The sequence below is a fragment of the Siphonobacter sp. SORGH_AS_0500 genome, from assembly GCF_031453245.1.
Classification (GTDB): Bacteria; Bacteroidota; Bacteroidia; order Cytophagales; family Spirosomataceae; genus Siphonobacter.
This window is the reverse complement of the sequence record NZ_JAVIYT010000004.1, coordinates 1-115,343: the sequence shown is the minus strand read 5'-3', so window position 1 is coordinate 115,343 and position 115,343 is coordinate 1. Positions and strand designations below refer to the sequence as shown.

Below are 115,343 nucleotides of genomic sequence, written 5' to 3'. Positions count from 1 at the left end.
TCGATCTGCTTTTTCATATCCATAGGTTGCTGACACTTAGCCAAATATAGAAAAGAATTGCAATTAGTTGTACATTAAAATTCGAAACACAACTTTTTACCGATCAAAACACAACTTTTAAACCCTATTTCACCGATCAAAACACAACTTTTTAGCCTCATCTGACCGATCAAAACACAACTTTTTACCGATCAAAACACAACTTTTAAAAGTTATCCACAGGGTAAATCACTGATTGATAGCTTATTAATTTTTATTTTTTCCCTTTCAAGAGTATAACAAGAGTATTTGAAATACCCAAACTCTTGATTACTTGCCTAGAAGACGAGGGCTTGCATTAAATTTCCCCCGCTCTTTTTATAGAAAGGGTAAAAGGGTAAAAAGGAATAAATGAAAAATCAAAAAACAAAGCGGGGAGATAAAGGTAAAAAAAGAATAGGCCGTGAACTAAATAATTAGTTTTAAATGCCTTTCTTCACACGATTCGTTTCTAAGCTTTATCTAGACTTTCAAAAACGATGGATAAGTATAATCCCCAGATTTACTAATAAAGTCGCTCAGAAGGGCTCAAAATGCGAAAAACCAGGCTCTTCTCATTATTTCGTCCACTCTTCCACTCGCCAAAGCTTCCATTTCATCCGTTTTCACCAATCAAAACACAACTTATTCTCTTCAATTAATGATGTTTGATACGGTTTACCTTCATTTATTAGCTAAAACAAAGAGGAGTACATATTGTCCTCCACCAATTAAAACACAACTTATTCTATGAAATCAAGGGGCTTATTGGTTGTTCAAAAAGTACAACCTTTCAATTGACCGATCAAAACACAACTTATTTAAGCGACTCAACTAAACAGTAGAGACCAATAGCTACATCTATTCTATTGGTAATCAAACACATACTAGTTTCACCGATCAAAACACAACTTATTCATAATTGCAATGAAATCGCCCGTGGCATATTTCTACTGGTATATTTTACCCACTACTAATTTCACCGATCAAAACACAACTTATTAACTAACCATAGCTTATTGAGCTGAATTAAGTAATTGATAATGAGAAACATAAGATGATAGCCATAATAAAAAGGAGTAACACTGATCAAAACAGCATTACCCCTTTATTCACTAATTACTCCCGGATTTTACTTCAACGTCTTAAGTTGGCGAGCCAATTTGATAATAGCATTCAGCAACTCATCTGAAGCAACTTCCACTTTCATTAACTGACTCAATTTTTTCCGCAACTGATTCTTCACTTCTTCTGCTGATGCGGTTTCCTGATCCTCTGAATGAATCGTAGCCGGCTTTCTCAACACCTGCTGAACAGCATCCATGGAAGGCAAATCTTCTATCGGTAAGGCTGCCAATTGCTGCATATCACCTTTACTAACTTTTACCTTTCCGCTCAGCACTTCCTTCTTTAATTCAGGACTCAGTTTATCTACACCCTTCGAAAATTCAGCGTCACGTTTAATGGTCTTTTCACTAACATTGAAACGCTCGGCTAGCCGTTCTGAAGTATTCATTTTTTCATAAGGGACATTTTGACCTTTATGCTCTTCAGATTCATAAGGGTCAAAATGTCCCTTATGGTTTTCATCCGACAAATTTTCATAAAGGTCATTTTGTCCTTTATGACTACTTCGTTCGTATTTACCCTTCTCCAGCCGTTCGGTTCTGTATCGTAACCCGCGTAAATACGAGGCTTGTTCCGGCGTTAGGTTTCGTCTACCTAACTGATTTTCAATCATGAAAGCGAAAACTGCTTCTTTGGTTGAAAACTGAACCAGATGAATTTTATAGTCAATGCGATTGGCGGTACAAATGGAATAGCGATTGTGTCCGTCAATCAAAATGTAAGCGGCTTCTGCACCGTCGGTGCCTTTGGCTATAGCCTCTGTTGTTTCCCAAACCAGAAGAGCTTCCCTGCATCCTTCTTTCCTTATATTAGCCTCCAACTGAGCAAACTCTTCCGGCTGAAGGGGTGGGATGAAGGCTTCTAGTTCGGGCAGAATCTGAATGCGATTTTTAATTTCTTCGTGCCGCAACAGACTCTGATCCTTGATAATTTTCTTATCGTTTAAACCAATCTGGTATTTTTTCATAGGTCAAGGCTTAAGTTCTGGATTGGATAAATTCAGTAGCAAGATTTTTATAATCCACGGCTCCATTGGAGTCTTTCTGATAGGTAAATATGTCCAACTGAGCTACCTGTGATTCTTTCAAAGCAACATTGGTTCGAATCTCCGTTTTGAAAATGCGGAAATTACTCAAGGCTTCGTGAATATTCTGAATCATGTCCCGATGCACATTCAGGCGTTTATCGACCATAGTCAATAAAATGCCCTCCACTTTCAGCTCGTAATTGATCCGATCACGAACCTGAGCGATTCGATCAAACAAATGATTAACCCCTTTCATGGAAGAAGCCTCCGGTTGAAGAGTAACCAGACAACTGTGCGAGGCTACTAAAGAGGAGTTTGTGAAAATGTTCAGAGCTGGAGGACAGTCAATCAGGATATAATCGTAGTTACCACGAATGGGAGCCAGTGCATTTTTAAGCTGATTAACGCCACCAACGGCCTGCACCAATTCCAGATCGGCGTAGGCCAGTTCTAAATCGCTCGGAGCTAAATCCAGATTTTCCCCTACGTTCACAATGGGTAGCGGTTCATTTTTCAGTAAGGCATGAACTACCTGTTTGTCCAGTTCATCCAAGCCGAGCGACTGGGTCAGATTTCCCTGGGAATCCATGTCTACCAGCAAAATTCGATATCCCGCCAGAGCCAGAGCTTTCCCGAGATTAAGAGTCGTCGTGGTTTTCCCAACCCCTCCTTTGTGATTCACTACCGAGATGATACGGGCTTTTCGATCAGACAGTTCCGCGTAGCCGTACTCCAGTAGAACAGGATACAATGCCGCTAAGTGTTTATCATTAAGCGTACGATCTCCAGAGATGGCCTTAGCCAGGGTACCGGAAGGAAGGCCCGCCTGTTTTTCTATAGCAGAAACCGAAAGGGCTGGTTTTCGGCGAAAGAATGAAAGAGCTTCTTCGTGCGTCAGCATAAGTCAAAGTGTATTGGAATAATATTAGGACAAATAAATATTATTTGTCCTAATATATGGACTTTCTAATCTTATAAAATGTAAACTTTTTTTGAACGGCTTAGAAAAGTATTAACCATTAAAGCACTGAGTTACTTTTCTGTATAAGCATAGGTTCACCAATCAAAACACAACTTATTAACCTATATTCGATAAGTTGTGTTTTGATAAATAGCTTATTATCAGTTATGTATGAGTGAGCGATTTTAAAAATAGTTTTAACCGATCAAAACACAACTTTTAAAATGGAGAAGGCTCAAACAAGGATAATTGATCTGTGTGGGTAAGGCGGAGGGCTTTCATCTGCTTTTCATCGAATGGCTGTAAAAGCGAAGTAATAGCCGGATCATCAGAAGACCGATCAGATAACCAGAGTGATTCGTGTTCAGGATCAATAATGACAGGCATCAAGCCCGTAACATTATTAATGAATTTAAGTAGTGAATTTCCGGGTGTAGTGATTAAGGTAAAAGTCGGGATAACCTGATCTTCCTGTTGCCAGGTTTCATAGATACCAGCCAAAGCAAAAAGCTGATTGTAACGTAACGATAGCTGATAAAGTACCTGGTTTTTTCCTTCTTTTCGATGCACAAAAAAACGATCCGCCAAGACTAGTGCCCGCTGTCCATTCTGAAATGGTTCGCGTGCGTAGGCTTTTAACGCAAGATCATGGCTAGGCACATGCAACCGACGTAGGGGAGTAGACTCTACTTGTTCAGGCTTAGTAGTTGTACTTAACAGGCCCCACCTAAACTGTTGAAGTGCAGTGGGGCTCTGACTAGTAATAATGGGCCAGTAGGGTAACGTTTCAGCATCTGCCTGTGTGACAGGCAAGTACTTTCTTGTCTGAGAAGTTACTTTTTCAACATTAAACCGTTGCTGAATATCCTTAAGTTTTTTGCCAATGCCGAGCCCGATGTACATGGAAATAGATGCTGCCTGGTACCTGAAATAAATCGCGAGGGTATTCGCAAAGGTATGGGATTAAAAAGCTCATGCCCAGTTCACCGCTTATTGAGATTGAAAATAATGGGTAAGGGTGGACTGAAAAGATTCAGGAATCAGGTCTGGTCGTTGCGTTTGCAGTGTTTCTGTGTGGAACGTATCCAGATCCGTATATAAAGCTTGTTCCGTATTAAAATGGAGCAAGCCTTCTTCAAATACTCGCTCTTCAGAATCACTGGAAACCTGCATGGAAACGAAGTTCAGACGGCTTATCTCGTCCCTTCCATGTTCCCACTTCAACCATAAATAAACTTGACTCTTGTCTGTAGCATTGGCTAAATCTGTCCTTTTAACTTCGATAATGCTGATGGCTTGGTTAGTGAAGTAATAAAGTATATCAAAAGCTTCATTCATAGCGAGTAAATTAAATTACATAAATTTAGTCAAAATTAGAAAAATATAATCATTTAAAAACGACTTTTAGACCGTAAGTATTAATAATCATAGATAGCGTATTTTCCCGTAATTATAATCTCTTATTAAGTTGAAATCTATTGATAATATACGTAAACAAATGATTTGCTGTTAATGATTTGATTTACAAGTGTTTATTACTGTTGATAGTAATTTTTTTTCAGGATTAAATTACATTTAATATTTGTATCTGTAAACGTTTACTTATGAAACGATCCGGTTATTGGATGTCTTCTTGGGCAAAAATTAACGTTAGGTGATTGTTATTTTCCTTATTAAATTTACATAAGTTATTTAAGTATAATCACGGATAGTTTCCCCCGCCTGAATCAGTAATTTATGAACCTACCTTTACTCCAAAGTAGGGTTTCTTTGTGGAATCTTACGTTTCTTTTTTTCTCCTGCCTTAGCGTTTTAAGCTGCCGCCCTGACGACTATCCTAAGCGTCAGTTTACTTCTTGTGAAACATTAGCCACTGAAATCGGATATTCGACTAATAAATTGACTGTATCGGTTAATTTAAATTCCTTAACTGGAACATTAGCTTCTATCGAATGGGATTTTGGCGATGGCACGGCCAAGCAGACCAGTTTAAATTCAACGCAAACGCATACCTATTCCAAAGCTGGAACTTACACCATCACAGTAACCCTGACGGACAAATGCACAAAGACTTTAGTAAAGACAGCAACCGTTACGGTAACGGATAAGGAAAGGCCTGTGTTTACGACGGTAATAGCTAGTAATGTAACCTCTAGTAGTGCTATCACAGGCGTTAAGTTTACAAATTCTGGTAATCCATCAGTTGTTCAGTTTGGGATTTGTTATTCATACACCAATAGTACTCCTACTACTGATAATGCTACAGTTAAGATATTCTCTAGTAATTCTTCATTAAATGCTGATATAACGCAGCAATTAGACAATCTTCAGCCTAATGTTACCTATTACTACAGGGCATTTGCTGTCACTACAGAAGGGACTTACTATGCAGAAGGTGAAGTGTTAATCTTTAAGACAAAACCCGACCTCACATCAGGTTTAGTAGCTTATATTCCATTCAACGGCAATGGTTTTGATGCAACCTCTAATAAGAATAATGCAGTTCTGACGGATGCTGTAGGTAGATCCATTTACGATAGTGGTCATGATGGTACCGCAGGAGGAAGCTTTCGATTTAATGGATCTACCTATCTTAAAATTGAGGATAGCCCAAGTTTGCGTTTAAGGACTCTATCCGTGAGCTTCTGGTTCAAGCCAGAAACGCTTCCGTCTGCTACTAATCAGTATCAACACTTTTTATATAAGGCAAATTACGATCAGGATTATTACCAGGAGTATAGCACGTCAATGGATTGGAACAGCAGCACTGGAGTCCGGTTTAAAGCTGATGTAAAGCAAAATAGTAATTGTCAGGCAGGTAACTGGCAATCACTTGTGCAACCTTATACGATCAAATTAGATTGGCAGCATGTGGTGGTGCTTTACATGAGTAATAAGATTGTAGCTTACATTAATGGTCAAAAGATAGGAGAATATGCCTTATCTGCTAATACAGGTATTGATAGCTGCATTGGCGGGGATTTGATTATTGGAGCTCAATCTAACAGATCTAGCAATTTCTTTAGAGGCTTAATGGATGAGATTCGTATTTATAATACAATTCTTACCGAGGATCAAATCAATGCACTTTCTCAACGATAATCCCCCATGTTACATTTTCTATACAAGTGCCTACTCAGTAGCTTGATTTTTCTGGCTTTTGTTGGTTCAAGTCAGGCCCAGACGGTGGTTTCCAATATTCGAACGGATTATAACACCGATCGAATGAAGATTACTTATGATCTGGAAAAAGCAAATCCCCAAGATTCGATTTACGTTCAGGTGGAAAGCAGAAGTAAAGGTTATTTGCCCGTCAAAACAGTAACCGGGGAAGTGGGGAAAGGCATTACGTCGGGTACGAACAAGGTCATCTACTGGGATTATGCTTTGGATGGTATCAAGATCGACGACGAGCAAATTCGGGTTCATATCCGGGTTTTTAACTCCGTAATCAAGCCTAACACAGGAGCGGGACCGGTTAGTGCTCTAGCTTCGGTGGTCTTACCCGGTGTAGGTAATATGCTGGTAAACCGTAAAATCGGCCTTCGGCCCTTAATCTCCATTTCCTACATTGGTTTGCTTGCCTATGGTTTCATGGAACGCAAGAAAGCAAACGAGCAGTATGCCATTTATAATAGCTCGCAGTACGATTACCTGCCAGCGGAAGCAGAACCGTTTTATCAGCAGGCCAATAAACACCGGCAGAATTTTTATTACGCTTTGCAGGGAGCCGGTTTAATCATGGCCGCTGATGTCATTTACAGTGTCATCAAAGGCAGTAAAAACGCCCGAATCAAACGTTCCCAACCTCGCATTTCCCTCCATTATATCGGTAATACTCCTGCTTTAGCCTACCAACTGAACTTCTAAGCGTATGAAAAAAGCTTTATTTTTTAGTGTGCTCCTGGCAGCTTTGCCCTTCTTCGGTTATTCTCAAACGACCAAAAATTTCTCAACGGGTTGGGAAAAACCCGATATTAAACTAGTAAAACCATCCATCGTCTGGCAGAGTCCATCCGCTCCTGAGTTAACGGTTAATCAGCCCGTTTTTAAAGCTAAGGTTTGCGTACAGTCTTCCGCAGAGTTGACGAATTACCATTTCGTTTTGAATGGGAAGACCATTGGGGGAGTGGAGCGGGGCTTTCGCAAGTCAACTACTTGCGGACAGGAAATTACGCATGAGCTGACCCTCGTGGAAGGCAATAACGAACTACATTTTGTCGCCGTAAATAAGGGGGGGACCACCACGAGCGAATCGCATTACATTACCTATAAAATCGGAGCTACGATCATTCCCCGGTCGGCTTTGATTCTGGCGAATAGTGCGTATCCGGTGCCTTTGAAAAACCCGCTAAATGACGGACGGGCTTTGGAAAGCCATTTGAAAAAACTGGGCTACGAAGTAACCATTCTGGAGAATAAGAACCTGAGAGAGCTCAAAAGTGGCATTGATGCCTACACCGAAAAATTATCCGACAAAACCATTAGTCTTTTCTTCTACGCCGGACACGGTTTGATGGTCAAACGCGAGAACTACATCGTTCCGACCAATGTTCACATCGGCAGCGAGTCAGACGTAGAATATGAGTGTTTTGCTTTATCCCGGCTGGTGGATCGAATGAAGGAGAAAAATCCCAATGGCTCTAATCTGGTGCTTTGGGATGCCTGTCGCAACAATCCCTATCGTTCCTGGACGCGTGGGGTAGAAGGAGCGGTGCATACCAATATCAATCCACCGGTGGGAACCATGATTATCTACGCCACCGAACCCGGTAAAACGGCGATTGATAATGCCGAAGGATCGAACGGGCTGTTCACGGGCGAACTCGTGCGTCACATTCAAACGCCAGACATTGATATTTACGAATTAATGCGTCGCATTGATAAAGGCCTCGCGGATCGGAATACGCCGCAAACGCCTTATCCTGAGGGGACTTTTCGTACACAATTCATGTTCAATCCTTCGCTGAAATGATCCGTTCGAAACGCCTATTTCTACTTCTTTTTTGGTGTATAGCTCAAACGATTCAGGCACAAACCCTGCACGCCGTCTTTGTAGCCGATACAAAAGATGAGTCCCTTGCAACGGCCTGCGAGCGGGATCTGGAAGTCATGCACCGGCAGTTGGCTCAGGCTGCTTCAGCGATGTCGTATCGGTTGAATGACCAAACCATTTCAAGGGATTTATTTACGACCCAACAGCTAGCCCAGGTGTTGGATAAGCTTCAGGTAGAGTCGCAGGACGTAGTATTCTTTTATTACACAGGTCATGGGTATAACCTGAGCGGGCGGCAAGATGTCTTCCCCATTTTGCACATCCAGAAGGACGAAAATCAACTCAAAGACAATCCGGCTCTGCGGGATATTCATGCCATTCTGAAGAAGAAAAATGCTCGTTTGTGCATCACGCTGGGCGATTGCTGTAATCAGATTTCTCATAATACGCGGGGAATGATTGGACGTAAACCCGCCATCGGGGAGTTAACCCTGACGAATGATTCTCTGAATGCAGCTTACCGAAAATTATTTCTGGAAACGTCTGGCGATGTCCTGATTACCAGCAGTAAGCCGCCCCAAAACTCTTTTGCACATCCCGACTCGGGCAGTTATTATACCCGGGTATTTGACGAAGCTCTGGAGCTGGCCAGCCGCTATAACCGGGACATTACCTGGGAAACCTTACTCAAGGATACGCAACACCGATTGGAGCAACATTCGGCTACGAAAGACAAAGTTTCCCTTTATGAAATTAAGCTTAAGGGGCAGGAGCCAGTGGTAGTGAGAGAGCTGGACTTCGAACGTATGAATCGTTACCTGAATGCTCTTTCGGATCAGAATCTTTCGGAGTCAGAACGTCAGGTCCTGTTGGGTAAGCTTCACGAATTTTTTGTAAAGAAAGCACGAATTGACATTTACGTTAATACTACGCTTGGCGAAGTGCAGCCCATCGAGCAGGTAGTGAAACGCCTGTATCTCAACGCTGGAAAAATTCAGCGAATTAATATTATCGAACGTTTATCGACCGTTGCTGCCGACGGAAAACATTACGAAAGGGCCGCCATTCAGGAAATTTGGGAATAAAATGATAACCATTGGCTGGTTTAGGTATAGGTAATTGAAAATGAGTTACCCCACACTTTATGAAAACGTACATTTTACTTGTTTTTAGTTTGTTAGGCATCGCGATGTTCAGCCATGCTCAGCCTACGCAGGTTGATAAAAATCTGGTGGTGGAAGATGACCTATTAACCGAAGAAAAACTCCGCGATTTTCAAACCCTTACCCAGCAAAAAGTAACCGAATTTCAACGCTACCTTGCTATTATCTCTGACCCTACGCAGTCGGATGAGGTGCGGGAACTGGCCATTGAAAATGCGGAGAAGCTATTTCTTCCCGGAGCAGCCATGCAAGTAGGAACGGTGAAGAAACAGACCTTAATTCAGGAATATCCGCTGTCGATTTACTTACGTCGGCTGAAAAATCTGGAGAAAAAATATTTCGACGTTTCCATTACCTTTTACGATTTGGCAATGGTGGGCGACTGGGAAAAAACGCAGACGGGTTATGTAACTACTGCTACGTATTTTCAGCACTTTAAAGGAAAAGGCAAGGATGGAAAAATTGCTTATGAAGACAAAACCATCAAGCATCTGGACGTAGATCTGAGAAATCGGCGGGACCCTTTTTATGAAGAACACCGCTGGACCGTTTTGCTCGGTAATATTCGGGTAGCAGAGGTGCAGCCTAAAAAGTCAGCCCTGTAGATGTGGAAATACGTACGCTTTGGACTGTTACTTTTTTCCATTACCACCCAGGCTCAGGAAACGGATTCACTGTTTCTTCAGGAATCCACGCAAGCCGGAGGGGCACGGGTAAGGTTTCAGCGATTGCCCGCCGAAGGTTACATGAAAACCCGTTTACATCTGGTAAGCGATTTTCTGAAAAAACTGAATGATACGACGGCTTCCGAAGAATATCCCGTAGCCGAGATTGCCCGGTCGGCTCGACTAAGAGAGCTGATTAATACTGAAAATACCCACCTATCAGGAGATGATTTACAGCGTTTTATAGATCAGATTGGGGCAGAAAAAATAGCGAATCCGCAGGAACATTTATACGCAGAAGTGCTGCTTGAAACCCTGAACAAGGGCGAGAACCGAACACTAAAAGTCTATTTAAAAAAGCAAAAAATCAGTAATAACTGGTCCTGGCAACTGATCGGAACCGAAGCTTTCCCGCCGCTCGATAGTAGCTATAGTCTGGAAGAGAAAGCAGATTCAAGTCAGTTTATTCCTCCCAATGCTCAGGAACTGAACTTCATGGCTTTACCAGGATTATTCCGAAAAGAGATCAGTCCGTTTTGGGCGGCATCGGCTCGCACTAACCCGGATCTACTAGCGATGAATCAACAGATTAGGGAAGGAAAATTGCAGATCATTCATTCCCTCGAAACAAAACTCTGGCTGGATACGCAGTTAGGATGGTATCTGGAATTGCGTCAGTTGAACCGGGAAAGTGAAAATTCTGGCTGGCTTATTCATGACTTAATCAATGATGTAAAGACCTTACCTCAGGCTTTGCTCGTCTTCCTTCAACAAAGTAATAAATGAAAAGCACCTTAACACTCTTGATCCTGAGCATGTTGACAATGCCTTTGGTGTGGGCTCAGTCATCGGAGCGTCAGGTAAAAGCCTTTTTGCTGGAATACCAGCAACAGGTTAATCGATTGAGTCAGTGCAAACAGGAGAGCGAAGTAATGAATGCGAAGCGGTTCTTTGCGAATGACACGCTTCGCATTCCGGCTATGTTATTACCCACGGCTTTGTATCGGGTCTCGCGTTCACAAATAAGCGTTCACGATTGGATGCAGGCGTTACCTTCTTTTTTCTGGGAGGGGTTTACCTATAAGCTTGATACGGCCCATTGCCATTTCGAAGAACTAACGCAAGACAAAAACCAGATTTGGGCGAAGGTGACGGTTCCGGTTGTTCTGCACGGCTTGTCCCTCAAAACGCACCAAAGGCATTATTACCAGGAAGAACAGGAAATTCTACTCTCCGCAGAGCGGCAGGGGACCCCTCGCTGGCAAATTGAAAAAATGACAGGTACGGGTCGTGGGATGAAAGAGACGCCCTTAAATGCCCAGCAATTACTGGACCTTAATCAATTTCTTCAAAGTAGTCTGATACAGTTAATGTACGAGAAAACGCCAGCAACCGTTCGAGAGCAACTATTGGAAAAACTTCAGAGTTACGTTACTTTGGATGCTAAGGTGTTTGCCTGTAAAAAAACAAGTGGCTCCAGCTTATCTCTGCGGGAAATTTCCCAACTCAATCTAACCGCCGAACAAGCCGCTGCCTGTCGTGTGGAAGGCTTTGACCTGGTGTATCAGGGCAACTTTTTTCAAGATCGAAGTGGAAACTGGCAAGCCGATATGATAACCTTAAAAGGTATTTCGGTATGGATGGATGGAAAGGTTAACTATCAGGACAGGCAAATGAATACACTTCCTGCGGAGCCACCTTTCCAGGAAAAAATTCAATTAACGCATTTAGCTTTCCTCTTGTGATGCTTGTTCGTACGCTACTCATCTGGTTATTTTGCCTTAGTCCTTTTTGCTCAACAAGTCAGCAAAAAGAAGTCATTCATTCGCCCATCGATGTAAAAGTTGATTCCGTAATGAGCCTGGTAAATAATCCGACAGTGGCGAAAGGCACGACCTCCCAGCAGTGGCAGAAAAAGTGCGAACAGTGGTTTGCTCCTTCGGGCTATGTCGTATTAATTAGGGCGAATAAAACGGAAAAATGGATTCCGGCTGCCACCTTTTTGGGTAGTCGCCCGGCAGGGACCAGGTACGAGATGCAGTCGGTGAAAGTGATTCATTTTCAAAATATTAAGAAAATAAAAGAAGGCGAGTACAGCAGTCAGGCATCGATTTATTTTGATGTTCAAAACTTTGAAAATCATTTACCCGTCACGAAGAGTATTTCGAAAGTAACCATTCCCTTAACTCAAATTCCTGCCGCCACGGACTACTGGCAGATTTACGAACTCCGACTCGTTGAAGTCCCTAGTCGCCTGTCGGCCAAGCCCCATCCTTAATTAATGTTTTTTATGCAAAAAAGCTGTATTCTACTACTGATTTTTATCCTGAGTATCCCTTCCTTAATGGCTCAAAAAACCTACCAACGCGGGCTGGTTTTTAATGATGAAGCTTACGAAAGAATGCCAATGAAGGCGGTATTAACGAAAGGAAGCTATGATAATCTGGCAAAAAGTATTTCTTACGAAGCTTATTGCCCGCCTATTATGGATCAGGGGGAATATGGCACTTGCGTTGGCTTTGCGACTACCTATTACATGCGGACGATACTTGAGAAAATTCGACTGAAACAGGAGTCTAATCATGCACTGGCCTTTTCGCCCAGTTATACTTACGAAAAGATCAAAATGACTTCAGACATTACTTGCCAGGAGGGTGGGTCAATAATAGATGCCTTGTATACGCTTCAACACCTGGGAGCTCCGTATTACCAAGTCTTCCCGTACCCCAATTGCCGTGACGCTGATAGAACGATAGACGCTCAGGCTGCTCCGCATAAAATTGGGGATGCCATCCGTCTGTTTGGCCCGCTGGCCCCGGTAGATTTTAAAATCAAAAGTCTGAAGAAAGCTTTGAATGAAGGGTACCCCGTGGTAATTGGTATGCGAACACCCATATCCTTTTTTGCGATTCAGCACGTGTGGGAACCCGCTCCCGGTGACGAAAAAACGCCGGAAAATGAAAGCGGCCATGCCATGTGTGTGATTGGTTACGATGATGCGAAATTTGGCGGAGCTTTTCGAATTGCCAATAGCTGGGGAGACCAGTGGGCAGAAAATGGATATTGCTGGGTTCGTTACAAAGATTTGGCCGCTTATACCCGAAATGCTTACCAGGCTTTTCCTGACTTCAAGACTCCTCTACCCAATGTAACCTCTACTAGTTTAAAGGGAAAACTGGATCTTCAACTGCGGGAAGGCAGTCTGATGCGGTCTAAACAGACGCTCCAAAAAGGACTGGTGGTGATGGATGATAAACCAGCCGAACTTACCGTGTATCAACTCGCCAGTAGTTACCCCGCCGGAACGGCTTTTAAGGCTTTGTTAACGACCAGTGAAGCGGCTTATGTGTACATGATCGGAACAGATAAAAGTGCCAAAATGAATGCCTTATTTCCTTATGCTCCTGATATTAGCCCTCTGTTAGGTCCAGATAATACGGTAGCTTACCCGTCAGGCACGAAGTCAATCACTCTCGATGGTACCAAAGGAACGGATTATCTGATTGTACTTTTCTCGAAAAAACCGCTGGATTTCAAGAAAGTATTAAAGCAAATGCAGCAAAGCACCGGGAATTTGTCCCATCGATTATCGATTGCTTTGAAGGGAGAATTAATCGCACCTTCGCAGGTTTCATATGCCGAAAACCAGCCGAGCTTTGAAGTAACCGGAAAGACAAATGGTTCGGTTGTTCCTCTGATTGTGGCTATTGACCATAAGTAAGTTATGCGAACGATTTCCCTTTACCTGGTTTTCTTTTGGCTCTTTCTGAATTCGGGAAGAGCCCAATCCTTTTCACCGGAAGAAGAAAAAAGCATCATCGAAAATGCCCGGAAGCTACTAAATACGGAATACCTGCAAAATCTGGAAATTCTAACGCATTATGAAGTAAATCAGCCTTTTGATGCACTTCGACCGCAATTGCAGGGTTTCATAAAATCAGCCTTTCGGGACGCGGACGTTCAGATTTTTAACGAATTTCGGGAGCCGTTGGGAAAGCTCACCACGGTTGAAGAATACATCAAGGATTACCACATTTTTGCCAAACGAAAACCCATTGTAAATACCCTCGACTGGTCGAAAGCCCGGTTTCAATTGAAGCAAACATCAGACAAAAAACCTTTTCTGAATGTCTACATCTTGAAGAAAATGCAGGGTAGTACGGGAAAAATTCTAAATCAGGAACATCTGGTAGAATGCCGGGTTCAGTTTGATTACAACGAGAAACTGAAGTCGTTTTATGGCTTTAAAATTGCCGGGATTACAAAGGTTCAAGACTACCCTAAAGAGTCGGCAACGGATGTTCAGACAGTGGTAGCAGCGAAGAAAAACGATCTTTTCGCCGTACTGGATACGCTGACGGCCCAGTTAAAAGCGAATAGTTCAACTTCACCCGAGGAATTAGTTTTAGAGCGTTTTACGTATAAAAAATGCGGGATCAACGATGCTCTTTCCGATCAGGTTTTTGCGGCTCTGAATTCCTGTATACAGAGGCGAATGAACGTTTCGGTGCAGTCGGTAGCGGGCGATAAAAACGTTTTTCCTATCATTCGGGGATGGTATGAAGATGCCGAAAATCAGTTGGTAATGCACATGGAATTGGTGGATTCCAGAACGGGTAAAGTCTTTCAGCAATTGAGCAATGCCGAGTTACCGTTGCGATGGCTGGAAGAACAGCAGATTCCGCTTAAGCCGCAGAATTATCAAAATGTAAAGGTCGTACAGGATACCATCCGACAGATTACATCGGTTACTCCACAGTCGGCGTTAAAGCTGGAAATTCGGACCGATCGCGGACGAACGGGGGTAGAATACTGGGCGGGTCAGTCCATGATTCTGGAAGCGAAAGCCAATCGCCCCTGCCATGTTCGATTGCTCTATCGTCTTGCTGATGGCACGAAAACCTTGCTAGAAAATGATTTTGTCATTAAACCCGGGCAGGAAAACCAGCTTGTTCGCATTGCTCCCGAAGCTTCTTTTATCTGTTCAGCTCCTTATGGTACGGAGTACTTGCTGGCGTATGCCTCTGAAGAGCCTTTTTGTGCTTTACCAACCGTGCCGAACCGCGAGGGCTACTTCAGGCAGGAAGGGGATTATCAAATTTTTGTCGGTTCCTTATCGGCCTTTAATACCTTGATGAAATGTGCGAAAAATAGCGTTATCGCCGAGGATCACTTGCAGATTACCACGCGGGAAGGAAAAACAGATAAATAGTTTAATTGATAATGATTCGGATTAACTCAGACGCTAGGCTATGAAACGTTACGGCAAGTGTACCAATTTTGATAACCATTGCCCAAAGGCTAAGTCGAAGGAATTATTTATGCTGGAGGAAACGCAGGCGTTTGTTTGTCCGGCTTGTCAGAAACCCTTATTTGAAGTTCCGGCGGCGAAAACGCAGGCTTCCCTCTGGCCTAAAGTAGCCATGGTCCTGGCAGGAATTTTAGTTTTGGTGGGAGTGATTATTGGCGGATTCATGTGGCCTGTTTCGAGTGAAACTAAGCAGGTTAACATAGAGGAGTCAAAACCAGGGGTTACATCAGATTCAACAGAAAAAGCAGATGCTATAACCGATACGGAAGTAACCATACGTACAGATACCATTGAAAGACCTACACCTCCCCAATTTCCGGCCAAGGGTACTAAAATCAAAGGTTCCGAACATTGTCTGGATTGTGAATCTCTGTATTTTGTTGCGGATGGAAAAGGAGGAAAAATCATGCAAACGGAAGGCTATACTACCAATTGTTGCAAGTGTGGTTCGCGGGTAGCTTTTCAGGATGGGTATTACTATGATATCGTCTGCGAGGATGATCGTATTAAAGCGGTAATGGCGGGGAAAGTTAACTAATAGCGTCGCAGACGCTGTTTTAGTGGCTAGTAATCTCTTACTTGACCAAAATAGACCTCATAGCCTAGGTTATTGCTGCCAGCGAAAAGCTGGCAGCGGGTTTGGTGGTTAATTACTATCAGCGAAAAAGCTGGCCGGACCACGCTGGCAGCGGAGGACTAGAGACTGTTTTTTGAGGAATAAATTTATTTGATAAACAACTAACAACTAACAACTAACAACTAACAACTAACAACTAACAACTAACAACTAACAACAACTAAATCCCCTTCACCACAAAACCATATCGGACAAAACGGGCCATGTCGCGGTAGGTAATCCAGCAAAAACCCTGATCGGCCCAGGTTTTTCCGAAACTGTTAATGATTCGAAACGCTCCTCCTGATTGTTGATCGTCGTAACCAATAATGCAGAGAGCATGACCTTTAAGATCCCTGTTTTGAGGATCATCACCGGGAGCTGCCTGCCATACCTTCTTGGTGTAATAGAATGAGGCAGGAATAACCATTCCCACCACCACCGGATTACCTTCCGACAGGGCCCTTTTCAGAGCTTGAATTTTAGCCGCTTCGCTATCCTGAACTTTAAAAATTCGCTCATAACCCTTAATCCGATAACGGTTGGCAATGGGATCAACACGGGCTGTTTTTTCACCACAGGCCGGGTAAGGAAAATTCTGCCAGGACGTATTCCCAACTTCCTGCATAAGCTGTAAAACCTTCGTTAGATACACGCCCTGTGAGCAGTCATAGTCGCTGCCCAGCTTGGCTTTTTCGTAGAGATAACCCGGAGAGAAGGCAAGTTTATTAATGGCTACCTGATTCTTTAACCCCCGTTTTTTCGCTTCCAGAATCGTATGCAGGTAATAACCGCAGGCAAAACCCACACAGGTGCTGTAGGTACCTTGTCCTTGCACGCTGGGGCAATAGGCTTCGAAACTTACCTGAGCAGGCAACGGAGCTTTCGTCAAGACAGGCTCAAAAGGCAAATGCTCATACGCCTCATCATCCAGTAACATTCCCGTTTGGGGCAGTGGCTGTGCCTCAATATTTCCTGAGAGGAGGAGTATAAATCCAGCCAGAACGATTCCTAACCCACGCATTACTTTACTTCGTTTTTTGATAAATCAGCTAGCAATTGTCGAGCTTCAGCCTGATAAGGATGACCGTTTGTTTTTTCAATCTCTCCTAACAACTTCCGGGCCTGATCGGGCTGACTATTTTTGAAATAAGCCAGCGTTAAGTACCACTGGGCTACCGCATCCCAGTGATTATGAACCTCTTCGGTTAAACTGTGCAGTTCAGTTATGGCCTGCCGGGTCTGATTTTGCCGTAATAGAGTTACGGCTTGTTGCAATTGAATGGAGTCGTTTTGGGCGGCCTCGTCTATTCCGCCCGCTCCGAGCCGATCTGGGTCATAAGGGAGTACGGGAGCCGATTTTACGGAATCAGTCAGGTAACGACTGGCTAATTGTTCGCTGGGACTGGCTCCTGAACTTGCCTGACGATTGGGTTGCAGATAAAACCAACCAATGCCCAAGAGTAAGGCCAGCCCCGCCGCTGTTGCCAATGGAATCCAGCGATTGATTTTTTTCACGGGTTCAGCCGGGTGCAGTGAGATTACCTTGGGTTCTTCCGAAGCATTCGTTTCAAAAACAGGTAACTCGTTTCGATCAAGAAGTTCCTGATGAATCTCACGAAAACGGTTTTTATCAGCTAGTAAGATTAATCCCTTCTTGATTTCCTTCTGCAGTTGTACTTCTTGCTGTAATGATTGATCCGCTTGTAATTGCTTTTCAAAAGCCTGACGTTCAGCATCTGGCATTTGGTTGTTAAGGTATGAGCCTATTTGTACGAGTAGTTCTTCTCTTAATTCCATGACTTATTTTTTTCGATAACCGAGGTATAATTCCTTGAGTCGTTGTACGCACCGAAAGCGTTTTACTTTAGCAGAACCTTCCTGAATACCCAATATTTCACCACATTCAGCCAGTGATTTTCCCTGCACGTAAAAGCAATCAATCATTACCTGACATTGGCGACCTAATTCGTTTCGAGCCCGATCAAGTGCTTCATAATCAGCCTCCTGATCGTCGTCGGACCAGATGCTTTGGGATTCCGCCAGTTCTTTTTCCAGGGCTGAATCTTCTGATTCGTTTCCCTGAATGAGATCATCTATCAAATCCACCTCATTTGCCGTCGGCTCCTGATAGATTTTAAATCGGTTGTTCTTAGTTCGGCGGAGATGAGACAGCCACTGTTTCTGGCAAATTGCGTTGGCATAAGCCGCAATGGGCTTTCCCTGAAAAACAAACTTCTTTTCCCGGATATTAGCCAGACAGATCGATAAGCCTTCTTGTAAAAGATCGTAAGCATCGTCACTGGAAATCGAGCTACGATTTAATACATAAGGGATAAAGGTTTTCATTACATTGAGGTATAGCTCTTCCCAGGCTTTGGGGTTATTCTCCAAAAGAGCATAATACTGTTTTTCTTCTTCAGGGAACCGGGCGTGAGAGGGTTTCGATGAATGAGAGGGTTCAATTTCGGACATATAGGCAAGTAGGTATTCATCCTAAAGTTACTTATCATTTTGTGAAATAATAATTTTGCACGTGGATTGAATAAACGTCGTTCAGCAAGGTGGAAGCATTTACCTATGTAGATTCCGGGGAAAGGTTATCAGTAAGCAGAAAAAATAATAGAAAAAGAAGAATAGGAAAGGTGGAGAGGCCTAATCATTAGATCAAGAAATAGCTAAAAAAATAACCTCAGGCTTCGGCCTGAGGTTAATAAAGAATTAAACTATCGATTGTGAATTAAAGCAACAACGCATCAATTCGGTGAGCGTGAACCATGTCTTCCGCCTTCGACCAGGTGAAGACGGTGTAACGCCCATCCTGAGAGGCAATCAAGGCGATGGCGTCCCGCTGGTCATGAACAAATTGAGCAGCGGATAAATGCCGGGTTCCCCAGGTATGCGTGGGATGAACAACCGTTGCAACCTGATCAAGAATAGGCTCGGAAACGAGGATTTGTTCCACCCGGCTGCTGTGGTCTGAACGGCCAATTTTGGCTCCAAATCCTAATAATTGGTATTGATCGTTAATAATAGTGGCTCCATCCACGGCAGTTAATCCGGCCATGCTTTCTACGGCCAGTCCGAGGGTTCCTTTCCAGGAAGAAGCCGTATCCGTTCCTTCCTTCATGAGACTAGCCAAGTGAGAATACGTTGGGACAATGGGGTAAGTAATGGGCTCAATGATAGACTCCCGCCAGGTTTGGCTTTCGGAAGGAACGACCAACAGTGAACCACCCCGACCATGAGCACGCATGGAAACGGCGAGTTGTACCAACACATTTTTAGCGTCGTTAGACTGAAATCCGCTCAAAGACGTAAGGCTCGCTAGGTAATCGGGCAGGTCGGTAATGGTATGATCCACAATTTTTACCTGATCGCCTTTAAGAATGGCAACGTTCACAAACTTTCCATACCCAGATAATCTTCGGTGCTTAACAATCAGCAAACCGGGCTCGATGACTTCCAGCACAAAACAGTTCCCCGGAATTTCGCGGGTAGTGCCCCAGATGAAGAGTTCGTCGTTTTCATACCCAATACCTAGGTGAATGCCCGGTCTTTCAACGGCGGGAGCCAATTTGGTCAAAATAGCGGGACTAAGCGGAAACCGGTGTTCAAACAACAAAGGCTGATCCGCCATGGAGGCCGGTATATACGCTAAAGATATTTTAGGAGAATATCCCTCTTCGTGCCGCAAACTAGCCCAGAAAGCTGCATCAATCATGGCTTCAATGACGCGGGCGGGTGGGGTAGGAGCCATGGGCTGGCATTTGGCCCGGCAGGTAGAGCTTAATTGTAAAGAAAAATGACTTTCCAGCGTTTCGGCTACTAATCGGGCTGCCTGATAAGTAGGGTCCAGAATCATAGGAGTGTATTTAGCGGGGGTGGCCAAACGGCTTAAAGGTCGATGCACAGGAGTATAATTGAATCATCTATAAAGTTTACACGGATGACCAGCTAACGAGAAGTGATTGTGGATCGTTCGCCATGTATGAAAATCAGAACAGGCTTCAATTGTTTTTGGATTATTTAAAATTCGCTAAATAGTAGAAAATAGCTTAAGTATGAGTACATTAATACCACCATTAGTAAATTAACGTATAGATCTAGTAAATCATTTGGGTAATTGGAAGTAACTATAGATTTAAGGATTATTAAAAAGTATGATCTATCTTAGCCTCGAATACACCTAACACAATGTTGTTTTGATTTTATGAAAATAGGTTGGAGTTTAGCTATACTCCTATTGTTCGGGATAACCGCCAGATCTCAACAAATTCCTATCCGATTTTCGCACATTACTACTGACCATGGGCTTTCAGAGAGTAACGTTTTGTGCATGATTCAAGATAGTGAAGGCTTTATCTGGGTCGGCACGTACGATGGGTTAAATAAATACGAAGGACACCGCATGGTGGTGTATCGTAATCAGCCCCGCAATAAACAGACGCTGACGGATAACAATATTCGCAGTATCTACGAAGACCATGAGCATAACCTCTGGGTCGGCACGCCTAATGGTCTTAATCGTTACAATCGGGCTACGAATACGTTTGTTCGGTATGTACATGATCCTTCAGATTCCCGTTCGATTAGTACTAATAATATCTGCAGTATCTACGAAGATCACCAGCATAATTTATGGATTGGCACTTATGGAGGAGGGATTAATCGCTTTGATCGCCAAAACCATACGTTTATTCATTACCGTCATAATCCGGTAACTGGACGGGGGTTGAGTGATGATCACGTTACTAAAATCATTGAAGACAACAAAGGTCAGCTTTGGGTGGGGACGCAACAGGGTTTGAATCGTTTGGATCGAAGACGAAATCAGTTTATTCCCGCTATTCCCGAAATGCATCTGGATCCTCTGTTAGCTCAGGAATATATTCGTTCGCTGGCGGAAGACACGGACGGTAATCTGTGGATTGGCACCAATAGTCAGGGCTTGTACCGATGGAATCCCCGAACGCATGAATCAAAGCATTTCAGGCATAGCTCGCTAGAGGCAGGTAGCTTGGGGGGAAACGTCATTATGAGTTTGTTTGTAGATCGTCAGAAAAAGATCTGGATCGGTACCGAAAACAATGGTTTGAATTTATATCGGCCTGAAACCCAAAGCTTCGATAAATACCAATTTGATTACACCAATAATTTAAGCATTTCTAACAACACCGTAAACTGTATCATACAGGATTACTCCGGGAATATCTGGGCGGGGGTGCAGCGGGGCGGCCTGAATATCTTTAACCCTCAAGCCAGCATCTTCGATTTTTATTACCAGACGTCTTCTCCCCAAAGTCTTGGGCATAACGAAGTAAAATCCTTTTATCAGGACAAAGAAGGCATCGTTTGGCTGGGGCTGGATGGGGGTGGACTGGATCGATTCGATCCCGTTACGCGTACGTTCAAACATTACAAACACAACGAAAGAGATCCCAAAAGTCTTGGTAGTGACGCGGTGCTGGATATTCGGGAAGATCGCCGTGGAAACCTCTGGGTTGGCACCTGGGGTGGTGGACTGAATCTGATGGATCGAAAATCGGGAACGTTTACCCGTTTTAAGAAAGATCCCGCTAATCCCGCTTCCCTCAGCTCCAATAATGTCTGGAAAATTTTTGAAGATCACGAGGGGACTTTATGGGTGGGAACATTTTTCGGTGGCTTATGCCGCATGAATCCAAATACCCGAACGTTCGAACGAATCATAAAAGACAAGACAGGCCATCGGTTTCACGGAGAAAATATAACCTGCATCGAAGAAGATAAAGGCGGGCATTTATGGATCGGTACTACCGAAGATGGTATTAATCGCTATACCTTACATTCCAGGAAATTAACGCATTTTTCTCCGCCAGGTGAAAGGAATGAATCGTCCGATCAATACATCAAGGCCATTTATTGCGATAAGCATAACCGCGTTTGGGTAGGACAAAAAACGTTGAGTTTATACTTGCCTAGTCATAATATCTTTCAGCGTGTTCGAAATAAAGAACTGAGTAAAATCCAATCCATTCAGGAGGATAATCAGGGAAATTTGTGGCTGGGTACATTAAAAGGACTGATCAAGTATAATCCCGATCACAAAACGATACAACAGCTGACCAAATACGATGGATTGCTCAGTAATGAATTCATTCAAAATGCTCACCTCAAAGCACAGGATGGAACGATTTACTTCGGTAGCAGCAAAGGGTTTGTCATGTTTGATCCGCAACGGGTCGTAGTGAATCGCTACGTGCCGCCGGTTTATCTCACCGGTTTTTCTCTCTTTAATAAGCCGGTAGAGGTAGGGGATAAAAGTGGAATATTACCCCAGTCACTCAATTATTTAGAGGAAATTCGACTGGCTCATAATCAGTCTACTTTTGGCTTTGAATTTGCAGCTCTGGATTATACCGCTGTACGGAAAAACCAATATGCGTATAAGCTGGAAGGTTTCGATGATGATTGGAACATGGTAGGGAACGTTAACAAAGCTACCTACACCAATCTGGATCCGGGGTCTTACGTCTTTCGAGTGGCGGCTTCTAATAATAATGGCGTCTGGAATCGAACGGGGCGTTCCATTAAAGTAATCATTGTGCCTGCGTTCTGGCAAACCTGGTGGTTCCAGATGATGCTGGGCCTTGTGGGTTTGGTGATGTTATACGGCCTGTATCGGTTACGAATTCGCCGAATTCAGAGAAATCAGAAGAAACTAGAAGAACAGGTTCAGCTCAAGACCCGGGAATTGCAGCAGGCGAATGATGAAATGCTTTCGCAAAAAGAGGAACTGGTTTTGCTAACGAATGACCTACACGCTCTTAACGAGGAATTACGCGAACAGCAGGAGCAGGAGCATAAAGCCCGCGAGGAGGCAGAAAAGGCGAATCAGTCGAAAAGTATTTTCTTGGCTACGATGAGCCACGAAATTCGTACCCCCCTGAACGGTGTGCTGGGTATGACGGCTCTCTTGCAGGAAACCACGCTCTCGAGCGAGCAACAGGAATATACCCAAACCATTCACCAGTGCGGCGTAAATCTATTGGGCGTTATCAATGATATTCTGGATTTCTCTAAAATTGAATCCGATAATCTCAAGATTGAGCATGAGGAAGTAGATTTGCGACAGTGCATCGAAGAAACCCTGGATTTGTTCGCCAGTAAGGCTTTCGAGAAAAACATCGATCTTATTTACCAGATTGACTATAACGTTCCGGCTTTTATTAAGAGCGACAGCTTACGCCTCCGGCAGATATTGATTAATCTGGTAGGTAATGCTCTGAAATTCACTCACAAAGGTGAGATTTTTGTAAAGGTATCCGTAGCTCAGCAAAACGCCGATGTACTGCTGCAATTTCACGTGACCGACACGGGCATCGGCATTCCAGAAAATAAGTTGCAACGCTTATTCAAAGCATTTTCGCAGGTAGATTCTTCCACTACCCGGAAGTATGGAGGTACGGGTTTAGGGCTAGCCATTAGTAAGCGACTCGTCGAGTTAATGGGTGGAGAAATTAACGTGTCCAGTACCGAAGGCAAAGGAACAACCTTTAGTTTTACCATCAAAACTCAGATCAGCACGGAATCCAAGCGGCAATATGTCGTGTTTAATACCCTGAGTAACGAGTATAAGAAAGTGCTAATCGTGGACGATAATCAGACGAATTTATTCATCCTACGGTCACAACTAGAGCAGTGGAAACTGAAACCCAGTCTGGCTGCTTCTGGCGATGAAGCGATGGCCCTGTTAAAAGCTGGAGAATCGTTCGATCTTATCATTACGGATATGCAAATGCCTGGCATGAGCGGCGTTGATCTGGCTCGTGAGGTAAGGCAAATGCATAGTCAGATGCCCCTGATTTTGCTAAGTTCCGTAAGCGACGAAATCCGGCAAAGCCTGTCAGATTTCTCAATCACTCTTCTAACCAAACCAGTAAAGCAAAGTCAGTTATACCAGGCCATTCAGGAACAGTTGAAATGGTCTGTTCAACCACAGATTTCAGCTCAGTCGAAGCCTCAGCTATTCGATAGTGACTTCTCAAAAGAATACCCTTTACGAATCCTGATTGCGGAGGATAACATTTTCAATCAGAAAGTTGCCACTCGCACGTTGGGCAAACTAGGCTATGTTATTGACATTGCCATCAATGGGTTGGAGGTGCTATCTATGCTTGAGCAAAAGCCCTACGATGTGATTTTTATGGACGTACAGATGCCCGAAATGGATGGACTTGAGGCTACCCATCAGGTACGAAAAATGAAAATAGCACAACCTCAGATTATAGCCATGACGGCCAATGCCCTAACCGGCGACCGTGAAATGTGCTTGCAGGTGGGCATGAACGACTACATCTCCAAACCCATTCAGATCACGGAATTAAAAAACAGCCTGATTCGTGCCTTCGAAAAACGTATAACCCTGTCGGTAAGAGAGTTATAAATTGAAATAAGTAGAGAAAGAGGAGAACGTTTTATTGGATAAAGGTTTCCTCTTTTGATTGAATATCCCATTGTGCAGCAAGATCAATCCATTGCCATTAATTATACTTTACTCATAGCTAGAAATAAAAATTGGTGAAAAAGAGCTATTGATTTAGAAAGTCATTAACTTATGATAAATAAATTTTGTAGCTTAAAAATGAAATCGCCATTTCATTGCATTATTACTATTGGTCGGTCGCCATTGCCCTGAAATAATACCGTCCCGAGTAAAGGAAAAATTTATGATCACACCTACCATTCCGTTGAACGAAGCTCAGCGGCTAGCGACTCTACGAGATTATGACATATTAGACTCGCTACCCGAACCAGCTTACGATGCGATTACCCGCCTGGCTTCTCAAATTTGTGGAACGCCTATTAGTTTAATCACTCTCATTGACCAGAACCGACAGTGGTTTAAGTCTACCTTAGGCGTACAAGGTCAGGAAACACCCCGCAGCGAATCATTCTGTGCTCATGCCATTCTGAATCCTCATTCGCCTCTTATTGTGGAAGACGCCCGGCTGGATGATCGGTTCAGGGATAACCCCCTTACGATGGGTGAGCCTTTCGTTGTTTTTTATGCGGGTATTCCACTGGTAACGCCGAATGGTTATGCCATGGGAACGTTATGCGTGATTGACCAGAAACCCAATTGTTTAAGTACCCATCAGCTTCAAGCCCTGCAAGATCTTTCAAATCAGGTTGTGTTATTGCTGGAGTTGAGGAAACAATACTTACAGGCCAATCAGGCTCGTGAGGAAAAAGCCCGGTTTCTGTCCACGATGAGTCATGAAATTCGCAATGCCTTGAGCCCCATTATTAGTTGTAGCGGTTTACTAGCCATGGAAGGCCTTACTTCCCAACAACAGGAGCTGGTTGATATGCTGGAATTTTCATCCAATACCCTGCAAGCTTTGCTAAATGACGTGCTGGACTATAGTAAGCTCGAAGCCGGTAAGATGTATCTCGAACAGATCCCTTTTAGGGTGAAAGAGATGGTGGAAAAAATTGTTCGAATTCATCAGCCGCTGTCCCGTCAGAAAAACCTGCTTCTGGAAGTTTGCTTTGCTTCCGATTTACCCGATCAGGTGCTGGGAGATCCCACGCGTTTGAATCAGATTATCACCAATTTGTTAACCAATGCCATCAAGTTTACGGAAACCGGAAGCGTAATCGTTCGAATGTCTTCTCAGCAAGAAACAGAAGATCAGATTTCAATTCATTTTGAGATCATCGATACTGGTATTGGTATTCCTGAAGATGCTCTGAAATTAATATTCGAAGAATTTTCTCAGGCCTCACTCGACATCAGCCGCAAGTACAAAGGCACGGGTTTGGGGCTTTCTATTGTTCATTTATTACTCTCCCTTTATAACAGCCGGATTTTTGTAGAAAGTGAATTGGGCAAAGGCACCCGGTTTTTCTTCGATATTAATTTCGGTAAAGTGGCGGTTTCAAATGCTTTGCATCTATAGAATAGCGAAGCAGAAATCAGTGAGTACGGATAATTTGGTACAACCCAGAAAATCGTAATTCACCAATCGTTAGAAGGACAATGAAGCGTAATGAACAGGCTTTAGTTATAAAAATGAGAAGGATAAAAGGATAACTACTTTTGAAATATAGAAAGGAAGCCTCTACTTTGTAGCGTTTACCAATATGAAGCATGGATTTTGCAGCGAGCCACTGGACTTCGCTCAGTATCCATGCTTCTTTGTTTTCACCGTTTGTAGTATTTATTGATCTAATGAAAAAATTTGTAGTTCTCGCGAGCTTTTTGTCGATGCTGGCTGGTGCAACTCAGGCCCAGCAGTTATTGTTAAGTAACTATGCGTATGAGGTGAATAACCCGATAATCGGGAAAATTTCGGCTACCACAGGAGCTTTATCTCACCTCAAGATCTCGGGTCCTCAGGCGGGTTTGTTTAAAGTAACAAAGGACCAGGAACTTCTTTTCAAAAAGAAACCCAACTCGCAGGCAAGTTATGAAGTCAGGATAGAAGCCCAGACGGCTCAGGGTAAAATCAGTCAGGATTTTTTAATCATTCCAAACACGTTTCATCAAAACGGTGTCATTGCTCACCGGGGGGCCTGGAAGCATACCGAGGCGGCTCAAAACTCTCTGGCTTCACTTCAGGGGGCTATCAAACTAAACTGTTACGGTAGCGAATTCGACGTTCATCTATCGGCTGATTCCGCTTTGTTTGTTAACCACGATCCGCACATTCAGGGCGTGGCGATTGAAAAAGCCACCACGGAACAGTTGAAAGAAATAAAGTTAAGTAATGGTGAAAAATTACCGACGCTGGAGGAGTACCTCAGCGAAGGCATGAAGCAGAAAGGAACCCGGCTGATTTTAGAAATCAAGACCTCGACGATGGGTAAGGAGCGTTCTCTGGCCCTAACAGAACGCGTGGTGAAAAAAGTTAGGGAAATGAAAGCTCAGGCCTGGATAGAATACATTGCCTTTGATTATGACGTATGCAAACGAGTAAGATTCCTGGACCCATTTGCAAAAGTGGCTTACTTAATGGGTGATCGAACACCTGAACAACTAGCCAGCGACAAGCTGAGCGGATTGGACTATCATTACAAGATTATGCAGTCGAAGGAAGACTATATTACTGAAGCTCAGAAGTTAGGACTGACGGTCAATGTATGGACAGTTAACGATCCAGCCCTGATGCAATGGTTGTTGGATCGCAAGGTAGATTTTATTACTACCGATGAACCCGAACAGTTACTCGAAGTAAAAAGCAAGAAATAATGACATGTGGTAAATCTGAAAATATTTTCGGATTTTCTAGATAACATTTCGCCCCTATATGCCATAAGTAAACGGGACTGAACCTTTTTACTTATGGCATTTTTTATGTATTTTTCAAAAGATGAAATAGAAAATAGTAGATGTATGTGAATAAACTTTTTTAGTAATTATAAACAATTGTTTTAACAATACCTTTTATTAGGTAAGTATTACTATTCATTGTATTATCACGTATAAATAACAGCTCAGCCTGAGAATGAAGTATTTCATCTAAAGACAATAATGTAGAAGGCAATTACCCTGTATCTTCGAGCATTGATCACAGAATTTGAATGAATGGTTTTGATCACCTCTTGAACTTTAACAATGCTTAAGAAAGTATAACTTGATTATTGTAGGTTGTTTGGGTGTTAATACTTAAAATTTGTACGTAAAGCGGTTATTCTGTAACCTGGCTTACTAGCTTGGATTAAGTATGCAAATGATCCCCCCATGCATTCAATGTAAGCCGGGCTTTGATTTATGAATTATTTAAGAGAGCAACTCTTTCAACTGATGAACACCGATGAACGAATTCTTGAATTCCTTCAGGAATCCGGGCTTTGGGCTGGTGATTTGACAAAAAAAGATAAACCCTGGTTAGGCTCCACTTTCTGGACCAGTCTGGGATATGCGTCATCAGAATTTGAAGGTACCGATCAGTGGATGAAATATGTTCATCCTACCGACTTACAAAATATCCAAAAGGAGCTTCAGCATTACCTCAAACACCCTCAGGATTCTTTCCTGCAAACCATTCGATTTTTTCATAAAAATGGTTCAATCGTCTGGACTCGTGTCAAAGGAATTCCGCTTCGGAATGATGACGGCAGTTCAATACAAATGCTGGTATCTTACGTAGACATTACTCGCGAGAAAGAGGCAGAGTTAAAGTCGGTTCAGGATGCTTTACTCTATAATTTTATAGCAAATAGTAAGAGCATTTATATTTTAAAGTTAAACCAGGAAGGAGCCTATACCTATGCTAATCAGTATTTTATAGACGAAGTGGGTATACCTCAGGAAAAATTGATTGGCTCTTTCGCAAAGGATCATGTGTTAGGAGAAGATCTGGAAACCGGACTGAAACTATTTCTATCCTGTCTGGAAAATCCGCAGACTCCTCAGTCGCTAACCTTACGTCGAAGAGTTGCCAATGGAAATATTATAACGATCGAATGGACGCTGATTGGTTTATTGAATCATAATGGAGAAGTAGCGGAAGTGCTGGCTTTGGGACAGGACCTAACCCAGAGTTTGAAGACTGAAAAGGATTTGGAAACGCTCGTGGCCAGCATGAGTGATGTTCTTTTTACGCTCAATAGAGAATACGTTTGTACGTACATGTCTCCCAGCTGGACGTCTCAGTACGGCTATGAGCTTTCAGAAACGATTGGTAAACCTACTAGCGATTTTGTTCATCCTGACGACCTGGAGAAATGTTATCAGGCCATAACCGAAACGTTTGACAAGAAAGGACCCCGGCCAGCAGTTGAACACCGCATTCGTCACAAAGATGGCCACTGGTGCTGGGTATTAACACGAGCCCGGGTCAGTGAAGACAATGACGAAATAATCCTGACGAGTCATGACATTTCTGATCGTAAAAAAGCTGAAGCAAAGCTAGATCGTACCCGGGAATTGCTTGAACAAACTTCTGATATGGCCCGCGTGGGTGGGTGGGAGTTTAATCCTTTTGAACAATATGTCTATTGGTCCAAAGTAACTTTTGAGATTCATGAGCTGGAAGGGGAAAGCCCCATTCATGTGAGCGATGCTCTCCATTTTTATCAGGAGCCAGAGAGCCGTCGTAAAATCATGACAGCTCTCGAGTTGGCCCAGAAAGAGGGAACGCCCTGGGATTTGGAAGTACAGATGGTGACCGCCAAAGGGACACGCAAGTGGGTTAAAAGTGTGGGTAAAGCAGATTTTGTGGATGGCGTATGCGTGCAGGTATACGGCACATTCCAGGATATTACAGAACAGAAACTAGCCAGAGAAGAAACTCTGAAAGCCCACTTGCAGGCCGAGTCGGCTAATAAGGCCAAGTCAGAATTTCTGGCCAATATGAGCCACGAAATCCGTACACCTTTGAATGGCGTGATTGGTTTCACGGAATTATTAACCAAAACCAGACTCGACGAATCCCAACAGCAGTACTGTGATCTCGTTTTTCAGTCGGCTCAGTCATTACTGGACATCATTAACGATATTCTGGATTTCTCTAAAATTGAAGCGGGTAAGCTGGATTTATGTATAGAGAAAACAGATTTACAGGAATTGATTAATCAGGTGGCGGATATGATTACGCCCCAGACTCATAAAAAACACATTGAGTTATTACTAAAAGTCAGTCCTGATTTACCGCGTTACATCTGGACGGATGCCGTGCGTTTGCGGCAGGTTTTGGTGAATTTGTTAAGTAATGCGGCAAAATTCACCCATGAAGGCGAAATAGAATTGTCTGTCGAACGTATCTCTACGAATAATAATAAAACAGAACTACGCTTTGCGGTTCGGGACACTGGTATTGGAATTCTGCCCCAAAATCAACGGAAAATCTTTGAAGCTTTTGTTCAGGAAGACAGCTCAACGACCAAGAAATTTGGAGGAACAGGACTCGGCTTAAGCATTACCAATAAGCTCTTGTCGCTGATGGAAAGCACGTTACAGCTAGAGAGTGAATTTGGTAAGGGTAGTACCTTCTGGTGTGATATTAATCTGGAATTCGAGGAAGAGGAGTCAAAAATCAGTACAGTCATTGGCCATATAAAATCGGTGCTTGTGGTGGATGATAATACGATCAATCGCCACATTCTGGAAGACATCCTGGCTCTGAAAAAAATCAAAACCGATGCGGTAGCTAACGGCTATGAGGCCATAAAGCTGCTTCTGGAAGGGCGGCATTATGATGTAATTCTGATGGATTACTACATGCCTTCAATGGATGGCATAGAAACCATTCGTACGATTCGAAAGCAGGATTTTCCGCAGCCCGTCATTCTATTATATACCTCGTCCGATGACTCGCAAATCAATGAGGCTTGCGAAGAATTGAAACTGGTACATCGAATAATTAAACCGGTAAAAATCAGTCAGCTTTTTCAGACGCTGGAACAGATTCATCAGGAAACTCCCCAGCCTCAGGTTCAAAAAGAAAGCGTTACTACTGAACAATGCCTGGAAAACGGAGAAGTGACGATTCTGGTGGTCGAGGACAATCCAATTAATATGTTGCTGGCGAGAAAAATGATTAAAATTATACTTCCTAAAGCAACTATTGAGGAGGCAAAGAATGGAAAAGAGGCCGTAGAAGCTTTTCGTCAGCAGAAACCGCATCTGATTTTAATGGATATTCAGATGCCAGAAATGAACGGATATGAAGCTACGCAGTCCATTCGTTGCATGCCCGAAGGGAAGAAGGTACCTATTATTGCTCTGACTGCGGGCACTTTAGCCGGAGAGCGGGAGCGGTGCCTGGCCGCCGGAATGGACGATTACTTAACCAAACCCATCCTGAAAGCAACGCTTATTCAGGCTCTGCATCAATGGCTTAGTGAAAGTAAAGAGTTTCAGGTTAACTAAAAAGGGAGAGCCGGTTCTGAACCGGCTCTCCCTTTTTAGTTAACGAATCGTACGTACTGATGCAGGATTAAGACTCTTTTTGAGCGTGTTGAATGGATTTTTTTCCTACCTCGACTTCCACTTCTTTAATCGTTACCGCATAATCACTCGGGTGAATGGCAGAACCGTATTTGATTGCGTAAGCTTTGGTAAATTCGGCTCCGAAGTAAAGAATCATCGACGAATAATAAGCCCATAATAACAGCACCACGAGCGATCCGGCTGTGCCGTAGGTACCTCCTACATCGCTTTGATTGATGTAAAAAGAAATGGCAAATTTGCCAATCATGAAAAGAATGGCTGTAACCATCGCCCCTGAACGAACGTCCTTCCATTTGATCTTTGCATCGGGTAATACTTTAAATATGACACCAAAAATCAGCGAGATGACAGAGAAGGTAACTAACTGATTTACAATATAAAATAGAATCACAGTTACATCAGGAAAACGAGCCTGAAGACGGTCACTAATGACATCAATGACGGAGGTAACGGCCAGAGAGACCAGTAGGACGAAAGCAAGACTAATGATTACCGAAAAAGACAGAAAGCGATTTTGAATGAGTTTGAGCCAGCTTTTCTTGGGTTTCGCTTTCAATCCCCAAATCGTATTGATGGAATCCTGAATCTCGGCAAATACACTCGTTGCCCCAATAATCAGCGTACCAATACCAATGGCGGCGGCAACCGTTGTTTTACCACTTACAGCCGCTTTTTTAATAATCTCCTGCAATTGCAGAGCTGTCTCTTTTCCAACAAAGCCATTGAGCTGTTGGTAAATCTCCCCTTCCACGGCTTCACGGCCTAGAAAAATGCTGCAAAGGGAAATGATAACAATCATCAGTGGCCCCATCGAGAAGACAGTATAATAAGCCAGTGAAGCTCCGAGTTTGGTGACTTTGTCATCCGAGAAGCCAGAGAAGGTATTTTTGAGTACCTCCCAAATACCTTTGAATGAAAGTTTCTTTTCCATAGGGTTGAGTAGCGTTTAATCCGGTGGGCGGAGAAATAGAAATAAAGACCATGGAAACGCTAGGAAAAAAATATTCCACCCCGCTGTTATGAATCAAAAGAAAAAGAGCATGGCTTCGGACCAGTTAAGTACAATTAATTATTGATAAGTGTCTGATAATTAAGTATTAATTAATAAGGGTCATTTTGTCCAAAGTTAGGATTCGTAGTTTTTAGCGAGCGTGTGGTAAGGTTTGGATCGCATGGCGAGCAAGGTTATAACTAGGCCGATGATACCCGTAATTGTGAAGATCAGGGCAATTCCCCGATCTGCTCCTGTCCCAAACCATGGGCCCAGCCAGCGAATGCCATCACCAGTAGTCATGTAGGGAATAAACAGATACTGAGCAATCGGGCCAATAAGCAGAGCTGTGACGGGTGAAGCGGCCTGCTCAATACTCTGGGTAAATCCAAAGACCCGCCCTTGTTTTTCAGGCGGAATGACCTTCTGTACAATGGTCTGTTCGGCGGCTTCGATAACGGGTATGAGGCACATATAAACGAAAAGGCCAATGCTTAACAGAATAATAGAAGCGTGCAGGGTAAACACACAACAAACCGCCCACATGATGATATTAGTTAGGAAAAGTGTCCGTAACGGGTTATTTCCCAGTCCTTTACGAGCTACAGCAATTCCACCCAAAATAAACCCAAGGCTAAGTAAGCCCCATAACAGCCCCCAAACCTGTACCGAAACCAGCGATAACCCGTACGGATCCATAAGGGCCATGAATACTCCGCCGAGGAAGTTATTGAAGCAATTGAAGAAAATTAAACCAAACAAACCCGGAATGGCATTGATGATGGCAATGGTTTTTCGGACATCGAAACTCGGAGCATGTTCCTCGCTATGTTGAATGGTTTTTTCTGGAATTTTTCTGAAAACCAGATGAATAAGAACCAAAACAGTGAGTCCCAGGGCCACAACCAGCATCCAGAACATACCCAGGTAACCAATAGCTAGTCCGCTAAAAATGGAAGCAACCAGAAACGAAACGCCGTTGGCTGTTCCTACTAATCCATTGGCTTTGTCGCGTTCTTCTTCGGGTAACAGGACACTTACCAGCGTGGATAAAGCAATGGCCCGCAGATTGCCTGCCAAAGCTCCCACCAGAGCCAGAAGCACAAAAATCCATAAAGCAGGACTTTGTACATTTTTGAAAACCGCCAGCGGAGTTATGCTATAAAGCAGAAAAGCCGCCGTGTAAAGCACTAGTGAGCCCAAGCTGGAAAACAGCATGGACTTCTTTTTAGGATAACGGTCGACAATAGTACCCAGGAAAAAGCCCGTCAATGCAACCGTTCCCGAATATACGCCGGCCATTAGGGAAGTAGTCAGTACCGATTTGGTTTCGAGATACACCCAAAATGTTAGAGCAAACCAGACAAAGTTATTCACCAGCGAAGCCGCTAGTGAGTTAACTACTATTTCGTAAAATATGCGGTAGTTTTTCTTTTCGTCAATAGTATTCATGGTAGAAAATGGAGCTCTTATGAGAGAGGGTTATGCGTTGATAAGTAATCATCTATTAACCAAAATACATACCGGAATTATTTACCCTGAATCGGCCCTAATTCGGGTCTTAATTCCCCTTATCTAAGCAAATGAAAGCAATTATTAACCATTTGTTTACATAGTATGTTATTCATTTACAAACGATTAACTAATACTTATTTCGAAAAGCTGGCACAATTTTATTTAATACCTGCATACGTTAATTAATCCGAACAAATACTTATTAAACACTATTCCTATGAGTTTTATAAAAGTGGGTACCGATACGAACGGTAAAGATATTGAAGTTTATTATCAGGATTTAGGTACAGGCAAACCCGTAGTATTAATTCACGGTTGGCCGCTGAGTAGTTCTATGTGGGATTACCAGCTTAATGAGCTACCCAAACACGGACTACGCGTAATTGCTTACGACCGACGCGGATTTGGTAAATCGTCGCAACCCTGGGATGGATATGATTATGATACATTAGCGGCAGACTTAAAAGCAGTCTTAGATACATTAGACCTTGAGGACGTTACACTGGTTGGTTTCTCAATGGGTGGCGGTGAAATCGCCCGCTATATGAGTAGTTACGCAGGTGCTCGCGTAAGCAAGGTAGCTTTTGTAAGTGCGGTAACACCTTATTTATTAAAAACGGAAGATAATCCTGACGGGGTAGATCAAAGTACATTCGATGAAATTACGGAAAATCTGTTACAGGACCGTGCGGACTTCCTGCAAACGTTTGGCAAACAGTTCTACGGCGTAAGTCTGTTAAACCCTGCTGTAAGCCAGGCTCACCTGGATGGAGATTTCGCACGGGCTTATGCGGCTTCCTATAAAGCAACGCTGGACTGTGCGGCGGCTTTCTCAAGCACCGATTTCCGTCCCGATGTGCCTTCGATTAACGTACCCACACTGATTATTCATGGGGATGCTGATAAAACTGTCCCTATTGAATCCTCAGGCGAACGTCTGGCAGAGGCCTTGCCTAGTGCCCGCTATATTGTGTATGAAGGAGCCCCTCATGGATTGTACTTCACTGAGAAAGAGCGTTTAAATGAAGATTTACTAGCTTTTGTAAAAGAATCGGTAAGCTCACCTACTTTTTAACTACCTACCCGTTTTATAAACAAATGTTTAGAAAAACTATAAAATCATATCTATTATTTTGAAATAACCTAAATAGTGGCAACAATTTTATACCTTTGCTGCTCACCGAAAAAGTTAAAGGTGTGGGTTAATTCATTGAAAACCGTCTGGCTATGCCGGACGGTTTTTTTGTTTACTCGTTATCAAAGCTAGAATTGAAAGCCTGGTTTGAGGCTAATGTGCTCAGTATGACTTGATGACGTATAGGGTTAAGCGTAAGAATTGCTTAATAGGGAATGTGCTAAACATCCAATACTAAAACCCGATTTCTATGATTGGATGTATATCTTCTTAGATCTATAGCCGGGTTCAGATAGAAGTCACCTTTATAAGCCGGAATTTTATCCAGCAAGATACCGTACTATACATCGCTGATCAGGTTTTCCAGTATTACCCAAGACAGAATAGATGTTCTAAATGACATGATGGTGACGCGTTTTATGTGTCATAATGACGTATATTGCTTCAACCCAGATCATTATAGAGCATTGGTAGTAATAACGTATTAACTAAGGTTTAGTGGGATAAGTAAGCAACAAACCAGTTTTTACAAGAAAATCCCGGAAGTCACTTTCCAGGGTTTTTCTTTTTACGTATATACTAAAAATTAACAAATGACAGAAAATGAATAGATAGGGTTCGATTCATACTTATATTATAAAGGTAGATGGGAATCTGCCATAGGGTAGGAACAAGACATCCATTTTATCTAAAATGTCATTTTTAAACAGGTGGTAACAAAAATTAAAAAGACATTGGAAAGCTAAGATGATTTCACGTGCTTTAGCCTTTCGGGTCTAATCTGGTAAAGCATTCCCATGTGTAGTGAAAGCGGCAGTAGGGTCGCGAGCAATTGAAAACTGAAAATTGTAAACTGTAAACGAAAAGATGGATCACCTGAAATTCCCCATTGGCCCTTTCGCCCTCCAGGAAACCTATACGGATGAAGAATTTGGCCGCATCCTCTATACAATTGAAACTGCCCCGGCGGCCTATGGACTGGTTACTGAAAACCTCACGGAAGAGGATTTACAAAAAACGTATCGGGAAGGAGGCTGGACGATCCGGCAGATTATTCATCATGTGGGAGATATTCAGATGATTCATTACACCCGCATGAAACAGGTCATTACTGATCCTGATTATAAGACAATAAACCTCATTAAAATTGATGATTGGGCTGCTACGCCGGATAGCCTCTATGCTCCCATTAAAGATTCGTTGTTGCAGTTAGAGGGTGTCCACCGACGCTATGCTCATTTGGCTAAATCACTTTCGGAAGAACAGTTAAACCTTTCGTATTATCACCCTATGCGGGGCTATTTTATTAATCAGCAACAGGCGTTGGCCATGTCGGCCTGGCATGTGATGCACCATTTAGCACATATTAAATTAGCCCTGGGCGAAGCGATAATTTAGCCCAAGGTTGTTTGGTAATACTACTTTTGTCATGGCTGGTGGGAACACCAGCCATTTCATTTTATAATGGTTTTTCATTCGCCATTTTTCTTTTTAATAAACGATACACGGCCTTTCCTTCAAACGCTTTTTGCCGACGCGTCTGGTAGTGCGTCTGATTGAGTTTTTCGGCAATTTGAGCGTAGGTCATGCCCATGTTGCGGTATAAGGCAGCTAACTCCGTTGCCTGTACGTTGGCTTTATGAGTCAAGGCATTTTGCGTCCGAATCTCTCGTCCTTTAACAATAGCGGCCATGTTCAGATTTTCAGGCTTACCCAACGAAAACCCCTGGGCTTTTTTCTGAGCCAGTGCTGCCCGGGTTCGTTCCGAAGTTCGTTCGGCTTCGTACTGAGCGAAGGTTACCATCATCCCAACCGTCAGGGTATTGGCATCGGGTAGGTCGCAGGCCACGAAGTCAATGCCCGAATCCCGAAGGGTCATCACAAAAGCCACATTGCGACTGAGCCGGTCTAGCTTGGCGATTAACAATTTGGCATGATGCTGATGACAGGCCCGAATGGCCGCCTGCAACTGCGGCCGCTCACTTTTCCGTCCCGATTCAATTTCGGTAAATTCTTCAACTAACGAATCTGTCTCCCGAAGGTATCGTTCCACAATCGCCCGCTGATCGCCCAGGCCTAGTCCACTTCTTCCCTGACCTTTGGTCGATACCCGGTAATAACAGATATACTTCATTGCAATTTCAGTAAAAGGATCAGAGATAAGAAAATCTGATAAGTTCAGCTAACGTATTTTTCAAATATAAAACATGTATGGCATTTTATAAACGACCATTCTTAAAATGCCATAAGTGTTTTTGAAGTGGTTACTACTAAAAACCTGCAGTTGCTCGGCAAAGCCGAGTGTAGTCAAAGCTTTTTAAATTAGGCGAGCTCGTATAGCGTTCTGTCCATTCTATTTGCCTCAGACGGCCAGAGGCCTACTGCTATTGGGTCACTCGGCAGAGCCGAGCGACTGCGATAATTTCTAAATTCTCCGTATACAACAAACAGAAAAGGCACTCAGTCCGGTGCCTTTTCTGTTTGTTGTATATCAAGGATATAAAGAAAATTACTCCAGCGTCTTTTTGCCCGAAATCGTAGCCGCTTCCAATTGATGCTGATCAAAGATGAGGACTTCATTTGTCCCTTTCTTTAGCCAGGATGCGGGGCAATACAAATGGGTTTGGGGGCCACGTTCCCAGTAACGACCCAGGTTATGACCGTTGATATAAATCACGCCTTTCTTATACGTACTCAAATCAAAAAACGTGTCAGCCGTTTCTGATAACTCAAACGTTCCTTTAAAGAAACGACCCGGTTGCCCGGCTACTTCGGCAGACGATTTCAGCGATTGAATGTAATCCTTTGTAAAAGGTAAATTATACACCTGCCAGTCCATGAGCGTCATGCCGTTAAGTGAAACGCGTTCGGTAATTCCCTTGCGATCAATCATGAATTCAGCGAAGTTGATGCGACCCATGCCTTCCACTAAAATATCCAGAATAGGTTCTTTTGAATCAGTTTTGGGTAAGGTGATGGTGTGGTTACCCCCATCCCGGTAGACATGGCCTACGTATTTCCCATCCACAAACACCGTAGCATAATCATGTAATTCTGTGATTAACAGCTTGCCGCTGGTGTGGGCGTTCAATTTCGTACGGTACAAAATGAAACCAGAATTCTGACCGAAGGCCTCCATCGGCTTAGGTTGAGCTACTCGTTTGGCTGGAGGTAAATTATTCCAAACCGAACCGTAAGCGTTTAAATGAATGGCCGGAATTTCCATGGCTGGAATCGCTTCGGGCAGAGCTGGAGGGGTGTGGCCCGTTGCCTGCTGAATGGCCTGACGCAAAGCATAAAACTTCGGCGTTGGGCGGCCCTGCTCATTCACGGGAGCATCGTAATCGTAACTCGTTAAATCGGGCTGATACTCCGTAGGCTTGAAGGCGTTAGCTCCAGCCGTAAACCCAAAATTGGTTCCGCCGTGAATGACATACAGGTTAAACGAAAGCTTGTTTTTCAGCAGGAAGCGAACCTCTTTCAATAAGCCAGCCGTATCGGGTCGAGCCCATTTTTCGCCCCAATGCGTCAACCAGCCCGGATAAGTCTCCGCTGAAAAAACGGGAACACCAGGGTTCATTTTACGAGCCAGATCAAAATCAGCCTGACTTGCTCCGGGGTCCAGTCCGGTTGCTGCTCCGGGTAAACTGCCGGCTTTCAGATTGGCCGTTGCCGGGCCATCGGCTGTATAAAAAGGAACGTTGATTCCATTTTTCAGCCACAGCTTTTGTACCGTTTGCATGTACTCTCGGTCGTTGCCGAAACTCCCGTATTCATTCTCAGCCTGAACCATCAGAATAGGCCCGCCTTGGGTTACCTGAAGATGGTTAACTTCTTTACTCAAAGCCTTAATGTAACGCTCGGCAGCTTTCAGATAGGTTGGGTCCATGCAGCGAACTTTCAGATCGGACTGGGCTAACAGATAGGGAGGAATACCGCCAAAATCCCACTCTGCACATACATAAGGCCCCGGACGCAGTAATACCCAAAGTCCTTCCTGCTGAGCTAGTTTGATAAATTCGGCGATGTTTCGGTTGTCGGATCTGAAATCGAAGTGACCTGGTGTTTGTTCGTGGTAATTCCAGAAAACATAAGCTGCAATCGTATTACAGCCCATGGCTTTGGCCATCTGAATGCGATGTTTCCAGTATTCTTTTGGAATGCGGGCGGGGTGCATTTCGCCACTAATCATGTGAAAAGGCTTACCGTCGAGCAGAAAATGCTCTTGACCTAAAGTAAAGGTATGCTTCTGAGCCTGAAGCTGTAGCCCGTAAAACAGGACGGTAATGCACAGAAAAACTCTTAAGCAGAAATGGTTCATTCGTTTACAACTGGAAGAAAGAAGTGTTAACATATTCTTCAAAGTAAAGCTCAAAAACAAACCTTTATACTCGTTCGCTACAAAGAATGAAAGTCTGAGTAGGAAGGGTTCGAAAAGGAAGAGGGAACGTACCGATGACTGCCAAGACTAAAGAACTGACTGTTAGAACATTCTATCAAAAAATAGTCGATGATCTGAGCCTTACGCGGTTAATCCTGGAATGAAATCGTGCTTTTTTTTTAGCTTCATGAAAGAGTTAGGTACAAAGAGTAAGGTTGTAAAGCCCTATTGGAAGTCATATAGGTAACGCCATCAAGGAATGAAAAAGACGGCCTGACAAAACCTCTAAATGCAATGAAATGATGACCCCTAACGAATCTCTTTCCCGACGCAGATTTCTGGATCTGGCTGCCAAAGGAACGGTTGCTTCGGCCTTGATTGGTATTCCCAGCATCGTCCCCTCCTCTGTTTTTGGTAAAAATGCACCGAGCAATCGAATTAACGTGGGAGCCATTGGTACGGGGCGTATTTCCCGGGGACATGATATTCCGGGCGTCTGGCAGTATGACAATGCCCTGATTATGGCCGTTTGCGATGTGGATGCCAACCGAGCTCAGGATGCCAAAAAACTGGTGAATGACTATTACAGTAAAAAAAGCGGGAAAGATTACGATGGGGTGCAGGTTTACGGGGATTACCGTGAATTATTGGCGAACAAAGATATTGATGCCGTACTGGTTAGCACCCCTGACCACTGGCATGCTCCGATGGTCATTCACGCGGTGCAGGCGGGTAAGCACGTGTATATGCAAAAACCAGCTTCTCTGACCATCAGCGAAGGTCGAATGATGGCCGATGCGGTGAAGCGTTCCGGTAAAATTGTGCAGGTAGGAAGCCAGCAGCGATCTTCTTCGCAATTTCGTTATGCTGCCGAACTCGTTCGGAATGGACGCATCGGACAACTAAAAACGGTGTATGTTGGCCTGCCCGGTGATCCTTCCGGCGATGAGGAAAAGGAAATGCCGATTCCTAAAAACCTGAATTATGATTTCTGGTTAGGCACGACGCCTGAGGTATATTATACCGAAAAAAGGGTACACCCGCAGGTAGGTTATGACCGTCCGGGCTGGTTGCGTTGTGAGCAGTTTGGTGCCGGGATGATTACGGGCTGGGGATCACACCACATTGATTGTGCCCACTGGGCGATGAATACGGAATTAACGGGTCCGGTAGAGATTTGGGGGAAAGCTGATTTTCCGAAAAGTGGCCTCTGGGATGTACACGGCATTTTTCGGACCGAAGCTCTGTACGAAAATGGCGTTCGAATGGTGGTTAGTAACGAGCTGCCTAACGGCATTAAGTTTGAAGGGACCGACGGCTGGGTATTCGTTTCCCGGGGTGATGCTGCGGTTACTTCAAGTGATCCTTCGGCCAAACAACAGGCCTCTAAAGCTCTGGATGCGAGTGATCCCAAGTTGTTAACAACCGAAATCGGACCGAAAGAGATACATTTACCCGTCAGTAAAGAACACCACGGAAACTGGCTGGAAAGTATCGCAGCAAATCAACAACCCATTGCTCCGGCAGAAGTGGGACACCGTTCCTGCTCGGCTTGTCTCCTGCATCACGCTGCCATGAAACTCAACCGAAAGCTCTACTGGGATCCCCAAAAAGAGCAATTCAAAAACGACGCTGAAGCAAACAAATTACTATCCCGACCGCAACGCAAAGCGTACGCGATTAAAAGGGTTTAAAAAGTTTTGAGTTTAGAGTTTTGGGTTGTAAATCCGATGAAAAGATGAAATTTCACATCGAACTCTAAACTCAAAACGCCAAACAATAAACACTAAACTGTACTAATGAATCTTCGTCAAACCTCTTTGCTGGGCTTTTGTGTGGCTGCTTTAATGGCCTGTTCTGAAAAATCTGAAAAAAACAGTGAAGCTTCTGTTCACCTGATTACCCTGGACCCGGGCCACTTTCATGCGGCTTTGGTTCAAAAAAGCATGTACCCTGAAGTAAGCCCAAAAGTATACGTCTACGCTCCCGATGGCCCTGATTTGCAGATGCATCTGGATAAAATTGAAGGCTATAACAAACGGGCGGAAAACCCTACCCATTGGGAAGAAGAAGTCTATCAGGGGAAGCATTACTTCGAGAAAATGCTTCAGGAAAAGGCGGGTAATGTGGTGGTGCTGGCAGGCAATAACCAGAAAAAAGCCGAATACATTCAGAAATCAATCGGAGCCGGGTTCAATGTGCTTTCTGATAAACCGATGATCATCCGGGCCGAAGATTTTGAAAAGTTGAAAGAATCCTTTGACACAGCCGAGAAGAAGAATTTACTGCTCTACGATATTATGACGGAGCGTTTTGAGATCAGCACCACGCTGCAACGTGAATTCTCGAAGATTGAATCGGTGTTTGGAAAGCTGGAAAAAGGAACGCCCGACAATCCGGCAGTAACCAAGGAAAGTGTACACCATTTCTATAAATACGTTTCAGGAAAAGTGCTTACTCGGCCCACCTGGTTTATGGATGTTAATCAGCAGGGTGAAGGGATTGTTGACGTTACCACGCACCTGGTAGATCTGGTTCAGTGGGAATGTTTTCCAGAACAAAGCATTGATTACCAGAAAGATATTAAGCTTAACTCAGCTCGCCGCTGGACGACGGATATGACCCGTAGTCAGTTTGATGCGATTACCAAACAAAAAGATTTCCCGGCTTACCTGAAACCAAGCATTGTCAAAGACAGCATTCTGAAGGTGTATAGTAATGGCGAGATCAACTATCAATTGAAAGGGGTTCACGCGAAAGTTTCCGTAATCTGGGCGTATAAAGCTCCCGAAGGTGGCGGCGATACGCATTACTCCATCATGCGGGGAACGAAAGCCAATCTGATTATTCGTCAGGGACCCGAGCAGAATTTTGTAACGACCCTAACTATTGAACCCGTTGCCAACAAAGTAACCGAAGCCGAAATGAGGGCGGCCCTGAAAACCATTCAGCAGACGTATCCGGGCGTAGAATTGAAGAAAACAGAAAAAGGCTGGGAAGTAGTGATTCCCAAAAAGTATCAGGATGGTCATGAAGCACACTTTGGCCGGGTAACCGAAAATTACCTCAAGTATCTGAAAACTGGGAAGTTACCCGACTGGGAAGTGCCCAATATGATTTCGAAGTATTACACCACTACACAGGCGTTACAGTTGGCAAAAAAATCGAAATAACTCTAACTATTACTCCCCTGAACCTCTATGAAAGAAGAAAATCGTCGGCAGTTTATTCGGCAATCGGTAACCGCTACTGCTGGTTTAATGGCCTTGCCTACGCTGGCAAATACGGTCTCTAGAGCCAAACCAACGCCTGCTAAAACCTGGGACAATCCGCGACTGAAATTCTCAGTGATTGGCATTAATCACTCCCACATTTACGGGCAGGTAGAAGCGGTGATTCGTGGGGGTGGACAACTGGTTTCTTTTTACTCGAAAGAAGCGGATTTAGCCGCAGCCTTTGCCAAACGTTACCCGCAGGCGAAGCAGGCAGCAAGTGAGAAGGAAGTACTCGAAGATCAATCAACGCAACTGATCCTTAGTTCCATTATTCCTGATCAACGGGGTCCTCTGGGCGTTCGCGTAATGGAAGCCGGAAAAGACTATATGGTGGATAAACCGGGCATTACCAGTCTGGATCAGCTAGCGGAAGTACGCCGGGTGCAGAAGAAAACGAAGCGTATTTTTTCAATCATGTTTAGCGAGCGTTTTGAAAACAAAGCGACCGTTAAAGCGGGAGATTTAGTAAAAGAAGGAGCCATTGGTAAGGTGGTACAGACGATTGGACTGGGCCCTCACCGCATTAGTTTGATGAGTCGCCCGGACTGGTTTTTTGACCGCAAACGCTACGGTGGAATCATTTGTGATATTGCCTCTCACCAATGCGATCAGTTTTTGTTTTTTACCGGATCGACTAAAGCTGAAGTGGTAGCTTCGCAAACGGGGAATGTTCATTTTGCAAAATACCCTGATTTCGAGGATTTTGGAGATTTAATGGTTCGCGGGGACGGTGGTACGGGTTATATCCGGGTAGACTGGTTTACGCCCGACGGACTAAAAACCTGGGGCGATGGCCGTCTTACCATTTTGGGTACGGATGGCTATATCGAAATCCGTAAGAACATTGATATTGCCGGGCGAGAAGGGGGGAATCACCTGTTTTTGGTGAACCAGAAAGAAACCCGTTATATCGATTGCAGCCAGGTGGATTTGCCCTTTGGGAAGTTACTGGTTGATGATGTCATCAACCGCACAGAAACGGCCATGTCGCAGGAGCACTGTTTTCTGGCCACAGAGCTAGCCTTAAAAGCCCAACAGAAAGCTCATAAACTAAATTTTAATAAAGCATAATTGTATAAAGATCATTACGCAACGGTTGCCAGCTTTTTAGCTGGCAACTTTTTTATGGAGCATATCTGCTCTTTTGGGTTGCTCATTCTGTAGCCTGCTGTTGAGAAGAGGGATATGTAACATTCTGTCATTCAGATTAATGAAAGAACTAGCTCGTCTAGTCCTCGTTTCAAAATACAACTAGCAATTATTACATCAGGTAGAGACGCGATTAATCGCGTCTGGGTAAGAGGCGTTTTTTAATACTGGTTAATTCTTTTCATCTCCCGGCCAGACGCGATGAAGTCGCGTCTCTACCTAGGAAAACGTTCTTATTACTCTCTCGCAGTCGCTCGGCTCTGCCGAGTGACGAAATAGATAAATAGGCCTTCTGGCCGATAGGATTGAAAAATACTTGGATGTAGCAAACTATCTAGCTTACTTCTATTGTCTTTGGGGAGACGGCCAGAGGCCTACAGCCAAGTCGTCACTCGGCAGAGCCGAGCGACTGCAATAGAGATATTTACACTAAGTAGAGACGCGATTAATCGCGTCTAGGTAAGAGGCGTTTTTTTAATACTGGTCAATTCTTTTCATCTCTCAGCCAGACGCGATGAAGTCGCGTCTCTACCTAGGAAAACATTCTTATGCTATTCTGGATTTGGAAACCTTCACGATCTTTTGTCTATTCTAAACGTATTCTTCTTAAAGGTTTCGAACACTCCTGATTAGAAATTCTTTAGAGAAGGCTTTTAGAATAGTAATCCCAACAAATGCTCAGGGGTAAAAGGATGAGGCCGCCACTTGTGTATCTTTCGCAATAAGAACATCTCAGCAAATCTTCATGAATCTCGTATTTCCGACCTTAGGATTAGACCATTTTCAGGAAAATGAACGGAACGAGGTGCGTTTGTTGAACCATCTGACTCATGGAAAAAACACGATTACGGTTCCTCACAAGCACGATTTCTTTCTCTTCTTCCTGGTAGAGGAAAGTTCGGGAACGCATACGATTGATTTTGTTGATTATCCCGTCGCTAACCAGCAAATTCATATTCTCTTACCCGGTCAGGTACACCATTGGCAGTTAGCAGATCCTACGAAAGGGTATCAGTTAATGATGAGTCAGGCTTTGGTGCAGACGTTTACGGATTACCTGCAGTTTTCACCTCTGTTAGCCACGCCAATTATTGAATTAGATGAAAAGGCGTATCTTCTATTTCGGCAGGAATTTGATCAATTATCAGCAGAATTATTACTTGCCTTACCTGATTGGACATTAGTTGGTTTACGTTGCCGAATTATCGCTCGGTTAATCAGTCGGGAGCTGGAGCGAAATCAGGCCTTTCCTTCAAAGGCTTCTCCGATATTGGTAAATTACTTACAGTTACTCGAAGAGAATTATAAAATTGAAAAGTTAGTAACCTTCTACGCCGACCGTCTTCACATTACTCCTAACTATTTAACCATTCTCTGTAAAAAACACCTCAACCTTTCGGCAGGAGAGCTGATTCATAACCGATTACTGTTGGAAGCCAAACGTTTATTACAAATTACAGATCGGTCAGTTAAGGAAATTTCTTACGACTTAGGTTTTGAAGATTTGGCGTATTTTTCCAATTTCTTTAAAAAACATACAGGTATATCTCCCCGGACTTTTCGAGAGCAGTTATAATATTTACAAGTTATTATGATTTTTTTATAACAAGTCTCTTTGGCGTCGCTTCTACTTTTGCAGCTTCAAATGATATCCAAGATGCTTACTCGCAAAGCTTTTCTTCAACAAATCCTCGGAGTTATGGGAGCTGGATTAGTAACCAATGCCTGGGCAGCGAATTCGGTCCATCAGGAACCGGAAAAGGCTCAGATTATTCTAAAAAATGTTCGTCTGGAAACAGGATTTGAACGCGATGATCTGGAAGTGACCCGGACGAAAACAGATTTGTTTGTTCTGGTAATTGAAGAAGGGAAAATTAAGTCCATTCAACCCAATCGGGATGTTAATGGAGCCATCGATGCTAAAGGTTGTTTGCTGTTACCCGCCACGAAAGATATGCACATTCACCTCGATAAAACCTATTATGGCGGTGAATGGAAAGCTCGTTCCAAGCGGCAAAAGTCAGTGAAGGATATGATTGCACTGGAGGAGAAAATCCTGCCGGGTATGCTAAAAACCTCCACGGAACGGGCCGAAAAATTAATCGAATTATTACAATCCAAAGGCTCTGATTTTGCCCGGAGTCACGTGAATATCGAACCCGCTTCACAGCTTAATTCGCTCAAAAATCTTCAGAAAGCCCTCGAGCATCAGAAGGAAGGTTTCTCAGCGGAACTCGTAGCTTTCCCGCAACATGGTCTTTCCAGATCTGAAGGGTTAATGAAGGAAGCGGCCCAGATGGGCATTGATTTCATTGGCGGTCTTGATCCGTTTAGCATTGACGGTAGCGTTGAAAAACCTATTGATTTTACGGTTCAACTTGCTTTGGATTATCAAAAAGGCATTGACATTCACCTGCACGAATCGGGCGAAAGTGGCCTAAAAACGGTTCAGTATCTCATTAAAAAGGTAAATAAAAATCCGTTTTTAAAGGGTAAAACCTTTCTAAGCCACTGCTTTATTCTGGGAAAACTGGAAGGAAAACAACTGGAAGAAATCGCCCAGCAGTTAGCGGAAGCTCAGATTGGGATCATTTCAACGATTCCTTTTGGAAAGGTAATCATGCCCATTCCTACGCTACATCAGCACGGCGTTTCCGTCATGACAGGTACGGATAGCGTAGTCGATCACTGGAATCCTTTCGGCACGGGAAGTATGATTCAAAAGGCCAATCTGATGGCTCAGTTGTATGGCTATTCCAGCGAGTTAGAGCTTTCCAGATGCTTGGGCATTGCCACGGGTAATGTTCTTCCTTTGGATGAATCTGGTCAACAACAATGGCCAAAAGCAGGGGATAAAGCCAGTTTTAATTTGGTGGAAGCCAGTTGTTCAGCGGAAGCAGTAGCTCGTAATTCACCCGTGAAGGCTTTGTATCACGAAGGGAAATGCGTGTACAAAGGTTAATTGTCAACGTTCCGAACGTTGACAATTAACGAATATGCAGTCGCTCGGCAGAGCCGAGCGACTGCGGGGAGAAACGATTAGAAACTAATTACCAGAAAATAAAGTGTTGGAATGACAGGTATAATAGGGGCATTAATTTTCTACCAATTGCGTAAATAACCTCGACAGTGTTTCGTTCGCATCCTGACAGAATCCGGTGTGTAAAGGGGAGGTTTGCAGAATTGTACTCCGATTGGCCGCCAGCCAGCGAAAACGGGAGGCAATGGGTAACTGACCAATGACGCCGCCTTCTTTTTTTCCCGCACAAACTTTTTCAAAGGCCCGTAATCGTTCGTACAATTCTCCTACATTAATTTTGGAATAAAGGGCTGATAATCGGCCTTCGTCGAGCATGAATTTGGTTTGAAGAAAGCCTTGCTTCGGGCAGTATAAAATAACGCCGACGTTCATAAATTCTTCCCGTTCCACGCGTGGGACTACGCGAATCACGGCGTACTCAAATAAGTGCTTTTCTTGCATTTTCTGCTTCTTTGACGAAAATTTCCGACGCGGCGAGTCGCGTTTGTAAAAATTGAATGTAGACCTGTCGTTGCTCTTCGGGCGTTCCCAGCGAAGGATCGACAAGTAACCAGTCGTCGGGAATCAGACTTACGATGGCTTCAATGCGTTCAGGAGTCAAGATGGAACGGAACGAGCGATCTACCTCGGCTAGTTGTGAGGCCTGGGGCAATAATACGTGGTCTTTCACCTGCACAAAAGGACGGATGCTCTGGGCTTGCCAGTTATCCCAGTTATGATGAAAGTAAAGCGAAGCTCCGTGGTCAATGAGCCAGAGCTCCCGGTGCCACATGAGCATATTCGTATTACGGGCGGTGCGGTCTACGTTGGTAATCAGGCAGTCAAACCAAACAATCTGAGAGGCCAGTAAGGGCTCTACCGTCGTAACGAGGGCATCAAAAGTAATGGCTCCCGAGAGGTAATGCAGGGCCAGATTTAGCCCGCCGCTGGTGCGTAACAAATCCTGAATTTCCTCGTCAGGCTCGGTGCGACTCATGTCCGGGTCAAGTTCGCTGAAGACGAGCTCAGGAATTTTAAAACCCAGAAAACGAGCCAGTTCACCACCAATCAACTCCGCAATAAGAGCTTTAATCCCTTGTCCGGCTCCTCTGAATTTCTGGACGTAAAGAAAACCGTCGTCGGCTTCGACAATGGCTGGCAAAGAACCGCCCTCCCGCAAAGGAGTGACGTAACGGGTTACCTGCACCGTTCGCAGTTCGTTATGGATATTGTTCACAGGCTCAATCGACTTATAAAAACTGATAATTATGAAATAACTGCCGGACGAAGGTACGTGGTAAATCTACGTCATGCTGTAAAAAAATACCCCCAGTTGTTGGACCAGGGGTATTTTTACCGAGAATAAAGCAAACCTATTTAACGGTTTTTATTCCCATATTCTCGAACATAAAAGCCCACTTATCCGCCTGTTCTTCAATGATTTTGGCAGTCGGTTTCCCAGCTCCATGTCCGGCAGAAGTTTCAATGCGAATGAGGACTGGATTAGGTCCCTGGTGTTTTTCCTGCAAGGTAGCCGCAAACTTAAAGCTATGAGCGGGCACTACCCGGTCGTCATGGTCGGCTGTGGTTACCATCGTGGCCGGATACGCCGTTCCTGCTTTCAATTGATGCAGGGGCGAATAGCGATACAGGTTCTCAAAGCTTTCCTTCGACTGAGCACTGGAACCATACTCAACCACCCAACCCCAGCCTACCGTAAACTGGTGAAAGCGAAGCATATCCATCACTCCCACGGCGGGAAAAGCTACTTTGAAAAGATCAGGACGCTGCGTCATTACCGCTCCCACTAACAAACCACCGTTGGAGCCCCCTGAAATGGCCAGCCGTTCTTTGCTGGTGTATTTTTCTTTTTGCAGATACTCCGCCGCTGCAATGAAATCGTCGAATACGTTCTGTTTTTTCTCCAGCATACCACCCTTGTGCCAGCTTTCACCGTATTCGCCACCCCCGCGAAGGTTAGCCTGAGCGTAGATGCCGCCATTTTCCAGTAAAATAATATTGGAAGTACTAAACGCCGGAGTCAAACTCACGTTAAAGCCCCCGTAAGCATACAGCAGGGTAGGGGCGGTGCCGTCTAGTTTCAGCCCTTTTTTGTAAGTTAGAAACATGGGGACTTTCGTGCCATCCTTACTTGGAAAAAAGACCTGTTTCGTCTCGTAGTCAGCCGGATTGAATTTTACTTCCGACTTGCGGAATAGCTCCGATTTACCCGTAGCAATGGTGTATTTGAAGATGGTTGACGGGTATAAAAACGAAGTGAATACATAGAAAATCTCCTTATCGTCTTTATTACCACCCCAGCCGCTCGAACTGCCCAGGCCGGGTAACTCGACGGAATGGTCAAGCTTCCCATTTTTTAAATCATATTGAAAAATCCGATCTGACGCGTCTTTGAGGTAATTGACAAACAACTTGCCCCCGCCAGTACCCGCCGATTCGAGTTTTTCGGGTTTTTCTGCGACAAAATCCTGTTGCTGTTTCGTCGACGGATCAACCAGGGCAATGCGGTAATTCGGAGCTTTTTCATTGGTATGTACGAGTAATTTGCCGCCGATATTATCAATCACAGAATAGTTATGATCGAAACCTTTAAAAAGAAGGGTGAAATCTTTTTGGCCTTTACTTAAATCCTTCACCCAAATCTCCGAACCGTCGGTTCCTTCCGAGCTATTAATGATCAGAAAGCGATCATCTTCCGTGGTTTGAGCAAAGAAATACCGTAAGGGATGTTCCTTGTCTTCAAATACTAGCTGATCTTCTGATTGGGCCGTACCTAATCGGTGGTAATAGATTTTATGGAACCGATTGGCCGCCGAAAGTTCTTCTCCTGACTTGGGTTCGTCGTAGCGACTGTAATAAAAGCCATCTTTATACCAGGCCGCACCACTGAATTTGAGCCAGTTCAGTTGATCTTTTGTCTTTTTACGGGTCGCAATCTCCATCACTTCCATTTCCTGCCAGTCCGATCCCGCCCGGTTGATGCTCAGAGCCGCGTACTTATGATCGTGGGAAAAACCCGCGAAACCCGCCGTTACCGTTCCGTCGGTTGACAGCTTGTTCGGGTCAAGAAATACTTCAGGCTGAGAGGTTAACCCTTTCTGGTAGTAAATGACTGCCTGATTTTGCAGACCATCGTTCTTAGAGAAAAAGTAATAGGAACCTATGCGAAAGGGAGCTCCGTATTTAGGGTAATTCCAGAGAGCTTCCAGTCGTTTTTTAATCGTATGACGGAAAGGAATTTTTTCCAGGTACTGCGTAGTAAGCCGGTTTTGTTCAACAACCCAGGCTTTGGTAGCGGCAGAAGTGTCGTTCTCAAGCCAGCGGTACGGATCAGCCACAGAAGTGCCAAAGTATTGATCACGAACAGTATCGTCTTTTCTGGTTTTCGGATAATCTAGGGATTGTGACATACAGGTACTTGCGTAGGCGAGGCCTAGCGATAAAAGCCAATAGGAATGTTTCATGGGTTATGGACACATGCAAGATGATCGATCAGGTAAATATAAACGTCTTCGGAGATTATAGGTTAAGACAGGCGGTTTCTTCCAGAAAGTACATAGCTGGCAGCGGAAGGAAAGAACATCTGAAATAGTACTTCTCACTCACTCGGCAGTTTTAAAATTATGCGATTATATTCTACATTTTTTATTAAATTTGTAGAATACAATCGCAATAATTAATGATTAAGCGACTTTTAGAAGCTCAATTGGATGCCCGTTGGGGAACGGGGAAAGCCCTGGTCGTTTTGGGACCACGGCAGGTAGGAAAAACCACTTTGCTAAAGAAACTTTGCGAAGAAAGAGGTTCCTACATACTGCTTAACGCCGATGAAGCCGATGTGCGTAGCCAGTTAGAGAATGCCAATGTCAGTCGATTAAAGCAAATACTGGGATCTAATAAAATCGTCTTCATCGATGAGGCTCAACGCATTCAGAATATCGGATTAACGCTGAAATTATTAACGGATCAATTGCCCGAACGGCAGTTACTGGTCAGCGGATCATCCTCACTCGAACTTGCTAATCAGATCAATGAACCGCTGACCGGACGAAAATGGGAATTTCGGATGTTCCCCATTTCCTGGGCTGAGCTAACGAATTCGGCGGGTTACCTGGAAGCCCATCGGCAATTGGAAACGCGGTTACTCTACGGCATGTATCCCGATGTAGTGACGAGCCTGGGGGACGAACGGGCTGTTTTGCAGCAGCTCAGTACGAGTTACCTCTACAAAGACCTATTGACTTTCGGTGGTATTCGTCGGCCCGAAATACTAGACAAATTGCTGGTTGCTCTGGCTTTGCAGGTAGGCTCGGAAGTATCTTATAACGAACTTTCTCAGCTACTACAAATCGACCGGGCGACGGTGGAGAGTTACATTAGTCTACTGGAGAAAGCATTCATTATTTTCCGACTTCAGCCGCTTAGCCGAAACCTTCGCAATGAGATTAATAGCAGCCGCAAGATATATTTTTATGATAATGGCATTCGGAATGCTATTCTGGCTGATTTCAAGCCACTAAACTTACGCGGTGATGTAGGAGCTTTGTGGGAAAATTTCCTGGTAAGCGAACGTCAGAAACATCTGCACTATACGCAGCAATGGACTCGGAATTACTTCTGGCGAACCTATCAGCAGCAGGAAATTGATTACGTCGAAGAACAGGACGGAAGTTTTCGGGCGTATGAATTTAAATGGAACCCTAAAGCAAAAGCCCGTTTTTCAAGCACCTTTCTGGAAAGTTATAAACCCGAAACGGCTGACGTAATTAGTCGGGAAAACTTTGATGCTTTTGTAGGAATCGTTTAATCCATAACCCCAAAAGATTCATCGTATTTTTCATTAAGAACGTATAGAAAACAGCGTACTAGATCCTGCTTCAAAAAAGATATCAAACAAATGCAAGGTCCTGACGTTTTAGGACAGAAAGGTCCCGCTTACTAAAAAAGTAAAAACAATCCTTTGACCGTTTTATAAATAAGCAGTCTTTAAACTAATTACTTGTTCTAGCTTTGAAAGTGGGACTTATGATAAGTTCGATTTTTAATAAACGTCAGTACGTATTTCATGAAAAACAAATTTACGGGCCTTATCTTTTTGATGTGGGTATTCGCTCTTCCTGGTTATGCCCAGTGGTCGGTGGGAATCGAAGGCGGTTACAATCAAAATGCTCTCTACACCAATGTGGGTGCTCTGTCTTTTACCAAGTATGTGCCGCAGAATGGCTTCTCCGTCGGAATTCCCGTTCAGTATAAAATTAAAGATTGGTTTTCCATTCAGGCCGATCCGCAGTTTATCCAAAAAAATTATGAGCTAAAGCGGACGCAGTTTTTTGAAGGAATTTATCAGAAGAACATCAACTCGTACGTTCAACTGCCGTTGATGGGCCACTTTACTTTTGGGGGTGAAAAGCTCAAAGGTTTTCTTAATCTTGGAGGTTATGCTTCTTACTGGAGCATGGGTCGGATCAAAGGTGTACAAGCTAATATTTTTTCTGACATCGAATCAAGCTCGGATACCCAGGAATATGACCGTTACCTGGAACTGAAGAACGGCTATTCTTACAACGAATCCTACACCTTTGACGAACGCAAAGATAACCGTCTGGAGCTGGGTTGGCTGACTGGCGTTGGCATGAGTTATCAGTATAAAAAGTATCAGTTCTTTGTGGAAGGGCGTTATTACCAGTCCATTACCGATCAGCAGAAAAACTATATGATTAATCAGATTCCGCGGTATAATCAGACGTACACGGCTCAGATTGGTTGTTTGTATCAGTTTGCTAAAAAGCCTAAAAAATCCACTTCATCCAATTAGTGACTTCCGCTCTTTATGAGTTATTATATCTCGTAAATGGCTTATCATAAGATAGTTATGAAACTTATTTATTCGTTAATAGCCGCCCTGCTGGTGATGGGCGTTGTCTCTTGCCAGAAAGAACTGCTTGACCTGGAGCAACCTGAACAGTATGTGGTAGGCAGTTTCAGCGAGGAGTTTGAAGCCTTCTGGAATGGCATGAACAGCAACTATGTATTCTGGGACATTGATCCTACGGATTGGGATGCCATTTATAGAAAGTATAAACCCCTTTTTGCCCAGCTTAACATTAATAAAGATACCGACATCCGTAAGGCATATACCTATTACCGGGAAATGACGGCTAATCTGGTTGACTCTCATTACGCCTTGGTTCCGAGTAATAATGCTTTATTGGATTCGGCCACGATTAGTCCGGCTTACAAGCGAATTCAGAAGCGTCCGGATTTTCACCCCGGCATTTCCGAGCGATATTACTACAATTACGTTTATCCTTATTACCTGGGTAGCAATGGGTTAAGAACCATAGATAGCACGGCGGGTACGGTCATGGTTTCGGGTAAAATCAGTAATAGTATTTTATACTTCCACTTCTCAGAATTCAATCTTAAGGATCGTTTTGAAAACGGAAAACTAGCAGAACGTCAGGTTCTGCAATACTTCTTCAATGCCCTGAATGACAATTCACTTACCGGAGTCATTCTAGACCTTCGGGGCAATGGAGGCGGTAATCTTTCGGATCTGAATTTCCTGATGGGAGCCTTTACCGATAAAGCCTATACCTTCGGAGCGACCCGTTCGAAAGGCGGCCCCGGTCGATTGGACTATACGCCCTGGATTGATGCGAAAGTGACGCCCAAAACAGGGGCAAAGTTATTCACCAAGCCCGTGGTGGTTATTACCGATCAGTATTCAGTAAGTATGGCTGAAATTACGGCGATGGCGGTCAAAGCTCTTCCGAATGGGAATGGTCGCGTTGTTGGTGAACGAACCTGGGGAGCTAACGGGCCTCTAACATCCAAAGTTTTTTACAACGGCGGACAATTCTCAACGGCCTTATTTGACCTCGTATATACCTCTTCCCAGATGTTACGCTACAAAGATGGCGTGGTTTACGAAGGTGTAGGATTTCCGCCGGATATCACCGCTACTCTGAACGTACCCTCGTTTCAGTCGGGTAGGGACAATCAATTGGAGCGGGCTATTTCGGCTGTCATGCAATAGAGATAAAGATAGCCTATTCAAAACGCCTTCAGGCCCCAAATGGCGGAAAAGCGGAACGATACTACAAAGTATAAACTAACAGTCAGGTGCTTTCCTCTACTAATAGCTTCAACGTGGGCCGGGAACCCATACCAATTCCCGTTGAGTTTACGTTATGGCTTTTAGTTAATACAAATTTATTGGAACACCTTTAGCTTTATAATCCTCTACTGACTCGATTCGGTAGAGGATTTTTGTTTGTACATACCCAATTACCCATTTTTCTGCGTACGCTTTTAGTACCGACGACAATATACAGGTAAGCGTTTTTATACTTGCAAAAAGTTACCGAATCTGTACCATCAGTGCTCCCCGTGAATAGAAACGATTGATAGTATACGTTTAATTAAAAGCAGTTTTATTTAATTCAATCCAATACCGATAGATCTGATCCCAAATTAAGACAAGACCATCCTGGGTGCTTGGCTTGGTAATGTAGCTGTTTGCCCCTTGCAGGTAAGCTTCTTTTACCGTCTCTTCGCCCTGTGAAGTAGTCAGAAACAGGACAGGAATATGAAGCCATTGTTTCATGGAACGAAGCCTCTCAAGTAGCTCCAGTCCGTTCATTCGAGGCATGTTAATATCAGTGATAATCATCTGGGGAGACAAATCCCTGAGTATTTCCAGAGCATGCTGCCCATCATGAGCAAAGATTAGCTCACAGGGATGATCCGACTTTTCTACCACTGACTGGAGAAATTCGCGGTCATCTTCATCATCTTCAACAACTAATAATAACGGAGAATTGGACATGAACGGGTTAACAATTTGATATACGCTGCGATACAACATGATCCAAATTCCGGGAGCCAGGAGACAGATTCAACGTAGCGAACAATGATTTAGATTAGGTATCTGATTGTTATCTAAAATACGATAATAATGAAAAATAAGTTTTCTATAGGTATAAAATGAAAATTTAGTTATAGATAATGATCTGATAGTGAAGGAAATAGGATTCAATGATTAAGTAAATAACCTGTAATCAATGACTTACATGCATTAAGATGAATTCAGCTCGGGTAGCTTACTGATACACATCAGCAAGAGAGTACAGTTTCTGTTTACGCCTATACTTAACTTTGGATTAGTACAATTACTACTAAAGATTTATAATGGATTAGTGGCAATGGTTGAAGGAAATGCAAGAGCGTATAGGGTAATACTTAACATAACCAAAGTTATAAAACAATAGCTATCTGTTGAATTTAATGTACAGAATTCAGTATGAATAACGGCGTTAATGTAGGTGAAGTAAATTCAAATGATCATATATTATATTATTCCAATTCAAATTTGGGCTAGCTTTTACATTTATAAAAAGCTACATACGATTTAATCTATAAGAATACTATCGACTGAGCTTTGCCCGACTAAAACGTAAGTCTAGAATTTATTTAATTTATAATTTGACTCTTATTGACAGATAAGCGAACTGGTAAAATCAATACATAAAGAATTATATCGATCTATAGATAGATTAAAAACATATAAATGTTAAAATTATTGTACTTACAAAATATGCACTATTTATTTGCAGCATTCAAGCCTAAATATTCGTGGTTACCCAACTAAGTTATTAAAGTTTTTACTTGGCTTTTCATTAGTTGTATACCCTATTTCTATGGCTTTATTTCATACATCTACCGCCCATGAAACTTAATCAATACTGTCGTATCTTTATCTGTGATGGTCTGCTAGTATACTAGTAATAACCTTATGGAATTGCTGATAACCAGTTTATTCAGGTCATAAAGTCTCTTATTGTGAGAACATTCATTTTTGCCAGAATGATTATGCTCCCATAATTTTGTACGACAGGCTTGTATCATACCTATCCACCTTTGTCCACCTTCCTTCTTATGAATTTCTTTCTACACTCTACTTTGTACAGGCCCTCTCCCGTTATCCTAACCTCCTAAGGTTTTGATTCTGGTTCTATTTTCAGCTTTCATTTAGTTGATTAGTAAGCCTATACTTCATTGGCACAGTACAGGCTATTCCCCTGTATTTATTTTATATATTCACCACACATGTATCCGAAGTATTATTGCCGTATGCTTACATACGCTAGTGTAATAATATGCCTCCTCTCCACTATTAGTAGGGCTCAAACGTCTAATAAACATTACGTTATAAGCCGAACGTATCGGGAACCTAATGCTCAGATCACTTGGCCTAATTCTAGTATTGATTGGGGAAATTCACATCAGGCTGTTTCTCAAATTAGTTACTCTGACGAATTAGGAAAGCAAAAAAAGCTGATCTGCGTTTATGACTGCAATCAAGCTACAGAGTACTTATTGCAACAAATGGATTATGTGCATCGCCCTGTAAAGTGCTATTTACCCGTAGCCGTAACGCTGAGCACTGTAGGCGAGCAAGTTACTCTTTCGTATTCTTTCTGTAATTCGGGGGACGTACTCAAGAGTCCTCATAGGGGTGCCAATTACTTCACAAAAACGGCATACGAACAATCCCCTCTGTCAAGAACGGCTCAGGTAAAAGCTACTGCTCTGCATGACGATAGCAGTGGTATGCAAACCTTTTCCAAGGCGATTGACAATGCAATTAAACGTTATCCGGTGGGTAGTAACAGTCAGGCTATTCCCTCTTCTAACTATGCCGGCGGTGAACTTCAATGCACGAACGTCATGGGTGAGTGCTACTCCTTCCAATGGTGAAAGAGCTAAAGCCGAAGAATAACTAGTAGTGCCCGGGTAGAAGTCTGACTCTTACCCATTCTTACTTGAATTGATCTCCCATTTTCTTTATTATACGATGAATATTTTTTTACCTAAATACTGGAGTATCTACCTTTTAGTGCTTACCCAACTCACGCTGTTTTCCTGTTCAAAAGGTCCCGATCCCATTACTCCGGTGGATCACCCTGAGCCTACTCCTACCACTAAGCCCGATGTTAAACTTTTATATGTAGTAGATAGTAGTTTGGCGGGCCATTACAGCAATGCTGAACTCCTTCAGCTCCATACCTACAACGACTCTTTAGTCTATACTCCGAAGGACTATAGTGTCGACATTTACCGACTTACCTACCGTACCTTGTTACCCGATGGCTCACCCATTCTGGCTTCCGGGGTAGTCTTTGTTCCCCGGCAGGCTAAAGTCGTATCTTATCCCCTGCTGAGTCTACAGCATGGCACGGCGTATGATCACGATAACGCTCCTTCGGCCTGGAATCTGTCAACCCCGAGTTTTAGCCAACCGCTCTATTTTGCCTGCCAGGGTTACATCACCGTCTGCCCGGACTACATTGGTTATGGCAAGGCTGATATGTATCAGCACCCCTATGAGCATCGGAAGAGTCTGGCTCAGGCTACGGTAGATATGCTCAGAGCTACCAAGGAATTTTTAGCTGTCAAAAAACTCGGCTGGAATGAGCAGCTTTTTCTAGCGGGCTATTCCGAAGGTGGATACGCTACCCTGGCGGCTCTGAAAATGCTGCAAGAGCAAGCGGCAACGGAGTTTACCGTGACCGCCAGCAGCTGCGGTTCGGGTCCCTACGCTACGACTTCTTTCTTTAAATTCATTACCACCCAGCCCACCATTGGTAAGCTGGCCAACTACATTTACGTCTGGCAAATCTTGAGCTACAATGAGTTTTACAATTTGTGGAAACCCGTGAATTTTTACTTCAAGGAGCCTTATGCCAGTCAAATTCGTACCAATCCTAAAAGTGCTCAGTACATCGAGAAAAGCTTTCACGAAATTTGTACGGATGAGTTTAAAGCAGCTTTACAGGATCCTACTTCGGAGATAGCCAAAATGGTAGCGGACAATGATCTCTCGGGCTGGAAACCTAATTTCCCCTTATACCTTTTACACGGTGATCAGGATGAATACATTGCCTACCTGAATACCGCTGAAATTCTAAAATCCATGGAAGCCTTAGGGAGTACGCAAAGCATCCTGACCCGGATTCCTAATGGCTACCATGTTCCTACCGAAATTACCTATCTCAAGCGTACCTCTGAATGGTTTAGTCAACGAAGAAAATAATGAAAGTCAACCCGCCATGAGAACAAGCTGGGGCATAGATTCTCCTGTAAAAGAGAAATCACCTTTTTTGTGATAATAAGTCGAATAATCAACCCATGGGCGGTGTACGAGTAAGATTTTAGGTAATAATACTGCTGAAGATGACTCGAGTTGTTTCTATCAATAATATTTTCCTGAATATTGCTTAATGCCGAAGAGTTCAATGAATTCTATTAAATTCATTGAACTCTTCGGCATTAATAAAAAATAGACTAAAAGAGACACAAATATTCATAGTTCATAATTAAAGAGAGACTTTCCTTATTTTGATACTATCATGAAAAAATGCCCAGGATAAAAAATAGAATTTTTAGAATTAGTTCTTTCTAAATAAAGAATTTTCATTAGTTTGTATTTAGTAAATCGTTATCCTAAACTGTTCCAAGTGTTAAGAATATAAGGTGGCAATGATATGTATAACACAAAATTTTAGCTTATTTACTCCTAGTAAGTATAACGTCTAAAATAGAGACCCCATAATTATATTAAATACTTTCAAAATGAAGAAATTCATACCACTGATAGTTTATTTGATCGCTGTTTTAGGACTTTTTTCTCTTCAAGCAGCTATAGCTCAAAGTAGTAATCAAATTCAGAAAAAAGCAATTGCACTTATGAAACCTGGCAATACAAGTATTAGTCTCATGCTAGGTGAGCCTACTTCTAAAGCTTTGCAGGTTTTGGGGGATCCAAATTCAATAGCTGACGAATACTGGGAACATCCTGAAATTACAGTGAAAGTATACACCTACGGCCGTAACAAGCTATACTTCTATAAGAGTAAACTTGATAGTTATGAAATCAACGATTCCTCTATAAGTGTAGGTACCATTCATGGTCAAACATTTAAAGTAACAGATTTCAGTGTGATTAAAGATGTTGTTATACCACGTGGCCCTGGTGAGCCACCACGCCATGAAATGGGAAGGTTTATACTAAATTACCAATTGCAGGAAGGTACTGGTTCTTCGCGTGGCAAAAATTATTGGTCTAATGTCTACTATTATGTAATGAGTGGGTCTACTAATCTTGACTCGATATTCGAAATTTTACTTGACGCTAATAACAAGATTATAAATATCTCTGTTACAGATTAATGCATTAGCAAGTACATGAGCCTAAGTAAAAAGCCACAAGATCTTATGAATGACCAAGACACTAAAAATATAAATATATTACAATGGTTACAGGAATGGTATCAATCCCAATGTAATGGAGATTGGGAGCACCAATATGGTATTAGTATCAATACACTTGACAACCTTGGATGGGATTTGAAAATAGATATCTACAACACCGAATTAGAGGGCTTAGAGATTGATTACCAGGTAGTCGAAGTAAATGAAAATGATTGGTATGGTTTTAAAGCAGATAGATACAAATATGAAGCCTTTGGAGACCCTACAAAACTAGAGACGTTAATCAAGAAATTTAAAGAGATTGTAGAGAGTATCTCAATTTCAGAGTAGGTACTTAGTTAAAATGTAATAACACATTAATGGTTTGGTAATAACTTTTGTATGACTTCAGAATATAGCTGGTATTCAATAGTTCATTGGTTGAAAAAAGGAGTTGAGTTGGACCGTATGGGTCTTAATCGTACAGAGGAGGACCTATATGACTTACAACATTTAAGCGTTGACTATCAATCTCTCATTGACTTAGGGATAAGGTTTCCCTTTATTATTAAAAAATATAATTTTGAAAATGTAGATTTTACGAACAGTGCTTTATCTGATTCTTGGTTAAGCTTTTGCTCTTTTAAAAATTGTATATTTAAAAATTCAAAAATTCAGAAATCAAATTTTACGGCCTGTAAATTTGAAAATTGCAAGTTTATTAAAACAGATTTTTCTTATAGCTTTCTAGTACAAAATTATAGATACAATGCTGGACATTTCAAAAATTGCTTATTCGAAGAATGTCATTTTAAGGATAATGACTTTACTTTTCCTGTAATAGAAGATTGTACTTTTTTAAAGTGCAAGTTCAATTGGGTTAATTTTGATGGTAGCCGCTTTAAGAATACTGTTTTTATAGGAAAGTTGAAAAGAGTAATGTTTAAGAAATATTCTGTTACTGCTCAAAAGACATTTTTAGAATTATTTAAAATAATAAAAGTTAATAAAGTTGAAAATATGATGGAAAATGTAGATATGAGTAATGCTGAATTTGGAGATGTTGATTTTGATAAAAAATTAAATTTATCAAAAGTTATTTTTCCTACAAACGAGAATAGTTCTCTTTAATATAAAAATTGAAGTATCATTGCCATAGGAAGATATTTACTGATCCGTGGGCTTTAATTTTATTGACCAATGCCTGTTTCGCTTAAGTTTAGGGAAAAGTCTATCAGGATAGAAACGTCAAGACGATTTTAAGTCTTAAACTCGTAGAGCTACAATTAGGCCAACCTAGTCGTGTATAAAGATTTAATCCTATCCATCTACCGAATGAATACATTTCGTAGGGGAATGGCTAGACAAGTCGTATAAACTTTAACTTTTTTACCCTGGTAAAGAGTTTTTTCTAGGGATTAGCCGCTTTTACTGCAAGAATGTCTTGTCTATGGGAATCCATTGATTCCACACTTCACCTCTGGCATGAAACTCTTTTTCTCTTTGTTCGTATCTATTTTGCTGGTTTCTTTTCTGGATGCAGGAAATGCTTGGGCAAAGTTTTCCATTACCACAAAAAAAGACAGTAACCAACGGCAGGAAAATCCCGTCATTCCCGGCGACTTTGCTGATCCTTCGGTCATTCGTGTAGGCGACACGTATTATGCTACCGGAACATCCTCTGAATGGGCTCCCCATTTTCCTTTGTATCAATCTACTGATCTGATTCATTGGAAATCCATGGGTTATGTTTTTCCGCAAACGCCTTCCTGGGCCTCGGCTTCTTTCTGGGCACCCGAACTTTATTACCGCAAGGGTACGTACTACGTTTATTATGTAGCTCGCAAAAAAAGCGACGGAATTTCCTGCATTGGCGTAGCGACGTCTCGTAACCCGGCTCAGGGGTTTACAGATCGCGGGATTATACTGGAATATGGAAAAGAAGCCATTGATGCCTTCATTATTGAAGATAAGGGCCAGCAATATATCACCTGGAAAGCCTACGGCCTCGATCAGCGACCCATTGAAATTCTAGGTAGCAAGCTTTCAGACGATGGCTTGAAACTGGAAGGCGAACCTTTTACGTTACTCCGGGATGATCAGAAAGAAGGGCTGGAAGGGCAGTGTCTGGTAAAGCGTAATCAGTATTACTACCTGTTTTACTCACCCGGTAATTGCTGTGGCCGCGGTTGTAATTATAAAGTAGAAGTAGCTCGTTCGGCATCCATTCAGGGACCCTATACCCGTTTTGAAGGAAACCCCTTGCTAGCCGAAACCGACGAATGGAAATGTACGGGCCACGGCACGCTGGTCACTTCCAGGGAAGGGAAAGATTATTACCTCTATCACGCGTACAGCAAAGCGGATGATGTATACACGGGTCGGCAGGGAATGCTGGGAGAAGTAATCTGGGATTCAGCAACCGGCTGGCCGCAGGTAAAACCGTTGGGCGAGAAGGCGAAGGCTATTGCTAACTTTAAAGATGATTTTTCAGGAACGTCTTTGTCTGGCCAGTGGCAGTGGGATTTTCGCCATGCTGAGCCCGAGGTTCAATTGAGTAAAGGGCAGTTGTCACTAGCTGGGAAGAACCTACAAACAAACCTGGCTGGAACAGCCATGACCATCCGTCCACTGAAAGGAGACTATGAAATTAGTACTGAGGTAATGAATCAGAACGCCAGTCTGAAAAGTCTGGTGCTTTACGGTGATGCTGCACAGGCGGTAGGAGTTGGCGTGAAGGATCGCACCGTAGAAGTTTGGGAAGTGAAGAAAGATAAAAGATCGGTACTTCGTCAGGAAAAGCTGGTAAGTAACGAGCCTGTCGAGCTAAAAATGACCGTAAAAAAAGGTGCTGAACTCCGGTTCTACTGGCGACAAAAAAGCAAAACCTGGAAAGAACTCCCAATACAAGACTCTCCCTATAACGGAGAATTTCTGCCTCCCTGGGACCGAAGCCCCCGGCCCGGCGTATTACAGCAGGGGGCCATAACGGCACCGGCTCTCTTTAATTTTTTCGATTTACATTACCAATAGACCTTAGAAGACGCCTGAATAGATGTTCAGGCGTTTTTTATTGTTCCGTAATCATGCGAAGCCAATGACTAAAACTATACTTTATTCTAATTTCTTCGGGCAATACCTCATAAGGGGTCTTTAAAAAATCATCTAGTTCAGCTTCATTTTCACTGGTGAGTACGAAAAAGTTATTCGGATGGTAAAAGTCTTCGTGAATAACCATCGGATTTGTAGTAATAACCTTCTTCTGTAGCTTGATTCCATCAAAAATTCGGAAGGAAAACCCGGCGTGTATGTCCATTTTGAAATCCAGAATAATTTCTGTGTCCTTAATCAACTGTAGTTGTTCTTCGTAGGGAACAATGGTATGAAAACAATTGAAGTGTCGTTTGACGAAAAGGGGAATTTTATCTTCATCCTGCTTAGGATACACTAAATCAAAACGAACGGGACTTAGTTTTTGAGTAATGAATCGATAGAACGACTGAATAATATCGATGCGGGAAGGATGATACGAACTGATGTAGTAAATTTTATACCCCTGATTCAGGGCTTTATTCCTTTGCATCAACTCCGGGTAGTCGAAGTAAAAATTAGGGGCGTACCGAACCCCGTATTCCCGAAAAGTCTGGACATCGCTGCGATCAAAAACGAAAAACCGATCAAATAAAGAGACCTTGGAAAGCACCTGTGGATTAGCTTTTAGTCCATCGTAAAAAAAGGAAAGAAACTGTCGGCTCCGGTGTTTGGCTACTTTGAGTAACTCCTCCGAAAAAAGGTCGGGACGAATGACGAGCGTTACGGCATATCGCCGCTGGCTTTTCACTAAAGCCATTCTTTTTTGGGTAGAAAACTCAGTTTTTTCGGCCTCATTATCATGCTTTGAAAAGGCCTTACTAAAGAAGTAACTAACTTTTTGAAATACACTTTTCTTTTCAGGTGGATACAGATTATTATGAACAACGGTAACCTCGTACCCCAGGTGAATCAGGTTTTTTTCAATGACCCGATACAACTGATAATCCCAGGGAGCAACGAGTAAGAACTTTTTTGGGTTGGGCATACGATTTGTTTACAGAACATGCGTATTCAGATCCAGCACGAAGCGAGTGTAAGCAATTTCGCCTTTATAAAAGATTGCTCCTCCGGGTTTCATGCCGAAGCGTTCGTAAAAGGGGATGGCCGTTACGCGGGCGTCACACCACAGTTGCGGGACGGACCGCCCATTCATTTCCTTAATGACGTGTCGAAGTAAGGCCGAACCTACGCCCTTGCCCTGATGATCGGGGTGAACCGCAAATTTTCGAAATCGGTATTTCTCGCCATCCTGAAAAACGGAAATGACGCCCATTACTTGATCGTTTTGAATGGCTCCGTAGTGCAGACCTTCAAAATCTTCTTCGAGTATCACGTAAGTGATCGGTCGGTCGGGCCATAGAACCTGATGGCGTAACTCATAGGTTAGTTCGGGAGCGATAGCCTGGATTTGTATATTGGAAGCATGCATAAGGACGTGGACTTGAGCCTTTTCTGCAAAAGTAGTCCAATTCATACTAAATTTTCTGCTAGATTCAGATTCTAATTCATGAACAACGATACCTCTACCGATGCTTTACCTTATGCGTAGCCTAATTGTATGCCTGATCGTAGGATGTGCCTTTTTGGCAAAAGCCCAGATCATAACCGGAGCCGATCAAACGGAAACCTACGTTCCCTATCTGAAAGGAAAACGGGTTGCTCTGGTGGTGAACCAAACCTCGATCATTGGAAAAAAAGCGAGCGTGGATAGCCTGCTTTCACTGGGCGTAAAAGTCGTTCGGATTTTTGGTCCAGAACATGGATTTCGGGGCAATGCCAGCAATGGTGCCAAAGTAGCCGATGCCATCGATGAGAAAACGGGCGTACAGGTGCTTTCGCTGTACGGGAAAAGAAAGAAGCCATTGGCCGAAGATTTAGCCGATATTGATCTGGTCGTTTACGATATTCAGGATGTAGGAGCCCGTTTTTACACCTATATCAATACCTTGCACCGGGTAATGGAATCCTGTGCGGAGCATAAAAAAGAATTAATGATTCTGGATCGACCCAATCCTAATGGGTATCTGGTGGATGGTCCGATTCTGGAAGATGACCTGCATTCAGGTATTGGCATGCACCGTATTCCTATTGCTCACGGGATGACGATAGCCGAGTTCGCTCAGATGCTTAACGGCGAAGGCTGGCTGGAAAACAAAAGAACGTGTCAGTTGAAGATTATCAAAGTGGCCAATTACTCGCATGACCAACCTTACGAGTTACCCGTGTTTCCCTCCCCTAATCTCAACAGTCAGCAATCCATTCTTTTATATCCCAGCATTTGTTGGTTTGAAGGTACCATCATCAGTCAGGGTCGAGGTACGTACATGCCTTTTACAGTACTGGGGGCTCCGGCTTTAAAAGGGCAGTATGCTTTCAGTTTTCGTCCCGTAAGCATTCCCGGTATGAGCGAAACACCCCTGCATCAGAACCAGGATTGTTATGGATTGGATTTAAGAAAAGTGGACCTCAGATCCCTGCGGGCAAAGGGACAGTTGAATCTTCAATGGATCCTGGAATTGTACAAAGCGTATCCAGACAAAGCTCGTTTTTTTGACCGAAGCCAGAGTGCTCAAATGGGCGACTTCGATAAACTTGCTGGAAACAGAAATCTGCGTCAGCAAATCATCGACGGAAAAAGCGAAGCTGAAATTCGCCAGAGCTGGGAACCGGGCCTTACGACGTTTAGACAACTACGGAAGAAGTATCTTTTATATCCTCAATGATCTTTTGTAAGTTTTGCTATACTGTTGGTTTATAGAATTATCACATTTGTTATATAACAACCGGGGTTTCAGGCTGTAAAATACCGCTTGTTACCTCTTTTATAGGAGCAATCTATTGAAAGTCAATATATTGACAAATGGTAAAATCGCAGGTATGTAACAACGTTCATAGAAAATGAAACGTATATGATAGCGTTCAGGGCGTTTTAGGAATCAATTTTGTCATAGTAGAATTAACCACTCCCTTTCTTTTGGTTTGCTCAGAAAGGTTTACTCATTGTCCTTTTAATAAAACTATGGCTTTCATTTCTAAAACTGGCTCTTGCCCTCATTGCCGTTCAAAAGATACGGAAAGACGCCGCCGCCCATTGTTAGTTAAATACTCATTGTTTTTTCTGAACACACGGTACCATCTGTGTCTGAACTGTCGTAAGACGTTTATAGAACTCCGCTAGTAGTTATCTAAGAATTATGCAAGAACCAGTGGTCGGGAGGCTTACTGGTTTTTTTCATATATATTGAAATAAGTGGTTATAATCAGTAATATATTATTTAATATAATAACGCAATAAAAACGCTATAAAATCATGAATAAAAATATTTAATGTATATACATATATTTTTGAACCATTCTATTTGCTCTCTAGTTTACCCTCTCGAAACACATTATTATCTGTCGTCTTCACAAATTCATTAAATTCTTTTTTGTATGTCTACTACGAAATGGATCGTTGATCCTACTCACTCAGAAGTACAGTTTAAAATCAAGCACCTGGTTATTTCAACCGTGACGGGTTCTTTTAATTCGTTTAGTGGTGAAGCTACGGTTCCTGCTGACTCGAATGATTTTTCAGGTTCAAGCATTGAGTTTGCTTTAGATGTAGACAGCATCGATACCAATCAGCCTCAGCGTGACGAGCACCTTCGTAACGGTGATTTTTTCGACGCTCCTCAATTCCCAAAAATTACGTTTACCTCTACTTCTGTAGAAAAAGCGAAAGGTGATACTTACAAAGTAGCCGGTAACTTAACCATGAAAGGCGTTACTAAGCCTATCGAAGTAACTGCCGAATACGGTGGAACAGCGAAAGATGCTTACGGTAATACGAAGGTGGGTTTTGAAGTAACGGGCGTTGTCAACCGTAAAGAATTTGGATTAACCTATAACGCTTTAACTGAAACCGGCGGACTGGCTTTAGGAGAAGACATTAAATTAATTGCTAACATCCAATTGGCGAAAGCATAGTTCGTTTGCAGTTGTTTGTTTTCCGTTTTCAGTTGTTAACTCAATTGTAAGCTGAAAGCGAACAGCTATCACTGAAAACTGTAAATTGAAAACTGAAGACTAATTTTATGAAAAAGCTCACTTTTGCCCTTCTTTTTGTTGCTTTGTCTTATTCTGGTATGGCTCAGACTGTCTGGAAAATGGATAAAGCTCACGCCCAATTGAAATTCGATGTTACGCACCTAGGTATCTCTACCGTTTCTGGTGCGTTCACTGATTTTGATGCGACGGTGACGGCGGAAAAGCCTGATTTTAGCGACGCTAAATTTGACTTTACGGGTCAGACAGCTTCGATTAATACGGGCGTTGACAAGCGTGACGAGCACCTGAAATCGCCTGATTTCTTTGATGCCGCCAAATTCTCGACGTTAACGTTTAAAAGCACTTCTGTGAAAAAAGCTGGTGCTAATAAATACAAAGTAACGGGCGATTTGACACTCCACGGAGTAACTAAACCCGTGACACTGGACGTTTGGTACCGCGGAACGATTACGAATCCTATGAGTAAAAAACCAGGAGCTGGTTTTCGGGTAACGGGAACAATTAAACGTAGTGATTTTGGAATCGGCTCGAATTTCCCCAATACCGTGGTTAGCGATGAAGTAAACATCGTTGCTGACGGCGAATTCGGTAAGGAATAATTCGTCTCCTACCTATAGACTTACAATAGACCGGCCTGAAACGCCGGTCTATTTTTTTATAGCCGCATCTCGTCGGCCTGCCAGTTCTGAATGGAGCGTTTGATCTGATCGGGTGAAAGGTTTTCCCGAATGGCTCTCTTTAGTAAAGGCACCAGTTCTTCATCAGAAGCAAAGCGGAGGGCTGCTATTTGCTGGATGCTAAGCTGACTTTCAGAAGACTCGAACGATTCATGGGTCAGCATGTAATACCGCAATCGCATTTCCAGTCTGACGATCCGATCCTGATTTCCCAGGGCATAGTGCTGTCGAAGCATAAACGCAAGCCAGGTAATAACTGCCCCCTGAGTAGTGACAAAACCCCAGAGAAAGGAATGTTCCGTAATACTCATGTATAGACCCACTCCCATCAGAAAAAGGACGACGGGATAAAATACAAAATGATGAGGCGGGTAATACTGGACGTGGTTTTTGTAGTTTTGTGTTTTCATACGAATTCTTGGTAGCAGCGTTGGCAAACCTGTGAAAAAGCAATACCAGATCTAAGACGATGACTTTTGACGAGCTTAATTTAAATAAACCCCTGCTGAATGCCCTGAATGATTTGGGTTATACGACCCCTACCCCCATTCAGCAAAAGGTATTCTCGGTAGTAATGTCGGGGGCCGACGTATGCGGTATTGCCCAGACCGGCACGGGTAAAACGCTGGCCTATGTGCTGCCATGCTTACGGCAATACCAGTTTTCGAAGGATCGGTTACCACAGTTACTCATTCTCGTTCCCACGCGTGAGCTAGTGGCTCAGGTGGTGGAAACGATTGAAAAAATGAGTACGTACCTAACCCTTCGGGTGGTGGGTGTATTCGGTGGTGGAAACCTGAAAACCCACGTAGCTGAAATCAAACAGGGTGCTGACGTGCTGGTAGCCACACCCGGTCGCTTAATCGATTTATTATCCAATGGCACCCTAAAGGGAAAAACCATTAAGCGTCTGGTGATTGATGAGATGGATGAAATGCTTAACCTGGGTTTTCGTTCCCAGTTAACGACCATTCTGGACTCTCTGCCTGCCAAGCGACAAAACCTGTTATTCTCGGCTACGATTACAGAAGAAGTAGAAGACCTGATTCATACCTTTTTTACTAATCCAATTCGGGTGGAAGCGGCTCCGGTGGGAACGCCGTTGGATAACATTCAGCAACAGGCGTATGAAGTGCCAAACTTCCATACCAAACTTAACTTACTGGAGTGGTTGCTTCAGGATAAAGCCACGTTTAGTAAAGTAATGGTTTTCATCGAAACCAAAGCTGAAGCCGATCAGCTTTTTGAGCAACTGGATTCCAAGTTTCCTAACGAGGTAGGCGTAATTCATTCTAACAAAGCTCAGAATAATCGCTTTCAGACGGTTCAGCGATTCAAGACGGGGGAAATTCGGATTCTGATTGCAACGGATTTAATTGCCCGGGGTCTTGACGTGGCCGAGGTTTCACATGTCATCAACATCGACACGCCAGATTTACCAGAAACGTACATTCACCGCATTGGCCGAACTGGTCGGGTGGATCAGAAAGGGGTTTCCATTACGTTTATTACTGAATCTGAAAAAGAGTATCAGCAGGCCATTGAATCGCTGATGAATCAGGAAATTCCGATGTTACCGTTCCCGGAAGAAGTGGAAGTTTCTACTTTGCTTCGCTCTGACGAACGTCCGGTGAATCCACATAAGATTATCGAACCCAAACTTACACCCCGCGATTCTGTCGGAGCGGCGTTTCATGAAAAATCGGCCAAAAATTCAAAGGTTAACGTTCGTAGAAATCACGCGGCTGAAATGATGAAGAAATACGGCAGACCTATCAAGAAGACGCGTAAGAATAATTAGATTTTATATTGTCTTGTTGTTTTGGCTCCACGATTCTCCGCCCTAGTTGGTGTGCTTACCAATCATTATGCTTTTAGTTATGGCTGGTGAAGACACCAGCCAGGGCGGGAATCCGGCGTTTTTATTTATCCAATTTCCAAAAGTCTTTGCACGTTTTTTCGGATTGGCAATCATCCATTATGGTTGGAACTGTACCTAAGACGAAAAACCCCGAATTGCACCCCGGATTAACATCCGGGGCTATCCATGTTCAACCCCTCCGGGGCTATATCTCCCATTTCAAAACGTCTTGTCTAACTTTACAGGTTTTCTCTTTCCAACTCAAAACTCAAAACCGTAGCGACGGTCGCTCAAAACTCAACAGAAACCATCGCTTTAATAACGCCATTCGCTGGATTCAGCCAGTTTGGGAATTCTTCTTTTACCTCATCGAAGCTGACTTCATGAGTGATGTATGTTTTTGGATCAACCAGCCCTTTTTTCATGCTGTCAATCACGTGCTCGAAATCTTCCCGTGTGGCATTGCGACTACTCATCAACGTAGCCTCACGTTTATGAAATTCCGGGTGTGAAATCACAAGTTCACCTTTCTGCAAGCCTACTAACACGTAACGGGCTCCGTGAGCCATATACTGAAATCCATTATTGATCGCTTTCAAACTTCCGGTAGCATCAATAACGACTGTGGGCATATCCCCATTCGTTAATTCCCGGATCTGCGACTCAACGTCATCGGATAGGGCATTGACCGTATGGAGCACGCCTAAATTTTTCCGGCAAAACGCTAGTCGATCTTCGTTAATATCCAGAGCAATGACCTGAGCACCCGCAATTCGGGCAAACTCCATGATCCCCAAACCAATGGGGCCAGCTCCAACCACCAGCACAAATTCACCCGGCTGAATGTCCGCACGCCGTACGCCGTGAGCACCAATGGCTAGAGGTTCTACCAAGGCCAGTTCTTCATAGCTCAGGCCTTCGCCGTGCACGAGCGAATACGAAGGAACACTAACGTATTCGGACATGCCACCATCAATATGCACACCAGCTACTTTGATAGTTGTGCAACAATTGGGCTTACCCGAACGACAGGCAATGCAAGTGCCGCAGTTAAAGTAAGGAATAAACGTTACCCGTTCGCCTTTTTCAAAACCGGGAGCCTGATCGGCATCGATTAACTCGCCGGAGAGTTCATGTCCCAAAATTCTGGGGTAATTGAAAAAAGGCTGTGTGCCTTCGTAGGCATGTAGATCAGTACCGCAAATACCAATTCTTTTAATTTTTATCAACGCATGTCCGGGTTGTAATTCCGGTTCCTGAGCTGTTTGATAATCGAATCTTCCGGGGGTGGTACAAACAAGCGTTCGCATATCTATTTCAGAGGTATAAAATAATAAGACAAAAGTAGGAAGCTCCTACCCGGTAAAGTTTCATAAACTTATCCTATCATTTCAAAATTTGGTAAAGCTATGACTGGGAGTCTGAGGGTAAATAAATAGTAAAGGTAGCTCCCTCCCCCAGCACACTGTGAGCTTCGATATAACCCCGATGGTTTTCTACCACTTTTCGGCATAAGGCCAGGCCAATTCCCGTTCCGGCGTATTGATCGCGGCTGTGCAGTCGCTGAAACATTTGGAATATTTTTTCGCTATATTCTTCCTCAAACCCAATTCCGTTGTCCTCTACTTTCAGCCAGATATAGGATGTATCGGCTTGCAAAAGAGGCAAATTTGCAGGGGTTTCCAATTTCCCGCCGCTGATGTTTATCTGAATGGGTCGGTCAGGATGCGAAAATTTCAGAGCATTGGTCAACAGGTTTTGGAGTAACTGGGCAATCTGCTGAGCATTTCCCCATATGAAAGGTAAGTCATCCATCATAAAACTCGCTTTCTTTTCCTGAATGCTCAATTCCAGATCAAGTAAAACATCTTTAATCAGTTGATTTAAGTTGACAGAACTGAATTGAAGCTGATCATTGCTTAATTGTGAAAAGGAAAGCAGGTCTCTGATTAACGTTGTCATGCGTTGGCATGACGCCTGAATTCGCTCTAATAACACCTTACCCCGGTCGGTAAGATGATTTTTTTCATGAACTTCAATCAGGGAAATAAAAGACTGGATCTTACGTAACGGCTCCTGTAAATCGTGACTGGCAGCATAGGCAAACTGCTCCAAACTGGCGTTGGTTTGCTGTAAATCCAGATTCATACGATTAAGAGCCAGGGTTCGTTCTTTTACCTGCCGTTCCAGCTCTTCTGCCAGTTGTTTTAAAGGAGTAATATCCTGAGCCGTACCCGTTAATAAGTAAGCTTCGCACTGCTCATTATAAAGTACATGAGCTCTGGCATGAAGAATTCGCTCCTCGCCGGTTACCTGATTAACTACGGTATATTCTTCATCATAAATACCGTCCGATTCGGGAAGTAACGCACGGGCAATAGCGTTTTTCACCCGTTCCCGGTCTTTCAAATGTACCGCACATAAGGCATCCTTGATTTCCAGATCCTCTTCCGAGAAACCAAACCAGGATTTTATGCGATCAGAATAATATACCTGGTCAGTCAGCGGGTTGTAACTCCAGGTACCTAACTGGGCAATGTCTACAGCCGAACGAAGATTTTCTTCGGCTTCTTTAATCTGAAGGCGTGCCGCTACCTGAAAGGTTACATCCGTAGCAGTATTAATAACTCCGTAAATACGACCATCCGCATCGTATACGGGATTATAGGAGAAGTTAAACCAGGACGTTTTCAGGACGCCATCCACCATAATATTGGCTTTCCCTTCAGGATTCCGATAGGGAATTCCGGTATCATATACGTTTTGTAATAACTCCAGAAAAGGCTGGTCTATCAGTTCGGGCATGACGTCATGCAGAATTTTCCCCTGCACCTCTTTCAATGTTTTTCCCCAAATCTGAAGCATGGCGTCATTTACTACTTCAATTTTCATGGACCGCCCCGTAAAGACAACCGTCGCCGTTGGGGTGTCGATTACCAGGTTTCGGAATCGTCTTTCACTGTCCTGAAGAGCCAGTTGGATTTCCTTTTCTTCCGTGATTTTCTGAACAATAGCAACAAAGCTGACGGGATCGTTAGACTCGGAACGGATTAATGACACCGTCAGTCGTCCCCAAACCAGATTCCCATTTTTATGAAGATAGCGTTTATCAACGGTGCGAGCCCTGCGAATGCCAAGGAACAACTCCTGAGCCACTTGTTCGTCTCGCTCTATTTCTTCGAGGGGAGTGATCATCTTAAAATGTTTCCCCAGGAGTTCTCCGATTTGATACCCCACAAACGCTGCCATCGCGGGATTGACGAGCTGGAAAAACCCGTCGGTACTTAGAATGGCAATACCCACTTCGGCACCCGTAAAAACGGACTGATACTTCTGTTCAATGGCTTTGAAAACCCCTTCTTTAACCGTTTGTTCCGTTACGTCCTGGGTCGTGCCGGAAAAACGGTAGGGTTGGTTCTGCTCATTGAAATAGGCCTGGCCCCTGCAATGCAGCCAGCGAAGACGACCGTCTTCTGCCCCAATGGTCCTAAAAATAATATCGTAGGTATCCCGTAAACGCGGATCGAGAGCCCGACTGACGGCTTTTTCAACTCTGGATCGGTCCTCTGGATGGATGTAAGCAAGTACCTCAGCATACGTTACCACACTACCTTCCGCAAAGCCATGTAACTTATTGCATCGCTCATCCCAGCGAACAATCTCACTAATCGGATCAAAATCCCAGGTACCAAGCCCAGCCGACATTAAAGCAAAATGCAAATACTCCTCTTCTTCCAGTATCGCCTTTTCTGGTTCCTTTTTAATCTCCTGAAAAGACCCAACCATTCGAACTGGTTTTCCAGCTTCAGTCCAAAGCTGAGCCTGAGCCTTGACTCGGTAATAGAGGTGGTTAACTCCTAAAAAGGAAAGTTCATCCTGCCAGCTCAGCGGTAACTCCTGCCAGGCCTTACTCACCCGGCTTTGATCATCGGGATGGATACGTCCCAGCCAGGCAGACCAGTCAAGCTGCTGGCTCTGGTTATACGGACTTCCTAACTCCTGACTATACTGGAACGTATTGCTTTCTATATCCCAGGTCCAAAGCATGAAAGGGTCTGCTTTGTCCTGTTGGTTCGGGTTCATATCGCTGCGGCTCATCAGTGATAATAATCTGCTCTTATAAAGGCGGGGCAAATCTTGCGTTTAAGGTAATAACCTACGAATTGATCTCGTGTTTCGAGGGTAACATTTTTATTTTCATTCAAGCATAGCACATGCACTTTACTTGAATTCTAGGCCTGGCATTCCTAATCTCAGTCCTATTTTTTTAATCATTTGTTTAATTATAAATAACTAATAATGAAACGATTAATGAAACACCCTATCATAAATAAATCAATTTTATCAGCAATAAGAGCACTTATCATTCGTCCGCCTCGTTACCTTTGTACTCTCCATCGATTTACTTTGCCATGAAAATTTATTCTGTCTTATTTCTACTTATATTAGGAGTCACGGCCTGTTCGCCGGATGATGAAGACCTTGCTTCTCGCGTGAAAGGCGTTTATACTACCACGCATGTTACCTCCAACGGCAAAGCAGTAGCTATTTCTGCCAACCGACCTAAAACTCATATTGCCTTACAGCCAATTGATGCCTCACATGTCAAAGTCATTGCTGAAATGGACTCCCTAACCGGAATCCCTTCTTTTGAAAGTGAAGGAACTTTATCCAGTGGCGGGCAGGGCATCACACTCATCATGGATGATGAAAATGCCGCTACCATCCAGCATGATAAAATGCGAATGTATTTAATCAAAAGAGACAATACGCTCGTTCAGATCGATGCCGTTCGTCAATAATAACCCCTTGAAAAAAGCTACTCCTGATCGTACGGGAGTAGCTTTTTTATTTAGGCACCAAATTTATTCTTACTATCAAAGGCCAGCCCTAATCCAACGCTGGAGAGTTTGTTTTCATCGGCAATGTCGGCTTGCGGGAATAAATTTCGGAAGGTCTGCTGCACAGCGGGCACTTCCGTAGAACCGCCCGTGAGAATAATCAGATTGATCGCATCGGGCTTTACTCCAGCCTGACTCAGACATTCATTGGCGGAAGCCGTAATCTTTTGAATATCGTTAGTAATGGCAGTTTCAAAAGACGAACGCTGGGTAACGATTTCAAAACCCGATTCTAGAAAATCGAAAGACATGGTATGTTCCAACTCATGCGTCAGTTCGATTTTAGCCTGCTCGGCAGCCGCCAGTAAGGTATGGCCAGATTCCTGTTCCAGCACTTTCAGTAGCCGACCGTAACGGGTTTTATCCTGCGACTGTCCCAGCGTGTTACGAACCTGTAAAATCATTTTCGGATTATACAGGAAGTTAACCTTACTCCATTCCGATAAATCGTGGAAAGGCTTAAGCGGAACATCCAGCTTATTAGGTCCAAACGTGGTTTTGTAGCCAATTTCCGGCATAATTTCAGCCAGACTAAGGGCTTTATCGAAGTCATTGCCACCTACCCGCACCCCGGTATTCGCCAGAATATCCGAAGAACGATCGGTTTTGCTTAGATACTTATTAGATAGACGTATGACCGTAAAATCTGATGTACCCCCTCCTAAATCCACGACTAAAGCCAGTTTTTCACCGGAAATAGTAACCTCGTGGGCAAAGGCCGCTGCGATGGGTTCGTATTGAAATTCAACGAATTCAAAGCCAATACTTCGGGCAATGGCCTCTAATTCCGTCTGTGCCTGGCGGTCGGATGCCGGATCTTGGTCAATAAAATGTACCGGACGCCCCATTACTACTTTTGTCAGTGGGAATCCGGCTTCTTCATCAGCCTTGACTTTCAACTGATTAATAAAAGACCCAATGATGTCCGAAAAATTCATAAATCGGCCATGCACGAACGTTCCCTGCTTCATAATGGGCGTACCCAGAATTCGCTTCAGGCTTCGCATCAATCGGCCTTGTTCCTTATTGAGAAAATTTTGCATGGCCGCCCGACCATAATACGTTTTCTTCTCGTCCCGATTGAAGAACAATGCACTGGGCATGGTTACCGAGCCATTTTCTACAGGTACTAAGTGAATATTTTGCCCGGCTGCCAGGGCAATACTAGAGTTGGATGTACCAAAATCAATTCCGCAGGAAAGGGAAGTCATACCTATGTAATTCGCTAATTTACCCAGGCCCATCGGTTCGAATCTTCGCTCTGACTGCTGGGCTGCCTTTCATTTTACAAATGGAGAAAACTTCCAATATAGCACCTTTGTTTGAGTTGTGTATCTTTCCTGTTTCTTTTTCGTGTTCTGCTGCATTTTTCATGAAATTCTTTACCGTTCATCACATAACTCAGAAACGGGCTTGCTAAAAACATACCAGTTAGTATGTTTGTCTTTCCACAAGCAGAACATGATATGTCCAAGGCGGCTCAGACCCGGCAGAATATTCTTTACAAAGCCTTTGAAATGATTTACCAAAAAGGCTTCCAGGCCACCAGCATCGATGAAATCATTGCTACGACGCAGGTAACGAAAGGTGCTTTTTTTTATCATTTCAAAAATAAAGAGGACATGGGGCTGGCCATGATCCGGGAGTTTTTGGCTCCGGGAATGCAGGCAGCCATTATCACTCCTCTAAGCGATTCCAAAAATCCGCTGGATTCGATCTATGACATGATGCATTATCTATTATTAAAGGATCCTTTTTTCAATTCAGCCTATGGCTGCCCGGCGGTTAATCTGATTGATGAGATGTCTCCCGTTAACGCTTTATTCAAAGAAGCATTGCTGGAAATTTCGAAGGAATGTCAGAGAGCCATTCAGGTTACGCTGCAACGCGGAATTGAAAACGGGCACCTTCGCAAAGACGTTGATGCCAAGCACGTTTCCATCTTTATCATAATGAGTTACAGCGGCGTTAGAAACATGGGAAAACTCCTCGGTCCAGCCTGTTACCCGGTTTATCTGAAAGAATTGAAAGCCTACCTGGCTAACCTGACTTAAAAAAATTTACACTAAAAACATACCATTTAGTATGTTTTGGTCCACAAATGGAATTTCCTATGAAAGTTATCCTCATCACACTGGGCTTCGCGGGCCTCTGTTATGCTTTCTATAAAGTCTATAGTCGCTGGCATCTCGAGAAAAATCTGGATGACATACTCAACAGCGAAGCCGTAATTCTGGACGTACGAACGGCCCGGGAATTTGCCGAAGGGCATTTGCCGGGAGCTATTCACATTTCACTGGGAACGATTCGGGAGGCTGACATTCCTTTTGGCAAGAATCAACCTGTCGTCACTTACTGCTCCCATGGCTTACGAAGTATCAAAGCCGCTGCCATTCTGAAAGCCAGAGGATTCACGCAGGTCCACAACGGTGGGGCCATGAATGATCTTGTCCAACGACTGCCCCCTTCTCAACGTTAACTACATGTATTCAACTTTATTAGTCCTCCATTCTTTTGTTCGCTGGCTGGTAGTACTCAGTTTATTAACAGCTCTGGTTCGGGGATACCAAGGCTGGTTTCGGGCAGATGTGTTCAGTAAAACCGATTACAGACTCCGACACCTCACCGCAACTTTTGCCCATATCCAGCTCATGATTGGTTTTCTCCTGTACTTTCAAAGCCCGCTAGTGGCCATTTTTCGCTCGGGTGATTCGCAATCGGAAGTCCCGCTGGACATTCCCTTTTTTGGGTGGATGCACATCAGCCTTATGACGCTTGCGATTGTTGTAATTACCGTTGGCTCTGCCCTAGCCAAGCGACAACCCAGTGATTTGGCAAAGTTTAGAACAATGGCAATCTGGTTTTCAATAGGTTTACTTATTATTTGTATAGCCATTCCCTGGCCTTTTTCTCCCCTGGTTAATCGTCCTTACTTACGCTCTTTTTAATTATGCTTAAATTCATCACTACTAATATTGGCCGCCTTCGCCTGATTTCTCTACTCGAAGGACTCTCGCTTTTGGCTCTCCTCGGAATTGCCATGCCGATGAAGTATCTTAACCATGATCCTTCATTAGTAAAGGCCATTGGCCCTGTTCACGGCATTCTGTTTCTGCTGTTTATCATGAATACGATTAGTGTAGGCATTGAATACCGCTGGAAATTTACCGAAACCACCTGGAAGGTACTGCTGGCCTGCATCATTCCCTTCGGAACCTTTTACGTGGACCGCACCATTTTATCTCCCTTGCAGGAAGCTCAGTCCTGACAATTACCTTATTTCTTTGGTTATCCAGAGTAAAGGATCTTATCTAGTTATCGAATGACGTAGACAAGTCCTCTTCCACAGTCGCCTGACTTAGGCCGAGTGATGAAGTAGAATGTAAGCCTCTGAAGAAGGCATCAAAAGCACTTTAATACCTCTTAACTTTTTGCCTAAGACGGCCAGAGGCCTATAGCTATGCAGTCACTCGGCAAAGCCGAGCGACTGCGGGTTACAGAGAGTGGGAAGTTTTCGAACGTAAAGTTTTAGTCTGTATTCATTGATTCGTCGTTCCAAGTGACTTCGAGTTAGCACTTGTAAAAGTGGATCGTTCTGTAATTTAATATCCTAGAAGAGTAGCCACATTCACTTTTGAGACAATGCCGAATGTCCAACGCTCACCAATAGAGATTGGATTTTGTTTAGGTCTTATATAGCGACCATTGTCAGCTATATCATTTATTTGAAGATAAAATCCTCCTACAAAAGGTCTACCATCCTTGAAAAAATATGTGCTTACTCCTAAATCTGTAGAAGTAACAGATGTAATAGCTTTTACAGGTATCTTATGCCTAATATATATGCTAGGAGCAATCGTAAATGTATCGTCAGCCTTAAAAAAATGAAGATAATCAATATTAAAATTCCATTGAGTATACCTTTCAAAGGTACCTGTATAAGCAGTAATATCTTGTTTTGTAGAAATTATACGATGCAGCGTATCTTTAACGCTTGCTTCTGCCAAAGAATAGTTTATAGAAGTTAGCTCATTAAAAGAACTTTTTCGTTCGATACCAATTGTTGTACCAAAAATTCCTTTACCTCCAATATGTATATTGCATCCTAAATCCATATAAAAACCAGTAAATGTTTTATCAAGTATACTATTGTCAATTTTTTGGCTATCTATAGGTAAAACTGCATATTTAAAGCTTAATCCTGTCAACCCAAACCTAAAAAAAATAGTTTTTCTTTCTTTCCAGTATTTTCTATATTTACTAACCGCATCTAATGCATTATCTAGTAATTTAATTACAGGCTCAATTTTATTAATATAATCGCTTTGATATAATTTTTCTGTTTCAAAAGCTAAAAGTTCATAGTATTTATTAAGGGCTTCTATCTTAGCACTATCATCCTTCACCCAGCTAGGTATATCAGATGAAGCAGATGAGAACCCAATAGACCATTGTGAAGGTTTAATGTTTTCTGTTTTTGAAAGTATAGTATTAATTTCAGATTTAAGACTGTCTTTATAATCTTTTAATAATACATCTTTACTTGCTAAATCTTCAGCTTTATCTATAATTATTTTTCTATAATTTGCAAAAGTATTCTGGGTTAAAATCCTATATCTTTTAATTAAGTATTCATATTCAATTATTTTGACCGACGCTGAATCTGTTAAATTATCTAAAAATGACCACCCAATAATTCCACCAATTTTGGCGTCCGGAACTATATTACCATTATTAAATATTGTAGCTATACCATTTGCAGCTTTTGCCCGTGCATTGATTCCCCATACCATTCTTCCGTAGTGCATTTTTTTATTTAAATCTGATATAATATTTGAAGTATCAAGCCATAATTGTTTATTAAATTTCTGACGAGAGGTATTTAGCCATGCCCCTAAGCGATAATTTTTGAATCCATTATAGTTAAAATCAAAAGATTGTTCGATTAAATTGAACCCAAAATTACCACCTTGAAATAATATAGAGCTTTGTCCTTTAGCGTCCCCAGTTATGACTTGTGAAAAGGTCATATTAATTGTCAATAACAGGAGCCATGTTCCATTTAATATGGAATATCTACAGAATTGCGACATAGGTATCTTTATTAGGTCCGTCATTGTTTGTGTAATTACTTTTGACTAAATGAGGTTTGGTTTCTTTATCATTAACCCAGATTTCTAATTCCCAACTCCAATCATATCTATTATCATGAACGCTAGCGATAACCACAAGCCTAAATGGATTTTTGTCAGTGTAAAAATTTGAAATAGGTAGACTTGAAATATATAGATCTATTCCTATTTCATTAGAATATTTTTTATATTGATTAGGATTAATGCTCAAAAATGGACCAAATGAAATAGATGAAAAAACAACATTTTTAGATTTAAGGCGAAAACGTAAACTAGCCATATGCTTGAGATTATCTAAATATTATAGAGTTAATGATATTTTAACTGATTTTCTTGTAAAAGAATATAAATAAATTTTTAATTAAAATCCCTATAAATGGGTAACAAAAACATGCACTCCAAACGGCAGGCATGTTCCTTTATAATAATTTGAAAACTATCATTACTCACTATACCTCAATTCAGACCCATTAAACATCCCATCTCCCATAACTTTTGCAATCGATCCCACTCGTACTGCACGGTTTCATATTTCTCTTCTCGCGTTTCCATACGATCACCATTGCTTGCTGAAAGATATTCCTAAGAGCATTGTCACCATCGCCAATTGGACCTATGCTACTTGTAAATCGTTTTAAGAATCTGTCAACAGCGGTAAGCATAAAGACATTTCTATAATTCCCCTTTCGTTTTCTTACAATTTCTGAAATCATGCTTTGCAGAATTTTGGGGTGTTCAAATAAAAACATCCTATGCAAACGCCATCCTTATTAATAACTGGTGCTACGGGCACCATTGGTTTGGAGTTAACTACATTGCTCCAACAAAAAGGCTATTCTTTCCGAGTCATGGTTCGATCACTGGAAAAAGCTGAAGTCTGGAAGTCAGTTCCTTCGGTAGAAGTGGTTATCGGTGATTTTGATGAACCAGAAAGTTTAGAAAAAGCCTTAACGGGCATCGATCGAGCCTTTTTACTCACTAATTCTTCCGCCAAAGCAGAAGAACAACAGTTAGCTTTCGTAGCTGCAGCCCAGCAAACGGGCCTCAAACAGTTGGTCAAACTTTCCCAATTTGCCGCCGAGGTTCATTCTCCCGTCCGTTTTCTACGTTACCACGCCATCGTTGAAAAGGCGATACAAGACGCTGGGATTTCGTATACCTTCCTACGCCCTAACCTTTTTATGCAGGGCTTACTAGGCTTTAAAGACGTTATTCAAACGAAGGGAATGTTTTTTGCCTCCGCTGGAGACGCTCCCGTCAGTGTGATTGACATTAGGGACATTGCCCGAGTCGCTTTTCATTGCTTAACGGAAGATGGGCACGCTGGGAAAATCTATCCCTTAACTGGACCACAGGCCCTGACTCATACCGCAATGGCCGCTGAACTTTCAAGGGCTGTAGGTAAAGAAATTCGTTATGTAGATGTGGAGCCTGAAGTCATGCATCAGGCCTTACTGGAAGTAGGTTTTCCGGAATGGCAGGCGGCCGGACTTATAGAAGATTATGCTCATTACAGTCGCGGTGAAGCATCACTGGTTACCCCAACCGTAGCAGAAGTAACCGGGCAATCCGCTTCTCCTTTTAGTCGTTTTGCGAACGATTATCGGGCTGTTTTCGGGAAGTAATGGATCAGGTAACGCAAAAGAGCTGGACTAAAAATCCAGCTCTTTTACCCATACACTTTTGGTTAGTCAATTAATAAGGCTTGGCCTCATGTTCCTGCTCTTCAGCAGAATGAGCGGCTTCTAAGGTAGAAGTTGTACCGATGGGGCCTTTCTGAATGCCCTGACCCGCAACGGCTTGTAAGCCTTCTTCAACCCGACGACCGTAGTCTTCATCGCATTGATAAAAGAGTTCTACCATTTTCTTTTGCACCTCTTCGTGGGCCGAAGCCAGTGTATTGACCAGATTGGTAATCAGATCTTCCCGCTCCCAGTCTTCAAACGTACGGTAACGTTCGCCAGCCTGAGCAAAATTATTCTGACGGTCAATTTTCTGACGAACCAATTTCGCAGAATAATGAGGTTCGTAATCTTTACCCGCCTTCGGAGCTTCTTTCAGTCCATTCAGTCGGGAAGGCTCGTAGTTTACGTGCGGATTTGCTCCTTTAGCGGCGTCAACACTATAAGCCATTTGTCCATCCCGCTGGTTGGTCGCAATATGGGTTTTAGGGGCATTGATAGGCAGTTGTAGATAATTGGTTCCGACCCGGTACCGCTGGGTATCAGAATACGAGAACGTCCGGCCCTGAAGCATTTTATCATCCGAAAAATCCAACCCATCTACCAGTACTCCCGTTCCGAAAGCAGACTGTTCTACTTCAGCAAAGTAGTTTTCTGGATTACGGTTCAGCGTCATTTTTCCTACAGGTAACCAGGGGAATTGATCCTGAGGCCAGAGTTTGGTATCATCCAGCGGATCAAAATCCAGCTCTGGATGGTCATCGTCGCTCATGATTTGTACGAATAACTCCCATTCAGGGTAATTACCGTCTTTGATGGCTTCGTACAGATCCTGAGTGGCGTGGTTAAAGTTCTTGCCCTGAATTTCCTCCGCCTGTTGCTGCGTCAGGTTTTTAATACCCTGTAATGGCTCCCAGTGGTACTTCACCAGTACTGCTTCCCCTTCCGCATTCACCCATTTATAGGTGTTTACGCCTGAACCCTGCATTTGCCGGTAGTTGGCCGGAATCCCCCAGGGTGAAAACAGGAAGGTAATCATGTGCAGAGCTTCTGGCGTACCGCTGATGAAATCAAAAATACGTCCCCCATCCTGCTGGTTGGTTAAGGGATCGGGTTTGAAAGCATGCACCAGATCCGGGAACTTCATGGCATCCCGAATGAAGAATACCTTCAGGTTGTTACCTACCAGATCCCAGTTGCCATCTTCGGTATAGAACTTAACCGCAAAGCCACGGGGATCTCGTAAAGTCTCCGGCGAATGTCCCCCGTGAATAACCGTGGAGAAACGCACAAAGACCGGCGTTTGCTTCCCTTTTTCCTGAAAAAGTTTTGCTCGGGTATATTTAGAGATGGGTTCGTCGCCAACAGTTCCGTAAGCTTCAAACACGCCGTGAGCTCCCGCTCCCCGAGCATGAACGACCCGCTCGGGCACGCGTTCGCGATCAAAATGAGAGATCTTTTCAAGGAACTGGTAGTTTTCCATCGTAGCCGGACCACGATTACCTACCGTTCTGATGTTCTGATTATCCGTAATTGGATGTCCCTGTCGGGTAGTCAAGGTTTTTTTGCCGTCAGAACCGTTCTGACCTGCACCGTTTTCATTACTCATAGTTATTTGATTTAATTAGAGGATTTGCTCGTTTGTAAAGAAGCTACCAACATTTCATAGCATTCGGCATTTTCCTGAATCATGGCATGATCGATGGGATTTTTTCCAAAACGATCCTGAACGTATGGATTAGCTCCGTACTCCAGCAGTAGCTGTACCAAATCTTTATGCCCAAAGGTGGCGGCGAAGGTTAAAGCCGTAGCCCCGTTTCCATTCACCGTGTCTACATTAGCTCCGTGTTCGAGTAAAATGCGGGCAATTTCGGTACATCCCTTAAAGCATACACCCATCAAGGCGGTATTGCCCATGCCGTCCTGTAGCTCAGGGTCAGCCCCCGATTCCAGTAAGAGCGTAACGGCTTCTGGATGCTGGTAATACGCAGCCAGAATCAGTGGTGTACTTCCCCGCGTATCCCGTTCATCCACCGGAGTGTCCTGAAGGTTAGCTTTTAATGCTTCAATATTATTTTTTCGGGCTGATTCAAAAATATCCATAGTCACTCGTAGTAGGTATGATTATAAGTTGAGATAAGGACAGACGCTAGGATGAAAATCAATGATTTTACTTGCCTGAATAATGCCCAATAATCGTGCCAAAACCATGCTAATCGTTGGGTGTGATCTGCTCCTGATAGCTTTCTTTTAGCAGTGGAAAGTCCCTTACCCGGTGCCCGCTAGCCCGGTAATATGCGTTAGCCAGGGCAGCAGCGGTGGGTCCCTGAACGGCTTCTCCGGCTCCAAGCGGCTTTTCTTCGGGTCGATTAATGACCTCTACTTCGACTTCAGGAATTTCGCTCATGCGTAAAATTGGATACGAATACCAATCGCGGGAAACGGGTTGGTGAGTATCAAATTTTACTTCTTCTTTAATGGTCCAACTGGCAGATTGAATCATTCCGCCTTCGGTCTGATTTTTAATACCATCGCTATTAATGACTTCCCCGGCATCAATTACGGCCCATAATTTGAGCACCCGAACAGAGCTTTGCACAACGCTGACGTGGGCGGCTACGGCACAGTAGGCCGCCGTATTTTTATACCGGGCAAAGGCAATGCCAATGCCTTCATTGGGTCTAACGGGTTCTTTTTCAATGAGCAATTGTAATTTCTTCAGCACTTCGATGGCCCGATGATCTTTCAGGTGCATGATCCGAAAATCGAAGGGATCTTTGCGGGCTTTTTCGGCCAGCTCGTCCATGAATGACTCAATGGCCAATACATTTCCATAGCCTCCCAAACTTCGCAGGGCGGATACCCGCAGCGGACCACTGAAACGATGAGCCGTAATGTCGAGATTGGCAATGGCATAATAAGGTTCTGAATTACGCACCATGCCGCCGTTTACTTCCAGTTTTCTGCTAGGCGTGAAGTCTTTCTTGAGGTAACGGGCGGGAAGTAAGTTTTCGGGATTCCCGCCGGGCCGGGTGCTGTGCGTATCCGACCAGAGGTCATATTTCCACTCCTGGATGTATCCCTGATCGTCCAGCCGGGCTTCCACTTCGAACACCATGGCACTCCCATAAGGCTCCCAGGCGTGTTCGTCTTCTCGGGACCATTGCAGTCGAATGGGTGTTTCAGGTATAGCCAGGGCCAGCAAAGCCGCTTCAGCTGCGACATCGTCGGCCCCATTGTGACCATAACAACCGGAACCCGCTACGCCAATGACGTGAATTTGTTCGAGCGGTAAGTCCAGCATCTGATGAATCGCTTCCCGCAAGGGATACACCCCCTGCGAGTGCGTCCAAATCTGTAATTTTTTGTTTTGATACCAAGCCACCGCACAGGAAGGACCAATGGAGCCATGCATCAGATAAGGTTTCACATATCGGGCTTTCCAGGTAGCATTACTGGTAACCTGTCCGCGTTGCGTTACTTTATCCGTTTTCCCGGGTAATGATTTTAGATAGGTAACTAACGTTTTCTGAGCGGGTAATGGCTTACCTTCTGACCAGCGAATCTGGTTTTTAAGCCAGGTTTGAGCCTGTGTTACCTCGAATTCATCCGGGCCGACAATTCCGATAAAACTACCATTAACGATGGGCTTATTCAGACCCGGAAATTGCTTTTGAAGAGCCGCTTCATTAAATGACTGGAGCCGAGACTCATACGAAGGCGGGCGGGCAATGCGGGCGTGAAGCATGCCGGGAAAACGTAAATCCTGCACGTACCAGGTTTCTGCTCTGACCATTTTCTCAATTTCACCCCGGTGTATGGGTTTGCCCACCCACTCGTACCTATGCTTTGGCTTTAAGGGTACTGGCATTCGTACTTCATCCCGAATTTGCTGTCCCTGTAAAACCTCTGAAAAACGGCGTTGCTGCCTTTTATAATGGATAACTCCCTTTTTAATCTCCAGCCGATCCACCTGCGTTTGAAACTGCTGAGCAGCCAGTTCCAGCAGCTTCTGGCGAGCCATAGCTGCGGCATATCGAACGGCTATGGCACTATTCTCAATAGAAGCACTCCCCGCCGTATAGGTTTCGTTGGGTGTACGTTCGGTGTCGGCCATAACTACTTCTACCTGGTGTATCGAAAGATCCAGTTCTTCCGCTGCCATCTGGGCTACGGCTGTGCGAATCCCCTGTCCCATTTCTATCTTTCCGGTAAAAACCCGTACGCTTCCGTCGGCGAGAATTTCTAGCCAGGCATTTACCTGTGGCGTTTTCTTTAAACTTCCGGGTAACTCATCGGCCTCCGGAAAAGGTAATGCAAAGCCAATCGTTAGCACGCCCAAGCTTTGCATAAAGGTTCGTCTCGTGGTTTTCATTGCGGCAGACATTTATCGAATGACTCGTTTCACCGCTCTCAAAAAACGAGCCTGCGTTCCGCAGCGGCAATGCACCCGTTCCAGTCCCTCCCGAATGGCGGCATCATCGGCTTTCGGATTTTCCGCTAATACGGAAACGGCTGACATGAGCATTCCATTCAGACAATACCCACACTGAGCTGCCTGTTCGTCAATAAAAGCCTGCTGAAGTGGATGAAGTTTCTGGGCCGACCCAATACCTTCCAGTGTAGTAATTTCCTGATTTTTAACTACCTCAACGGCAATCATGCAGCTAGGCTGGGCTTTGCCATCCAGCAGCACCATGCAGGCTCCGCACTGTTGCAAACCACAGCCAAACTTGGGACCATTAAGTTGCAATTGATTGCGAAGGACGTATAATAAAGGAGTAGTCGGATCAAGGGTAAGCGTATGCGAGGCTCCGTTCACCCGTAGTTGTAGCGTTGTTTTCATGCGTTTGAGGTTAGATACTCGCTTAACTAAAATGATCGGGCCAGCGATTTCTTTATCGTTGGGCTATGAAGAGAAAAGCTCCGAAATGGCCATGATGCGTGCAGGGAACCAGGAGTTGCCCATGCGACGAAGTAATAGAAATAATCCCTTCCGGGGTTCGGCTTAGAGTCATTTTCGCCGATGAACCAAACCGTTGGTAAAAGTGCGAACAGATGCTTTGCTGCATTGCTGCATGCTGACTGGTATAATCTGACTTCCTAAACGGGACGATGATGGGTTCCTGAAAAGCCGTTGTGTGAGAGGAGACTGTTACTATGTATGAATCCCTTAAAAAAGACTGGGTATAGAAGCGTTGCTGGGTATAATAGACTTCCCCGCTCATGAACTTTGCATCAAAGCTATTGATCTGACAGACAAGGGCCGTTGTAGCATAACGCCTTACGGGATTTTGTATGAACGATAACTTATAGGCACTTTCTTTCATACTCCAGAGTGTCCAGACCATGACATCGGGATCGGCAGCGGTAGTAATAAGCTGCTGTTCCTGTGACGAAAAAACTTTCGCTAAAAAGCCTTTTCGTCGCCAGTGGCTATCTGCTTTTGCCTGAGCCCAGTCCACCAGATCAATCATGCCAGCTTTTCTCTGATAATATCCATGGCCGCCCCGACGGTTAACATGCGTTCCATGGCTTCGTTATCAATGGTGATGTTATAAGCCTCTTCCACGTCCAGCACAATATCCACCAGATTGGCGGAATTGATTTTCAGATCTTTCATTAAATCGGTTTCCGGGGTAAGGTCTTCCCAGGCTTGCGTGTCCTGCACGTAAGGCTTAATAATGGTTTTGAGTCGCTCGATTACTTCTACTTCGTTCATGGATATTTCTTTAAAATCAGACAGGCGTTTACGTCTCCAAAACCAAAATTGGCTTTTGCTACGGTAGTAACCGACTGGCGGATCATTTGTTGAGGAATCCGATCCGGCGAGATCAGGGCCGCCGTTTCGGGGTGAAGATCTTCACTGTTGAGCGAAGGGTACATAAAATCATGGTGTAACTCCAACACCGCAGCCACGCTTTCGATGGCTCCGGCTGCACTCAAACAATGCCCTACCATGCCTTTCAGGGAGTTAATAAAAGGGAAATCGCTCCCCTGCCGCCCCAAAGCCTGCGTCCAGGCCAGAATTTCAGCCGCATCTTTGATCGTCGCCGTCAGATGACCGTCAATCAAATCTATAGCTGAACCTTCAACCTCTGCCGATTCAAGAGCTTTCTCAATGCATCGACGAACCGCAAAAGGATTAGGGGCCGTCAGGGTACCACCCTGACGCTGCCCGCCCGAGTTTACATGCCCACCCAGAATTTCGGCATAAATGGGAGCTTTTCGCTCTATAGCACTTTCCAGACTCTCGACCACCAAAGCCCCGGCCCCACTGCCGGGTACGAAACCCGAAGCCGTAGCACTCAGCGGTCGGGAAGCCTGTTCGGGATAGTCGTTGTGCTGGTACGTCATGACCCGCATGGCGTCAAAACCGCCCCAAATGTACGGCCCATGATCATTACAGCTTCCCGCCAACATGCGGATAGCCTGTCCGTTTGCCACGCGTTCGTAAGCCATGAGAATGGCCTCCGTTCCCGTAGCACAGGCCGACGAATTAGTTGTAATTTGGTTACCCATTCCCAGCATTCCGCCCAAATAAGCACTGATGCCACTGGCCATGGTTTGCGTTACCACCGTACTTCCCAGCCGTCGCACCTGACCTTCGTCCACTTTATAAATCGCTTCCCTGAATTTATCAACACCGAGCATACCCGTTCCAAACACCATCCCGCTTTCCCAGTCGGGCTCGTTTTCAGCCGGAGCCAGGCCTGCGTTTTGCCAGGCTTCCATGCCCGCAATAACGCCGTACAAAATACCGCTGGAATTGAGTTGCTTTAATTGTAACTCACTGAAGTAATGAGCTTTAATAGCATCCGTAACGGGCGGAATCCCTCCTACCTGACAGGAGAATTTCAGCTCTGCCAGTTGGGGCAAAAAGCGGATTCCACTTCTTCCGTGCTGAATGGCTTCGGTAAAGGCCGGAATGCCCACTCCATTGGGAGCAGCTACGCCCAATCCCGTAATAACGACCCGTTTACGCATCCGTTTTGGCTTTAAACATTCCGGCAATAGACCCCCGACAGACGAGTTCGCCCGCTTCGTTATGCATTTCTACCTGACACTTTAGTTTCTGAAATCGGAAATATTCTTTTCGAGAAGTAACCCTGACGGTTTCTGCAGGATAAACGGGACGATAAAAATCGATCTGCGAAGACGTGAGAGCTACGGCTCCTTCTTCCAGAGCGGGTTGTAAGAAAATACCCAGACAAACCACGCCGATCTGAGCCATCACCTCCGTTAGTATCACACCCGGTGTAACGGGGTAATCTTTGAAATGACCCTGGTAATAGAAGGCATTTTCTGGAAAGGTATAACTTCCTTCAACACCGTTCTCATCTATACGTGATAGCTTTCCAACAAACAGAAAAGGTTCGCGGTAAGGCAATTTAGCCCGGATCGTTTCTTCGTTTATTACCATTGCAGTAAGACCCGCTGGGCCGTAAATCCGGGACCAAAACTGAGCATGAGGCCGTACGATCCGCTTTCAGGTTTCCGATTCATAAATCGCTCCAGCACGTATAACACGGTGGCACTCGACATGTTACCGAATTGCCTTAATACTTCCCGCGTGTCGTCCAGATTTTTGCCCCATTGCCCAAATAACTCTTCCACAGTCTCGACAATTTTCTTACCACCGGGGTGAAAAATCAGGTGTGAGATGTCTGAAGGGCTCAGCTTATTTTTAGCCAGAAAAGGCTCAACAATAGCCGAAAAGTGAGCCGCAATGGTTTCAGGAACCGATTTATCCAACACCATTTGTAAGCCCGAATTGGTCAGATCAAAACCCATGATTTCAATGGAATCATAGAAGTGATACATTTCCTGATCCAGAATTTCAGGGCCTTCGTCTGCTTCGTCCGAAGAGAGTAACACGCAGGCCGCTCCGTCTCCGAAAATCGCCGCACTAACGATGTTGGCCATCGAATAATCATCGAGCTGAAAGGTGGCCGTAGGAGCTTCGATAGCTAATACCGCCGCCCGCTTACCGGGGTTAGACTGAAGAAAATTCTTTGCGTAAATAATGCCGGAAACGCCCGCAACACAACCCATCTCCGTCACGGGTAAGCGAACGACATCCTGCCGCATCTGGAGTTTGTTAATCAAAAAAGCATCCACCGACGGAATCATCATACCCGTACAACTGACGGTAATGAAATAGTCAATATCGGTGGCTTTCCACTTCGCCTGAGTAAGAGCTTTGGTTACCACTTCCTCCCCTAACTTAACGACTTCCCGACGGTAAATCAGGTTTTTGTCCTCAAAGGTTGTTTGAGTAAAAACCTCTTCTGGCGACATGATGGAGTACCGTTGATCAACAGCCGCGTTTTCAAAAATCTTACTTACTTTTCGTTGAAAACGAGAATCCTGCCCAGCCAACCAGGTATCCAGAAAAGGTAAAATATCCTCCGTCGCCCGCGAATGGGGCGGTAAGGCTTTGGCTACAGTGGTAATGCGAACACTCATATATTTTTCAGAATCCATTGGTAGCGGAAGGCCCATTTCCAACTCAGATGAACGGAAGCAAAGGAAACCTGCCGCGAAAAGGTTTGTAGCTCGTGTTTTTTAAAACCTCGCAGAATGGAAATCAATCCGTCCTGACGAGTCATATCCTTAAGGCGGAAAACCCGGCACACCAGATTGAATAACTGGTAGGCCAGCTTACTTCGCTGTAGATCGTTGATGATGACGCCAATGCGGGCTTTTGCATTGAATAGGTTCATGAGGTATAGAATCTCGGTATCACTGAAATGATGCATCGTTAGCGTAGCCAGCACCAGGTCGTAACTTTCCTCCGTAAATGCAGGACTAAAGACATCGATCACTTCATAGGAAATCTCCGGGTAATCTCGTGACAACTCCTGAGCGTGAGCAATGGTAAAAGCGTTGGCATCTACACCCCGGATGGTGAAAGCTCGCTTGTTTTTCCGACCCCACGCTGCCACTTCCCGGCACATGTCGCCATTCCCACAGCCGATATCCACCACCGTAATACACTGGCTTTCAGAAACTTCAGCCATTACTTTTTTTAAACCATTCAAGGTAACGGAATTCCCTCCCAGCCAGCGGTTAATGGTGGCGATTTCGTCCAGCGTCTTTCGTAACTCTTCGCCTTCCAGCAAAAAATCATCCATTACTTCGGCCTGCTGGCTACGTTTATGAGTATTGATGGACATAGGCAGGGGGTATTAATTCTCCGTGAGTTTGACGAATGATAAAAGATACTAATCCAGGTACGTTGGGAGCTAGCCGGGCCAGGGCGGCGGTTAATCGGGGTTGTTGGAGCACATGTTGAACCAGCCGCCCCGCCCGAAGACGAGAATTGAATTTCCGATGCCAGGCTTTGCTATACTGACTTTCCAATTGAGAGCGGTTCCCGTGTTGCCGATACGACGTAATGGCTTCCACCGCCAGCCGGGCACTGTGAATAGCCATTGCCATGCCGTTTCCACACAGCGGATGAATCAGCCCGGCGGTATCACCGCAACGTAATACGTGATTCTCTACCGCAGGCTTGGCCGCAAAAGAAATCTGGCTAATGGTCAGAGACTTTTCAAAAAGCGGTTGAGCTCTCGCAAAAAAATCTTTCAGAAAAGGATTCTTACTCATGACCTGCTGCTGGAATTCTTCCGGGGTACGGTAGGGTTTAAACACTTCCGTTTGAACCAGATAGCAGGCATTTACCCGCTCTTTCTCGACTTTAGAAATTCCGCAATACCCACCCGAAAACGTATTAAGAGCAATCAAGTTTGAAGGAAAATCTAGCTGATAATGCCCTTTTATCGCCATCCAGGGGGATTTTGGTAACTGCTTATCCAGAGCTGATCGTTTTCCATAAGCAGCGATCAACAAAGGGGCTTCGTATGCTTTATCTTGAAGCGTAGTGACCTCAAATCTATCGTTCACCAATTGCCAGGAAGTAACCTGATCCTGTATAATCCTAACCCCGGATTTGCGGGCCTGATCCGCCAGAGCCTGATCGAGGGTGAAACGGCTCAAGCCAAATCCGCCCAGCGGAAGGCTGGTTTGTAGCGGCTGACCGGCAGGTGTGGTCAGTAAGAATTCTGAAATCTCAGAAGGCTGAAAGGTGTCGATTCCTACTCCCAGCGAATCCAGATACGGACGAACTTCGTTTGAGATATATTCCCCACAAACCTTATGATTGGGAAACACCTGTTTCTCCAGCAATGTGACCTCAAAACCCAACTGAGCCAGATGGATTCCCGCCGTTAGCCCCGCCAGGCCCCCTCCTACAATTAGTATATCTGAACGCATAGGTTTGAGGTCTTGAATCTATCTTCCTGAATAAGACCTTTCAGCGATAAAATGTTTTCAGGTTTTTACTTCAGCAGTTGAGGTAATACCTTTTCGCCAAAAGCGTTGATGAAAAGCTCCTGCTCGGTATTCACATTATGCAACATGAGACGCTCAAAACCCATCTCGACATACTGTTGTAACCAGGCCACATGCTGGGCAGGATCGGCTGAAATATGAATCATTTTGTCGATGACCGCCGGATTTACCTGATCGCCCAGGTCATCAAACTGGCTGGGATTTCGCAGCTCAGTTAATACACTGTTCGGTAGTACATTACTTTTCCACTGTTCATGGGCCATTTGCTGGGCTTCCTGCTGGCTTCGGGCATAGGATAGCTGTACTTTCAAAAACATCGGTTTATTTTCTCCACCGCCCCTCCGAAACGCATTCACTACTTTTTTCAGGTCATCCATCGGTTGGGAAACGGTGATGAGGGCATCTGCCCAGCCCCCTACCCATTGAGCTGTTTGGGGCGTAATAGCTGCTCCCACAATCAAAGGATTAACAACGGGACGGGTGTAGAGCTTCGCTTCATCGACCGTTACTAATCCTTTGTGAGTTACGGTTTCACCCGCCCACAGAGCTCTAATGATGTCCACACATTCTTTCAAACGTTGATTGCGGTCTTCTTTCCGGGGCCACTGATCGCCAGTGATGTGTTCATTTAGAGCTTGCCCGCTTCCCACCGCAATCCAGAAACGTTCGGGAAACATTTCGGCCAATGTTGCCGCAGCCTGAGCGATAATGGCCGGATGGTACCGCTGACCAGGGGCATTGACAACGCCAAAATCCAGAGAAGTAGCCTGCAAAGCCGCTGCGAGCCAGGACCAGGCAAATCCGCTTTCACCCTGACGGGTAGTCCAGGGATTAAAATGATCGGAACAGGAACCTGCCGTGAAACCCGCTTGCTGGGCTTGTTGCACAAGCTTCAGTAATAAACTGGGTTTAAATTGTTCGTGTGAGGAGTGATAACCAATTTTTAGCATACAATTCGGAAACGTGAGTGAATGATGCGTCACCTCCCGAAAAGGATTATGCCATTTATTATTCTTTACCTCCTTAACAACTTAATAAAGCGTATCAATTAAGTATAAAATAGTATTATCTTCGTCTTATTAATAATCTCGTAAATCATTCATGAGAGTAACCCTATCATAAACCTTACTTCCCTCCGTAAGTAATGCCCATGCTTTATACTTTAATACCATTGATGTTTTTCTAAATTAATTCAAAATACCGCTTACTAGATTCTATTATTTTCAGTTAGCCTTCTCTAAAAGATATGCTTCAATATAGAATCAGCTACTTTTTATGACCTTTAAGAGGCAATTTATCAACTGTTTCCGTAATGAATTTGACCTATATCTATCAACCCAGGTTAGATTTTAATGAGGAATTAATATTTCAACGAACCTAATTAACCCACATTTCGAATGTCTTATTTATCATTTTCCATTTTTGATCAGAAGTTCGTTTTGCTAAAGGTTCGTTTTCAGTTTTTTATTATCTTATCGGTAAGCTTGCTTGCTGTAATGGTTTCATCATTTAACTCCTACTTATGAAAAGCGAAAATGCCATTACCCTATCTACCTTCAGTATGTCGGAAGACAGTAATGGATTTCTATTGTGGAAAGTCAGTAATCTCTGGCAGCGAGAGCTGAAAGCTCAGCTTGATCCTTTTGATTTAACGCACACCCAATTTGCCCTGCTGGCGAGTGTGGGCTGGAATAGTCTTTCAAAGGAACAGGTTACGCAGGTTGATTTATCCGAGCACACCAAAGTCGACCCCATGACGACGTCAACCGTAGTTCGGACCCTTGAAATGAAGGGGTTACTGACTCGGACTCCGCATAAAACCGACACTAGGGCAAAGGTAATTACCCTGACACTCGAAGGAAAGTCAACGTTGGAAGCTGCCATTGAGCGAGTGGAAAATTTTGAAGACGAGTTCTTCGAGTCTTTCAAAAATTCTGACGAATTAAAAAACAGCCTTCAATTGCTACTGAAATATTCGCGATGAAGCGATAAAATAGTTATCTTCTACTAACTATTCATTTTAAAAAATTTAAGTACATTTGTCTAGTAAAAATTAAGTTTATTAAGTCAAATAACTTAATAAATCGTAAGCTCCAAAAACTAAACTGAAATCATTTGACGCTCTTCCTGGTAATAAGGAAGAGCGTTTTTATTAATCAATAGGTATTGATTGTAATGACTTTCTAAAACTCCTGGAAGTTCCGAAAAATTTCTTTCGGAAAGAACTACTAAATGGTGTATCTGTCGTCATCTAGCTCTTGGCTAAACGGCTTGTTATTCATTCCACTACTAAGAATAAACTTCTTCGCTTGTTATTTTATCGTCCGTTTTAATATACTTAATATACTCTTTTCAAAAACTCATGAAAGTTTATTTTATCTTTATATTTATTAATGAATGATAATTGCATTAATTCTGCAAACAAACGCGTTTATTCGCTAAGGCTTTATACCTTTGTTTTGATCTATTTAAACTACTCAGTATATACTTGTAACTAAAGCGGAACGTTACTTATTAATTTTTTGAAAAAGACTTCCCCTGCCTGAGCTTAAATCCCTTCCATTTAATCGAATCCAAATTTTTGTCAATAGGCTATTCATATTCGCGAAAATAGTACGGAAGTATACCTGCCAAATTGGTTATTATCAGGGCATAACCTTCGCATTCTTCCCAATCCTGAAAAGGCTTTAGGCGATTTAGTCTTAAAGATTTTTTCTCGTAATTCTGTTGATACAGGCTAAGTCGCAGATAGGATTTTTCGCTTTGGGTCATACGTGTACTCGAGATCATTTTACCCGCCGTCGCTCGGCTCTGCTAACTGTAAGCCTCTGGGACCATCTATCTAATAGGTAACTGAAAGCTTGTTTAACTTATTAAATGCTTTGGTTACCACTGGCCAAAGGCCTGGATATTATATTCGTCACTTAATAAAGCCGAGTGGCTGCGGGAGTATTGATTTCCCTTCCATAAAGCATTCACCTCACTACATAAGATCCTTCGCTTCGCCCTGGATGACCTTAAACACCTTATATACTATCGCTGCCCGTGTGGTCCTGTTAGTTTTTTCACTGGCAGCCCTTTTAAGTTAACACCCCTCTCATCGGTCATTCAGATCAGTGGGAAGTCCGATCAAACCTTCCGGCATGTTTGTCTCAAACCCACCTCAAACGCTGTCAAATGAAACGCTGACCTTAGAAATTCGCTCTATCCCCTCAAATCTGGATTTAGTAGCTGAAATCTTCGTCTTTGGCGTTTTTCGTTTTCTTTTCTTCTTTCTCCCCTTACCTTTAAAGTCAAAGGCAAAACCACTTTTTCACAAACTTTTATTTTGAAAGAATAGGTTATTTTGTCTTTTTATATGGTATTCACTTATAAATACCATTCCCCTGTTCTTTTTCCCTACAATCATTATTCACTTATGATCCGTAAAATTTTACTGGGTAGTGCTTTCTTTTTGGCGGTGTGTGTAGCTCAGGCTCAGAACATTCCGACGCCAAAGGAACATTTCGGTTTTAACATTGGTGATGATTACCACCTGTCTAACTACACACAGACGGAAGCTTTCTTCAAGAAACTGGCTACTTCTGATCGCGTTAAGCTTGTGGACATTGGGATGACCGAAGAAGGACGCCACCAGTATATGCTGGTCGTGACTTCTCCCGAAAATCATAAAAAACTTGATCGGTATAAGGAGATCTCTACCAAAATGGCCCGGGCAGAAGGACTTTCCGAAGACCAGGCTCATGCTCTGGCTAACGAAGGAAAAGCCGTCGTATGGATTGACGGAGGCCTGCACAGCACCGAGACGGTAGGAACCATGCAGTTAATTCAGATGGCGTATAATCTGGTTACCCGCACCGATCCGGAAACGATGCGGATTCTGGATAAAACCGTCGTATTACTCACGCACGCCAACCCCGACGGTCACGAATTAGTGGGGAACTGGTACATGCGTCAGTCTACGCCCGAAAAACGTTCACAGAACTTCCTGCCTCGTTTGTACCAAAAATACATCGGTCACGATAACAACCGCGACTTCTTCATGCAACACATGAAAGAAACGCAAAACATTGGTCGTCAGTTATTTGTGGAGTGGATTCCGCAAATCATGTACAACCACCACCAGACGGCCCCAGCGGGTGCAGTAGTAGCCGGGCCTCCATATCGTGATCCATTCAACTACGTATTCGACCCGTTGATGGTAACCGGAATCGATGCCGTTGGTGCCGCCATGATTAACCGACTGAATGCCGAAGACAAACCCGGTTTTACGCGTTTGGGTGGTTCGGTGTTCTCAACCTGGTATAACGGAGGTTTGCGGACAACGACGCACTTCCATAACATGATCGGTCTGCTGACCGAGATGATTGGTAACCCGACGCCTGCTTCAGTGCCGTTGGTTCCTAATCGTCTGATTCCGAATGGTAACACGCCTCTTCCGGTAACGCCTCAGGACTGGCACTTCAAGCAATCCATTGATTATTCGGTTTCGCTGAACTACGCCGTTCTGGATTATGCCGCCCGTCATGCCGATGAATTGCTGTATAACATTTACAAAATGGGTAAAAATTCCATTGATCGCGGCAGCAAGGATTACTGGACTTTATCGCCCAAACGAATCGATGCGATTAATGACGCCGTCAAAGCCGATCAAAGCAAAGAAGCGGGTCGTTCCCGGGGAGCAGCTGCGGGCCGGGAGTCAGGGTTACCTATCAAGTATTACAATGACGTATTCCAGGACCCAGCCCTGCGGGATGCCCGTGGCTACGTCATTCCAGCCGATCAGGCGGATTTTGCTACTGCTACCAATTTCGTGAATGCCCTGATCCGCACGGGTATCCAAATTCAGCAGGCTACGGCAGATTTTACCGTGAAAGGTAAAAAATACCCAGCCGGCTCTTACATCGTGAAAACGGATCAGTCCTTCCGTCCGCACGTGCTGGATATGTTTGAACCCCAGGATCACCCCAACGATTTTCAGTACCCCGGTGGTCCTCCAGTGCGTCCCTACGATGCCGCCGGTTGGACACTGGCCTTTACCATGGGCGTGAAATTTGATCGTTACGTAGATGCCTTCGACGGTCCATTCAAAAAACTCCCCTACGGTGAGTTATTGAAAGCTCCCGGTCATGTGGATGCTTCTGCCGCTGGCGGTTATACGCTCACTGCGAAAGCCAACTATTCTTTCATCGCCGTTAATGATCTATTGAAAGCGGGCATTGAGGTGTTCCGTCTGCCTGGCGGTGCTTCAGGTAAAGATGCGGGTGTATTCTACGTTCCTGCATCAGCCAAAGCCAAGCAGTTACTGGAAAAATCTTCGAAAGATTTAGGTATCCAGGTGGAAGGTTTATCCAAGAAACCAACGGGTGCGATGACTAAAGTCGCTCCGATGCGAATTGCTCTTTGGGATACCTACGGTGGCTCGATGCCTTCAGGCTGGGTTCGCTGGCTGATGGAGCAATATCACTTCCCCATGGATGTGATTTATTCGCAGCAAGTAGACGCCGGAGATCTGAACAAGAAATACGATGCGATCGTCTTTGTAACCCGTGCGATTCCTGCCAAGCGTGCAGAAAGTGCCGGAGAATACGGCGGTTATCGCATGCCTGAGCCCAAAAAAGAAGATATTCCAGCGGAATACCATCCCTGGATGGGCCAGATTACGGCTGAAAAGTCCATTCCTGAGTTGAAGAAGTTCCTGGAAAATGGCGGTAAAGTCATTACCATCGGAACAAGTACCAACTTGGCTTACCACCTGGACTTACCCGTAAAAAGTGCCCTGACCGAAATGACGAACGCAGGAACCGAACGAGCCTTACCCAATGAGAAGTATTTCATTCCGGGTAGCGTCTTACAGGTTACGCTGGACTCTACGCAAAGTGCAACCTATGGTATGCCCACTTTGACGGATGTATATTTTGATTCAAGCCCGGTATTCAAAATTGCTCCCGAAGCCATTGCTAAAGGTACCGTTAAACCACTGGCCTGGTTTGCTACTAATCGTCCGCTTCGTAGTGGATGGGCCTGGGGCCAGTCGTACCTACAAGATGGCGTTGCCGCTTTCGAAGCTCCCATCGGCAAAGGTAAACTATATGCCTTCGGACCAGAAATCACGTTCCGTACGCAGGCTCAGGGAACCTTTAAGCTCCTATTTAACCAACTTTACAAGTAGCGTTTTGGGTTAAAATTGTTTGAGTTTAGGGTTTTGAATTATGCCCTCTAACGCCCCACCTAGCTTTCAGGCCTGGTGGGGCTTTTTATTTGTGTCTTTCCCTACTGACTTCAACTTCCCCACATCTAGAAACTTGTTGGGAAGTTAGCTCATCGTTATTGTTCAGGTAACGTCATCCCTCCTAGGCATGGGACCTTCCTTCACTTCATTTCGAACGAAGTGAGAAACCTTACTGAGATTTAAAAACGGTACTTACAGGAAAGATAGCTGGCAAGAAAATAAGATACCCCCTTGATTAAAGATGACAGAAGGGATATTCATAAGAGCTGCCAGCAAAAAAGCTGGCAGCGATAACGTTATAAGGTTCTTAACCTCTCGCAGTCGCTCGGCTCTGCCGAGTGACGACTTGGCTGTAGGCCTCTGGCCGTCTCCCCAAAGACAATAGAAGTAAGCTAGATAGTTTGCTACATCCAAGTATTTTTCAATCCTACCGGCCAGAGGCCTATTTATCTATTTCGTCACTCGGCAGAGCCGAGCGACTGCGGGGTGACTGCATAGGATTTATTCAGCAGGTAATACCTCCACCTGAACCCTGCTTGCCTTGATTTGATACAAAGGCGTTTCTTCGTGCCGAGGAGCTACCACCAGTTGCGTATCGTTCATGTGCGGGTAAAACAAATCCCAGGCCACTTGCGGATGGTTATTCTCTTTCGATAAATGAGATAGAATCAAATGGCTCATGAAAGCTGGTCGGTAATTCTGAAAGAGAGACAACGCCTGCTGATTCGATAAGTGCCCTTTACCTCCCCGAATTCGCTCTTTCAGAAAATACGGATAACGGCTTTGCGTCAGCATTACTTCGTCGTAATTAGCTTCCAGAAAAGCCGCATGACATTGCTGAAAATGACGAATCAGTTGGTCACAAGGAACGCCGATGTCCGTAAATACACCTACATTAATCCCCTGATAAGAAACCAGAAAACTATGCGGGTCGGCAGCATCGTGGGTTTTGACGAACGACTTCACGCATAACTCACCAATCCAGACGGAGTCATTACTAGGTAGAATATAAATGGGAAAACCCGCTTGTGGGTACTTACAGTTTAACAGCGTTTTCGCCGTAATGTATACGGGAATCTGGTATTTTGCCGCCAGCATGGGCACGCCCGTGATGTGATCGGTGTGCTCGTGTGAAATAAAAATGGCCTTTACTTTGGTAATAGACAAGCCCAAACGCCGCATCCGCGATTCGATTTGACGACAGGAAATTCCGACATCCACCAGAATTGCCTCTTCTTCATTGCCTACGTAATAGCAATTGCCGTTACTGCCTGAATTGAGTGAAGTAATAAAAAGTGACATCCTACAAAGTAACGAATTTCGAAGTATCTCATCACGATTATTAGTTCTCTTTCAATCTTTCAGACCGTCATCTTTGCTCTGGTATCCGTTTTAGGATTTAATAAGCCCATTTTTGAATGGATTTATTCTCCATCAGCTGAGCTATAAATACATCATGTTTTTCTTTGGACCCCTGTATAATCCACGTGACCGTCAGATGTTCATGCTCTTTGATCTCGCGAGTAATCTGCCCTTTTAAGCCCGTTTGTTTGAGCAGTTCCTTTATCTCTTCACGAAAATGGCTGGAATAAGTGGTGGTAAGAATGTAGGTTCTGGACTGATTTCTTTCATCAATGTAATTTTCCAGAGAAGGCAGAGCGGCCAATACCAGAAAAATCACAATGCTTGCCCAGGCGGAAGCAAAGTAATAGCCAGCTCCAATGCCCATGCCCACGGCAGCTACGGTCCAAATGGTAGCCGCTGTCGTAATGCCTATGACTTTACTATCTCCACGAAAAATCACTCCCGCTCCTAGAAAACCAATTCCGGTAACAATACCAGCAGCCAGTCGATCTGGGTTACCCGGAGCACCCAATCGATTGGATATCATCGTAAAGAAACAGGCTCCCATCGAAATCATGATCATGGTTCTGAATCCAGCCGACTTGCTACGATACTCCCGTTCTGCTCCTACAATCCCACCCCATAACACAGCCAGAGCAAACCTTAATAAAATTTCTACGTCAAAAGAATCCATTCCTGTACATGAAACGATTGAATCACAATGATTCAAGAATACATTGTTTTTTTCAGGTTTAAAACCCTTAGCCGCCAAAATAACTACCGGCAATGCCGCAACAGGCTTTCACCAGTAATAACCCATCAATGACGACGAGGTAATACAAAATCTTGCGTCGATGATGGAGGCCATAGGCGACGGCCAGTAAAGCGAAGTAAGGCAAGGCATTAAAAGCAATTCGAAGGGTAGAAAAATGCTGGACACTGGCAAACACAAAAAAAGAAGAAACGCCGATTAATAAGAGCGGAATGAGAATAAAGTAAATCGTTTTTCGAAGCCCAAACTGAACGACAAAGGTTTTCAGTTGCCGATTGGCATCATCGGCGTAATCTTTGAGATCAAACATGATGGCATTTACCGTGCAGAACATCCAGTTTTTAATGAACAACCAGATTTCCAGTTTGGCGTTGGGAAACACACTGCCGTGTTCAAGCTGGACTTCAAAAACGGGCATCAAGCTTACGCAACCCGCCCAGACGAAGCCAATGACGAAAGCCTTCAGCCAGCCCGTATCCCGCAGATTGAGCGTTAGGCCCATGCCGTAATAAAGTAAACCCGCTAGGGGTACCAGGGCAATGAATACGTAATCGATGAAGGGTAATGAGGTAAGATTTTTACCGTATTGAACGAGTAGTAGAAGGGCTGAGCCAAGGCCAATCATGGACAGAACCAGCTGGCTGATCCGAACAAAGAAAGCATGCTGACGATACCATTCGGTTCGGGGATTTCGGGAAACGGGAGCGGTGGCCGGAATGGTGTAAGCCACGGTGTAATACACAATAACCGCCGAAACCACCAATACATAATAAGCCGGAGAAGCGAAAGGTAAATCCAGTTGAAAAGCCGTTTCCAGCGAAAGCATAAGAGCCAAGAGGCCCAGAAAGTAATTGGAAAAAAATAGAAACTGAATCGCCCGCATATTCTCTTTTGATGCTTTTTCAAAGCCTAAAGGAAGGCAGGAATTTTCATAAAGCGGTAGCCGCAATACTCAATTTTTTGAATCGATAAAGATACGGGGCTTTATGAGCCTTACCCGTGTAACTTTTCTCCAGCCGTTCGAGTAAATCCAACTGAAGCATTCGCCTTTGAAAACTGGAGCGATTTAGTTTTTCACCTAAAATGGTTTCGTATAAGTTTTGTAAAGTCTGCATAGTGAAGGCTTCGCCGAGCAGGGAAAATCCTACCAGTTCCTGGTCCAGATTGGCTCGTAAATGTTGCATGGCAAATTGCACGATTTCGGTGTGATCCTGCATGAGTTGTGGTAAACGGCCATACTCGTGCCAATCGCACCGATCGGCCATGGAATCAGGTTGGGGACTTACTTTCGTGAAATCCACCAGAGCATAATACCCCACTGTTACAAATCGCCGCAGTAGCCAATGATGATCTTCGGCAACAAGCCCTTTCCCCTGCATGATGGCTCGCATGGAATCGGGGTCCGATCGCTCCACGCTACCAAAGGTGTGAAATTGTTGCAGATAAAGATTCGTCAAGCCCGTTCGCTCGCTTAAGACCCGCCGGGCGGCGTCTTCCAGATTCTCATTCATGCGAACAAAACCTCCCGGCAGAGCAAACAAACCGGTGTTTTCGTATTCGAGAATCAGAATTTTTAGTTCCTGTTCGTGAAAACCAATGATAACAAAATCCAGAGCTAAATGCGGAATATAGCCCGCCCCGGAGGCATCATTAACGGAAGGATCATGCGAATCTGTCATTTCAGGGATTACGAAAGTAGGGTTAAGTTTGGCAAAGTCAATACAAGGGTTTATTATTGTTGCACTTTGCAACAATAATAAAAAGGCTGAGTTAAATTAGTCGTTACTTTTACTAAATAGTTCCTCAAACCAATGAAAACGCTAGGCATCTTTCTGGTTGCGGTAGGGCTGGTCACCTCGGCCTGGGCCCAAAAAGCTCCACAAGTTAAAATTAAAGACGGAACCCTTGAAGGCATTAGTGAAACAAAAGGGGTTCGGACTTTCAAAGGCATTCCCTTTGCTCAGCCCCCCGTAGGCGATCTTCGCTGGAAAGAACCCCAGCCCCTTAAAAAATGGAGTGGGGTTTACAAAGCTGACCATTTCGGTCCATCGGCGATGCAACGGCCTATCTTCGGAGACATGAATTTCCGTTCGAAAGGCACCAATGAAGATTGTCTGTATCTCAATGTCTGGGCACCCGAAAACGCCGGTAAAAAATCATTACCCGTATTGGTGTACTTCTACGGCGGCGGTTTCGTGGCGGGAGATGGCTCCGAACCTCGCTACGATGGCGAAAGCATGGCCCAGAAAGGCATTGTAGCCGTAACCGTTAATTACCGCCTCAACGTTTTCGGATTTCTGGCCCATCCTGAGTTGACGAAGGAATCGCCGCATCATGCTTCAGGTAATTACGGTTTACTGGATCAGATGGCGGCCTTGCGTTGGGTGAAAGAAAACATTGCAGCCTTCGGCGGGGATCCTTCCCAGGTAACCATTGCCGGAGAATCTGCTGGTTCTATTTCGGTAAGTGCTCAGATGGCTTCGCCTTTATCGAAAAATCTGTTTTCGAAAGCCATTGGTGAAAGTGGTTCCTTACTAGGTACTTTGGCCCCGGTATCATTAGCCGAAGCCGAGAAAAAAGGAGCTGCCTTCGCCGCTACTCTGGGGGCAAAATCACTGGCTGAGTTACGAGCCTTACCGGCTGCTCAGGTACTGGAGGCTACGGCTAAAGCTGCTCCAGGAAGTTTTTCTATGGTGATTGATGGTTACTTTTTACCCAAGTCAGCTCACGAAATTTTCGCTGCTGGCGAGCAAGCTCAGGTACCTTTACTAGCCGGCTGGAATTCAGAAGAGATGAATTATAGAGCTTTTCTGGGAGGTCAGCAACCAACGGTTGAGAACTTTAAGCAAGCCGTTACTAAACGATTCGGTGCTTCGGCTGATGCCATTTTAAAAGCCTATAACCCCACCAGCGACGCGGAAGTGGAAGAAGTAGCCACGGCTTTAGCGGGGGATATGTTCATTGGTTTCAGCACCTGGAAGTGGATTGATTATCAAGTTAGAACGGGTAAAAAACCAGTATATCGGTATTATTATGCTCAGCCCCGTCCGGCGATGCGTCCTGAGATGGGTAATGCTACGCCCGGACTTGCGGGAGGTGTGGTAAAAAGTGAGGGTCCGGCAACGACTGCCCCCAAACCGGCCAACAAAGGTGCCGTTCACTCCGCCGAGATTGAATACGCGATGGGTAACCTGGGTAGTAATAAAGTTTACGCCTGGACGGAAGAGGACTATAAAGTGTCGAAAGTAATGCAGGAATACTTCGCCAATTTTATTAAAACAGGCAACCCTAACGGAGCTGGTTTGCCCAACTGGTCTCCTGTTACTTCAGATAAAGAAGCTGTTTTGGTGATTGACGCGAACACCAAGCAGATTACAGATCAACACCGCGATCGCTACGAAACTCTGGAGAAGGTTTCTCAAGTGAAGTAAGGAGATGGGTTTGAACGGTTTGATTTTTGTTTGACCGCGTTTGAATAGGTATTCTTTTACATCAACGTCCCGGAGAAAAACTCTCCGGGACGTTTTTTATTATAAGCCACGATGCTGACGCTCTTTTCATCGTTTAAAGGTTCTTTAAATCGTATTATAAGTTCCCCGGATTGCATCCGGGGTTATTCGTGTTTAACCCCTCTGGAGTTATGCATTCAAACCTTTTCAAACTTCAATCAAACCTTCTCAAACGGATTTAATCCGGCTGCTCTTTCATAGCCATGCTGATCAATTCGGCTGTATTTTTCACCCCTGCTTTTCGCATGATACTGGCCCGCTGATTGGCCACGGTATTCGGGCTGGTATCAAATCTTCGGGCAATGTCTACGTTACTTAGACCTTCGGTCAGGCAATGTAATACCTGTACCTCCCGGCTTGTCAATTTATTCCAGACGGATCCTGACGAAGAAACAGATTCGGTTTTGGGACGAGGTTTAGCTAATACTAATTGACGAATAATCACGCTGGAAGCATTGGGCGGATAATACAAATCTCCCCCTGCCACCGTTCGAATGGCGTCAATGATTTCGTCATCATCCGTTTCCTTTAACAAGTACCCCGAAGCCCCAAGTTGCACGGCATTCAGAATATAATCGGGATGGCTGTGCATACTGAAAATCAACACCTTCACTTCTGGATATTGCAGCGTAATCTGACGAGTTACCTCAATCCCGGAAAGCCGGGGCATGGTAATATCAAGCAGTAATACGTCGGGCGAAAGAGTGGTAATGACGTCCAGTACTTCCTGCCCGTCCGCGGCTTCGCCCACGATTTCCAGGTCTTCTTCGTCTTCCAGTAAGGTCCGAATGCCTTTCCGTACCATGGAATGATCATCCGCAATTAATATCCGTATCGGCATCGTTAGTATGAGTTAATCGGCAGTATGACTTCAATCTGCGTTCCGGCCTGACGAACCGACTGTACATCAAGCGTCGCCCGAATCAGTTGAGCCCTCGTTTGCATATTCTCCAGCCCGGCACTTTGCCAGCTTCGAGCCTTTTCCAGATCAAAGCCCTGTCCATCATCGCTGATTTTCAGAATAATCTGATTAGGCTGAAAATGCAGAATAATCTGAATCTCGGCGGCTTTGGCGTGCTTCAGGGCATTGGTTAAAGCTTCCTGAGCAATGCGATACAGACCAATTTCCTGAGCCGGAGTTAAGCGTCTGGCCTCACCAAAACATTGAAAGTTCACTTCTGATGCCGCCGTTGGCTGCACCTGACTGGCCAATAACTGCAACGCCGCCGACAGACCATAATCTTCCAGTAAAGTTGGCATCAAATTATGGGAAATCTGCCGCGTAGACTGGATAATCTGCTGAATATACTCACTTAATTCCTCTACTCGCTGCTTCTGTTTGGCTTCAGGAAAAGGAATTTTTTTCAACTTAGCCGCGTGCAGGTGCAAACCCGTTAACATTTGCCCGATGCCATCGTGCAGTTCACGGGCAAAACGGCGGCGTTCTTCCTCCTGTCCCTCCATCAAAGCCGCCGAGCGAATCTGAGCTTCCATCCGTTCCTGCTGATAACGTTCTTCCTGTAGCCGCAATACTTCCTGCTGACTCTGGGTTAGGGCTTCATTGGTAATGGCCAATTGTTGATTGGATGCCTGCAAAGCCTCTTCCGATTCCACCAATTTTCGAACCGTTTGCCGCGTGTAACGCACCACGGGCCGAAAAACGAATAATCCTTCCAGTAACAGAGTCAATAAAGTCGCAGCCGTTAGCAGGGTTTCCATGCGTTCGAGTTCTTTGACTCGGGCCCGGCTTTCAGCATCAAACTGAAAGACAATGTCATTCATCTGATCCACAAAAATAGATTCTGTGGCTAGCAGATTCCGTAATGCTTCCTTCTGATCAGCATTTGAAAAATTATCGTCGTTCAGTTTTACAAAACAGGCGGACATCGATTCAAAAATGGGTTCTAGCCGCTGAAACTTCTGGACAAGTTCAGGGCTTTTTCGAACGGTGTATTCCTGTTCCATGCGAAGCAAACCCGACCGTAGCTGTCGGTGCGTACTTTGCCAGCTTTGCAATAAAGAATCAAACAAAACGGTATCACGGCTAGGTAAATGCTCCAAACGCAGCAAAGCCAGCTTCGTGAGTCGCTGGCTGAGCATTCGCTGCCTTCCGGCCACATTCAGAACCCGGCTATCCGCTTCGTGATTATGAATGGTATCACGAATGAGCCATAACCCACCCAGACTAAGCAACGCAATGACGTGCAAAGCCACGAGGTAATAACGGGTAAGTCGGCTGGCTACCTGCCGATCCAGTGGATGCATAGGCTAAACTTCTACATAAACGATCCCGCCTCTGATTTCGATGGGATAGGTGGCGATGCGATAGTGCTCATCGTTGAGACAAGAGCCATCGCGGAGTGAAAACGTCTTTTTATGAAAGGGACAGGCTACTTTCGGTTCTTCCCCCTGACTACCAATAATGCCCCGGGATAACGCCATCTGCTGACGATGCGGACACTGATTATCGGTAGCAAACCATTCATTACGACGGGAAAAATTAAAAATAGCGATTTGACGGCCTTCGATCAAAACGCAGGCTCCGCCATCCGCCGGAATATCTTCGACAGTACAGGCCTGATGCCAGGTAGTGGTAGTAGAATGCAGAACTTCCATGGAAAGAAAATGCTTTAAAATGATTGATTAAACCTCAATGATTTAGAATGTTAACTAACCGTTTTCCAGTCGCGGGCTTTGGTTTGATTTCGCATTGAGTCAAACTGAACCGTTGGATCTTTTTGCTCAGGCACGTTCACAAAGTGCGAGAAGCGTTTCCGCAATTCTGGATTTTCCACTACTTCTTTCCACTCGCAATGGTACGTGTCTACCAACAACTGCATCTCTTTTTCCAGATCCGCCACAATTCCTAATACATCGTCCACCACCACAGCTTTCAGATAGCTCATGCCGCCTTCCAGCTTATTAAGCCAGGTTGCGGTACGGGTCAAGGGATCGGCTGTTTTGATGTAAAACATCAGAAAGCGATCAATCAGTCGCGTACAGGTTTCTTTATCAACGTCAGCCGCTAATAACTGGGCATGTTGAGGTTTGGACCCGCCATTACCGCCAACGTATAAATTCCAGCCTTTTTCGGTAGCGATGACGCCAAAGTCTTTGCTTTGAGCTTCGGCACATTCGCGAATACATCCTGAAACGCCGGACTTAAACTTATGCGGAGCCCGAATGCCTTTGTATCTTTCTTCGAGTTCAATGGCAAAACTGACCGAATCCTGCACCCCAAAGCGGCACCAGGTTGAGCCTACGCAGCTTTTCACCGTTCGCAGGGCTTTTCCGTAGGCATGACCACTCTCAAAACCCGCTTCGATGAGCTCTTCCCAAATGCGTGGCAAATCACCCACGTGAGCCCCGAACATATCGATTCGCTGACCACCCGTAATTTTGGTGTATAAACCGTAACGTTTCGCTACCTGTCCAATGGCGATGAGTTTATCAGGCGTGATTTCTCCACCGGGAATTCGTGGAACCACCGAATACGTGCCTCCCTTCTGAATATTGGCCAGATACCGATCATTCGAATCCTGAATCACAGCTCGGTCTTTCTGCAAAATGTTTTCATTCCATAAACTCGCCAGAACTGAACCCACTAGCGGCTTACAGATTTCGCAGCCATCGCCTTTGCCTAAATGATTCAGTACTTCATTATAAGTCGTTAGCTGGTTAATTTTAATCAAATCCAGTATTTCCTGGCGGGTATAATCGAAATGTTCGCAGATGGTATTCCGAACGTACAGGCCCTGCTGCTTCATGACCCCCTGAATCAAATCTTTCACCAGCGGCGTACATCCTCCGCAACCCGTACAGGCCTTGGTCGATTTCTTAAGAGCCTCTACCGTAGTTTGCCCATTTTCGGAAATCTCATGGCACAACTGGCCTTTGGTTAAGGCTTCACAGGAACAGATTAACGCTTCATCGGGTAAGCCCATTACCCCGGCTCCAGCTTCCTCCCCGCCCCTACTTCCTAAAATCAGATCTTCGGGATTGGGGGGCAGAATGGTCAGGTTCTTGCAGGTTTGCAACAGCATATTATATTGCTCGGCATCTCCCACCAGAATTCCGCCCAGAAGCGTCTTTCCATCGGAGCTGACATTGATGCGTTTATAAATGCCTTTGGCTTTGTTCTCGTAAGTAATCGTCCGGCAATCAGGCTCCTGAGCGAAGGGGTTACCAAAACTGGCTACATCCACACCAATCAGTTTGAGCTTCGTAGACATATCAAAAGGTTTGAAGCTTTTGATATTCCCTATTAACTGACTGGCCACTACTTCCGCCATTTCATAGCCCGGAGCCACCAGCCCGTAAATCATCTGATGTACCAGAGCACACTCGCCAATGGCGAAAATGGAGGGATCAGATGTTTGTAACTGATCGTTCACCAGAATCCCGCCCCGGGGATGCGTTTCCAATCCGGCAATCTTTGCCAACTCGTCGCGGGGACGAATACCCGCCGAAATAATGAGCATATCCACCGGAAGCTCGGTACCATCGGCAAATTGCAGACCTTCGATATGATCCGTTCCCTGAATAAGCTGGGTGGATTTATTTAAATGAATTTGTAACCCCAGTGCTTCCAGTTGCCGTTGCAGAATTCCCGAACCCGCCTCATCAATCTGACGGGGCATGAGCCGGGAAGCAAACTCAACCACGTGAGCTTCTTCTAGACCTAAATCAAGTAGAGCTTTAGCCGCTTCGAGGCCTAGTAAACCACCGCCAATCACGGCCCCTTTACGGGCTTTACGGGCGTAGGACTGAATCAGGTCCAGATCTTCCAGCGTTCGATAGACGAAAACGCCGTCTTTCTCTACGCCATCCACTGGCGGTACAAAGGCCCCCGAGCCCGTAGCCAGAATCAGGTAATCATACCCCACTACCAATCCGTGGTGTGAGCGAACCTGCTTACGTTCACGGTCAATATCCACGACGGGATCTCCCGTGTACAACTCAATACCTTTTTCAGAATACCAGTCTCGAGGAGCCATTAATAAGTCATCGGCTGACTTTCCGGCAAAGTATTCACTTAAATGTACGCGGTCGTAGGCTACCTGAGACTCTTCGCCAAAAACGGTCAGGCGAAAGTGTTTTTTTTCTTTAGTTATTAGTTTTTCACAAAACTTATAACCTACCATGCCATTCCCAATGACAACAACTCGGGTTTCTGTGGATGTGCTCATAGTTGATTTTAACTATTTAACTAGTACAAGCCTATGTTGATCTATGACTTATTCAAGAAAAACCCCCATTTCTCCTGAATTGATCGAATCAAAAATAAAACCTCAAAAACACATTTCCTAATATTTTATTCTTCAAACAGGATTTTTTAAAACATATTTTTAATGTTTTTCATTGTTTTTTAAAATTATGACTCTACTTTTGAACTACATATTTACAATAGTCACATTTTATTATTTATAGTACATTAGTCATAACATCTATATTCTCTTTATGAGTATGCGAGCAAGATTAACTTTGATAGGAGCTGGCCCCGGAGATGCCGAACTAATTACGTTAAAAGGCATTCGGGCATTAAAGCAGGCAGACGTCGTATTATACGATGATCTGGCTAACCAGGAGCTACTGGAATACGCCCCAACGGAGGTGCCTAAGTATTACGTAGGCAAACGAATCGGTAAAGCCTCGCATACGCAGGAAGAGATTAATGCGATGATTGTGGCGATGGCTCACGAATACGGTCACGTGGTTCGCTTGAAGGGTGGTGATTCGTACGTGTTTGGCCGGGGACATGAGGAATCGACCTACGCTCAGGAAAAGGGTATTCCCTGCCAGGTTATTCCGGGCGTTTCGAGTTGCATTGCGGTTCCTGCTTCCCAGGACATTCCCGTGACGCGTCGCGGGGTGAGTGAAAGCTTCTGGGTTATTACCGGAACCACCCGCCACGGTGAACTTTCGGATGACCTGAAACTGGCTGCTCAGTCCAAAGCGACAGTAGTCGTGTTGATGGGTTTACACAAAATCAATGACTTATGTGAGTTGTACGAATACTACGGTCGCGGAGATTTACCCATGGCCGTCATTCAAAACGGAACCCGTCCGGATGAACGGTGCCTACTGGGTACAGTTAGCGAAATGCCTCAATTAGTAGCCGAAAACGGCGTTGGGGCTCCGGCCATTCTGGTTATTGGAGAAGTGGTTACGCTTCATCCACACTACATTCAGCAGTATTTACAAAGCGTAAGCGTATCATAAAAAAGCCGATCCGGTGTGGGGGCACCTTATGGATCGGCTTGGCTTGTTCATGTTGCACATAAACGTATCAAAGAAAATGTAAAACTACCGCTCCAGCAAATCTTCCCGCGTTCGCTCCGGCGAACATCGTTCTTCGTTCTGATCCTGCCGCAGATCAGCCTTCATTGGTATTGCCTGTTTTTCAATTGTTTGTCTTTCCATTTTTATGAAAAATAAGTACATATTCCGACTGCTTGGAGTGGTAGGCGGACTGGCGGGAGTATTCCCTTCTCAGGCCCAACTAACCCTGACCGGGCAACTCCGAACCCGTACCGAACTGCGGGACGGTTATGGTAACTTACTTCCGAAAGATGCATCCGCGGCGGCCTTTACTTCTCAGCGAACCCGGTTATCCGTGGGGTATAAAGTGGATCGGTTAAGCTTCGGTTTTACCGCTCAGGACGTTCGTGTCTGGGGTCAGGATGCTTCTACGATTACAGCAGCCGATGGCAATCGCTTTTCCGTACACGAAGCCTGGGCTGAACTACAGTTACTCAATAAAGCAGATACCAGTATTCACCTGAAGTGGCTCGACCAGCTAAGCTTAAAAGTCGGACGGCAGGAGCTGGATTACGACGGAAGTCGCCTGCTGGGCAATCTAGACTGGCTGCAACAGGGACGGCGTTTTGATGCGGCCTTATTCAAAGCTCGCCATCGGGGTTGGGCCCTGGATCTGGGCGGCGGCTTTAATCAGAATTCGGATGCCTTTGGCTTAACCGGAACTGCTTATACGCCGGGTAACGTCGCTACCACGGCTTTGTCTACCAAGAACGTGATCCTTTCGATTCCCGCTGGTTTTATTCCAACTTCCGGGAAAAACGGGGCACCGATTTTAGCAAATGCCGTCAGCACAAACGGACAAAACCAGCAGTTTAAGGCCTTTCAAATGGCTCACCTGACCAAAGTAATCAAAGGGCATACGCTTACCGGTCTTTTCTTTAAGGATGATTTTTCCAAGTATCGTATAGACAGTACCGGTAGTATTTCCAATGGATACGTCTATGGCCGTAGATACGATGTCAGAGGGGTGAATTCACGGGTTACCTACGGAGCCATGTTAACCGGATTACTGGCAAAAACGACCCTGGGTAAGTTTAGTTATCTGGCTTTTGCCTACGTCCAAAGTGGCCACGACCGCGATGGCCTGGCCATTAACGGAGCTCATTATTACGGCGTTAACCTGGCTTATCTTCAAAATCGTTTTACCGTAACGGCTGGATACGAAAATCTTACGGGTAACAAACCCGATCAGCCTACGGGCACCACTCGTCGATTTGATCCGCTGTACGGTACCCCTCACAAATACTGGGGTACCATGGATTACTTCTACGTCGGAACGGGTTCCCCCGTGGGAGGTCTTCAGGATGCTTTCCTGAAAGTAAAATACACCGTCAAACGATTCACGGCCGGACTCGATGTACACTACTTCGCTCTGGAATCCCCCATCGTGAATCGTCTGTCGGAGGTACCTAGCACCTTCCGGGGGCATCTGGGCAATGAGTATGATTTCGTAGCGAGTTATGCTCTTAATAAGTTCACAGCCCTTGAGTTAGGCTACAGCCTGATGCAGGGCACTAATCAGCTGGAATACGCTAAACAGAATACGCTTAATCAAAAAGAGAAGTTGGGTCAGTGGGGCTATCTGATGTTAAACATTCGTCCCGATTTCCTGGCGAAATCGGCTAAACCTTAATCCCATGCCAAATACGCCTTTACAATCCCTGCCTTTGTTTCAGTTCCGTGGCGTGCAGATGCGTACGTTCCACCTGACCTGGATGACCTTCTTTGTGTGTTTCTTCGGCTGGTTCGGTCTGGCTCCTCTGATGCCTGCCATTCGGGCCGACCTGGGCCTGAGTAAAGCTCAGGTAGGTAACACCATTATTGCGGCGGTTTCGGCCACCATTTTTGCCCGCTTAATCATTGGTAAACTTTGCGATACCTGGGGGCCACGTAAAACCTATACGGCCTTACTCGTCATTGGTTCCTTACCCGTTATGTTGGTAGGTCTGGCTCACGACTACCTTACCTTTCTCCTCTTTCGATTAGCCATTGGTGTGATTGGGGCTTCGTTCGTGATTACTCAGTTTCACACCTCTATGATGTTTGCTCCACAAATCAAAGGAACGGCCAATGCCGTAGCCGGAGGTTGGGGTAACTTGGGTGGTGGCGTTACGCAGTTAGCCATGCCCCTGATTATGACCACAATTATGGGTTTCGGTTTCATTAAATCAGACGCCTGGCGGTTAGCAATGGTTGTACCGGGAGTGATGATGCTAGTGATGGCTTTTCTGTATTACCGCTACACGACGGATACACCCGAAGGTAACTTCGAGGACATTGATCGTCAGAAAGTGAAATCCACCGTAAGCTGGGGTCAAGCAAGTGCGGATGTTCGGGTTTGGGCGTTGGCTCTGGCCTACGCCTGCTGCTTTGGCATGGAGATTACCTTTGACGGTGTAGCGGCGTTGTATTTCTTTGATAACTACAAACTTCCCGAAACCGAAGCAGGATTTTGGGCCATGCTGTTTGGCTTTATGAATCTCTTTGCCCGGGCTATGGGCGGTGTTCTGGCGGATAAAGTGGGTAAAACCTACGGCATGCGGGGCAAAGGCGTATTACTGGCCGGCTTGCTGGTGCTGGAAGGATTAGGCATCCTGTTATTCGCTCAGGACGGAAGTCTGACAATGGCTATCGTCTCTATGCTTTCATTTGCCTTGTTTCTGAAAATGGCCAACGGTAGCACTTACGCAATTGTACCTTTTGTCAACCCCAATGCCCTGGGTATTATCTCGGGCATTGTGGGTGCGGGTGGCAATATTGGCGGTATGCTTATGGGATTTCTCTTCAAGTCTCAGAACATTAGTTACGCTCAGGCCTTTTTCTACATCGGTATCGGCGTAGCTCTGACGGGCGGTTTACTGTTCCTGATCAATTTTGCCAAGGCTTCGGTAACCGAAGAATCCGCGTCGGCTCTTGCCCCTTCTTTACAGTCTGCTGAATAAGTTTTAAAAGTTGCCATTCCTATGAGTACGACCCATCAAACCACGTGTTGTTATTGCGGTGTAGGTTGCGGCATTGTCGTCAAAAAAGAAGCTACGGGTGCTTTATCCGTGCAGGGCGACCCGCAGCATCCTTCCAATCGCGGGATGTTATGCTCCAAAGGCATGAACCTACATTATACCGTGATGGATCAGTCCGACCGCTTGCTGTATCCTCAGATGAGGTATGGCCGTTCGGCTCCGATGCAACGCGTGAGCTGGGACACGGCTCTGGAACGTACCGCAGCGGTTTTCAAAACTTTCATAGAAAAGTACGGCCCTGACTCCGTGGCTTTTTACGTCTCGGGTCAGTGCCTTACTGAGGAGTATTATCTGGTTAACAAGCTCATCAAAGGCTTTATTGGTTCGAACAATATTGATACCAATTCCCGGCTTTGCATGAGTTCGGCGGTGGCGGGCTATAAGCTTAGTCTGGGAGAAGATTCCGTTCCCATTTGTTACGATGACATCGAAGAAGCGGATGTATTTTACGTGCAGGGGGCGAATCCGGCCTGGTGTCATCCCATTTTGTGGCGACGGATTGAAGCCCATAAGGCCGCTAATCCACACGTAAAGATTATTTGCATTGATCCCCGAAAAACCGATACGGCCCGTTCGGCGGATTTGCACTTGCCCCTCCACCCCGGAACAGACATTGTGCTTAACCACGCCATTGGTCGGCTTTTGATTGAACGGGATTACCTCGATACCAGCTTTGTGCTGGATCACACGGACGGCTTTCAGGCGTATCGCGAACTGGTTTTTCAGAGAAGTCTGGAAGAATCTGCTGAACTGTGCGGTCTTTCCACGGAAGACATTCGTCAGGCTGCCGAATGGATTGGTACATCCAAGGGGTTTCTCTCCCTCTGGACGATGGGAATGAATCAGTCGGTCGTCGGAGTAAACAAAAACCTGTCCCTGATTAACTTACATTTGATTACCGGACGTATTGGCAAACCCGGAAATGGCCCCTTTTCACTTACGGGTCAACCTAACGCGATGGGTGGCCGGGAAGTGGGCGGCCTAGCCAATGCCCTCCCCGCTCACCGGGAAGTTACCAATGCCCAACACCGGGCAGAAGTCGAAGCTTTCTGGCAATCGCCCGTTTCCATTTCTGATAAGCCCGGATTAACGGCTACGGAATTGTTTAAAGCTCTGGAAGAAGATCGACTGAAAGCCGTCTGGATTATCAATACCAATCCAATGGTGAGTATGCCAGACATGAATGCCGTAGAGTCTGCTTTGAAAAAAGCTCGTTTTGTGGTTGTTCAGGATATTTCCAATCGATCCGATACCGTCGCTTTTGCCGACGTTGTTTTACCGGCGTCGGGATGGCTGGAGAAAGAAGGGACCATGACCAATGCCGAACGGCGGATTACCTATTTACCCAAAATTCTGGAAGCTCCCGGCGAAACCTTACCCGATGTCGAAATCATCTGGCGTTTTGCTCAGAAAATGGGATTTCACGATGCTTTCAATTACCAGCACGCTTCCGAGGTCTACGCCGAATACGCTCGCTTAACCGCCGGAACGAACGTGGATATTACCGGGGTTACCTATCCGTTACTGCAACAGGAACGAAGTATTCAATGGCCGTATTCAACTCAAGTCCAGAGTTCTACCAAACGCTTATTTTCAGATCACCGTTTTTATACGCCTAACCAGAAGGCTCAGATTCGGGCCGTTCCCGATGGGAATGCCTCGGAACCACTGGATGAAGATTTTCCACTGATATTAACTACGGGCCGCATCCGCGATCAGTGGCACACCATGACCAAAACGGGTCGGGTGGCTAAGCTGAATCAGCACATTCCACAAGCTTTATTACAAATCCACCCTCAGGATGCCTCTCAGCGTAATATAGGAGATGGTCAGTTAGTTACCGTAAGCAGCCGACGCGGCGAGGTTCGGGTTAAAGCTCAACTCAGCGAAGACGTTCGCCCCGGCGTTTGTTTTCTACCCATGCACTGGGGAAAAATTCTTGAGTCAACACTCAACCGGGCGAATAACCTCACGCATACGCTGATTGACCCGATCTCTAAAGAACCTGATTTTAAGTTTTCAGCGGTTGAGGTGAAGGCGTATGAAAAGCCCCGCGAAAAGATCCTCATCATCGGAGCGGGTTCGGCTGGGCTGGGTTTTGTTCAGTCCTACCGGGCTTTAAATCAGGACGATGAAATTCACGTTTTCTCAAAAGAAGAACATCCTTTTTATAACCGGGTATTACTCCCTGACTACATCAGCGGAGCTCAAAACTGGTCGCAGTTAGTCAAGCTAAGCCCCGAAGAATTCGAAGCTCAGGGAATTATCGTTCATAGCGGCATCAGCATTGAACACATTGATCGCACCCATCGGATAGTTACCGACAGTCTAGGCCGGGAGCATTCCTACGACAAACTGATTTTGGGTATGGGCAGTCGCTCTTTCCGTCCCAAAGGTGTTCCTAATCTACCCGGCATCTTTAATCTGCGTTCCCGCATGGATGCCGATACTTTACAACCCTACCTCAAGCAGCCTAATGCCCGGATTGTGGTGGTGGGCGGCGGGTTATTAGGTCTGGAATTAGCGGCCTCCTTACGCCACATGGGCCTGCTGGTAACGGTGATTCAGCGTTCTGGCCGTTTCATGGAACGCCAGTTAGACCCCTTAGCCGGGGAGATGCTCTATCAGGATCTTCGGGAACGGGGCATTGACATTTACTTTAACGAAGAAGTTCAAACCTACCTGGGGTTAACCCAGTTGGAGGGCATTCAGTTAAAATCCGGAAAAAAGATTGACTGCCAGGCCATTGTATTAGCCATTGGTACGACTCCTAACCTGGAATTAGCTCGGGCTTCGGGACTGGATTGTGGTCGCGGCGTCCTGGTGAATGATTACCTGCAAACCTCTGATCCAGCCATTTTTGCGGCGGGAGAAATTGCTCAGTGGCAAGGGCAAATGTGGGGAATTACCCGGGCCGCCGAACAACAAGCCGAAGTCATTGCCCGCTACATTTTCGGGGATATATCGCAACCCTATCGCGGCAGCTTGTCCATGAACATTCTAAAAATGGAAGGGTTGCATTTATGCAGCATGGGGTTAGCCGAAGCCCCGGATTCTACGTATGAAGAGATCGTTTTTGTTGATAAAGCCAAGCGTTATTACAAAAAATGCATCGTCCATCAGGATCGACTTGTCGGAGCCATTCTCATCGGTGATAAAAACGAATTTCTGGAATTCAGAGAACTCATTGCTAACAAAACAGAGCTTTCCGAAAAGCGTCTGCAATTACTCCGTTCCAGTCAGAAAGCCGATCCGCTCGAAGGCAAGCTGGTGTGCTCCTGCAACAGCGTGGGTGAAGGCAATTTGAAGAAAGCCATTAACTCTGGATGCACTGATTTTCAAAAACTTTGTCAGCAAACCGGAGCAGGAACGGGATGCGGTTCGTGCCGTCCTGAAGTCAAGAATATACTACAGCAAATGCTGATCACTGCTTAAGCCATGAGAGATTATTATATCCTGAAAATCAACGCTCCGGCGGGCATTTATTCACCGGGGAATTTACTTCGGATTTTGAAGCTGGCTTATGCTTCGGGCATTCGCAAGGTGCGTTTCGGAGCTCGTCAGCAATTGTTAATGACGGTACATTACGAAGAACTTCCCACCCTGCAAAAATCACTCACGCAGGAAGCTATTTCTTACGAAGTTAATACCGACCTCTACCCTAACCTGATTAGCTCTTATTGCGGAGAAGATGTCTTTCGCAGCGGTGACTGGTTACGGGAAAGCGAGTATCATTTTATTCTGGATCAGTTTGAAAAACCCTCTCAGCTTAAGGTTAATCTTTCGGATTCTGGGCAGAGCTTTACGCCGTTTTTTACGGGTC

Annotated in this window: 93 protein-coding genes and 1 pseudogene (1 of these 94 running past the window's edge); 49 read left to right on the top strand and 45 right to left on the bottom strand. The window is 44.4% G+C overall.

Annotated elements, in window-relative coordinates:
- From QE357_RS21085 to QE357_RS21065, 5 genes are all read right to left on the bottom strand, one after another.
- Positions 1 to 17, bottom strand: partial view of a replication initiation protein gene (locus QE357_RS21085; protein ID WP_307143628.1) — the 5' end (the start) only. Its footprint begins 889 nt before the window's first position; 17 of the gene's 906 nt are visible here — the first part of the coding sequence; the start codon lies at positions 15 to 17; its stop codon lies beyond the left edge, outside the window.
- Between the two features lie 1,133 nt (positions 18 to 1,150).
- Positions 1,151 to 2,113, bottom strand: coding sequence for a hypothetical protein (locus QE357_RS21080; protein ID WP_309712024.1), 963 nt, complete (start codon positions 2,111 to 2,113; stop codon positions 1,151 to 1,153).
- Positions 2,114 to 2,123: 10 nt separating this feature from the next.
- The gene (locus QE357_RS21075; RefSeq protein ID WP_309712021.1) at positions 2,124 to 3,074 is read right to left on the bottom strand and encodes a ParA family protein; all 951 of its coding nucleotides are present in this window, start codon (positions 3,072 to 3,074) and stop codon (positions 2,124 to 2,126) included.
- A gap of 279 nt (positions 3,075 to 3,353) precedes the next feature.
- Positions 3,354 to 4,037, bottom strand: coding sequence for an SOS response-associated peptidase family protein (locus QE357_RS21070; protein ID WP_309712018.1), 684 nt, complete (start codon positions 4,035 to 4,037; stop codon positions 3,354 to 3,356).
- An 87-nt stretch (positions 4,038 to 4,124) separates the two neighbouring features.
- Entirely contained in the window at positions 4,125 to 4,472 is a 348-nt protein-coding gene (locus tag QE357_RS21065; RefSeq protein WP_309712016.1) for a hypothetical protein, read from the bottom strand.
- Positions 4,473 to 4,871: 399 nt separating this feature from the next.
- Between QE357_RS21065 and QE357_RS21060 the strand changes: the two genes are divergently transcribed.
- From QE357_RS21060 to QE357_RS21010, 11 genes are read left to right on the top strand one after another with little or no spacing between them, the layout of a single operon-like run.
- On the top strand, positions 4,872 to 6,236 hold the full coding sequence (locus QE357_RS21060) for a LamG-like jellyroll fold domain-containing protein (RefSeq protein WP_309712013.1): 1,365 nt from the start codon (positions 4,872 to 4,874) through the stop codon (positions 6,234 to 6,236).
- Positions 6,237 to 6,242: 6 nt separating this feature from the next.
- Positions 6,243 to 7,004, top strand: a complete 762-nt coding sequence (locus tag QE357_RS21055) for a hypothetical protein (RefSeq protein ID WP_309712010.1) — start codon at positions 6,243 to 6,245, stop codon at positions 7,002 to 7,004.
- 4 nt (positions 7,005 to 7,008) lie between these two features.
- A complete protein-coding gene (locus QE357_RS21050) occupies positions 7,009 to 8,109 on the top strand; it encodes a caspase family protein (protein ID WP_307143621.1) in 1,101 nt (366 codons plus the stop codon).
- The gene (locus QE357_RS21045; RefSeq protein WP_309712005.1) at positions 8,106 to 9,215 is read left to right on the top strand and encodes a caspase family protein; all 1,110 of its coding nucleotides are present in this window, start codon (positions 8,106 to 8,108) and stop codon (positions 9,213 to 9,215) included. Before QE357_RS21050 ends, QE357_RS21045 begins: the two co-directional genes overlap by 4 nt.
- Positions 9,216 to 9,274: 59 nt before the next feature.
- On the top strand, positions 9,275 to 9,898 hold the full coding sequence (locus QE357_RS21040; RefSeq protein ID WP_309712002.1) for a hypothetical protein: 624 nt from the start codon (positions 9,275 to 9,277) through the stop codon (positions 9,896 to 9,898).
- Positions 9,899 to 10,744 carry a hypothetical protein gene (locus tag QE357_RS21035; protein ID WP_309711999.1) on the top strand — a complete coding sequence of 282 codons (846 nt, stop codon included), beginning with the start codon at positions 9,899 to 9,901 and terminating at the stop codon, positions 10,742 to 10,744.
- Positions 10,741 to 11,703: a hypothetical protein gene (locus QE357_RS21030; protein WP_309711996.1), complete on the top strand. Its 963-nt coding sequence runs from the start codon at positions 10,741 to 10,743 to the stop codon at positions 11,701 to 11,703. Before QE357_RS21035 ends, QE357_RS21030 begins: the two co-directional genes overlap by 4 nt.
- Positions 11,703 to 12,236, top strand: coding sequence for a hypothetical protein (locus QE357_RS21025; RefSeq protein ID WP_309711993.1), 534 nt, complete (start codon positions 11,703 to 11,705; stop codon positions 12,234 to 12,236). Before QE357_RS21030 ends, QE357_RS21025 begins: the two co-directional genes overlap by 1 nt.
- Before the next feature lie 12 nt (positions 12,237 to 12,248).
- Positions 12,249 to 13,679: a C1 family peptidase gene (locus QE357_RS21020; protein WP_309711990.1), complete on the top strand. Its 1,431-nt coding sequence runs from the start codon at positions 12,249 to 12,251 to the stop codon at positions 13,677 to 13,679.
- A 3-nt stretch (positions 13,680 to 13,682) separates the two neighbouring features.
- A complete protein-coding gene (locus QE357_RS21015) occupies positions 13,683 to 15,170 on the top strand; it encodes a DUF4384 domain-containing protein (RefSeq protein WP_309711987.1) in 1,488 nt (495 codons plus the stop codon).
- 40 nt (positions 15,171 to 15,210) lie between these two features.
- A complete protein-coding gene (locus tag QE357_RS21010; RefSeq protein WP_309711984.1) occupies positions 15,211 to 15,807 on the top strand; it encodes a hypothetical protein in 597 nt (198 codons plus the stop codon).
- A gap of 259 nt (positions 15,808 to 16,066) precedes the next feature.
- On the opposite strand, the gene QE357_RS21005 is transcribed toward QE357_RS21010, so the two are convergent.
- The 4 genes from QE357_RS21005 to QE357_RS20990 form a co-directional block, all read right to left on the bottom strand.
- Positions 16,067 to 16,909 (bottom strand): C1 family peptidase, encoded by an 843-nt coding sequence (locus QE357_RS21005; protein WP_309711981.1) that lies wholly within the window; start codon positions 16,907 to 16,909, stop codon positions 16,067 to 16,069.
- Positions 16,909 to 17,685 carry a hypothetical protein gene (locus QE357_RS21000; protein ID WP_309711978.1) on the bottom strand — a complete coding sequence of 259 codons (777 nt, stop codon included), beginning with the start codon at positions 17,683 to 17,685 and terminating at the stop codon, positions 16,909 to 16,911. The genes QE357_RS21005 and QE357_RS21000 overlap by 1 nt, the downstream gene beginning before the upstream one ends.
- A 3-nt stretch (positions 17,686 to 17,688) precedes the next feature.
- Entirely contained in the window at positions 17,689 to 18,360 is a 672-nt protein-coding gene (locus QE357_RS20995) for a sigma-70 family RNA polymerase sigma factor (protein WP_309711976.1), read from the bottom strand.
- A 265-nt stretch (positions 18,361 to 18,625) separates the two neighbouring features.
- Positions 18,626 to 19,798 (bottom strand): putative sensor domain DACNV-containing protein, encoded by a 1,173-nt coding sequence (locus tag QE357_RS20990; RefSeq protein WP_307143609.1) that lies wholly within the window; start codon positions 19,796 to 19,798, stop codon positions 18,626 to 18,628.
- Positions 19,799 to 20,098: 300 nt separating this feature from the next.
- Here QE357_RS20990 and QE357_RS20985 point away from each other — a divergent pair, with 300 nt between their 5' ends.
- From QE357_RS20985 to QE357_RS20970, 4 genes are all read left to right on the top strand, one after another.
- A complete protein-coding gene (locus QE357_RS20985) occupies positions 20,099 to 24,313 on the top strand; it encodes a two-component regulator propeller domain-containing protein (protein ID WP_309711972.1) in 4,215 nt (1,404 codons plus the stop codon).
- 283 nt (positions 24,314 to 24,596) lie between these two features.
- On the top strand, positions 24,597 to 25,832 hold the full coding sequence (locus tag QE357_RS20980; RefSeq protein WP_309711969.1) for an ATP-binding protein: 1,236 nt from the start codon (positions 24,597 to 24,599) through the stop codon (positions 25,830 to 25,832).
- A gap of 272 nt (positions 25,833 to 26,104) precedes the next feature.
- Positions 26,105 to 27,124, top strand: coding sequence for a glycerophosphodiester phosphodiesterase family protein (locus tag QE357_RS20975; protein ID WP_309711966.1), 1,020 nt, complete (start codon positions 26,105 to 26,107; stop codon positions 27,122 to 27,124).
- Positions 27,125 to 27,646: 522 nt separating this feature from the next.
- On the top strand, positions 27,647 to 30,748 hold the full coding sequence (locus QE357_RS20970; RefSeq protein ID WP_309711963.1) for a PAS domain-containing protein: 3,102 nt from the start codon (positions 27,647 to 27,649) through the stop codon (positions 30,746 to 30,748).
- A 67-nt stretch (positions 30,749 to 30,815) separates the two neighbouring features.
- Here the strand turns inward: QE357_RS20970 and QE357_RS20965 are convergent, their stop codons facing one another.
- On the bottom strand, positions 30,816 to 31,760 hold the full coding sequence (locus tag QE357_RS20965; RefSeq protein ID WP_309711960.1) for a YihY/virulence factor BrkB family protein: 945 nt from the start codon (positions 31,758 to 31,760) through the stop codon (positions 30,816 to 30,818).
- A 195-nt stretch (positions 31,761 to 31,955) separates the two neighbouring features.
- Complete coding sequence (locus tag QE357_RS20960; protein WP_309711957.1) at positions 31,956 to 33,272, bottom strand: MFS transporter; 1,317 nt, start codon at positions 33,270 to 33,272, stop codon at positions 31,956 to 31,958.
- Between the two features lie 280 nt (positions 33,273 to 33,552).
- Here QE357_RS20960 and QE357_RS20955 point away from each other — a divergent pair, with 280 nt between their 5' ends.
- Positions 33,553 to 34,410, top strand: a complete 858-nt coding sequence (locus QE357_RS20955; protein WP_309711954.1) for an alpha/beta hydrolase — start codon at positions 33,553 to 33,555, stop codon at positions 34,408 to 34,410.
- 927 nt (positions 34,411 to 35,337) lie between these two features.
- Positions 35,338 to 35,868 (top strand): YfiT family bacillithiol transferase, encoded by a 531-nt coding sequence (locus QE357_RS20950; protein WP_307143601.1) that lies wholly within the window; start codon positions 35,338 to 35,340, stop codon positions 35,866 to 35,868.
- A gap of 61 nt (positions 35,869 to 35,929) precedes the next feature.
- Here the strand turns inward: QE357_RS20950 and QE357_RS20945 are convergent, their stop codons facing one another.
- Positions 35,930 to 36,604 (bottom strand): recombinase family protein, encoded by a 675-nt coding sequence (locus QE357_RS20945; protein ID WP_309711949.1) that lies wholly within the window; start codon positions 36,602 to 36,604, stop codon positions 35,930 to 35,932.
- Between the two features lie 375 nt (positions 36,605 to 36,979).
- Positions 36,980 to 38,791, bottom strand: a complete 1,812-nt coding sequence (locus QE357_RS20940) for a beta-galactosidase (protein ID WP_309711946.1) — start codon at positions 38,789 to 38,791, stop codon at positions 36,980 to 36,982.
- A gap of 359 nt (positions 38,792 to 39,150) precedes the next feature.
- On the opposite strand from QE357_RS20940, the gene QE357_RS20935 reads away from it, so the two are divergent.
- The 5 genes from QE357_RS20935 (at position 39,151) to QE357_RS20915 (ending at position 46,237) form a co-directional block, all read left to right on the top strand.
- Complete coding sequence (locus tag QE357_RS20935) at positions 39,151 to 40,545, top strand: Gfo/Idh/MocA family oxidoreductase (RefSeq protein WP_309711943.1); 1,395 nt, start codon at positions 39,151 to 39,153, stop codon at positions 40,543 to 40,545.
- A gap of 105 nt (positions 40,546 to 40,650) precedes the next feature.
- Positions 40,651 to 42,024: a putative oxidoreductase C-terminal domain-containing protein gene (locus QE357_RS20930; protein ID WP_309711940.1), complete on the top strand. Its 1,374-nt coding sequence runs from the start codon at positions 40,651 to 40,653 to the stop codon at positions 42,022 to 42,024.
- Positions 42,025 to 42,051: 27 nt separating this feature from the next.
- A complete protein-coding gene (locus QE357_RS20925; protein ID WP_309711937.1) occupies positions 42,052 to 43,197 on the top strand; it encodes a Gfo/Idh/MocA family oxidoreductase in 1,146 nt (381 codons plus the stop codon).
- Positions 43,198 to 44,020: 823 nt separating this feature from the next.
- Positions 44,021 to 44,851, top strand: coding sequence for a helix-turn-helix domain-containing protein (locus QE357_RS20920; RefSeq protein WP_309711934.1), 831 nt, complete (start codon positions 44,021 to 44,023; stop codon positions 44,849 to 44,851).
- A gap of 81 nt (positions 44,852 to 44,932) precedes the next feature.
- The gene (locus QE357_RS20915) at positions 44,933 to 46,237 is read left to right on the top strand and encodes an amidohydrolase (protein ID WP_309711929.1); all 1,305 of its coding nucleotides are present in this window, start codon (positions 44,933 to 44,935) and stop codon (positions 46,235 to 46,237) included.
- A 132-nt stretch (positions 46,238 to 46,369) separates the two neighbouring features.
- Here QE357_RS20915 and QE357_RS20910 read toward each other — a convergent pair whose 3' ends face one another.
- The 3 genes from QE357_RS20910 to QE357_RS20900 form a co-directional block, all read right to left on the bottom strand.
- Entirely contained in the window at positions 46,370 to 46,756 is a 387-nt protein-coding gene (locus tag QE357_RS20910; RefSeq protein ID WP_309711926.1) for a DUF3037 domain-containing protein, read from the bottom strand.
- Entirely contained in the window at positions 46,734 to 47,531 is a 798-nt protein-coding gene (locus tag QE357_RS20905; RefSeq protein WP_309711925.1) for a HipA family kinase, read from the bottom strand. The genes QE357_RS20910 and QE357_RS20905 overlap by 23 nt, the downstream gene beginning before the upstream one ends.
- A 136-nt stretch (positions 47,532 to 47,667) precedes the next feature.
- Positions 47,668 to 49,725 carry a prolyl oligopeptidase family serine peptidase gene (locus tag QE357_RS20900; RefSeq protein WP_309711922.1) on the bottom strand — a complete coding sequence of 686 codons (2,058 nt, stop codon included), beginning with the start codon at positions 49,723 to 49,725 and terminating at the stop codon, positions 47,668 to 47,670.
- A 269-nt stretch (positions 49,726 to 49,994) separates the two neighbouring features.
- Between QE357_RS20900 and QE357_RS20895 the strand changes: the two genes are divergently transcribed.
- From QE357_RS20895 to QE357_RS20885, 3 genes are all read left to right on the top strand, one after another.
- Positions 49,995 to 51,122: an ATP-binding protein gene (locus tag QE357_RS20895; RefSeq protein ID WP_307143587.1), complete on the top strand. Its 1,128-nt coding sequence runs from the start codon at positions 49,995 to 49,997 to the stop codon at positions 51,120 to 51,122.
- A gap of 258 nt (positions 51,123 to 51,380) precedes the next feature.
- Complete coding sequence (locus QE357_RS20890) at positions 51,381 to 52,130, top strand: porin family protein (protein ID WP_309711918.1); 750 nt, start codon at positions 51,381 to 51,383, stop codon at positions 52,128 to 52,130.
- Positions 52,131 to 52,187: 57 nt separating this feature from the next.
- Positions 52,188 to 53,354 (top strand): S41 family peptidase, encoded by a 1,167-nt coding sequence (locus QE357_RS20885; protein WP_309711914.1) that lies wholly within the window; start codon positions 52,188 to 52,190, stop codon positions 53,352 to 53,354.
- A gap of 381 nt (positions 53,355 to 53,735) precedes the next feature.
- On the opposite strand, the gene QE357_RS20880 is transcribed toward QE357_RS20885, so the two are convergent.
- On the bottom strand, positions 53,736 to 54,146 hold the full coding sequence (locus QE357_RS20880; RefSeq protein ID WP_309711911.1) for a response regulator: 411 nt from the start codon (positions 54,144 to 54,146) through the stop codon (positions 53,736 to 53,738).
- Between the two features lie 1,568 nt (positions 54,147 to 55,714).
- On the opposite strand from QE357_RS20880, the gene QE357_RS20875 reads away from it, so the two are divergent.
- The 6 genes from QE357_RS20875 (at position 55,715) to QE357_RS20850 (ending at position 61,603) form a co-directional block, all read left to right on the top strand.
- Positions 55,715 to 56,077, top strand: a complete 363-nt coding sequence (locus QE357_RS20875) for a hypothetical protein (RefSeq protein WP_309711908.1) — start codon at positions 55,715 to 55,717, stop codon at positions 56,075 to 56,077.
- 97 nt (positions 56,078 to 56,174) lie between these two features.
- The gene (locus tag QE357_RS20870) at positions 56,175 to 57,413 is read left to right on the top strand and encodes a lipase family protein (protein ID WP_309711905.1); all 1,239 of its coding nucleotides are present in this window, start codon (positions 56,175 to 56,177) and stop codon (positions 57,411 to 57,413) included.
- A 539-nt stretch (positions 57,414 to 57,952) separates the two neighbouring features.
- Positions 57,953 to 58,549 (top strand): hypothetical protein, encoded by a 597-nt coding sequence (locus QE357_RS20865; RefSeq protein WP_309711902.1) that lies wholly within the window; start codon positions 57,953 to 57,955, stop codon positions 58,547 to 58,549.
- A 45-nt stretch (positions 58,550 to 58,594) separates the two neighbouring features.
- Positions 58,595 to 58,921, top strand: coding sequence for an immunity 53 family protein (locus QE357_RS20860; RefSeq protein WP_309711899.1), 327 nt, complete (start codon positions 58,595 to 58,597; stop codon positions 58,919 to 58,921).
- Between the two features lie 51 nt (positions 58,922 to 58,972).
- The gene (locus tag QE357_RS20855; protein ID WP_309711895.1) at positions 58,973 to 59,701 is read left to right on the top strand and encodes a pentapeptide repeat-containing protein; all 729 of its coding nucleotides are present in this window, start codon (positions 58,973 to 58,975) and stop codon (positions 59,699 to 59,701) included.
- A gap of 354 nt (positions 59,702 to 60,055) precedes the next feature.
- Entirely contained in the window at positions 60,056 to 61,603 is a 1,548-nt protein-coding gene (locus QE357_RS20850) for a glycoside hydrolase family 43 protein (protein ID WP_309711892.1), read from the top strand.
- Between the two features lie 37 nt (positions 61,604 to 61,640).
- On the opposite strand, the gene QE357_RS20845 is transcribed toward QE357_RS20850, so the two are convergent.
- On the bottom strand, positions 61,641 to 62,648 hold the full coding sequence (locus QE357_RS20845) for a hypothetical protein (RefSeq protein WP_309711889.1): 1,008 nt from the start codon (positions 62,646 to 62,648) through the stop codon (positions 61,641 to 61,643).
- Between the two features lie 9 nt (positions 62,649 to 62,657).
- On the bottom strand, positions 62,658 to 63,137 hold the full coding sequence (locus tag QE357_RS20840) for a GNAT family N-acetyltransferase (protein ID WP_309711885.1): 480 nt from the start codon (positions 63,135 to 63,137) through the stop codon (positions 62,658 to 62,660).
- A 67-nt stretch (positions 63,138 to 63,204) separates the two neighbouring features.
- On the opposite strand from QE357_RS20840, the gene QE357_RS20835 reads away from it, so the two are divergent.
- The 3 genes from QE357_RS20835 (at position 63,205) to QE357_RS20825 (ending at position 66,312) form a co-directional block, all read left to right on the top strand.
- The gene (locus QE357_RS20835; RefSeq protein ID WP_309711882.1) at positions 63,205 to 64,386 is read left to right on the top strand and encodes a DUF1343 domain-containing protein; all 1,182 of its coding nucleotides are present in this window, start codon (positions 63,205 to 63,207) and stop codon (positions 64,384 to 64,386) included.
- 709 nt (positions 64,387 to 65,095) lie between these two features.
- On the top strand, positions 65,096 to 65,632 hold the full coding sequence (locus QE357_RS20830) for a YceI family protein (RefSeq protein WP_309711879.1): 537 nt from the start codon (positions 65,096 to 65,098) through the stop codon (positions 65,630 to 65,632).
- Positions 65,633 to 65,739: 107 nt separating this feature from the next.
- Entirely contained in the window at positions 65,740 to 66,312 is a 573-nt protein-coding gene (locus tag QE357_RS20825) for a YceI family protein (RefSeq protein ID WP_309711876.1), read from the top strand.
- 56 nt (positions 66,313 to 66,368) lie between these two features.
- On the opposite strand, the gene QE357_RS20820 is transcribed toward QE357_RS20825, so the two are convergent.
- Complete coding sequence (locus QE357_RS20820; RefSeq protein WP_309711874.1) at positions 66,369 to 66,800, bottom strand: DUF6526 family protein; 432 nt, start codon at positions 66,798 to 66,800, stop codon at positions 66,369 to 66,371.
- A gap of 59 nt (positions 66,801 to 66,859) precedes the next feature.
- Between QE357_RS20820 and QE357_RS20815 the strand changes: the two genes are divergently transcribed.
- The gene (locus QE357_RS20815) at positions 66,860 to 68,191 is read left to right on the top strand and encodes a DEAD/DEAH box helicase (RefSeq protein ID WP_309711871.1); all 1,332 of its coding nucleotides are present in this window, start codon (positions 66,860 to 66,862) and stop codon (positions 68,189 to 68,191) included.
- 350 nt (positions 68,192 to 68,541) lie between these two features.
- Here the strand turns inward: QE357_RS20815 and QE357_RS20810 are convergent, their stop codons facing one another.
- A complete protein-coding gene (locus QE357_RS20810) occupies positions 68,542 to 69,561 on the bottom strand; it encodes a zinc-binding alcohol dehydrogenase family protein (protein ID WP_307143573.1) in 1,020 nt (339 codons plus the stop codon).
- A gap of 97 nt (positions 69,562 to 69,658) precedes the next feature.
- On the bottom strand, positions 69,659 to 72,349 hold the full coding sequence (locus QE357_RS20805) for a PAS domain S-box protein (RefSeq protein WP_309711868.1): 2,691 nt from the start codon (positions 72,347 to 72,349) through the stop codon (positions 69,659 to 69,661).
- A 314-nt stretch (positions 72,350 to 72,663) separates the two neighbouring features.
- On the opposite strand from QE357_RS20805, the gene QE357_RS20800 reads away from it, so the two are divergent.
- Positions 72,664 to 73,053 carry a hypothetical protein gene (locus QE357_RS20800; RefSeq protein WP_309711865.1) on the top strand — a complete coding sequence of 130 codons (390 nt, stop codon included), beginning with the start codon at positions 72,664 to 72,666 and terminating at the stop codon, positions 73,051 to 73,053.
- 50 nt (positions 73,054 to 73,103) lie between these two features.
- Here the strand turns inward: QE357_RS20800 and QE357_RS20795 are convergent, their stop codons facing one another.
- Positions 73,104 to 74,363, bottom strand: coding sequence for an Hsp70 family protein (locus QE357_RS20795; RefSeq protein ID WP_309711862.1), 1,260 nt, complete (start codon positions 74,361 to 74,363; stop codon positions 73,104 to 73,106).
- A 225-nt stretch (positions 74,364 to 74,588) separates the two neighbouring features.
- Between QE357_RS20795 and QE357_RS20790 the strand changes: the two genes are divergently transcribed.
- The 4 genes from QE357_RS20790 to QE357_RS20775 are packed head-to-tail and all read left to right on the top strand — an operon-like array spanning position 74,589 to position 76,420.
- Entirely contained in the window at positions 74,589 to 75,206 is a 618-nt protein-coding gene (locus tag QE357_RS20790) for a TetR/AcrR family transcriptional regulator (RefSeq protein WP_309711859.1), read from the top strand.
- Positions 75,207 to 75,265: 59 nt separating this feature from the next.
- Positions 75,266 to 75,631 carry a rhodanese-like domain-containing protein gene (locus tag QE357_RS20785; protein WP_309711855.1) on the top strand — a complete coding sequence of 122 codons (366 nt, stop codon included), beginning with the start codon at positions 75,266 to 75,268 and terminating at the stop codon, positions 75,629 to 75,631.
- A 4-nt stretch (positions 75,632 to 75,635) separates the two neighbouring features.
- On the top strand, positions 75,636 to 76,100 hold the full coding sequence (locus QE357_RS20780) for a hypothetical protein (protein ID WP_309711852.1): 465 nt from the start codon (positions 75,636 to 75,638) through the stop codon (positions 76,098 to 76,100).
- A gap of 2 nt (positions 76,101 to 76,102) precedes the next feature.
- On the top strand, positions 76,103 to 76,420 hold the full coding sequence (locus QE357_RS20775) for a DUF3817 domain-containing protein (RefSeq protein WP_307143566.1): 318 nt from the start codon (positions 76,103 to 76,105) through the stop codon (positions 76,418 to 76,420).
- A 334-nt stretch (positions 76,421 to 76,754) separates the two neighbouring features.
- Here QE357_RS20775 and QE357_RS20770 read toward each other — a convergent pair whose 3' ends face one another.
- Together QE357_RS20770 and QE357_RS20765 are read right to left on the bottom strand one after the other, a co-directional pair.
- Positions 76,755 to 78,182 carry a hypothetical protein gene (locus QE357_RS20770; RefSeq protein ID WP_309711847.1) on the bottom strand — a complete coding sequence of 476 codons (1,428 nt, stop codon included), beginning with the start codon at positions 78,180 to 78,182 and terminating at the stop codon, positions 76,755 to 76,757.
- 46 nt (positions 78,183 to 78,228) lie between these two features.
- Positions 78,229 to 78,564: a hypothetical protein gene (locus QE357_RS20765; RefSeq protein WP_309711844.1), complete on the bottom strand. Its 336-nt coding sequence runs from the start codon at positions 78,562 to 78,564 to the stop codon at positions 78,229 to 78,231.
- A gap of 472 nt (positions 78,565 to 79,036) precedes the next feature.
- Here QE357_RS20765 and QE357_RS20760 point away from each other — a divergent pair, with 472 nt between their 5' ends.
- Positions 79,037 to 79,909: an SDR family oxidoreductase gene (locus tag QE357_RS20760; protein ID WP_309711841.1), complete on the top strand. Its 873-nt coding sequence runs from the start codon at positions 79,037 to 79,039 to the stop codon at positions 79,907 to 79,909.
- A 70-nt stretch (positions 79,910 to 79,979) separates the two neighbouring features.
- Here QE357_RS20760 and QE357_RS20755 read toward each other — a convergent pair whose 3' ends face one another.
- The 12 genes from QE357_RS20755 to QE357_RS20700 all read right to left on the bottom strand — a co-directional run bounded on the left by QE357_RS20755 (position 79,980) and on the right by QE357_RS20700 (position 91,272).
- A complete protein-coding gene (locus QE357_RS20755; protein WP_309711839.1) occupies positions 79,980 to 81,575 on the bottom strand; it encodes a catalase in 1,596 nt (531 codons plus the stop codon).
- Positions 81,576 to 81,586: 11 nt separating this feature from the next.
- The gene (locus tag QE357_RS20750; protein WP_309711836.1) at positions 81,587 to 82,069 is read right to left on the bottom strand and encodes an ankyrin repeat domain-containing protein; all 483 of its coding nucleotides are present in this window, start codon (positions 82,067 to 82,069) and stop codon (positions 81,587 to 81,589) included.
- 109 nt (positions 82,070 to 82,178) lie between these two features.
- Complete coding sequence (locus tag QE357_RS20745) at positions 82,179 to 84,341, bottom strand: molybdopterin cofactor-binding domain-containing protein (protein WP_309711833.1); 2,163 nt, start codon at positions 84,339 to 84,341, stop codon at positions 82,179 to 82,181.
- Positions 84,342 to 84,353: 12 nt separating this feature from the next.
- Entirely contained in the window at positions 84,354 to 84,812 is a 459-nt protein-coding gene (locus QE357_RS20740) for a 2Fe-2S iron-sulfur cluster-binding protein (protein WP_309711830.1), read from the bottom strand.
- Positions 84,813 to 84,864: 52 nt separating this feature from the next.
- Positions 84,865 to 85,443 (bottom strand): 4'-phosphopantetheinyl transferase superfamily protein, encoded by a 579-nt coding sequence (locus QE357_RS20735; protein WP_309711827.1) that lies wholly within the window; start codon positions 85,441 to 85,443, stop codon positions 84,865 to 84,867.
- A complete protein-coding gene (locus QE357_RS20730) occupies positions 85,440 to 85,688 on the bottom strand; it encodes an acyl carrier protein (protein ID WP_307143559.1) in 249 nt (82 codons plus the stop codon). The genes QE357_RS20735 and QE357_RS20730 overlap by 4 nt, the downstream gene beginning before the upstream one ends.
- Positions 85,685 to 86,953 (bottom strand): beta-ketoacyl-[acyl-carrier-protein] synthase family protein, encoded by a 1,269-nt coding sequence (locus QE357_RS20725; protein ID WP_309711822.1) that lies wholly within the window; start codon positions 86,951 to 86,953, stop codon positions 85,685 to 85,687. The genes QE357_RS20730 and QE357_RS20725 overlap by 4 nt, the downstream gene beginning before the upstream one ends.
- Positions 86,946 to 87,389 carry a 3-hydroxyacyl-ACP dehydratase FabZ family protein gene (locus QE357_RS20720; RefSeq protein WP_309711818.1) on the bottom strand — a complete coding sequence of 148 codons (444 nt, stop codon included), beginning with the start codon at positions 87,387 to 87,389 and terminating at the stop codon, positions 86,946 to 86,948. The genes QE357_RS20725 and QE357_RS20720 overlap by 8 nt, the downstream gene beginning before the upstream one ends.
- Positions 87,383 to 88,453: a type III polyketide synthase gene (locus QE357_RS20715; RefSeq protein WP_309711815.1), complete on the bottom strand. Its 1,071-nt coding sequence runs from the start codon at positions 88,451 to 88,453 to the stop codon at positions 87,383 to 87,385. Before QE357_RS20715 ends, QE357_RS20720 begins: the two co-directional genes overlap by 7 nt.
- Positions 88,432 to 89,145, bottom strand: coding sequence for a methyltransferase domain-containing protein (locus tag QE357_RS20710; RefSeq protein WP_309711812.1), 714 nt, complete (start codon positions 89,143 to 89,145; stop codon positions 88,432 to 88,434). Before QE357_RS20710 ends, QE357_RS20715 begins: the two co-directional genes overlap by 22 nt.
- Positions 89,126 to 90,244: an FAD-dependent oxidoreductase gene (locus tag QE357_RS20705; protein WP_309711809.1), complete on the bottom strand. Its 1,119-nt coding sequence runs from the start codon at positions 90,242 to 90,244 to the stop codon at positions 89,126 to 89,128. Before QE357_RS20705 ends, QE357_RS20710 begins: the two co-directional genes overlap by 20 nt.
- Before the next feature lie 65 nt (positions 90,245 to 90,309).
- The gene (locus QE357_RS20700) at positions 90,310 to 91,272 is read right to left on the bottom strand and encodes a TIGR03885 family FMN-dependent LLM class oxidoreductase (RefSeq protein WP_307143646.1); all 963 of its coding nucleotides are present in this window, start codon (positions 91,270 to 91,272) and stop codon (positions 90,310 to 90,312) included.
- A 572-nt stretch (positions 91,273 to 91,844) separates the two neighbouring features.
- Between QE357_RS20700 and QE357_RS20695 the strand changes: the two genes are divergently transcribed.
- Together QE357_RS20695 and QE357_RS20690 are read left to right on the top strand one after the other, a co-directional pair.
- Positions 91,845 to 92,306, top strand: a complete 462-nt coding sequence (locus tag QE357_RS20695; RefSeq protein ID WP_309711806.1) for a MarR family transcriptional regulator — start codon at positions 91,845 to 91,847, stop codon at positions 92,304 to 92,306.
- Between the two features lie 1,434 nt (positions 92,307 to 93,740).
- Positions 93,741 to 96,494: a M14 metallopeptidase family protein gene (locus tag QE357_RS20690; protein WP_307143644.1), complete on the top strand. Its 2,754-nt coding sequence runs from the start codon at positions 93,741 to 93,743 to the stop codon at positions 96,492 to 96,494.
- Positions 96,495 to 97,055: 561 nt separating this feature from the next.
- Here QE357_RS20690 and QE357_RS20685 read toward each other — a convergent pair.
- The 4 genes from QE357_RS20685 to QE357_RS20670 form a co-directional block, all read right to left on the bottom strand.
- Positions 97,056 to 97,856 carry an MBL fold metallo-hydrolase gene (locus tag QE357_RS20685; protein ID WP_309711802.1) on the bottom strand — a complete coding sequence of 267 codons (801 nt, stop codon included), beginning with the start codon at positions 97,854 to 97,856 and terminating at the stop codon, positions 97,056 to 97,058.
- A 97-nt stretch (positions 97,857 to 97,953) separates the two neighbouring features.
- Entirely contained in the window at positions 97,954 to 98,592 is a 639-nt protein-coding gene (locus QE357_RS20680; protein ID WP_309711799.1) for an MgtC/SapB family protein, read from the bottom strand.
- A gap of 67 nt (positions 98,593 to 98,659) precedes the next feature.
- Complete coding sequence (locus tag QE357_RS20675; protein WP_309711797.1) at positions 98,660 to 99,619, bottom strand: hypothetical protein; 960 nt, start codon at positions 99,617 to 99,619, stop codon at positions 98,660 to 98,662.
- Positions 99,600 to 100,349: an NrtR DNA-binding winged helix domain-containing protein gene (locus QE357_RS20670; RefSeq protein WP_309711794.1), complete on the bottom strand. Its 750-nt coding sequence runs from the start codon at positions 100,347 to 100,349 to the stop codon at positions 99,600 to 99,602. The genes QE357_RS20675 and QE357_RS20670 overlap by 20 nt, the downstream gene beginning before the upstream one ends.
- Before the next feature lie 132 nt (positions 100,350 to 100,481).
- Here QE357_RS20670 and QE357_RS20665 point away from each other — a divergent pair, with 132 nt between their 5' ends.
- Positions 100,482 to 102,101 (top strand): carboxylesterase family protein, encoded by a 1,620-nt coding sequence (locus QE357_RS20665; protein WP_309711791.1) that lies wholly within the window; start codon positions 100,482 to 100,484, stop codon positions 102,099 to 102,101.
- Between the two features lie 256 nt (positions 102,102 to 102,357).
- Here the strand turns inward: QE357_RS20665 and QE357_RS20660 are convergent, their stop codons facing one another.
- The 4 genes from QE357_RS20660 to nirB are packed head-to-tail and all read right to left on the bottom strand — an operon-like array spanning position 102,358 to position 107,368.
- A complete protein-coding gene (locus QE357_RS20660; RefSeq protein ID WP_307143637.1) occupies positions 102,358 to 103,020 on the bottom strand; it encodes a response regulator transcription factor in 663 nt (220 codons plus the stop codon).
- A gap of 2 nt (positions 103,021 to 103,022) precedes the next feature.
- Positions 103,023 to 104,444: a histidine kinase gene (locus tag QE357_RS20655; protein WP_309711785.1), complete on the bottom strand. Its 1,422-nt coding sequence runs from the start codon at positions 104,442 to 104,444 to the stop codon at positions 103,023 to 103,025.
- A 3-nt stretch (positions 104,445 to 104,447) separates the two neighbouring features.
- Positions 104,448 to 104,795, bottom strand: coding sequence for a nitrite reductase small subunit NirD (gene nirD, locus QE357_RS20650; protein ID WP_309711782.1), 348 nt, complete (start codon positions 104,793 to 104,795; stop codon positions 104,448 to 104,450).
- A gap of 50 nt (positions 104,796 to 104,845) precedes the next feature.
- The gene (gene nirB, locus QE357_RS20645; RefSeq protein ID WP_309711779.1) at positions 104,846 to 107,368 is read right to left on the bottom strand and encodes a nitrite reductase large subunit NirB; all 2,523 of its coding nucleotides are present in this window, start codon (positions 107,366 to 107,368) and stop codon (positions 104,846 to 104,848) included.
- Positions 107,369 to 107,645: 277 nt separating this feature from the next.
- Between nirB and cobA the strand changes: the two genes are divergently transcribed.
- The 5 genes and pseudogenes from cobA to QE357_RS20620 all read left to right on the top strand — a co-directional run.
- Positions 107,646 to 108,401 carry a uroporphyrinogen-III C-methyltransferase gene (gene cobA, locus QE357_RS20640; protein WP_309711774.1) on the top strand — a complete coding sequence of 252 codons (756 nt, stop codon included), beginning with the start codon at positions 107,646 to 107,648 and terminating at the stop codon, positions 108,399 to 108,401.
- 205 nt (positions 108,402 to 108,606) lie between these two features.
- Entirely contained in the window at positions 108,607 to 110,133 is a 1,527-nt protein-coding gene (locus tag QE357_RS20635; RefSeq protein WP_309711771.1) for an alginate export family protein, read from the top strand.
- Positions 110,134 to 110,137: 4 nt separating this feature from the next.
- Positions 110,138 to 111,442 (top strand): NarK family nitrate/nitrite MFS transporter, encoded by a 1,305-nt coding sequence (locus QE357_RS20630; RefSeq protein WP_309711767.1) that lies wholly within the window; start codon positions 110,138 to 110,140, stop codon positions 111,440 to 111,442.
- 21 nt (positions 111,443 to 111,463) lie between these two features.
- Positions 111,464 to 114,955 carry a molybdopterin-dependent oxidoreductase gene (locus QE357_RS20625; protein ID WP_309711764.1) on the top strand — a complete coding sequence of 1,164 codons (3,492 nt, stop codon included), beginning with the start codon at positions 111,464 to 111,466 and terminating at the stop codon, positions 114,953 to 114,955.
- Positions 114,956 to 114,958: 3 nt separating this feature from the next.
- Positions 114,959 to 115,343 (top strand): annotated as a pseudogene (locus tag QE357_RS20620) (rubredoxin); the annotation flags it as partial.

Bases quoted from the DNA above. Each gene is read 5' to 3' on its own strand.
- QE357_RS21060 (WP_309712013.1), top strand. From the start codon at position 4,872: ATGAACCTACCTTTACTCCAAAGTAGGGTTTCTTTGTGGAATCTTACG.
- QE357_RS20970 (WP_309711963.1), top strand. From the start codon at position 27,647: ATGAATTATTTAAGAGAGCAACTCTTTCAACTGATGAACACCGATGAA.
- QE357_RS20995 (WP_309711976.1), bottom strand. From the start codon at position 18,360: ATGTCCGAAATTGAACCCTCTCATTCATCGAAACCCTCTCACGCCCGG.
- QE357_RS20935 (WP_309711943.1), top strand. From the start codon at position 39,151: ATGATGACCCCTAACGAATCTCTTTCCCGACGCAGATTTCTGGATCTG.
- QE357_RS20845 (WP_309711889.1), bottom strand. From the start codon at position 62,648: ATGCCCAACCCAAAAAAGTTCTTACTCGTTGCTCCCTGGGATTATCAG.
- QE357_RS20950 (WP_307143601.1), top strand. From the start codon at position 35,338: ATGGATCACCTGAAATTCCCCATTGGCCCTTTCGCCCTCCAGGAAACC.
- QE357_RS20960 (WP_309711957.1), bottom strand. From the start codon at position 33,272: ATGAATACTATTGACGAAAAGAAAAACTACCGCATATTTTACGAAATA.
- QE357_RS20745 (WP_309711833.1), bottom strand. From the start codon at position 84,341: ATGAAAACCACGAGACGAACCTTTATGCAAAGCTTGGGCGTGCTAACG.
- QE357_RS20830 (WP_309711879.1), top strand. From the start codon at position 65,096: ATGTCTACTACGAAATGGATCGTTGATCCTACTCACTCAGAAGTACAG.
- QE357_RS20635 (WP_309711771.1), top strand. From the start codon at position 108,607: ATGAAAAATAAGTACATATTCCGACTGCTTGGAGTGGTAGGCGGACTG.
- QE357_RS21080 (WP_309712024.1), bottom strand. From the start codon at position 2,113: ATGAAAAAATACCAGATTGGTTTAAACGATAAGAAAATTATCAAGGAT.
- QE357_RS21050 (WP_307143621.1), top strand. From the start codon at position 7,009: ATGAAAAAAGCTTTATTTTTTAGTGTGCTCCTGGCAGCTTTGCCCTTC.
- QE357_RS20665 (WP_309711791.1), top strand. From the start codon at position 100,482: ATGAAAACGCTAGGCATCTTTCTGGTTGCGGTAGGGCTGGTCACCTCG.
- QE357_RS20840 (WP_309711885.1), bottom strand. From the start codon at position 63,137: ATGAATTGGACTACTTTTGCAGAAAAGGCTCAAGTCCACGTCCTTATG.
- QE357_RS20735 (WP_309711827.1), bottom strand. From the start codon at position 85,443: ATGATTGATCTGGTGGACTGGGCTCAGGCAAAAGCAGATAGCCACTGG.
- QE357_RS20630 (WP_309711767.1), top strand. From the start codon at position 110,138: ATGCCAAATACGCCTTTACAATCCCTGCCTTTGTTTCAGTTCCGTGGC.
- QE357_RS20940 (WP_309711946.1), bottom strand. From the start codon at position 38,791: ATGAACCATTTCTGCTTAAGAGTTTTTCTGTGCATTACCGTCCTGTTT.
- QE357_RS20890 (WP_309711918.1), top strand. From the start codon at position 51,381: ATGAAAAACAAATTTACGGGCCTTATCTTTTTGATGTGGGTATTCGCT.
- QE357_RS20805 (WP_309711868.1), bottom strand. From the start codon at position 72,349: ATGAGCCGCAGCGATATGAACCCGAACCAACAGGACAAAGCAGACCCT.
- QE357_RS20900 (WP_309711922.1), bottom strand. From the start codon at position 49,725: ATGTCACAATCCCTAGATTATCCGAAAACCAGAAAAGACGATACTGTT.
- cobA (WP_309711774.1), top strand. From the start codon at position 107,646: ATGCGAGCAAGATTAACTTTGATAGGAGCTGGCCCCGGAGATGCCGAA.
- QE357_RS20710 (WP_309711812.1), bottom strand. From the start codon at position 89,145: ATGTCCATCAATACTCATAAACGTAGCCAGCAGGCCGAAGTAATGGAT.
- QE357_RS20815 (WP_309711871.1), top strand. From the start codon at position 66,860: ATGACTTTTGACGAGCTTAATTTAAATAAACCCCTGCTGAATGCCCTG.
- QE357_RS20910 (WP_309711926.1), bottom strand. From the start codon at position 46,756: ATGCAAGAAAAGCACTTATTTGAGTACGCCGTGATTCGCGTAGTCCCA.
- QE357_RS20985 (WP_309711972.1), top strand. From the start codon at position 20,099: ATGAAAATAGGTTGGAGTTTAGCTATACTCCTATTGTTCGGGATAACC.
- QE357_RS20955 (WP_309711954.1), top strand. From the start codon at position 33,553: ATGAGTTTTATAAAAGTGGGTACCGATACGAACGGTAAAGATATTGAA.
- QE357_RS21055 (WP_309712010.1), top strand. From the start codon at position 6,243: ATGTTACATTTTCTATACAAGTGCCTACTCAGTAGCTTGATTTTTCTG.
- QE357_RS21040 (WP_309712002.1), top strand. From the start codon at position 9,275: ATGAAAACGTACATTTTACTTGTTTTTAGTTTGTTAGGCATCGCGATG.
- QE357_RS20870 (WP_309711905.1), top strand. From the start codon at position 56,175: ATGAATATTTTTTTACCTAAATACTGGAGTATCTACCTTTTAGTGCTT.
- QE357_RS20980 (WP_309711969.1), top strand. From the start codon at position 24,597: ATGATCACACCTACCATTCCGTTGAACGAAGCTCAGCGGCTAGCGACT.
- QE357_RS21000 (WP_309711978.1), bottom strand. From the start codon at position 17,685: ATGGAATTAAGAGAAGAACTACTCGTACAAATAGGCTCATACCTTAAC.
- QE357_RS20820 (WP_309711874.1), bottom strand. From the start codon at position 66,800: ATGAAAACACAAAACTACAAAAACCACGTCCAGTATTACCCGCCTCAT.
- QE357_RS20700 (WP_307143646.1), bottom strand. From the start codon at position 91,272: ATGCTAAAAATTGGTTATCACTCCTCACACGAACAATTTAAACCCAGT.
- QE357_RS20915 (WP_309711929.1), top strand. From the start codon at position 44,933: ATGCTTACTCGCAAAGCTTTTCTTCAACAAATCCTCGGAGTTATGGGA.
- QE357_RS20790 (WP_309711859.1), top strand. From the start codon at position 74,589: ATGTTTGTCTTTCCACAAGCAGAACATGATATGTCCAAGGCGGCTCAG.
- QE357_RS21065 (WP_309712016.1), bottom strand. From the start codon at position 4,472: ATGAATGAAGCTTTTGATATACTTTATTACTTCACTAACCAAGCCATC.
- QE357_RS20670 (WP_309711794.1), bottom strand. From the start codon at position 100,349: ATGACAGATTCGCATGATCCTTCCGTTAATGATGCCTCCGGGGCGGGC.
- QE357_RS20930 (WP_309711940.1), top strand. From the start codon at position 40,651: ATGAATCTTCGTCAAACCTCTTTGCTGGGCTTTTGTGTGGCTGCTTTA.
- QE357_RS20855 (WP_309711895.1), top strand. From the start codon at position 58,973: ATGACTTCAGAATATAGCTGGTATTCAATAGTTCATTGGTTGAAAAAA.
- QE357_RS20730 (WP_307143559.1), bottom strand. From the start codon at position 85,688: ATGAACGAAGTAGAAGTAATCGAGCGACTCAAAACCATTATTAAGCCT.
- QE357_RS20925 (WP_309711937.1), top strand. From the start codon at position 42,052: ATGAAAGAAGAAAATCGTCGGCAGTTTATTCGGCAATCGGTAACCGCT.
- QE357_RS20725 (WP_309711822.1), bottom strand. From the start codon at position 86,953: ATGCGTAAACGGGTCGTTATTACGGGATTGGGCGTAGCTGCTCCCAAT.
- QE357_RS20825 (WP_309711876.1), top strand. From the start codon at position 65,740: ATGAAAAAGCTCACTTTTGCCCTTCTTTTTGTTGCTTTGTCTTATTCT.
- QE357_RS20760 (WP_309711841.1), top strand. From the start codon at position 79,037: ATGCAAACGCCATCCTTATTAATAACTGGTGCTACGGGCACCATTGGT.
- QE357_RS20655 (WP_309711785.1), bottom strand. From the start codon at position 104,444: ATGCATCCACTGGATCGGCAGGTAGCCAGCCGACTTACCCGTTATTAC.
- QE357_RS20860 (WP_309711899.1), top strand. From the start codon at position 58,595: ATGAATGACCAAGACACTAAAAATATAAATATATTACAATGGTTACAG.
- nirB (WP_309711779.1), bottom strand. From the start codon at position 107,368: ATGAGCACATCCACAGAAACCCGAGTTGTTGTCATTGGGAATGGCATG.
- QE357_RS21010 (WP_309711984.1), top strand. From the start codon at position 15,211: ATGAAACGTTACGGCAAGTGTACCAATTTTGATAACCATTGCCCAAAG.
- QE357_RS21075 (WP_309712021.1), bottom strand. From the start codon at position 3,074: ATGCTGACGCACGAAGAAGCTCTTTCATTCTTTCGCCGAAAACCAGCC.
- QE357_RS20685 (WP_309711802.1), bottom strand. From the start codon at position 97,856: ATGTCACTTTTTATTACTTCACTCAATTCAGGCAGTAACGGCAATTGC.
- QE357_RS20680 (WP_309711799.1), bottom strand. From the start codon at position 98,592: ATGGATTCTTTTGACGTAGAAATTTTATTAAGGTTTGCTCTGGCTGTG.
- QE357_RS21030 (WP_309711996.1), top strand. From the start codon at position 10,741: ATGAAAAGCACCTTAACACTCTTGATCCTGAGCATGTTGACAATGCCT.
- QE357_RS20775 (WP_307143566.1), top strand. From the start codon at position 76,103: ATGCTTAAATTCATCACTACTAATATTGGCCGCCTTCGCCTGATTTCT.
- QE357_RS21070 (WP_309712018.1), bottom strand. From the start codon at position 4,037: ATGTACATCGGGCTCGGCATTGGCAAAAAACTTAAGGATATTCAGCAA.
- QE357_RS20975 (WP_309711966.1), top strand. From the start codon at position 26,105: ATGAAAAAATTTGTAGTTCTCGCGAGCTTTTTGTCGATGCTGGCTGGT.
- QE357_RS20835 (WP_309711882.1), top strand. From the start codon at position 63,205: ATGCGTAGCCTAATTGTATGCCTGATCGTAGGATGTGCCTTTTTGGCA.
- QE357_RS21025 (WP_309711993.1), top strand. From the start codon at position 11,703: ATGCTTGTTCGTACGCTACTCATCTGGTTATTTTGCCTTAGTCCTTTT.
- QE357_RS20770 (WP_309711847.1), bottom strand. From the start codon at position 78,182: ATGACCTTTTCACAAGTCATAACTGGGGACGCTAAAGGACAAAGCTCT.
- QE357_RS20880 (WP_309711911.1), bottom strand. From the start codon at position 54,146: ATGTCCAATTCTCCGTTATTATTAGTTGTTGAAGATGATGAAGATGAC.
- QE357_RS20695 (WP_309711806.1), top strand. From the start codon at position 91,845: ATGAAAAGCGAAAATGCCATTACCCTATCTACCTTCAGTATGTCGGAA.
- QE357_RS20865 (WP_309711902.1), top strand. From the start codon at position 57,953: ATGAAGAAATTCATACCACTGATAGTTTATTTGATCGCTGTTTTAGGA.
- QE357_RS21020 (WP_309711990.1), top strand. From the start codon at position 12,249: ATGCAAAAAAGCTGTATTCTACTACTGATTTTTATCCTGAGTATCCCT.
- QE357_RS20750 (WP_309711836.1), bottom strand. From the start codon at position 82,069: ATGGATATTTTTGAATCAGCCCGAAAAAATAATATTGAAGCATTAAAA.
- QE357_RS20625 (WP_309711764.1), top strand. From the start codon at position 111,464: ATGAGTACGACCCATCAAACCACGTGTTGTTATTGCGGTGTAGGTTGC.
- QE357_RS20660 (WP_307143637.1), bottom strand. From the start codon at position 103,020: ATGCCGATACGGATATTAATTGCGGATGATCATTCCATGGTACGGAAA.
- QE357_RS20720 (WP_309711818.1), bottom strand. From the start codon at position 87,389: ATGGTAATAAACGAAGAAACGATCCGGGCTAAATTGCCTTACCGCGAA.
- QE357_RS20965 (WP_309711960.1), bottom strand. From the start codon at position 31,760: ATGGAAAAGAAACTTTCATTCAAAGGTATTTGGGAGGTACTCAAAAAT.
- QE357_RS21015 (WP_309711987.1), top strand. From the start codon at position 13,683: ATGCGAACGATTTCCCTTTACCTGGTTTTCTTTTGGCTCTTTCTGAAT.
- QE357_RS21005 (WP_309711981.1), bottom strand. From the start codon at position 16,909: ATGCGTGGGTTAGGAATCGTTCTGGCTGGATTTATACTCCTCCTCTCA.
- QE357_RS20945 (WP_309711949.1), bottom strand. From the start codon at position 36,604: ATGAAGTATATCTGTTATTACCGGGTATCGACCAAAGGTCAGGGAAGA.
- QE357_RS20755 (WP_309711839.1), bottom strand. From the start codon at position 81,575: ATGAGTAATGAAAACGGTGCAGGTCAGAACGGTTCTGACGGCAAAAAA.
- QE357_RS20705 (WP_309711809.1), bottom strand. From the start codon at position 90,244: ATGCGTTCAGATATACTAATTGTAGGAGGGGGCCTGGCGGGGCTAACG.
- nirD (WP_309711782.1), bottom strand. From the start codon at position 104,795: ATGGAAGTTCTGCATTCTACTACCACTACCTGGCATCAGGCCTGTACT.
- QE357_RS20785 (WP_309711855.1), top strand. From the start codon at position 75,266: ATGAAAGTTATCCTCATCACACTGGGCTTCGCGGGCCTCTGTTATGCT.
- QE357_RS20740 (WP_309711830.1), bottom strand. From the start codon at position 84,812: ATGAAAACAACGCTACAACTACGGGTGAACGGAGCCTCGCATACGCTT.
- QE357_RS20885 (WP_309711914.1), top strand. From the start codon at position 52,188: ATGAAACTTATTTATTCGTTAATAGCCGCCCTGCTGGTGATGGGCGTT.
- QE357_RS20690 (WP_307143644.1), top strand. From the start codon at position 93,741: ATGATCCGTAAAATTTTACTGGGTAGTGCTTTCTTTTTGGCGGTGTGT.
- QE357_RS20895 (WP_307143587.1), top strand. From the start codon at position 49,995: ATGATTAAGCGACTTTTAGAAGCTCAATTGGATGCCCGTTGGGGAACG.
- QE357_RS20800 (WP_309711865.1), top strand. From the start codon at position 72,664: ATGAAAATTTATTCTGTCTTATTTCTACTTATATTAGGAGTCACGGCC.
- QE357_RS20920 (WP_309711934.1), top strand. From the start codon at position 44,021: ATGAATCTCGTATTTCCGACCTTAGGATTAGACCATTTTCAGGAAAAT.
- QE357_RS20765 (WP_309711844.1), bottom strand. From the start codon at position 78,564: ATGGCTAGTTTACGTTTTCGCCTTAAATCTAAAAATGTTGTTTTTTCA.
- QE357_RS20780 (WP_309711852.1), top strand. From the start codon at position 75,636: ATGTATTCAACTTTATTAGTCCTCCATTCTTTTGTTCGCTGGCTGGTA.
- QE357_RS21035 (WP_309711999.1), top strand. From the start codon at position 9,899: ATGTGGAAATACGTACGCTTTGGACTGTTACTTTTTTCCATTACCACC.
- QE357_RS20795 (WP_309711862.1), bottom strand. From the start codon at position 74,363: ATGACTTCCCTTTCCTGCGGAATTGATTTTGGTACATCCAACTCTAGT.
- QE357_RS20810 (WP_307143573.1), bottom strand. From the start codon at position 69,561: ATGCGAACGCTTGTTTGTACCACCCCCGGAAGATTCGATTATCAAACA.
- QE357_RS21045 (WP_309712005.1), top strand. From the start codon at position 8,106: ATGATCCGTTCGAAACGCCTATTTCTACTTCTTTTTTGGTGTATAGCT.
- QE357_RS20850 (WP_309711892.1), top strand. From the start codon at position 60,056: ATGAAACTCTTTTTCTCTTTGTTCGTATCTATTTTGCTGGTTTCTTTT.
- QE357_RS20715 (WP_309711815.1), bottom strand. From the start codon at position 88,453: ATGGATTCTGAAAAATATATGAGTGTTCGCATTACCACTGTAGCCAAA.